This window comes from Pseudomonas sp. HP_12 (assembly GCF_055283955.1).
Map to the genome: position 1 here is coordinate 1 of NZ_JBTOQG010000023.1, position 111,435 is coordinate 111,435.

The following is a 111,435-nucleotide window of genomic DNA, read 5'->3' on the forward strand; positions in this document are numbered from 1 at the left end:
GTGAAACGATGCATCGCCGATGGTAGTGTGGGGTTTCCCCATGTGAGAGTAGGTCATCGTCAAGATTAAATTCCGAAACCCCATTTGCGAAAGCAGATGGGGTTTTGTTTTTGCGCGCGGAAAAGTTATTTGCCCAGCCAACAGCCAACAGCCAATAATCAGCGCCCATAAAAAAGCCCCGCATCACTGCGGGGCTTTCTGCTAACAGGCGACTTACTTACTCGCTTAGCGTTTCAACTGCTTGGGTCGCTTTAACCGGAGTAGCCCCATCACGACGTTGAATGTACTTCCAGTCTGCTTCGTCAATGTAGATCCCGGCTGGCCCACTGCCGCCTTCCAGGTCAATGGCCACATGTGCCGACACTTGAGGCTTAACACTCGCCAGAATCGGTACAAAGCCCAGTTGTAGGCTAGTTTCCAGCAACGCTGCCTGGTTTCTTTCATCAATGTCAGCCGCTTCGTCGAGGTAGTAGGGCAGACGAATCCGTCCAGCCTGCTCGCGATCCATCAGGTGCAGCAAGAGGTACATGTTGGTCAGTGCCTTGATGGTCATGGTCGTGCCATTTGACGCCGCTCCATCAATGTCGGTATGGATAACCGGCTGGCTGTTGACCTTGGTGATCTCGAACGCGAGTTCGAACAAGTCCTTCAAGCCGAGCTGGTTGTGGTTAGCTGCAACCAGGCGAGCCAGATACTCTTTGGCTTCCTCGTTCTTGTTGTCCTGCTCGGCACTCTGGCTCAGATCAAACACCGACAGTGTCTCGCCCTCTTCGTACTGACCGGCGCTGTGGATGATCTGGTCGATGTGCTTGAGCGCTTCCTTGTTCGGCGCGAGCACGATGCGGAAGCTCTCCAGATTGGAAACCTGCCGGCGGTTGATCTCACGGTTAAACAGCGCCAGTTGGTGCTCAAGGCTGTCGTAGTCGCTGCGGATGTTGCGCAGCGTCCGAGCGATGTCGGTCACAGCGGCACGACGTGCCTTGCCCAAGGTAAGGGCTTCATCAGTGCGGTGAGCATAAGCGTTGATCAGCAGTTGCAAACGCCGCTCCATGTCATCTTCGCTGTCGAACTTGGCGACACCTTTCAAACGAACCTGCGCGTACAGCGCTTCGATCTGACCATCGCAGCGCAACAGGCCCTGCCAGCTGTCCTGATAATCATTGAGCAGCGGCAGCAAGTTCTCCAGCGAGTCATCAACCGGCTCCATGAACGCCGTGCCAAATGGCAGATCGGTCGGCAGCAGCTGACGACGACGCAGCGCGTCATCCAGCGTGCGTTGCTTGGATTCGAGATCGCCGATCTGACGACCGATCAGCTGCAGCTTGGCCGACAGTTGTTGAACGCGCTCGGTGAATGCATCACTGGAGCGCTTGAGCTCATCCTGCGCCGCTTCCATCTGGGCCAACTGCTCAAGCTTCTCGCCCTCTTCGGCGCTCAATGTTTGAGCGCGGCGGAAGTCTTCGAGCGCCTTCTGCGCGTCCAGCACCTGTTGATACAACGCTTCAGTCTGGGTTTTGCTCGCTGCACGGTCGGCCGCGACGGCTTGTTGGGTCTTTAGCTGCTTGAGTTCCTTCTCCAGGCGTTCCTTCTGATCACGCAACGCGGCGCGATCGGCCAGCGCCTGGAGGGCAGGTGGCTCGATGTTCGACAGGTTGACAGTCAGGCCGGGTACTTCAAAGCGTTCGCCCTTGAACCCATCGAGAATCGCTTCGAGGGATTTGACCCATGCATCGCCATCATCCAGCGCGATGCCTTGCTCGCCCAGTGGCAAGCTGAACAGCGCGCTGTTGAACAGGCGCATAAGACGCTCTACATCAGGCTGCGAGAACTCTTCGCGGAGGCGGGCATAACTGTTGTTGTCGGCATGATCGAGCTGTTGCTTGACTGATTTCAGGCGTTTTTCCAGATCGCGCAGGCGCTCATCCAGATCCTCGGCGCTGAATTGGCGCGACTGTGCGAGAGCACCGGCCAGTTCATCGTGGGCGTCTTTTGCAGCCAGTAACTGTTGTTCCAGGACTTTAACGTCGTCGACCAGCGCGAAGCGGTTCTTCAACACCGCCAATTCGCCGATCCAGCGCTGGATGTTGCTGATCTCACGCTCCAGTCGCATCAGCTCTTGAGTGCTGCCCCGCTGGTCGTTCTGCAGCGAATCCTGTTCGTTACGGTAGTGCTCGCTTTGGATGACCAACTCTTCTTTGCGCGCGTTGGAGTAGTCCTGCCATGTGCCCAGCAACGAGTCGAGCAATGGCGACAGGCGATGCAGCTTGCCGCGGAGGATGTCGCGCTGTCTCACGCCATTGGCCAACGCTTCAACCAGCGGCCCGGCGAGCACCAGTGCGTTGTAGTCCTGCTCCATGCGTCGTACGTCACGGAAGGCTTCTTCACACGCGGCGATGTAATCGACGCTGCCGGAACGCAGGCTGTGCTCAAACGCGTCGAGAAACAGCTGCTTCAATTTGGCAGCGGTGATCTCGCGCATGTGCAGCAGGTTGATGAACAGCGCGCGGAACGTCTTGAGGCTCTGCTCACTGGTCGAGCGCAGGGGAATCAGCGTCAGGTCCAGCGGGATCGACGTATGGCCACCGACCAGCAAACGACGCAGTTCATCGGGCTTCAGCTCATAGGCTTTCAGGCCCTGGCTTTCCAGATTGGCAAACAGCTCTTTCTGGCGAAGGCAGGTGTCGTTCTTCTGGTAATGAGCCAGGTCCAGCTTGCCGGCATAGGCGAAGAACTGGTGACCGAAACCGCCGCCGGGGCCACGGCCAACCACGCCGATGACATGGGGGCCGTGGGGCAGGGAGACTTCGACGAGGATGTAGCTGGTGTCGGAAGCGAAGTAGAAGCGGCGCGATTGATCAAGGCTGTATTTGCCGAAGCTCATGTCCGACATGCGCGCCAGAATCGGGAACTGCAGAGCGTTGATCGACGCACTCTTGCCCAGGTTATTCGCGCCGTAGACCGACAGCGGATGCTCCAGCGGAAACAGCCCAAGGCTGTAACCGGCCGTGTTCAGCAGCGCAAAGCGGCGTATGCCGTAGCGTTCCTGGCTCATGCGTCATGCTCCTGTTCTTCAGCGATCGCCCGGGCTAGCGCTTGCTCTTCGGTTTCTGCGGATTCATCGAATTCGGTGAGGTCCAGCGGGTCGTCGGTTTCCAGCAGTCGCTCATCGCTGTCTTCGTCGATCAGCACCGGGGCCGGCAACGGCAGGGCGCTGTGCAGGCTGGCCGCCAGATCACGGTCCTGCTGCACGGACAGGCAGACGTCGAGGAAGCGATGCATCGGCGGCAGGAAGCGATAAATGCCTACTTCTTCGGCGGCGAATCCCAGCTGGGTCATGCGGCGCATGATTTTTTCTTCCAGCTCTTCCTGGGTCTGGACCTCAGCTTGCAGGAACAGATCGCGGTACTTTTCCAGCAGCGAGGGCAATTCGTCACGGCCCAGGCTGCCGCCATCGAGCACGGCGACCGGATCGCGGCCCTGGTCGGCCAAATGCTCGACGAGGATGAATGTGAACAGCGCCAGACGTTGCGCGGTCTTGTTGACCTGCGCGGCTGCCAGATCAGGCACGAAGTAGTAGAACCCACGAGTGTCGCACACCAGCTCGAAGCCCAACGCCTTGAACAGGCCGCGGTACTGGTCCTGCAGATTGGACAGTTGCGCGTACAGCTCGGGATCGCGGCGGCTGACGTGGTAGCCCTTGAACAGCTCGCGGAAGATCGGAGCCAGCTGGGTCATTTCGGATAGATCAAGATGCATGGGCGGTGCCCTCGGAATTCTCTGGGGTGGCGTCTTTGCTCGAGAGCAGGGCGAAGGAGCGCAGGCTGACGCGGTGCTCCTGGGTCAGGTATTCGCGGCGCTCAAGGCGCTCGCGCTTGAAGCGTTTGTCTCGCGACAGCCGCGAAAACCAATACAGCAATTCATCGGTCGCGCCGGTGGGCTCCTGCTCCAGCAGCCAGACCATCAGATCCGGCATCGGCAGAGCGTCTTCGCAGCGCTCGACCATTTCCCTGACCGTGCGCGGCGCGCGAGGCGGCTCGCCCTTTCGGGTGATATTGGCCTTGGGGAAGCGCGCCGGTTTCGGCTCGAAGCGCGCCAGCGCATACACGTACGCTTCAACCTGATTGGCACTGCCGAGGAACGTGCTTTGCGGGCGGGTGAACATCGGCATCGCCGCTTGTGGCACCGCGTCGAGCCCTCGTCGACGAATCGCCGACAGCGCGAGGGCAGCACCGCGCGTCACGGCGTTGTGGCGACGCGCTTCTTCACGCAGTGGCAGCAGCAGTTCACGCGCGTGGCGCAAGGTCAGTTGCGCGCTGGTCTGCATTTCAAGGATGCGGGCGTGGGTGCGCAGGAGCATGTCGTCGTCAACCAGATGACCGAGACGTTGCTGGTCGGTGAGCATGCGCAGCAGCACGTTCTCGACCTTGCGCACGCCCTGTTCGAAGGCGCCATCGGCGTTCACCAACTGGATCATCGGCTCGACGTATTCATCCCAGGTGGCCAGCACTTCTGCGTAACGCTGACGCAGCGGAATCTGCCGGTCACTGGTCTTGGCGCGTTCGGCCACGGACACAAGGGCCTGTTCGTCATTGGCGAGCTTCTTCAGGACGTCGCGTACGCGCATGTCGAGCAGGCGCAGTTGCCGCGCGAGGTCATTGGCGTCCCGGGCGTCGAAGGCTTCCTGTATATAGCCGGCCAGCCGTTCGAGGTGGCGCAGGTACGCTTCGATTTCCAGGCACAAGCCCAGCCGATGCTCGCGCCGCAGGTAGGACAGGAAATCGTGGATCTGCGCGTTCAGCTCGAAACGGTTCGGGCTTTTCGCCACAGGTACCAGAATGTCGAGCCGAATCCAGACGTCCAGCAGAGTGGTGATGTCCTGGGGCGTGCTTTCCAGTTGCTGGGCCGCCAGCTGCAAACGCAGTTCGCTCAGGCTCAGAGTGCCCTGGTCGAAGTGCTCGCAGAGTGGCTCGAGAAGCGCCCAGTGTTCGGCAAGGGCGCGCAGGACGCGCTTAGGTTCGATCATCGGATGGTCGCTGACTGGCAAATAAAAGCGGCGATTGTACTGCATCGCCGGGCTCGTTTTTCACCCGCAGTCGATCAACAGCGGCGGGAAGCGGTGAAGGCCTGTAGAATCTTCCGCCTGACTTTATCCACAGGTAGCTGACCTTTGCTCAACGAGCCTCGTCGTCGCGCTTATCTGACCGCCATGCAGGTGGTCAGCTGGCTGCCGCGCACTGAATTGCCTTTTGCTGCGCCATCGCGTCCCGAATTACTTGCGCCGGTGCCGCAGCTTGAAGAGGTGCCTGCGCCGATTATTCAGGCGGATACGCCTCGCGCGCCGGATCGCGATTCGCCCTCCGCCGCGCCGACACCCGTTGCGCGTACCGTCGAGCGGCCAAAGATCGAAATCCCTCGCCCCTCCAGCGCGCCCAAGCCAAAAGTGGTGCAGGAGGAAGAGGCCGCACCGGCCGTGGTGAAAGCGCCGGTTGCGCCGCCGCCACGTTTTGCCCTGCAACTGCTGCGCGCCGGGAGTTGCCTGCTGCTGGTGGAGCTGGTGACCGGCGAGTCCTTTCAGAGCCGCGACCCTTCCTATCTGCTGCTTAAAGACATGCTCAGCGCCGCCGGCCTGCCGGACAGTCCGCAGATCATTGGCGAGCCTGTGCGCTGGCCGCTGCTGGTGCGTGGGCAAATGGATCAAGGGCCCGAAGCAGCGCGGGATTTCGTCCAGGGTTTTCTCTACGCGCGCGTCGAAGAACAACCTTGTACCTGCCTATGGCTGATTGGCCTTCCGGCGCTGCGTTTCGCGGCTGAAACGGATGCTGAATCTTACAATCTTGAACTCCAGGTCGATGGCCTGGGGTTAGCCTGGGCGCTGCCGGGTCTGGAACTGTTGATGGACGAGCCGCAGCGAAAGGCCGAAGTGTGGCGCTCCATGCGTCAATTGATGGGCCGTTGGAAGACCGTAGATGAATGACGCAGTAACGTTTCGCCGCATGACCGAAGCTGACCTGGATGCCGTGCTGAAGATCGAATACGCCGCTTTCAGTCATCCCTGGACGCGGGGCATTTTCATCGATGCGCTGAAGTCATACGAAGTATGGCTGATGTTCGAAGGCAGTCAGCAGGTGGGGCACGGGGTGATCAACGTGATCATCGATGAAGCGCACTTGCTCAACATCACCGTTAAACCGGAGAGTCAGGGCCGTGGTTTGGGGCTGATGCTGCTGGAACAGCTTATGAAGCGCGCTTACGAGATCAATGGCCGGGAATGCTTTCTTGAACTGCGAGACAGCAACCGGTCGGCCTATCGTTTGTATGAGCGCTACGGTTTCAACGAAATAGGTCGCCGTCGGGACTACTACCCGGCAGTGGGCGGGCGTGAAGACGCGATCGTCATGGCATGCACACTGTTTGAATAATCCGAGATTGGTGTGTGGGGCGAACAAGGTTCGCTCCCACATAAGTCGAGCCAGTGATCAAACGCCAGGCTTGCCGTCCAGCGGATCAATAATGGCCATTTCTTCTTCGTCCAGACCATCCCCACCGCCGATGTCATCTTCATCAACGATGCTCAAATCCAGGTCAGCCGGGCCATCTTCACCCGCTTCACGGGGACCGCGCGCACCGTCTTCCCGGATCAATGTTTCAGGGCTCATGTCGTCATCGGTCGGGTTGTGATCTTCGGTAGATGCACCGGTGAGCCCTGCCTCACGTACGCGTTCATCAGGAATCAATGTGTCTAGCTCATCTTCGGGAATCATGTCGCCAATGCGCCCGCTCGGCTCATTGTTGTCGTTGAAGTTGAGCTCCTCCATTGATCCCATGCGGTCTTCGTTGTCATCGATGGGCTCGGGTTGAGTGGCATCGAATGGACGGCGTGAATCGTTCATGGCAAATCCTCAATAATGTCGGTCCTAATGGGTGGACCGGACGACATGGCGAAGATTCCATCCGGTTCCTGATCGGTCGTCGCTGATCGGTCGATCTTCCCGCGTGACCCGAAGCGCCGAGCCCCAGTCATAGCTGAGCATCATTTCCGAGGCATCAACGCATGAACGAACTACAAGACTTGATCGACAACAACGAACGTTGGGCTGCCGCCATCAAGGAAGAAGACCCCGAGTTCTTTGCCAAGCTGGCGCGCCAGCAGACGCCGGAATTCCTATGGATCGGTTGTTCGGACGCCCGTGTCCCCGCCAATGAAATCGTCGGCATGCTGCCGGGCGATCTGTTCGTGCACCGCAACGTGGCCAACGTCGTGCTGCACACAGACCTCAATTGCCTGTCGGTGATTCAGTACGCAGTCGACGTGCTGAAGGTCAAACACATTCTCGTCACCGGTCACTATGGGTGTGGCGGTGTGCGGGCCTCGATGCAGGATCGTCAGTTCGGCCTGATTGACGGCTGGCTGCGCACGATTCGAGATCTGTACTACGAAAACCGCGAGCTGCTGGCCAAGCTGCCGACTGAGGAAGAACAGGTCGACCGGCTGTGCGAGCTGAACGTGATTCAGCAGGTCGCTAACGTTGGCCACACCAGCATTGTGCAGAACGCCTGGCATCGCGGGCAGAAGTTGTCGGTCCACGGCTGCATCTACGGCATCAAGGACGGGCGCTGGAAAAGTCTGAACGCGACCATCAGCGGGCCGGAGCAATTGCCGCCCCAGTATCGCTTGCGTCGGCAGGGGGAGTGATCGGGTAGGGCAAGCGTCCATCAAAATGGTAGGAGTGAGCTTGCTCGCGATAGCGTTAGTCCAGTCACATTGATGTGAGTTAAAGACGTCGCGAGCAAGCTCATTCCTGCAGGATCGTTGTGTTAGAGCTGAGCGTTCTTCATTTCCGGCAGCGGCTTCTGCAGCTGCTTGATCTGCCGCGACACTTCACCCGTCCGGCACTTCGCTGCCGCCTGATCCGGCGTCAACTTGCGCACTGTGCTGAAGAACAGCTTGCAGGTCTCAACCTTGTTGGTCACCTGCCAGTTGGTGGTGCACTGCTTCAACAGCGCCGCCGGGTCGTTTGTCGGTTTCTGGCCCATGCCGGCTTGCCAGCACGCCGCGCTCAGGTCCTGGCCCATGACCTTCAAGCCGGCTTCATCCGCCCTGGTTTCGTCCCCGCCGTAATTGCTTTTGTCCGCCGCATTCCAGATATAGCTTGGGTGATTCGAACCCAGCACGGGGACGCTTTGCCCGCCTGCCGGACTGATGCTCGCCAGACCCAACACCGGGACGGTGACGTTGTACTGCTGCTTGAGCCACGCGCGCACCGGCGCACCGAACGCGACCATCGGCAGCGATGTGCCCGCCGCGCCTTGGGTCAGCTGCTTGACCATGTTGGTCTGGTAATCGGTGAAGTAGCTGTAGACGTTCTCAAGGTCCTTGCCGGCGTTGGAGGGCGCAGCAATGGGCGCGATGTCGATGATGGTCTGATAGGCAGGCGTCTGCTCCTTGGGAATGCCGTTATCCGTGAGCAGCTCGGACCAGCGGTCGGTAGTGGCCGAGAACAGATAGTCCTGAGCCTGAGTCAGCGAGTAGTCCGGCGGGAAATGCAGCAGCTCGACGCTCTTGCGATTTTCCAGCGCCATGCCCAGCGGCAAAAACAGATACCAGTTGTAGGCGAACTTGTTATCGGCGTTGAGTTTGCTTGCGCCAGCGTAGGCCAGATCGCCTGCGTCGAGCAGCGCTGAAAGCGGTTTGTCGTAGCCGTCCGGCACGCCGGTGATGTCGGCGTAGATCACGTCGTTGTCGTTGTGCACCGCAACCTTGGCCGCGGCGTAACCGTCACGCTGCACGCTTTGGGTGAGGTAGTGCTCGACGGTCTGTTCCAGCGTCCAGTTTCGGAAGCAGATGACATTGCAGTTGTTCGGGTAGGCGAACAAGTGTGTGACGCGTTCCTTGCTCCCCAGTTTGACGTTGACGTCGGCCTGAGCGCTGAGGCTCAGCGTCAATGTGGTAAGGGCGATGCTCAATGCGGCTGTTTTTTTCATGCTCATGTCCTTGTTGGCGTAGACACCCCTCTGCGTGGGTGGTGTTTCGATGATGAAACACTTGCACATGACTGGGAATAGGCAACGATGGCTGCGGGGCCATTTTTAATGGCGCGCTCGTTAAAGCACGAACCGCTGAACCATCGTGTTCAGGTCGGTAGCCAGCATCGAAAGCGCATTGCTCGCCACCGTGGTTTGCTGAGCGCCCGACGCCGATTGCGACGACAGATCGCGAATGCTGCTCAGGTTGCGGTCAACTTCGTTAGCCACTTGCGCCTGTTGTTCGGCGGCGCTGGCGATCAGCGTGTTCCGGTCGCTAATCGTCGACGTTGCGCTGATGATGACGGTCAGTGCGTGACCGGTTGCAGCGGCCTGCTCCAGGGTCAGATTGGCCTGGGCAGCGGTGACGCGTAGCGTTTGCGCGGTCTCCTGAGTGCTTTTCTGTACATCGTTGATCAGGGTTTCGATCTCGGTGGTCGACGCGCTGGTGCGTTGGGCGAGAGAGCGCACTTCATCGGCGACCACGGCGAACCCGCGGCCTGCTTCGCCTGCCCGTGCGGCCTCGATGGCGGCATTCAGTGCAAGCAGGTTGGTCTGGTTGGCAATCGCGCGGATGACTTCGAGAATCTTGCTGATGCTCAGCGTGCGCTCGGCCAAACCGTCGGCCTGGTGAGAAGAATCGAGAACGTTGTCGGTCAGCTCCTTGATCGAATCAATGGTGCCGGTCAGGCGCAGACGACCCTCGGCGGCCGCTTCGTTGGACGCCTTCGACTCGCTCGACGTGCTGCTGGCGTTGTCGGCGACTTCCCCGGCAGCCTGACTCATCTGGTTCACCGCAACTGCCGCCTGTTCGATCTCATCGTTCTGCAATTGCAGGTTCTTCGCGCTGGCCTCGGCAATCGCGCCCATTTCGTGGACCGACTGGCTCAACTGGCCCGCTGCAGCGTAAATTTGATCGATCGTGCCATGCAGATTGGCGCGCATCAGGCCCAAGGTCTTCAGCAATTGAGCCGTTTCGTCCTTGCCTTCCGGAATCGGCTGGGGGCTCAGATCGCCTTGAGCAATGGTGCTGGCGATATGCAGCGACTGACGCAGGGGACGAATGATGCTCAGGCTTAATCGCCACGCCAGCAACAACGTCAGCACCAATGCCACCACGATGGCGCTGACGGCAATGATTCGGGTCTGCTGGAACCGCGCGCCGCCCGCGTCGACGGTGCCCGCCGCACTTTGCTTGTTCAACTCGCGCAGCAACTGCACCTGCATGTCCATGAGGTCACCCTGCAGGCTCAGCGTGGTGTTGAGGAGCATGCGCGCGTCGTCGAGTTTGCGTTGTTCGATCAGCGCGATTTCGTCGTGCAGCCCTGGCATGAAAGCGTTATAGGCATCTTGCAGGGCCTTGATGGAATCCCGCTCGGTGCTGTCGGTGGCATGGGCGAGATAATCGGCGAAGCCTTTCTCAACCTCGTTCTTAAGCTGCTCGACGTTGATTTTGCTGGTCACCACTGCGCCGGGGTCGTCGGCATTGGCAATCAGCCTGGCGCTCTCGCCGCGCAACTTGATCAGGTCGATGGCGATCGCGTCCGCCATGGCAATACTGGGCAGCGACCCGCTCTCAACCGCTTCGCCCTGATCCCGGATGCTCTGCATCTGCAACAGGCAGAACACACCGAGCGCCACCAGCAACAGCGCGGTCACGCCGAAGCACAGCACCAACCGCTGGGTAATCCTGAAACGACGCAGGAATGCAGGTTTGGAGGAAGGACGGACCACACGACGCAATAACCTTTTCACTGCCACCCATCCCATCGACGAAAACACCGGAGAGATGGTTATAGAGGTGTTCCGTGATGTCTTTGTGACATTGCTGGAAATGTTTCGGAATTGTTGCGAACGCCGCATTCGCTGCGAAGGCTTCCGCGTGAACGTCAAACACCCTACGCCCCAATCTCCTCCATAAATTCCATCAAAAACCGCTCCGCACGGGCATGCCTGACCTGCGCCATGTGGCGGCCCGTCGCCGTTTGAAATCCCTGCGCCAAGGTGAAGATCTTGGTTTTGAAGTGATCGACGGCAAAACGCTTGTCGTCCAGGTCGCGTTGTTGCGCCTGCGGGTCGGTGGGGTCGTAGAGGTGGCTGCCCATGCGCCCGGACACGTAGAACAGCCGTGCCACGCCGACCATGCCGAGGGCGTCGAGACGGTCGGCGTCCTGCAGGATCTTCGCCTCCAGCGAGGTGGGCGTGATGTCGGCGGAATAGCTGTGGGACTCGATAGCGTGGCCAACGGCCTGGGTGCGCTCTTCTTCCCAGCCCATCTCTGCGAGCAGCTCCGTCGCTTTTGCCGCTGCCAGACGCGAGGCACTTGAGCGAAACGGCGAGTTCTTTTCCACGGAGACGCAGTCGTGGAGCAGGGTGGCGGCAAGCAGGATTTGATGATCGCCGCCTTCGGTGTCGCGAATGGCGCAGACGTTGGTCCAGACCCGGTGCAGGTGGGATACGTCGTGGGAGCCGTCGAGCCTTTCCGCCACGGTGTGGGGAATCAGCAGGTCGGCGAGGGACTGAAAAGGCGCGAAGGAGAGGGCGGTCATGGATCATCCTGTCGATGTCGGCGGACGGTGCGCCAGCATACAGATTGACCCGCGCCTGCGCAGCCGGTTCGCAATGGCGGTCGCGGACCTCTGCCGCCCACGTTGCGCAGCAGAGATCAGTGAGCCGCCACGACGCTACATCACTGGCCTTTCATTGCCGCCGTCAGCTTGTCCACGTTGTAACGAAACATCGCCACGTAGGTCGCCGCCGGGCCGTTTGCAGGTGACAGCGATTCCACATACAGCTCGCCGCCCGGGTGCGCGCCGCTGGCTTTTGCGATCTGCTGCACCAGACGCGGGTCGCCAGAGTTCTCGAAGAAGTAGGCGCTGACGTGCTCCTGCTTGATCTGCTGGATCAGCTTGCCGACGTCAGCTGCCGAGGCCTCGGTTTCAGTGGAAAAGCCCAGTGGCGAGAGAAAGGTCACGCCATAGGCATCGCCGAAATAGCCGAAGGCGTCGTGGGACGTCAGCACCTTGCGCTGTGCGACCGGGACGGCGCTGATCTGCGCGCGGGCGTAGGCATCCATATCCTGCAGCTGGACGATGTATTTCTCACCGTTGACTTTGTAATCGGCGGCATTGTCCGGGTCGGCTTTCTGCAAGGCCTTGATGATGTTTCTGACGTAAACGACGCCGTTTACCGCGCTGTTCCAGGCATGGGGGTCGGTAATTTTCTTGCCGTCTTCTTCCATGCTGCGGGTCATGATCCCGTCAGACAGCACGATCGGCTGGCCTTTGTAGCCGGAGGCAGTGATCAGCCGATCCAGCCAGCCCTCCAGATGCAAGCCGCTGACGAACACCACGTCGGCTTTTTTCAGCGCCTGGGCGTCATTGGGGGTGGGCTCGTAGACGTGAGGGTCGCCGTTGGGCCCGATGAGCGAGGTCACGTGCACGTGATCGCCGCCGACGTTGTGCACCATGTCGGCGATGACAGTGAAGGATGCGACGGTCTCCAGGGTTTTTGCCTGGGCGAAGTTCGCCAGGCCCGACAACGCCAGCGCGGCGGTCAGAAGCGTGAAACGTTTCATGGTGGTTTCCTTGCGGTGAGAGGACGATCAGCCGGACAGATGAACCCTCGGGAACAGTCGGCGCACAAAGCCGCTGCGTCCAAAGAACAGTGAGAACCCGTAGAAGGCGCTGGCGGTGAGCACGATGGCCGGGCCCGAAGCGACGCTGGCGTGGTAGGAGACGATCAGGCCGATGAAGCCCGAGAGCGTGGCGACTGCAGTCGAAATCACGATCATGCCGGTCAACGAGCGCGCCCAGAACCGCGCGACCGTGGCGGGCAGCATCATCATGCCGACGGCCATCAACGTGCCCAACGCCTGAAAGCCCGCCACCAGATTGAGCACCACCAGCAGCAGAAACAGCACGTGATATAGCGACCCGCGCCCGCCCACCGCGCGCAGGAAGCCCGGATCGAAGCATTCGAGGATCAACGGGCGGTAGATCAGCGCGAGCAGAATCAAGGTGAATGAAGCGATGCCGCCGACCATGAAAATCGCCTGATCGTCGATGGCCAGAATGGTACCGAACAGCACGTGAAGCAGATCCACGTTGGAGCCGTGCAGAGAAACGATCAGCACGCCGGCAGCAAGGGACGTCAGGTAAAAACTGGCGAAACTGGCGTCTTCGCGCAGCGTTGTGTAGCGACTCACCAACCCTGAGAGCAACGCCACGGCGAGACCTGCGATCAAACCGCCGAAGCCCATGGCTGGCAGTGACAACCCGGCGAAGAGGAAGCCCACGGCGGCACCCGGCAACACCGCGTGACTCATGGCGTCGCCCACCAGACTCATGCGCCGCAGCATCAGCAGCACGCCGACCGGGCCGGAGCCGATGCCCAGCGCCAGGCATGCCACCAGGGCGCGGCGCATGAAACCGAAATCAACGAAGGGCTGGATCAAGAGGCTATAGAGCGTCACAGCGTTTGCTCCGCATCGGCGTCGCACGGTTGTGCGTCAGGGTTCCAGTGCTCGGCCATGTTCTTGGCGCGGCGCAGGTTGTCGTCGTTGAGGATGTCGGCGGTGTCGCCCCAGGCAATGATTTCTCGCGCCAGCAACAGCGTGCTCGGAAAATGCTGGCGCACTTGCTCGATGTCATGCAGCACAGCAATGACCGTTCGGCCCTGGCCGTGCCAGGTGCGGATCAACTGCAACAAGTCCCGCGTGGTGCGTGCATCGATCGCCGTGAAGGGCTCGTCGAGCAGAATCACCGAGGCGTCCTGCAATAACAGCCGGGCGAACAGCACGCGCTGAAACTGACCGGACGACAACGAGCTGATGCTGCGTTGATCGAATCCTGCGAGACCTACGGCTCCCAGAGCCTCCTGAGCCTGTTGAGCATGCTGTCGCGTGGCGCCCCGGAACGCCCCGATGCTGCGCCATGCGCCCATCATCACGGTGTCGGCCACGCTGAGCGGAAAGCTCCGGTCGATCTCGGCGGCTTGGGGCAGATAACCAATATGCCGCGTTGCCAACTGATTGCGCTCGACGCGCCCGACCGCGGGTTTGAGCGTGCCGGCGATGGCTTTGATCAGCGTGGATTTACCGGCGCCGTTGGGGCCGACGATCGCCGTCAGGCTGCCCGCCGCGAATCGGCCGTTGGCGTGATGCACCGCTGGCCGGCGTTCGTAGGTCAGTGTCAGGTCATGGAGGTCAATGGCGGCACTCATGGGATCGCCACCGCCCAGGCAACGCCGATCCACAGCAAGACCAGCATGGCGAAGGAAATCAACACGCGTTTGCCGGCCGATTGAGCCAGCGCGGACGTTGCAAGGGAGGAAGGAAGCCGGGAATCGCGTTTCACAAAAAGGACTGCCTGAAATACTTTGTTATAGTATTACATCACCTTTGGGTTGATCTGAAAAGCGCGATTTGGGCGAAGTTCAGGGAGGCGACAGATTGCAGCACGCTGTTAAGGGTGGCGTTTCCCCGGCGCAACAAACCCTGTAGTTTTCGATCACTTTTCTCTTTGCCAGGATGATTTCCATGACTGCTTCTCACCGGCGTCCGGTACCCCTCGCCAAATGCTATCGCCTGCTCAACCACGGCCCGACTGTACTGATCAGCGCCGCTCACGAGGGTCAACGCAACATCATGGCGGCAGCGTGGGCGATGCCGCTGGACTTCCAGCCGCCGAAAGTCACGGTCGTCTTGGATAAATCCGTATGGACGCGGCGATTGCTCGAAGGCTCCGGCACGTTCGTGATCAACGTGCCGACCTTCAGCCAGATCGATATCGTCGAAACCGTCGGCTCGACCTCAGGGCTGGACATCTCCCAGGAGCAGGGCCTGGATAAATTCAAGGCTTATGGTCTGGAGACCTTCTCAGGCTCCCACGTTGAAGCGCCGTTGCTGGAAGGCTGCGCGGGCTGGCTGGAATGCCGATTGATTCCCGAGCCGCATAATCAGAGCGCGCATGATCTGTTCATTGGCGAAGTGGTCGCAGCATGGGCGGATGAGCGCGTGTTCTCCGAAGGGCACTGGCATTTCGAGGGGCATGATGCGCTGCGCACCCTTCACCATGTGGCAGGCGGGCATTTTCTGGTGATCGGCGATGGCGTGGATGGCAAGGTGCTGGAGCGGTCCGCTGACTGACCCACGTCCGGCTTGGAAGGCGCGCCCCCTTGGTGGAAGGGGCGCGGTGAAGCAGCTTTAAGTGGCCGGACGTGGATGCACCTCAGTCCTTCGACAGTTCGCCGTTCACAAGACGCCAGGTCTTCAACGGATTGCTGCCTTTCAACGCAGGGGGCAGCAGCGAGTCCGGCACGTTCTGATAACAGACGGGCCGCAGGAAGCGATCAATAGCGGTCGCGCCCACTGAAGTGCTGCGGCTGTCGGAAGTGGCCGGGAACGGCCCGCCGTGGACCATCGAATAACTCACTTCGACGCCGGTGGGGAAGTCGTTGAACAGAATCCGTCCCGCCTTGCGCTCCAGAATCGGCAGCAGCGCCTGAGCAGTTGCCTCGTCGCCATCGTCAAACTGCAGCGTCACTGTCAGTTGCCCGTCGAAGCTGGCAGCGACCTTCTGCAGATCGGCGACGTCGGTGCAGACGATCAACAACGCGCTTGGCCCGAAGTTTTCGTCCTCCAGGCCGGGGTTGGCGAGGAAGGTGGCCGAGTCGGTACGGAAGAAGGCGGGGCGGGCCTGGAATGAACCTTCGGCCTCCTGACCCTCCGCCACCAGCGTCACGCCGGATGCGCTGTGCAGATTATTCAGCCCGTTGCAGTAAGCGCCGTGGATGTTCGGCGTCAGCATGGTGGTCGGCAGTTTCTCGGACAGCGCCTTGGCCGAAGCCGACACGAACGTTTCCAGTGCGTCGCTTTCCAGTGCCAGCAGAATGCCGGGGTTGGTGCAGAACTGCCCCGCGCCCATGACGAGCGATTCGACAAAACCTTTGGCGATGGTTTCGGCGCGGGCCAGCAAAGCGGCCGGCAGCAGGAACACCGGGTTGATGCTGCTCATCTCGGCGTACACCGGGATCGGTACTGCACGCGCTTGAGCCGCTGCCACCAGCGCCAGACCGCCACGGCGGGAGCCAGTAAAGCCCACGGCTTGAATCAACGGGTGGCTGACCAGCGCCTGGCCGACAGCAATGTCTTTGTCGATCAGTAACGAGAACACGCCTTCTGGCATGCCGGTGTCGCGCGCGGCTTTCTGGATCACGCGCCCCACCAGTTCGCTGGTCCCCAAGTGAGCCGGGTGCGCCTTGACGATGACCGGGCAACCGGCCGCCAACGCTGAGGCGGTATCGCCGCCCGCAACCGAGAAGGCGAGGGGGAAGTTGCTCGCACCGAACACTGCCACCGGACCAAGGCCGATGCGCCGCAGACGTAAGTCGGCGCGAGGCAGTGGCTGGCGCTCTGGCAGCGCGGTATCGACCACGGCACCGTGCCAGCGCCCATCGCGCAGCAGGCTGGCAAACAGCTTGAGCTGATTGACCGTACGCATCCGCTCGCCTTCAAGGCGGGGCTTGGGCAGGCCGCTTTCGACATGCACGCGTTCGGTGAGCACATCGCCCAGATCGAGAAGACCTTGGGCGATGGCCTCAAGAAAGATGGCGCGTTGGTCGTCACTCAGTTGTCGATAACTGTCGAATGACGCTTCGGCCAGTTCGCACGCGGCATTGACGTCTTCCAGCGTGCTGGCGCCAAACGAAGGTGTCAGGGGGTCACCCGTGGTGGCGGCGAGGGCGAACACCTCTCCGGCCTGGCCCCGCACAGCACGTTGCCCGATGATCGTTTCACCAAGAATCTGCATTGCTCAACACCTCTCGAGGGCGGCGACCGTCAGTGGGTACCGCTGTGGCCAGCCTCTGAGGTTACATCATGGCGCTACGATCGCCACCCGTCCTGGTGTTGAGCTTACCGCCCGGCTTAGGGCCGAGCGTATTGCTGCAGCTTATTGCTGAACGGCGCTGAATCCTTCGAACGCCGTTTGCTGCTGGATCGCGCTGACGATGTTCTTGCGCGTGGCGGGCTGCTGGTTGCCGTCCTTGTCCACGAACACTTCGCTCTGCAGTTCGGCCTCATCGCCGTCACCCACGAACGAGAACCCCAGGAATTCAAAGGCTTCGCGGTCCATGTTGGCTTTCGAGCGTGGCGTGCGCAGGGGCAGGGTGACGCTGGCGCCGTCCTTGCTGATGACGAAAACCTCGGCTTCCTTCTTCGGCCGTGTCGCTTTGCCCTTGCCGCCACTCGGGTTGCTGACCGCTTGATGCGTCTGGTTCAGCACCTTCAACGCCAGGCTGTAGACGAGCTCCTGAAAACTCGGATCGTCTTTATAGCTGGAGAGAATCCGGCTGATCGGAAACTTCGCGCTCAGGTCTTCGAGCGCGGCCATGTCAGCGGCTTCGGCGTCCTTGAGCTGTTTAAGCTGACCCATCAGTTCGTAGGCCTGGTCGTCGTCGAATCGGTCATGGGCGGCGCGTATGGCCAGGCGCAGATCGCGAATCTGGTCGCTTTCCTTCGCGCTCTGGAAGGCGTCGAGCACCATCTCGCTGATGGTTTTGGCCTGTGGCACGTGTTGTGAAAGATTGATGGCTTCTTCGTAGGCTTGCTTCGACGACACGGCGTTTGCCGCCGGATCGGTATGGGAATCAGACATTGAACATCCACTGCTTCGTTAACTGGGGTTGAGGCGCGAAAAGCTCGGGGCGTTTCGAGGGGCGTAATCTATTGGACGAGGGCGCGGTTGTCACGGATTGCCGCTTGCACCCGGACCACAGGAAGATTGGCGTTGGACGCCTCAGACTAGACCACAGCATCAAAAAGCCCGGCAATTGCCGGGCTGGTCTTATACGCAGGTCCCGCCTTTGTGGTGAGAGCCCGTCCCGCCTGTCGGATGGGTGCCTTTCGGACACGCCGACGCGGAGAGTGAAACGATGGAAAGCAGAGCGACCAGTCCAGCGATAGCGATCTTTTTCATATAGCCTCCGTGCACTGCGAGATGCAGTACAGGGCTATCGGCGTTTTGGGATCCCACTTTAGCCACCGAACGCCAGAAACAACAAAGCCCGCACAAGGCGGGCTTTGTTGAGGTACTTGGTGGCTACACAGGGACTTGAACCCCGGACCCCAGCATTATGAATGCTATGCTCTAACCAACTGAGCTATGTAGCCAAGTGGCGCGCATTATTCGCTCAGATCGGAGATGTGTCAAGCGTCTCTTTGAAAAAATTTATCCACACGATCAATCGGTTAGCCTCGCGGCCATTCAGCCATTCCTCATCCCTGCACGTCGGTGACAGTTTCTAACTCGGCGCTGAGTGCTTTTGCCCCACTTTCGCGCACCCATCCTGCACCGTCCTCGGGCTCGTGCCCGGTTTGATGGCTTCGTGCTATCGGTCCGGTTCTTGCTTATGCCTGCCGCAACGCTGCCGTTATAGATGAAAGCGGCAGCAGATTTCGATAGGCCCAAACGCGTCCCTTGTTCAAAAGATGGGCGGTTATCGTTTTCAAAACACAGACATGGCATTTTGCCGGTAAGAATGTAAGGCAGCGCAGCGACGATCATTTGTCATGCAGCGTTTGTCGGTGAGGAGTAGTCGGCTATGCAGAGTCTTTTGTCGCCAGGCATCCGCCTGCTCGGACGTCTCGGGTTCGCACGCAAGTTTCAGGTGCTCTTCTTTCTGTTTATTTTGCCGCTGGCCGGCAGCCTGTGGATGATCGGCCAGGATTACCGCAGCAAGCTGGCGGTGATTTCTCAGGAGCAAGCCGGCGTGCGCCAGCTCATGGCGCTTGATGCGCTGGATGTGCAGCTGACGGCCCAGCGCAACCGCGCCGCGCGCTGGAAGGCCGCTGACATTCTTCATGATCCGACGCCGGCCGCGAAGGCAGCCATGGGCGCGCTGGATGCAGCGAATCCTGAATTGACCCGAACCCTGGCGTCCCTCGGCGATGAGCTCAAGGCACAGAACGCCAGCGAGGACATCTTGACGCGGTATCAGGCGCTGCAAGCCTCGGTCAAAGGCATGGATTCAGACTCCCTGCGCACGGTTGGCTGGTGGCCGGACGGCTACGACCGCTTCACATCCGCTCTTACAGCGCTGCAGAGCCTGCGCGAACAGATCGCCATGGACAGCGGCTTGATCCTAGACCCCTGGCTTGAAACCTACTTGCTGATGCAGATCGCGACGCAGCAGGCGCCGGACCTTGTCGAGCGGGTAGGGCGCATGGCAAGTATCGGCCAGTCGTCGATCGCGTCCGGACAGTTCTCGTTGCAAAGCCGTCTTCAGATGCGCGACCTGCGCAGTCGCATCGGCGACGCCCGCGATCAGTTGGTCAAAGCAGTAGGCTCGCTAAAAGCAAAGGCTTACCCGGGTATGGAGGTCTGGACGCGTCAGTATGAAGACAGTCTTCAGCGCCTCGATACCGAACTGAAAGTGCTCGACGACGGTGTGTTCGGCGGCAGCATCAAGCTCGACCCGGCCGGCTTCGAACGCAGCGTCGATAACGTCAGCGACGGACTGGCGGCCCTGCGCAAGCAGTCACTGTCTTCACTCACCGGCCGGCTCGATTATTACCATGAACAGGCTACTCAGCAGTTTGTGCCGGTGGCCGCGATATTCAGCATTCTCGCGCTCGCGGCGCTGTACCTCTTCATGTGCCTCCAGGCGTCGATTCAGCGCAGCGCCAAAGGCATCACGACCTTGGCCGAGTCCCTGCGTGACGGCAACTTGTGCGTCGAGGTCGCCGTTGAAGGGCGTGACGAACTGGCTGCCATTAGCACCGCGCTCAACGTTGCCGTGGTGCAACTGCGCACCAGTCTGCTGGGCGTCAACCACGAAACCCAGCAATTGGGCTCTGCGGTGCTGACCCTCAATGCGCAGTCCGGCAGCACACTCAACGAAGTCGAAGATCAACAACAGCAGATCAGCCAGATTGCAGCGGCGGCTACTGAGCTCGCCGCGACTTCCATGGGCGTCGCCCGCAGCTGTGAAGCCGCATCCGGCAGCGCCCAGGCCACCCGACGCATCGCTGAGGACAGCAGTCGCAACAGCCAGCGCACTACGGCGAGCATTCAGCAACTGAACCAGAAACTGACCGATACCGCCAACGCGCTGGGCAAAGTCAGTGAGCAGGGGCAGCAGATCCAGTCTGTGGTCGACACCATTCGCGGCATCGCCGAACAGACCAATCTGCTGGCGCTCAATGCCGCCATCGAGGCGGCGCGTGCGGGCGAGCAGGGCCGTGGCTTCGCCGTGGTCGCTGACGAAGTGCGCAGTTTGTCCCAGCGGACCCAGGCGTCGACCGCGCAAATTGCCGGGACCGTGGACAGCTTGCGCTCGACCGTCAGCCAAGCCGTCAGCCTGATGGAAGCGGCGTGTGGCCAGGCGGTGAGTGATGCGCAGTCGGTGACCGGGCTGGGCGAGCGGCTGGAAGAGATTGCCAGCGCCGTGCAGATCGTCACCGACACGCTGGCACAGATCGCCACCGCGGTTGAAGAGCAGGCCGCAACGGCGGACGAGGTCAGTGGCAACATCCAACAGGTGGATCAGGCTGCAGGCCGTTTGCTGGACGGCGCGCGTGCGGTCAATCAGGCTGCAGACACCCTGACCAAAGGCAGCAGGGCCTTGAGCGACAACACCGCGAGATTCCAGCTGGGGTAAGCCGCGCAAGCAAGGCACGAGGGCGATCAGCGCGCACGTTTTCACGGGCGCGCATGGGGTGTGGGTTGAAAGACGAAAGCCAGGCGACGTATAAGATTTGTCGCTTTCTCACCGTATTTCGATACCCATCGCCGTAGGGATTTTTCCATGACCGACAGCAGTGCCGCGGGTGCGGCGGTTTATTCGCCCCTGACGTTAGCGTTGTACGACGCGTGGGTGCTGGGCATTTCCAACCGGTATGCCTGGCGTTGCCCGACCGATGACGTGCTGTTGCCGTTCTTCCGCGCCAACGTACGTGCTCATCATCTGGATATCGGCGTCGGCACGGGTTACTACCTGGCGAAAGCCAAGCTGCCGCCGAACACCCGAATCACCCTGATGGACCTCAACCCGAGCAGCCTCGCCGCCACCAAGCGCAGGATCGGCCGGCCAGACACGCGCACCCTCCAGCATGACGTGATGACGCCGATACCCGGAAACGAGCGCTTCGATTCGATATCGCTGTTTTACCTGCTGCATTGCCTGCCGGGCCCGCTGGACGCCAAGGCGGCGATCTTCGCTCACCTCAAGCACAACCTGAACCCGGACGGCGTGTTGTTTGGCGCGACTATTCTGGGGGACGAGGCGGGTCACAATGGCTTTGGCCGCAAGCTGATGGCGGTCTACAACAAGAAAGGCATCTTCGGAAACAGCCACGACACCCAGGCCGGTTTCGAAGCGCATTTGCGCATGCATTTTCGCGATGTGACGCTCAGGCTCGAAGGCGTCGTTCTGCTGTTCCGCGCAGCACAGCCGATTGTCTGAGCTGCACCGAGGCATGCGGGCGTTGCTGACAGATACAAAGCGCTGAAAGCAAAAAGCCCGCGAATCACTGAGTGATACGCGGGCTTTGATGTTCAACGGGTGTCGTGGAGGTCCACGCGCGCGTTAGACGTTGAAACGGAAGTGCAGAACGTCACCGTCCTTGACGATGTAATCCTTGCCTTCCAGGCGCCATTTGCCCGCTTCCTTGGCACCGGCCTCACCCTTGTACTGGATGAAGTCGTTGTAGGCGATGCACTCGGCGCGGATGAAGCCTTTTTCGAAATCGGTGTGGATCACACCCGCCGCCTGTGGCGCGGTGGCGCCGACGCGGACGGTCCATGCACGCACTTCTTCGACGCCGGCAGTGAAGTAGGTCTGCAGGTGCAGCATTTCGTAGCCGGCACGGATCACGCGGTTCAGGCCAGGCTCTTCAAGGCCCAGGGCCTCCAGGAACATGTCCTTTTCTTCGCCGTCGTCGAGTTCGGCGATTTCCGCTTCGATCTTGTTGCACACCGGCACCAGCATGGCGCCTTCTTCTTCGGCGATGGCGCGAACCACGTCCAGGTGCGGGTTGTTCTCGAAACCGTCTTCAGCGACGTTGGCGATGTACATGACCGGTTTGGTGGTCAGCAGATGAAAGCCCTTGATGACGGCTTTCTCATCGGCGCTCATGCTCTTCATCAGGCTGCGCGCAGGTTTGCCCAGTGTGAAGTGAGCGATGAGTTGCTCCAGCAAGCCTTTCTGGACCACTGCGTCCTTGTCGCCGCCCTTGGCGTTGCGCGTGACTTTCTGCAGTTGTTTCTCGCAGCTGTCGAGGTCAGCGAAAATCAGTTCCAGATCGATGATCTCGATGTCGCGTTTCGGGTCGACGCTGTTGGAGACGTGAATCACGTTCTCGTCTTCGAAGCAGCGCACGACGTGAGCAATGGCGTCAGTCTCGCGGATGTTGGCGAGGAACTTGTTGCCCAGGCCTTCACCTTTGGAGGCACCGGCTACCAGCCCGGCGATGTCGACGAATTCCATCGTGGTCGGCAGGATACGCTTCGGGTTGACGATGTCGGCCAGGGCCTGCAGGCGCGGATCCGGCATGGGCACGATGCCGGTGTTCGGTTCGATGGTGCAGAAGGGAAAGTTCTCCGCCGCAATACCTGATTTGGTCAGGGCGTTGAACAGGGTGGACTTGCCGACGTTGGGCAGGCCGACGATGCCGCAGTTGAATCCCATGGTGTTTCCCCTCGAGTGATGTCAGGCCTTCTGGCTGTGCAGGACGCGCATCGCCTTGGCGAAGTCGCCAGCGAGTACATCCGGCAGCACGCCGAGGGCAAAGTCGATGCTGGCGTCCAGTTTTTCCTGCTCGGCGCGTGGCGCACGACCCAGCACGAAATTGGATACCAGACTGGCGTCGCCCGGGTGGCCGATGCCAAGCCGCAGGCGGTGGAAGCCGTTCTGGTTGCCGAGCTGCGCAATGATGTCGCGCAGCCCGTTATGCCCGCCGTGCCCGCCACCCAGTTTGAGTTTGGCGACGCCCGGAGGCAGGTCGAGTTCGTCGTGGGCCACCAGAATGGCTTGCGGAGGAATCCGGAAGAAACCCGCCAGAGCTGCGACGGACTGGCCGCTGCGGTTCATGTAGGTGGTGGGAATCAGCAGACGAACGTCCTGGCCTTGATGACTGAACTTAGCCGTCAGGCCGAAATATTTGCGGTCAGCGGTCAGATTGACACGCTGTGCGCTGGCAATGCGCTCAACGAAAAGAGCCCCTGCGTTATGCCGGGTCTGTTCGTATTCGGGGCCTGGATTTCCCAGGCCGACGATCAGTTGGATGGCGGTCACGTCAGGGGCTCTTCCTTGGGTCGAGTGTGATGATAGCGAGCATCATCACGGGTTCAACCGGCTAGCGAGTAATGATTACTCTGCTTCGCCTTCTGCAGTGCCTTCTTCTTCGTCCTGGACGATGCGAGGAGCGTGGACGTTTGCGATGTCCAGGTCCTTGCCGTGCGCCAGAGCAACGAATTCAACACCTTTAGGTGCTTTAACGTCGGACAGGTGAACGTTGTCGCCGATTTCCAGCGCGCCCAGGTCAACTTCGATGAACTCAGGCAGGTCTTTCGGCAGGCAGGTCACTTCCAGCTCAGTGGTGGTGTGCGAGATCTCGCCGCCTTTCTTGACCGGTGCTTCTTCGTTGATGAAGTGCACTGGAACGATAGCGGTCAGTTTCTGGCCAGCCACGACGCGGATGAAGTCGGCGTGCATGATGAACTGCTTGGCAGGGTGACGCTGCATCGCTTTAACGATGACGTTCTGCTTGGCGCCAGCAATGTTCAGCTCGATAACGTGGCTGTAGGCAGCTTCGTTTTCAAACATCTTGGCCAGTTCTTTGGCTTCGATGGTGATCGAAGTAGCTTCCTGGCCACCACCGTAGACAACGGCTGGGACGGAGGCGGCGAGACGACGCAGGCGGCGGCTCGCACCTTTCCCCAGGTCAGTACGCGCTTGGGCGTTCAGAGTAAATTCGTTCATTTTGTATCTCCAAAATAGCCATGACCGAGCGGCGTTTGCGACCAGCGCCTGACACGGTATGGGCAAAAAAGCCCCGCCCCGGCATTGAGTGTCGGGGCGGGGCGCTTTTCGTCAACGGATGGTTCGGCAGGGCAGGGCCCTTATCGGAACATCGCGCTGATCGATTCTTCGTTGCTGATGCGACGCATCGCCTCAGCGACTACCGGTGCGATATCCAGTTGGCGGATACGGTCACAGGCCTGTGCAGCAGCGGACAACGGGATAGTGTTCGTCACCACCAGTTCGTCCAGCACGGAATTTTCGATGTTCTCGATCGCACGGCCCGACAGAACAGGGTGTGTGCAATACGCGAAGACCTTGGCAGCGCCGTGTTCCTTCAGCGCCTTGGCCGCATGGCACAGAGTGCCCGCGGTATCGACCATGTCGTCGACGAGAATACAGGTACGACCTTCCACGTCACCGATGATGTGCATCACTTCGGAGTGGTTGGCCTTCTCGCGGCGCTTGTCGATGATGCCCAGATCGACGCCCAGGGATTTGGCAACAGCACGTGCACGCACGACGCCGCCGATATCCGGGGAGACAATCATCAGGTTTTCGAAGCGTTGGTCTTCGATGTCATCCACCAGAACCGGGGAGCCGTAGATGTTATCTACCGGAATATCGAAGAAGCCTTGAATCTGGTCAGCGTGCAGGTCGACAGTCAGCACACGGTCGATACCGACGACAGTGAGCATGTCCGCAACCACTTTAGCGCTGATAGCCACACGGGCAGAACGCGGACGGCGATCCTGGCGGGCATAACCAAAGTAAGGGATTACAGCAGTGATACGAGTGGCCGAGGAGCGACGGAAGGCGTCTGCCATCACGACGAGTTCCATCAGGTTATCGTTGGTCGGAGCGCAGGTCGGCTGGATAATGAAGACGTCTTTACCGCGAACGTTTTCATTGATCTCAGCGGTAATCTCACCGTCGGAAAACTTTCCAACAGAGATGTCACCGAGAGGGATATGCAGCTGACGTACGACACGCCGAGCCAGATCGGGGTTGGCGTTCCCCGTAAAAACCATCATCTTGGACACGCGCAGTACCTGGAGGCTTAGGGTATGCCTGGATGACTATAGGAAAATGGCAGGGGCGGCTGGATTCGAACCAACGCATGGCAGGATCAAAACCTGCTGCCTTACCGCTTGGCGACGCCCCTGTATCTGTTGCACGAGTGCCTGGCACTCGGTTCCTTTTAGAGCAGCGCCTGTAACTTCCGGTGCAACATCGAGATGTTTGCGCCTTTTGCTACAAACCCTGTAAGGGTCTCTGTAAGAAGGGCCGAGACTTTATCAGCTTCAGCTTTGCTTGGGAAGGCCCCAAACACACAACTTCCAGTTCCGGTTAATTTTGCTTCGGTAAATTTACCTAGCAAATTCAAAGCGTTACCAACTTCTGGATACCGCCTCGTTACAACCGGTAAGCAGTCATTTCGACTGTTTCCCTTGGGAACGGGGCGCACTTTAATGGGAGGAGTGTCACGTGTCAACAGTGGATCTGAAAAAATTTCTGCTGTACTTACAGATACTTGCGGCACTAGCACCAGATACCAAGATTCTTCGGGGGTTACGGGGGTCAGGATCTCGCCGATGCCTTCGGCAAAAGCAGCATGTCCGCGCACGAAAACCGGCACGTCAGCCCCAAGCAGCAGGCCCAGCGCCGCCAGCCGATCCTCATCCCAACCCAGTTGCCAAAGGTGATTCAGGCCCAGCAGTGTGGTTGCCGCGTCGGAACTTCCGCCGCCGATGCCGCCGCCCATGGGCAGGACTTTTTTCAGCCATATATCAACGCCAAGCGGGCAACCCGATTGTTGCTTGAGGGCGCGAGCCGCTCTGACAATCAGATTACTGTCGTGGGGGACGTCGGCAATTTCCGTCTGCAGTCGCACTTCGCCGTCGTCACGAAGCGCGAAGCTGAGCTCGTCGCCGTAATCGAGAAACTGGAACAACGTCTGCAGTTCGTGATAACCGTCGGCGCGGCGTCCGGTGATGTGCAGCATCAGGTTCAGTTTGGCAGGGGCGGGCAGTGTCAGTCGTGCTTGCGACATGCTCATTGTCCCAGTTTGCGTGGTTGCCAGTCCTTGATGACCAGCGTGACGTCCAGATCCTGCCCGTGCAGCTTCATGCGTTCAGGCAGCCAGAAACCATTTTGCTGGGTGTAGCTCAGGTATTCGATCTGCCAGCCATCCTGCTCAAGACTGGCCAGGCGACTGTCACCGTCAAGGGTCAGGTTGCTTTTGCTGTCCGGCGCGGGCAAACCGCGCACCCACCAGACCAGATGCGACACCGGCAATTTCCAGCCGAGCTGATCCTTGAGCAGGGTTTCCGGGTCCGGCGCGTCGTAGCGGCCCTGATTGGCGACTTCCAGCGACACCGCGCCAGGTCGACCGGTCAGGCGGGCAGCACCGCGCCCCAGCGGGCCGGACAGGCGAATGTCGTAGTAATCCTGGCGTTGCAGCCAGAACAGCGTGCCGCTGCCGGAATCCTTTGGCGCGCGGATGCCGACCTTGCCGTTGATCTGCCAGCCATCGAGGCTGCTGAGTTGTTCTTTGTTCACACGCCATTGATTGGCGTCCCCCTTGCCTTGCACGGCTTCGCGGGAGGACATGCCGGCACAGCCGGCGAGCAGGGCGATCAGACTGAATACGAGTACGTGGCGCAATTGCATAAATTCAAAGGGTCTCGGCGCCGGTCAGGCGTTTGATGGTGCTGCGCAGAACCGGGCTGTCAGGTTGTTGTTCAAGGGCCTTGCCCCATACTTTGCGAGCTTCACGCTGCTCGCCTTTGGCCCACAGGACTTCGCCCAGGTGCGCGGCAACTTCGTGATCCGGGAAGCGCTCCAGCGCCTGACGCAGCAGACGCTCGGCTTCATCCAGATTGCCCAAGCGGTAGTTGACCCAGCCGAGGCTGTCGAGCACCGCAGGGTCTTCCGGATTGAGCTGGTGCGCGCGCTCGATCAATTCCTTGGCCTCGGCGTAGCGTGTGGTGCGGTCCGAGAGGGTATAGCCCAGAGCGTTCAGCGCCATGGCGTTGTCCGGCTCGCGCTTGAGAATGGCCCGCAGGTCACTCTCCATCTGTTTCAGATCGTTGCGTTTCTCGGCCAGCATCGAGCGGGTGTAGAGCAGATTCAGATCATCCGGGTACTGCTTGAGCGCTTGACTCAACACTTGCCAGCCGCGGTCGCTCTGGTTGTTGTTGGCCAGGGTCTCGGCTTCGATCAGGTACAGCTGAATGGCGTAATCGGGTTGATCGGCACGTGCCTGGGCCAGCCGCTTCGACGCTTCTGCAGTATTGCCGTTGCTCATCAGGATATCGGCCTGACGCAGCTGCGCAGGCAGGAAGTCGTTGCCGGGGCCCACTTGAGCGTATTCGGCGAGCGCGGTTTGCGGATCGTCGCGCTCTTCGTAGATGCGGCCGAGATTTACGTGGGCCGAGTCGACGTGACTGCCGCGTGCGACGAGGTCTTCGAGATAACCCTGCGCTTCATCCCATGCCTTGTTTTCCAGGCAGACGAGGGCAAGCGAATAACGCAGCTCGTCGTCATCCGGGTACTGCTGAACCAGGCTGGAGAACTGCACTTTGGCGTCCTCCATGCGGTTCTGTTCCACCAGCATGCGCGCATAGGTCAGGCGCAGGCGCTTGTCATCCGGGTATTTTTTGATGCTTTTTTCGAGCAGCGGGATCGCTTCCTTGCCGCGGTTCATGCTTTGCAGCAGTCGGGCACGCAACAGGATCGGCGCCACCTCACCTTCACCCGGCGGATTGTCTTCGAGCAGTTTCAGCGAGGCGGCGCTGTCGCCTTCCTGCTGAAGCAACAGCGCCTTGCCGAAGATCAGTTGGCCGTTTTTCGGGTACTTCACCAGAAGGCGATCGAAGCTGGTGATCAGCCCTTTGCGCGTATTGGAATCGGTTTCCGACGCCGACAACGCGAGGAAATCAAAATGCGTGTCGCCCTGGCCCTGAAGGACCTTCTCCATATAGCGCATGGAGTCGTCGTAGCGCCCGGCCCGCGCCAGCTGGATGGCTGCCGCGCGCTGTGCCTCGAGATTGCCCGGGTCGTTTTTCGCCCAGATCATTGAAGTGTCGAGGGCGGCCTGATCGGCCCCCAGGTATTCGGCGATGCGGAAGGCGCGCTCGGAAATCCCCGGATCCTGGGTCTGGATCGCCTGGGTCACGTAGTTGTCCAGCGCGATGTCGAAGCGGTTGCGCTGGCCCGCAAGCTCGGCGGTCAGCAGGCTGACGACGGTTTCCTGAGTAAACGAGCCGTACACCTGAGGTTTGGCCTCGGGTGCGGGCGGCGCTTCTTTCGCGGGAGCAGAAGGCTCCGTAGAAACGGAGGCCGTAGACTGGCAGCCACTCAGAGCGACAAGGGCAAGGAACAACGCGGAGGATTTATTCATATAGAGGAGGGGCGGCTTACCTGCGGTTTGGAAGCATCATGACACAAGGCCGGGAGCAAACCCACAGCCCGCGCGAAATCTGGATATGCTTAATCTACAGCCTGTGCGTGGACATTTTGTCGCAGGCCAGAGGCGGTGATAAGCAACCTGTATAGGGACAATAGTGTGCTGCGGACGTTCTGAATGTATTGCGGTGGTTGTCCTGACTCTATCGAAGTAGGACAATTGCCGGCTTCACGTCACCATCAGCGACCTTGAATGGCCTTTCTTGCTCTGGGTATCAACCATAAGACTGCATCAGTTGATGTCCGCGAGCGCGTGGCATTTACGCCTGAGCAGCTGGTTGAGGCGCTACAGCAGCTCTGCCGCCTGACCCGCAGCCGGGAAGCGGCCATTCTCTCCACCTGCAATCGCAGCGAACTTTATATCGAACAGGATCAGCTGACCGCCGACGTCGTGTTGCGCTGGCTGGCGGATTATCACCACCTGAATGTCGATGAGCTGCGCGCCAGTGCCTATGTGCATGAAGACGACGCGGCAGTGCGACACATGATGCGCGTGGCGTCGGGCCTGGACTCACTGGTGCTCGGCGAGCCGCAGATCCTGGGTCAGATGAAATCGGCCTATGCCGTTGCCCGGGAGGCCGGCACCGTCGGCCCACTGCTCGGGCGTCTTTTTCAGGCCACCTTCAGCGCTGCCAAACAGGTACGCACCGACACCGCCATCGGCGAGAACCCGGTGTCCGTCGCCTTTGCCGCCGTCAGCCTGGCCAAGCAGATTTTCAGCGACCTGCAGCGCAGCCAGGCGCTGTTGATCGGGGCAGGGGAGACCATCACGCTTGTCGCGCGTCACCTGCATGATCTCGGGGTCAAGCGTATCGTTGTTGCCAACCGCACCCTTGAGCGCGCGAATATTCTGGCCGAGCAGTTCGGGGCTCATGCGGTGCTGTTGGCCGACATCCCGGCCGAGCTGGTCAACAGCGACATCGTCATCAGCTCCACGGCCAGTCAGTTGCCGATTCTGGGCAAGGGAGCCGTGGAAAGCGCGCTGAAACTGCGCAAGCACAAGCCGATCTTCATGGTCGACATCGCCGTGCCGCGCGACATCGAGCCTGAGGTCGGCGAGCTGGACGACGTCTACCTCTACACCGTCGACGATTTGCACGAAGTCGTCGCTGAAAACCTCAAAAGCCGCCAGGGCGCGGCGCAGGCGGCCGAAGAACTGGTCAGCATGGGCGTCGACGATTTCATGTCGCGGCTGCGCGAACTGGCGGCGGTCGACGTGCTCAAGGCGTATCGTCAGCAGAGCGAACGCCTGCGTGACGAAGAATTGCAGAAAGCCCAGCGCATGCTGGCCAATGGCAGCAACGCCGAAGATGTATTGATGGCGCTGGCACGTGGCCTGACCAACAAAATGATGCACGCCCCCAGCGTGCAGCTCAAAAAGCTCTCCGCTGAAGGCCGCGTCGATGCGCTGGCCATGGCCCAGGAACTCTTTGCCCTCAACGAGGGCTCCACGGATAAATCCCCGCAATGAAAGCTTCACTGCTTAATAAGCTGGACGTGCTCAGCGACCGTTTCGAGGAATTGACCGCGCTGCTCGGCGATGGCGAAGTCATCTCCGACCAGACCAAATTTCGCGCGTATTCCCGTGAGTACGCCGAAGTCGAGCCAGTGATTCAGGTGTACCGGCAGCTGCAGAAAGTGCAGAGCGACCTCGAAGGCGCGCAGGCGCTGCTCAAGGACAGCGATCCCGACATGCGCGAAATGGCAGTCGAGGAAGTGCGCGAAGCCAAGGATCAGTTGCTGGTCCTTGAAGCTGACCTGCAAAAAATGCTGCTGCCCAAAGACCCGAACGATGGCCGTAACGTGTTTCTGGAAATCCGCGCCGGCACGGGTGGTGACGAGGCCGCGATCTTTGCCGGCGACCTTTTCCGCATGTATTCCCGTTATGCCGAGCGGCGTGGCTGGCGTGTCGAGATCCTGTCGGAGAACGTGGGCGAGCATGGCGGCTACAAGGAAGTCATTGCGCGGGTCGAGGGCGAGAACGTCTACGGCAAGCTGAAATTCGAGTCGGGTGTGCATCGTGTTCAGCGCGTGCCGGAAACCGAATCCCAGGGCCGCATTCATACGTCTGCGTGTACCGTGGCGGTGTTGCCAGAGCCTGACGAACAGCAGACCATCGAGATCAACCCGTCCGACTTGCGCGTTGACACCTATCGCTCGTCCGGCGCCGGTGGTCAGCACGTCAACAAGACCGATTCGGCCATCCGCATTACGCACTTGCCGTCCGGCATTGTGGTGGAGTGTCAGGAAGAACGCTCGCAGCACAAGAACCGTGCGCGGGCCATGTCCTGGCTGTCGGCCAAGCTCAACGATCAGCAGACCGCTGCGGCGGCCAACGCCATCGCCAGTGAGCGTAAATTGCTGGTCGGTTCCGGGGATCGCTCGGAACGCATTCGTACTTACAATTTCCCACAGGGGCGAGTCACGGATCACCGCGTGAACCTGACGCTCTACTCCCTTGATGAAGTTCTGGCCGGCGGGGTCGATGCAGTGATAGAACCGTTACTTGCCGAGTATCAGGCAGACCAACTTGCGGCACTGGGTGATTAAATGACCATCATCGCCAGCTTGTTAAGAAGCGCCGAGTTGCCGGATTCTCCGACAGCGCGTCTGGATGCAGAATTGTTGCTGGCCGCTGCCCTGGGCAAGCCACGCAGCTTTTTGCACACCTGGCCCGAGCGTATTGTCAGCACCGAAGCGGCGCACGCTTTCGACGGCTATCTCAAGCGTCGTCGAACCGGCGAACCCGTCGCGTACATCCTGGGCCTGCAAGGGTTCTGGAACATCGACCTGGAAGTCGCTCCCCATACGCTGATCCCCCGGCCCGAAACCGAGATGCTGGTGGAAACCGCGTTGGAGCTTCTGCCTGGTGCGATTCCTCACACGCTGCTCGATCTGGGCACGGGCACTGGCGCCATCGCGCTATCGCTGGCCAAGGATCGTCCGCAGTGGAGCGTCACGGCGGTGGATCGCGTTGAAGAGGCGGTCGAGCTTGCCGAACGCAATCGTCAGCGCCTGCATCTGGACAACGCGAAGGTCTTGCACAGCCACTGGTTCAGTGCCGTCGAAGGTCAGCGTTTTGACCTGATTCTGAGCAACCCACCCTACATTGCCTCCAATGACCCGCATCTGGTCGAAGGCGATGTGCGCTTCGAGCCAAGCAGTGCGCTGGTCTCCGGCGCCGATGGCCTGGACGACCTGCGCCTGATTGTGTCGCAAGCGCCCGCGCACCTTGAAGCTGGCGGCTGGCTGTTGCTGGAGCATGGCTATGATCAAGGCGCAGCGGTTCGCGAGTTGTTGCTTGCGCACGGATTCGAAGAGATCAAGACCCGCCGCGACCTGGGCGACCACGAGCGCATTACCTTCGGGCGAGTGCCGTGCTGACGGACGAAGAGCTGCTGCGCTATAGCCGGCAGATCCTTCTTCAACAGGTCGACATCGACGGTCAGTTGCGCCTCAAACAGAGCCGCGTGTTGATAGTCGGCCTGGGCGGGCTGGGTTCGCCGGTGGCGTTGTACCTGGCGGCGGCCGGCGTCGGCGAACTGCATCTGGCGGATTTCGACAGCGTCGATCTCACCAACCTGCAACGCCAGATCATTCACGACACCCAGAGCGTGGGGCTGAGTAAGGTTGATTCAGCCATTGCGCGGCTGACTGCGATCAATCCGCTGATCACACTGGTGCCCCATCGCGCCGCCCTTGATGTTGACTCACTGGCCGCAGCCGTTGCCGGGGTCGATCTGGTGTTGGACTGCTCGGACAATTTTTCGACGCGTGAAGCGGTCAATGCCGCCTGCGTCGCCGCCTGCAAACCACTGGTCAGCGGCGCTGCGATTCGCCTGGAAGCGCAACTGTCGGTGTTCGATCCGCGTCGTCCGGAGAGCCCTTGTTACCACTGCCTGTACGGGCACGGCAGCGAGACCGAACTGACCTGCAGCGAGGCGGGCGTGATTGGCCCGTTGGTAGGATTGGTTGGCAGTTTGCAGGCCCTCGAAGCCCTGAAGCTGCTGGCCGGATTTGGCGAGCCGATGGTAGGGCGACTGCTGGTGATTGATGTCATGAGCACGCGATTCCGCGAATTGAAAGTCAAGCGCGATCCTGGCTGCAGTGTGTGCGGTACCGGTCTCCGAGTTACCGCCGAGCATGAATAGAGACAGCGATGCGCCGGTGGCGGTGTTTGATTCCGGCGTCGGCGGGTTGTCGGTGCTGGCGGAAATACAGCAGTTGCTGCCACGGGAATCGTTGCTCTACGTCGCCGATTGCGGCCACATTCCCTACGGCGAGAAAACCCCGGAATTCATTCGCGAACGTTGCGCGACGATTGCCGAGTTTTTCCACAGCCAGCGCGCCAAGGCCCTGGTGATCGCCTGCAATACGGCAACAGTGGCCGGCATCGCCGACTTGCGCGTCCGCTACCCTGACTGGCCACTTGTGGGCATGGAGCCGGCGGTCAAGCCTGCAGCTGCGGCGACGCGGACCGGCGTCGTCGGCGTGCTGGCGACCACCGGCACTTTGCAAAGCGCCAAGTTCGCCGCGTTGCTCGATCGCTTTGCGGCAGATGTGCAAGTCATCACGCAGCCGTGTCCGGGCCTGGTGGAGCTGATCGAAACGGGCGATCTGGTTAGCCCGGCGATTCGCCAGTTGCTTCAGGGTTACGTCGCGCCGTTACTCGCGGCGGGTTGCGACACCATCATTCTGGGCTGCACCCATTACCCGTTTCTCAAGCCATTGCTGCGGGAAATGATCCCTGCCTCCATCACGCTGATCGACACCGGTGCCGCTGTAGCCCGGCAGTTGCAGCGGTTACTGGGCGAGCGCGAGCTGCTGGCGAGCGGTCATCCTCGGACTGCTCAGTTCTGGACGACCGGTGATCCAGAAGATTTCAGAAACGTCCTACGCGTGCTTTGTATCAACTCCGACAATGTGCGAAGCTTCGTTTCGTGAAAAAAACGTGAATCGCTTCGGCTGTGGGTGAACTAAAGTTCAGCCGCCGGCTTCTACAGCACTTCTGTCGATATAAAAAATTTTTAACTGCTTTCGAAAATAGGATGTTTCAGATGAAGCGACTGTTTTGTTTGGCTGCGATTGCGGCTGCGTTGTTGGGGCAAAGCGCAATTGCTCAAGCTGATGGGGTCGAGTTTTCCGTAGGACACACTGGCGAATCCACGATGACTTATCGTCTGGGCGCGCAATTTGATTGGGATCAAAGCTGGTGGCAAACCGGTGTCGGTCGCCTGACCGGTTACTGGAGCGGCGCTTACACCTACTGGGAAGGCGACAAGAGCTCCAGCAACAACAGCCTGTCGTTCTCTCCGGTATTCGTTTATGAGTTTTCGGGTGAGAGCGTCAAGCCTTACATTGAAGCCGGTATCGGCGCCGCTGTATTCCAGCGCACCGAAGTGGAAGGCAACAAGCTGGGCAGCGCGTTCCAGTTTGAAGACCGTCTGGGTTTCGGTCTGCGCTTTGCCGGTGGACATGAAGTTGGCCTGCGCGCCACTCACTACTCCAACGGCGGCATGACCACCAATAACGACGGTATCGAAAGCTACGCGATTCACTACACGATGCCGTTCTAAGCGTTTGATTGCGTTATTGCACGAGCGGATTTAACCGCACCTGCAATGCACTACCCGCTTCTTCCCGGCTAAAGCCAGTCCTACTGAAAAACCACCTCGTAGGACCGGCTTTAGCCGGGAACGTGTCAGCCAAAGCAGCTGATCCAGGCAAACATTAAATCCCGTGCTTCCTGCTTGCCGCGACCATCACAGATAAGCGGTCGCGATTCCTTCTCGCTCGGCAATACACTCCGGCGCACCCATTTCGAACTCCCTGCAAATCAACGGCCGACGGTCGTAGATCGTGCACATCATCGTGTCGCGATCCAGTGCCGCGCACCAGCCATCGTCCAGGCGCAGCATCACTTCGCCGCCCCAGTCATCGGTGTCGATGTAACGATCGGGCACGCCGGTGTCGGTGATCAACATGACTTCCAGCTGACAGCAGCAGGCCGCGCAGGTGGAACACGTGATTGCGGATTCGTCAGGAAGTTGAAGCGAAGGGATCACAGTCGTCATGGGCGGCAGTTTAAATCACCGCGCAGCGGACAGCTAACCCGGCTGACGAATGCTCACCCATTCTCCTGCGTCTCGGCTTGCCGCTGGGGCAGCGACTTGAACGCTTGCAGGGCGCGTTCGCGGCTGGCTTTCAAATCGACGATTGGCGCGGGGTAGCCTTCCACGCCGAACAGCCCGCCCAGCGCGGACGGGTTATGAATGTCGCGCTTGTTCAACTCAGCCAGTTCAGGCACCCATTGCTTGATGAATCGACCTTCAGGGTCGAAGCGCTCCGACTGACTTTGCGGATTGAAAATCCGGAAGTAGGGCGATGCGTCGGTACCGGTCGATGAGCTCCACTGCCAGCCGCCATTGTTCGACGCAAGATCACCGTCGATCAGGTGCTGCATGAAATAGCGCTCACCCTCGCGCCAGTCGATCAGCAGATTCTTGGTCAAAAACATGGCCGAGATCATCCGCAGGCGGTTGTGCATCCAGCCGTTTTCAAGCAGCTGGCGCATGGCTGCATCGACAATCGGCAGCCCGGTACGACCCTGTTGCCAGGCTTCCAGATCCTTCGGCGCATTGCGCCATTTCAGCGCTTCGGTTTCCGGGCGGAAGGCGCGGTGACGGGAGACACGGGGGAAGCCCACCAGCACGTGCTTGTAGAATTCACGCCAGAGCAGCTCGTTGATCCAGGTGACTGAGCCCGGATTACCGGTCTCGAATTCGCCGTTGTTGCTGCGCAGTGCTGAATGCAGGCATTGGCGGGGCGAGATCACCCCGGCCGCCAGGTATGCAGACAGCTGGCTGGTCCCGGGCTTGGCGGGGAAGTCGCGCTCTTGATCGTAGTAATGCACTTGCTCGTCGGTGAAGTTTTGCAAGCGATCACGCGCCTCATCTTCACCGGCCGGCCAGAGCGAGCGCAGGGTCTCGGTCGGCGCAGCGAAGCCCTTGACGCCATCGGGAACGACGTCACTTTTGACGGACAGCTTCTGTTGCGGCTTGGGCCGTGCAACCAGCGCCGGCATCGAGTAATGCAAGCGGGCGTAACAGACCTTGCGGAACTGCGTGAAGACCTTGAAATAGCCGCCGCTTTTGGTCAGCACGCTGCCCGGCTGGAAGAACAGCTGGTCGAGGTGACGACGAAACAGAATGCCGGCGCCGTCGAGAGCCGCCTCCACTTCACGGTCTCGTTTGCTCTCGTTGATGCCGTACTCGTCGTTAACGTGTACGCCTTCGATCCCGTGTTGCTGACACAGCTTCAGGATCGCTTTGGGTGCCTGCGCCCACGTGTCCGCATGGACAATCAGCAAAGGGACGTTGAGCGCCGCAAGTGACTTGCTCAATTCGCGAAGGTTGCGCAGCCAGAAATCGACTTTGCATGGGGCATCGTCATGGCTCTGCCACTGGCCCGGGCTGATCATGTACACGGCCAGAGTCGGGCCCTGCTCCATGGCAGCGCTCAGCGCGGTGTTGTCGTGCACGCGCAGATCACTGCGCAGCCATATCAATTGCATAGTTATTCCTTAGATAAGCCCCAGCCGCTGCAAGGCAGCCTGGGCGGTCAAAGGGTCTTCGGCGAGGGACAGGCCCGAGACTTCACCCTCGGCTGCGGATAATTCCGCCGAATGAATGCGCACCGCAGGCCCGATGATCAGCTTCGGGCAATCAATGTTGTGCAGCAGGCGAGGCAACTGGCCGACGTTCAGTGACTTGCTGGAATACAACAGCACTGCGCGCGGCTTGAGGTATTCGCAGGCCAGGGCCAGCTCGCCGGCCGGCAATGGCCAGTCGAACACTTCCACCGGGCAATCGGCGCTGCTGAGCAGCCACGCGGTCAGCCACAGATGCGGCTCGAGCGGGAGGTCGGACTGATTGACCAGCAGCAAGGGCGCGCCGCTGACCTGACGGTTGTTGTGGTACAGCCGGGCGCCGAACTTGCTGCGCAGCCACGAGTAGAAAAACACCCGCTCAAGCTGCGCGCCGAACTGGCCCTGCCAGCGCTGCTCGAGTGACGCCAGCAGCGGCAGCAACAGTTGTTCGCAGAGCGTGCGCGGCGGATACAGCGACATCGCGCGGTTGAGGGAATCATCGAGTCGCCGCTCGGCCAGGGCGCCGATGGCTTCCTGCAGAGTCTGGCGAAGAATGTCCCAGTCATTCTCGACACTGGGCGCTGGCGCCTGCTGATCGTCGATCAACTGCTTGACCTGACTGACCGACACGCCGCGATTCAGCCACGTGAGGATGGTCAGCACGCGGTCGACATGTTCGTTGCTGTAAAGACGATGGCCCTTGGCTGTACGGTGCGGAACGATGAGGCCATATCGACGTTCCCAGGCGCGCAGGGTCACTGCGTTCACACCGGTCAGTCGGGCGATTTCGCGAATCGGCAGCCAGCCGTTTTCAAAGGCGTTCGCGGGGTCCTGCGGGTCGCCTTCCGGCGGTTCTTGCTCGGTAGTTGTCATGTTCAAATCGCGTTGCGCAGACTGAGGTTTTCCGGATGCGGCTGCAGATAAACCTGCAGCGCAATGTACGGATCGGGGTGTCGGCGGAAATGGTGTTTGAGCAGCGTCAGCGGCACAACCAGCGGCACGATGCCCTGGTGGTACTGATTGATGACGCCCTGGATTTCTTTCTTGTCAGATGCGCTGAGGGTCTGGCGCAGATAACCGCACAGATGCTGCAGCACATTGGTGTGGGTGCGCCGGGTCGCCGGTTTTTTCAGCGCGCTCATCAATTGACTGAAGTAGCACGGGGCGATCTCGGCAGGGTCATTCCGGCCCATGGTGCCCAGCAGATTCCCCAGCGCCTTGTACTGGACGGGATCGTTGGCCATCAATTGGTATTTATAGCGGGCGTGAAACTCAGTGAGCGCACGGCGGGTGATGGCGCTTTTCAGCAACTCTTGCCACGCGGCATAGGCAAACACACGGGTGATGAAATTCTCCCGCAGCACCGGGTCGTTCAAACGGCCGTCTTCTTCAACCGGCAGATCAGGATGACGCGCGCAGAACGCCTGGGCATAAATGCCACGTCCGCCGGTTTCGAACGGCACGCCGTTATCGCGGTACACCTTGACCCGCTCCAGGCCACACGACGGCGATTTCTGCATGAAGATATAGCCGCAGATGTCGCTCATCTCAGTAGCCATGTGCTCGCCGTAATCAGCCAGTTGTTCGGTAACATCCATGGCGTGATGAACCGTGCCGATCGCCCGAGGGTGATCTGTGTCTCCCACCAAACGAATGGCTTCGCGAGGGATGCCCATACCGATGGCGACCTCGGGGCACGCCGGCACGAAATCGAAGTATTCGTTGAGGGCCCGGGTCAGAAGGTGCGATTCCTTGTGCCCGCCATTGAACCTGACCTCCACACCCATCAGGCAGGCGCTGACGCCCAGCTTGGGTTTGGAGGCTTGCTCTGATGAATGATCGAGTACAGCAGACATGACAAACCCTCGATGAACTTCTTATACAGATCCGTTTCTCTGTACAACATTTGCCCATCATAGGTTTGTAGCAGTGCAAGTCAAATAATTTGTACAAGATCGGTGAATGAAACGACAAGGTGCGGGAATTCAGCCGTAATGACGGGCTGAGGCGGCAGTTGGGAAGGGTTTACTTCCAACCCATCTGCCAGCTCTGGTCATTCTGCAGGGTCTGCCAGGCCAGCGTCTGGCTGCGCTTGGTCATGACGGCTTGCAGTTCGATCTCCAGCACCGTCCCTTCTTCATCACAAAACAACTCGGTGACCAAAAAGTGCTTTTCACGGTTCTGACGAGACGCTGCCGTCCATTTCGACAGCAGCAGCTTGCGCGGGTTGATTCGATTCATTTGAGGTGTTCCAGCAGACGTCGCGCGGCTTCCTGACCACTCAGCCAGGCGCCTTCGACTCGGCCCGACAGGCACCAGTCGCCGCAGACGTACAGACCCAGATCTGCATCGGACAACGCGCCGACTTCGCGTCCGCCAGCCGGCCTTGCGTACAGCCAGCGGTGGGCGAGGGTGAATGCCGGGGCAGGCATCGCGCAATTCATCAGCTCGGCGAACGCGCCGTGCAAGTGATCGATGACGTCCTCCTTGGCCATGTCCACATGCTGGCGGCTCCAGGCGCTGGTGGCGTGCAGAATCCAGGTGTCCATCTGGCTGTCGCGCCCGGGTTTGCTGCGATTGCGGGCCAGCCAGTCGATGGCGCTGTCCTGCACGAAGCAGCCTTCGAGGGGCGTGTCCAGCGGGGTATCGAACGCCAGCGCGACCGCCCAGGTCGGCTCCATCTTCACGCCCGCGACAACGCTCGCCAGTTTCGGCGCGTCGGCCAGCAGGGTGGTGGCCTGGGGCGCGGGGATGGCGATCACGACCTGACTGAACGGGCCGTGGCTTTGGCCGTCGACGTCCAGCAGATTCCAGTGTTGTTCGCCGCGAAAGACTTCAGTGATGCGGCAGGAAAAGGTCACCGGCATGTCGCCGAGCATGGCCCGGGTGATTGCACTCATGCGCGGCGCGCCGACCCAGCGCACTTGCTCGTCGGGCGACAGGCTGAGTTTTCCGCCGTGATAGTTGTAAAGCAGCGGCTTCCACTCGGCCACGTGGCCCTCGGCTTGCCACTGCTGGACGGCGGCGGCGAAGCGACGGTCGCGGGCGGTGAAGTATTGCGCGCCCATGTCCAATGCGCCGGCATCGCTGCGTTTGCTGGACATCCGGCCGCCACTGCCGCGGCTCTTGTCAAAGAGATGAATGCTATGCCCGGCGGCTTGCAACGCCTGGGCGGCGGAGAGTCCGGCGATGCCGGTACCGATGATTGCAATGGGGACAGTCATAGGGGCCTCGTTACCTTGTCTGCACAGACTACGCCTCAGGCAAAAGCTGTACAATGCCGTTTTTCGGTATAAGTTGTCGCCCTGCACACGCAGGACGCGGACCTTTCCAAGGGCTCGCTGACAAGTCTGACGCTTTGCTTCAATCGTTCAACTGCACGATCGGGCTGTCCTATAGAACAGCAGTGAAGTGGATCGCTCTAACCTGACCTAAAGTTGAGTGATCACTCCGCGCACGAGCTCATGGCTTGTGAAGAAATAGACTCCGCAATTGCGATGAACGCCACGTAAGGAACTCAGTCATGCACATCTTGCTGACCGGCGGTACAGGCTTGATAGGGCGTCGTTTGTGTAAACACTGGCTCGCGCAGGGCCATCAGCTGACGGTCTTGAGTCGCAAACCCGATGACGTTGCGCGGCTTTGCGGCGCCAACGTTCGCGGGATAGCTCACTTCGACGACATAGGCAGCCAGCACGTCGACGCGGTGATCAATCTGGCCGGCGCACCCATCGCCGACCGTCCGTGGACCCGCAAACGCAAAATACTGCTGTGGGACAGCCGCATCACCCTGACTGAGCAATTGGTCACGTGGCTTGAGCGCCGCGAGCAGAAACCCGACGTGTTGATATCCGGCTCGGCGGTAGGCTGGTATGGCGACGGCGGTGAGCGCGAGCTCGACGAAAATGCGCAACCGGTCAGTGAAGATTTCGCCAGCCGTCTGTGCATTGCCTGGGAGGAGACCGCACAACGTGCCGAGACCCTGGGCATTCGCGTGGTGCTGGTGCGCACCGGACTGGTGTTGGCCGACGAAGGCGGCATGCTGCAGCGCCTGGTGCCGCCGTTCAAGATGGGCATGGGCGGGCCGATCGGCAACGGACGCCAATGGATGCCGTGGGTTCATATAGAAGATCAAATCGCCCTGATTGATTTTCTGATGAACCGGGACGATGCCCGAGGTCCTTATAATGCCTGCGCGCCATCACCGGCCCGCAACCGGGATTTCGCCAAGACCCTCGCGTCCGTGCTGCACCGACCATCCTTCATGCCGATGCCGGCCGTTGCGCTTCGAGTGTTGCTGGGCGAGCTATCGATCCTGTTGCTGGGCGGTCAACGCGCCCGGCCAGACCGCCTGCAAGAGGCGGGTTTAACTTTCCGATTCACTGATCTGCGCGCGGCCCTGGAAAACCTTTTGGGCCGCCACTGACATCAAGGTGTTGCATGACCGATCACGCTTTATTGCTGGTTAATCTGGGCTCACCGGCGTCCACGTCGGTCGCTGACGTGCGCCGCTACCTCAATCAGTTCCTGATGGACCCTTACGTTATTGACGTGCCGTGGCCAGTGCGTCGCCTGATCGTGTCGCTGATTCTGATCAAGCGCCCGGAGCAGTCGGCCCACGCCTATGCCTCGATTTGGTGGGACGAGGGTTCGCCGCTGGTGGTGCTGAGCAAGCGACTTCAGCAGGCCATGGTCAAGGAATGGAAACACGGCCCGGTCGAACTGGCGATGCGTTACGGCGAGCCGTCGATCGAGACCGTGCTCACGCGCCTGGCAGCCCAGGGCATCAAAAAGGTCACGTTGGCGCCGCTGTATCCGCAGTTTGCGGACAGTACCGTGACCACGGTGATTGAAGAAGCCAAGCGCGTAGTGCGTGAGAAAAAGCTGAATTTTGACTTCTCGCTGCTGACGCCGTTCTTCAATCAGCAGGAATACCTCGACGCCCTGGTGGCGAGCGTGCGGCCGCATCTGCAGCAGGATTACGATCACCTGCTGCTGAGTTTTCACGGTCTGCCCGAGCGGCATCTCACCAAGCTCGACCCGACCGGCAATCACTGTTTCAAGAGCGGCAACTGCTGTGAGACGGCGTCGCCTGAGGTCCTGGCGGTCTGCTACCGCGCCCAGTGCATGCGCTCAGCGGCAGAGTTCGCCAAGCTGATGGGGATTGCCGATGGCAAGTGGTCAGTGTCGTTTCAGTCGCGCCTGGGCCGCGCCAAATGGATCGAACCCTACACCGAACCGCATCTGGAGGAGCTTGCTGCTCAAGGCGTGAAGCGACTGCTGGTCATGTGCCCGGCGTTTGTCGCGGACTGCATCGAAACGCTGGAAGAAATTGGTGATCGCGGGGCTGAAGTGTTCAGGGAAGCCGGGGGCGAGGAGCTGGTGCTGATTCCGTGTCTGAACGACGACCCGAACTGGGCGAAGGCGCTGAACACGCTGTGCGAAAAGGCACCGGCGATGGTCGTGTAATAACGCGATCTTTGCTGTCAGGCAAATCCAATGTGGGAGCGAGCTGCTCGCGAATGCGTCCGTTCAGTCGGCATTGATGAACCCGATGCGCCTCCTTCGTGAGCAAGCTCACTCCCACAGTTTCGGTGTACGCCGCAAATCTAAGCTACTCCTACAGAATCCCAAAAAAGGGGGGCATCACGTGTGTGATGCCCCCTCTCTCATAACGCTTGCGAACTACGGCAACTGATCATCCAGGTGCTTGTTCTTCCACGCGTCATTGCCCGGCAGGATCAGGTTCAGCACGATGGCGGTCACGGCGCACAGCGCGATGCCTTTCATGCCGAAATCATCAGGGCCGTTGCCGGTGCCGATCAGCACGCCGCCAATGCCGAACACCAGCGTGACGGACACGATCACCAGATTGCGCGCTTCGGCCAGATCAACCTTGTGGCGGATCAGCGTGTTCATGCCCACCGCCGCGATCGAGCCGAACAGCAGGCACAGAATCCCGCCCATGACCGGCACCGGAATGCTCTGCAGCAACGCGCCGAACTTGCCAATGAACGCCAGGGTAATGGCGAAGATTGCCGCCCAGGTCATGATCTTCGGGTTGTAGTTTTTGGTCAGCATCACTGCGCCGGTCACTTCGGCGTAGGTGGTGTTGGGCGGGCCACCGAAAGCGCCAGCCACGGTCGTCGCGATGCCGTCACCCAGCAAGGTGCGGTGCAGGCCGGGCTTCTTCAGGTAATCACGGCCCGTCACGCTGCCGACCGCAATCACGCCGCCGATGTGCTCGATGGCCGGAGCCAGTGCCACCGGTACGATGAACAGGATCGCCTGCCAGTTGAATTCCGGTGCCGTGAAGTGCGGCAAGGCCAGCCATGGCGCGGCAGCAATTTTCGCCACATCGACCACGCCGAAATAGAACGACAGCGCAAAACCCACCAGCACGCCCGAGATGATCGGCACCAGACGGAAGATGCCTTTGCCGAACACCGCAACGATCAACGTCGTCAGCAGCGCCGCCATCGAAATGATGATGGCGGTGTTGTACGGGATCAGCTCTGCGGCGCCGTCACCCGTCCGCCCCATTGCCATGTTGGCGGCAATGGGTGCCATCGCCAGACCAATGGAAATGATCACCGGCCCAATGACCACCGGCGGCAGCAGGCGGTCGATGAAACCGGTGCCTTTGATCTTCACGGTCAGGCCGAGGAAGGTGTAGACGAAGCCTGCTGCCATGACCCCGCCCATGGTCGCCGCCAGGCCGAACTGGCCCTTGGCGAGGATGATCGGGGTAATGAAAGCAAAGCTCGACGCGAGGAAGACCGGCACCTGACGGCCTGTCACCACCTGGAAGCACAGGGTGCCCAGGCCTGCCGTGAACAGCGCGACATTGGGATCGAGGCCAGTGATCAGCGGCATCAATACCAGCGCGCCGAATGCCACGAACAGCATCTGCGCGCCCGACAAGATGGTGCGCCAGAGTGGATCGTTGAACTCATCCGGCTTCATCAGGCGTCCTTCTGCTTGGTGCCGAAAATCTTGTCGCCGGCATCGCCCAGGCCCGGAATGATGTAACCATGTTCGTTCAGTTGCTGATCGATGGACGCGGTGTAGATGTTGACGTCCGGGTGGGCCTTCTCGACGGTAGCGATGCCTTCCGGCGCGGCAACCAGCACCATCGCGCGGATGTCGCGGCAGCCGGCTTTTTTCAGCAGGTCGATGGTGGCAACCATGGAGGCGCCGGTGGCGAGCATCGGGTCGATGATCAGCGCCAGACGCTGGTCAATCTCGGGGGCGAGTTTTTCCAGGTACGTGTGGGCTTCGAGGGTTTCTTCATTGCGCGCGACGCCCACGGCACTGACCTTGGCGCCCGGGATCAGGCTGAGTACGCCTTCAAGCATGCCGATGCCGGCCCGCAGGATCGGCACCACGGTGATCTTCTTGCCGGCGATCTTCTCGACCTGAACCGTGCCGGCCCAACCCTGAATCTCGTAGGTTTCCAGCGGCAGATCCTTGGTCGCTTCATACGTCAGCAGCGCGCCGACTTCCTGAGCCAGTTCACGAAAATTCTTGGTGCTGATATCGGCACGGCGCATCAGGCCGAGCTTGTGGCGGATCAGCGGATGGCGGATCTCACGAATGGGCATAGGGGAAAGGCTCCAGCGGGCGGGCAAAAAAAACGGCTTAGATTAATCTATTCAGCTGTAACTTGTCCTGACGGTTAGGTTCGCGTGTCGAGATTTCTGGAACGGCAGTGCAACGTTAGTCCAGAAACACTTGCCCTGATGTCGGCGGATGCGTACCTTTGCCCGCTTTTCCTTACACAGCCCCCTTGGAGAGCGTCATGTCCGCTGATCTCGAGCATATCCGTCAAGTCATGCGCGAGGCTGACTGCCTTTACAGCGAGGCCGAAGTCGAAGCCTCCATCGCCCGCGTCGGCGAGCAAATCAATAGCGTGCTGGCCGACCGTAACCCGGTGGTATTTTGCGTCATGAACGGCGGCCTGATCTTCGCCGGCAAGCTGCTCACTCATCTGAATTTCCCGCTGGAAGCGTCCTACCTGCACGCTACCCGCTATCGGAATGAAACCAGCGGTGGCGACCTGTTCTGGAAAGCCAAACCTGAAGTTTCGTTTATCGACCGCGATGTGCTGATCATCGACGACATCCTCGACGAAGGTCACACCCTCGGGGCGATCATCGACTTCTGCAAACATGCCGGTGCAAGCGCTGTTCATACCGCTGTGCTGATCGACAAGGACCACGACCGCAAGGCGCGCCCTGACCTGAAAGCAGACTTCGTCGGTCTGCCTTGCATTGACCGCTACATCTTCGGGTACGGCATGGACTACAAAGGCTACTGGCGCAACGCGGCCGGGATCTATGCCGTGAAGGGGATGTAACAGCAAGCACCGCTTTATTGTGGGAGCACCACCCGGCCGCTCCCACAGGATCTGCCTGATCCGGGCATAGCCCATGCTAGAGTGCCTCCCACTTTTTCGGGAGGCGCCCATGCCGTTATCGTTTCGAACCACCGCTGCGTGGATGTTGCTGTTCACGCTGCCACTCCCCGCACTTGCCGAACCCATGCACGCGCAGTACCTGCCGCCGGACGAGTTGTCCGTGCGCGAGGGCGAACCCGAGCAGCAGCAATTGCTGCAGATCACTGAGTATTCGGTGGTGGTCGGCAGCCAGCGTCAGTCCAATCAGCAACCGATCCCGGTCACCTCGCCGCTGATTCTGCGCCTGAAAGGCAAGCCCATGAACAAGGGAGCGACCATTGCCGACGTGCTGATCCACTTCGACGGCGAAAGCAAAAGCCTGAAAAAACCGACGTACGACGAGCCGTCGCGCACGCTGACGCTCTATTACCCGGCGACGCAATACCGCGTGCTCGTGGACTTGCTGCGTAACGAAAAGGTCTACTGCCAATTCCTGAGCTATGCCAACGGTCACGTCTGGGCCGACCTGCACACCGGCAGCGTACGCGCGCGTTGAGCCGGCGACCGGGCGGGGGGTAAACTGCCCGCCCGTGAAATGTCCCGCAAGTCAGTTGGAGTCAGCAATGCGTAAAGATAAGAAGCAGGTGATTGGCGATGAAATCGGCGACGCCCAGATCAAGCTGTTCCTGGATTTCGAGCCGGTCGACGCCACGTCGCCGTCGCTGCACAAGCTGATCAAGGCCTACCGCGGCCTTCGCATCGACGACTTCGGGCGGTTTCTGACGTTCTTCAAGGAAGCCGGTTACGACCTCGACGGCAAAGACGAACACGGCAATGACTTCGTGGCGCTGATCAAGGATCAACGCAACGCCGAGGAATACATCGAACTGATCGACAGGGCCAAAGGCTGATTCGACCCGCTTCCCGGGCGCCGTCCCTCGGCGCCTGATGCTTCCCCCCGGTAATCAGGTCCTGCTTTCGCGCTCTCACTACAGAACCGAAAGACCCTTCCTACCGCCTCCTTCGGCGTTTGCGACTATCGAAAGCGGCACGCTGATTCATACTCAGCCCTGTGACAACGCTCACAGGAACGCGAGCAGGACGCTCGCATCATCAAGCGAAAAGGAATTCATGACATGAACAACGTAAAGACTTGCTTCACGCGCACAATCGCCGCCATCGCAATGATGGTCGCGGCAGCATCCGCTCAGGCGGCTTACCCCAATAAAATCCAGCTCAACATGGAGATGTGGAATCAAACAGGCATCGACCTTGCTCTTGTGTCGGCTAGTTGGGCCCCGGCCAATGCCGATTACACCGGTTACGGCTTTTCGGCTGACGCACCCACCGCATCTGTGTCCATCCCGCTGAAGAATCCGCGCAATGATTCTGCGAGTTTCCGCGTGAGCGGGGAGGGCAAAGTCTGCGAGTTCAAGGCAGCGCATTCAGTGACGTTCAGTTGGGTCTCGATCACGCCGGCACCGGAGAAGTCGGCAACGGGCAGGTCGCTCGGAACAGTACCGGCGGAATGCATCGCATCGGTGACCAAAGGGACGAACTCGATGCAGGCGTACTCCGTCAGATTTGTGATGAAGTAGCGTTGAAGCTGCAGCCCGGATCTTCCGGTTAAAGCGGCTGCCATTGAGTGCAAAAACAGAAAACCCCGCCTGGTTTGGCGGGGTTTTCTTTTACAGCTTTTTGAAGCAACCCAACGATCAGGCGAAAGTGGCTGCTTCGCTGTTCTGCACCAGATCCAGGCTGGCATCGCTCTGAGCACTGACACGCTGATAAAGCTGCGCATCGGTTTCCAGTGCCTTTTCGCGAGCCGGGAAGATCTCGTTCAGCTTGGTGGCCCACTCGGTGCGTGCCTTGTCCGGGAAGCAACGCTCGATCAGGTCCAGCATGATCGACACGGTCACTGAAGCGCCCGGCGAGGCGCCCAGCAGTGCGGCAAGGGAGCCGTCCTTCGCCGACACCAGCTCGGTACCGAACTGCAAAACGCCGCCTTTTTTCGGGTCTTTCTTGATGATCTGTACCCGTTGACCGGCCACTTCCAGGCGCCAGTCTTCGGCTTTGGCTTCCGGGTAGAAGCGGCGCAGTGCATCGAGCCGCTGCTCCATCGACTGCCGCACTTCACTGATCAGGTACTTGGTCAGGTCCATGTTGTCGCGGGCCACTGCCAGCATCGGCGCGATGTTGGCTGCGCGGATCGACAGCGGCAGGTCCAGCAGCGAACCGTGCTTGAGGAACTTGGTGGTAAAGCCGGCGTAAGGTCCGAACAGCAGGGACTTCTTGCCGTCGACAACGCGGGTATCCAGGTGTGGCACCGACATTGGTGGCGACCCCACTGCCGCCTGGCTGTACACCTTGGCCTGGTGATGCTTCACCACTTCAGGGTTATCGCAACGCAGCCACTGGCCGCTCACCGGGAAGCCGCCGAAACCCTTGCCTTCCTCAATGCCGGACATCTGCAGCAATGGCAACGCCGCGCCGCCTGCGCCCAGGAACACGAATTTGGCGTCGATGTTGCGAGTCTCGCCGCTGTTCACGTCCTTGATGGTGACGGTCCAGCCGTCACCCTGGCGGCTCAGGTCGGTGACGCGTTTGCAGTATTTGACCTGCGCATCGGGCGCGCTGGCCAAGTGCTTGAGCAGCATGTTGGTCAGGTTGCCGAAGTTGACGTCGGTGCCGTGCATGACCCGCGTCGCCGCGATAGGCTCATCGGCTGGACGGCCGGGCATCATCAGCGGCATCCACTCTGCCAGCTTGCTTTTGTCTTCGGTGTATTCCATCGAGGAAAAGGCGTGGTGCGGACGCAGTGCTTCGTAGCGTTTTTTCAGGTACGCCATGCCTTTTTCGCCCTGAACGAAACTCAGGTGCGGAACCGGCGTGATGAACGAGCGCGAGGAGCCGAACGTGCCTTTGCGAGCCAGGTAGGCCCAGAACTGTTTGGAGACTTCGAACTGGGTGTTGATGTGAATCGCTTTCTTGGTGTCGATCGAGCCGTCGGCCGCTTCCGGCGTGTAGTTCAGCTCGCACAGCCCGGCGTGGCCGGTACCTGCGTTGTTCCAGGGGTTGGAGCTCTCTGCAGCACCGGAATCCATCAGCTCGACGACTTCAACCTTGAGGCTCGGGTCCAGCTCTTTGAGCAGTACGGCGAGGGTGGCACTCATGATGCCTGCCCCGACCAGCACTACGTCGACTGCTTCGTTATGCGCCATTAACGCGTCTCCAAAATCTGCAGCACCAAATTGACGGCATGCGTTCCCGTGGTCAGTCGCCAGGTTCGGGCGGCGCGGTGTTCGCGCAGTGCCTCGTTCAACCTGGCCGGGATCGCCATGTCCGATTCTTCGCAATTTTTTGCATCTTCAGCGGACGCCACCGAACGAGCCTGGTTGATGCTTTATAAGGCAAGCATGAACGCATTTTTCGGCCCGTACAGCCATTCGACTATCGTCAAGGCGTCCGGTTGTGCAACCAAATCCGTAGCGGACAGGCTTCAGGCTCTTTTGACGGAGACTGCGGTGCGGTCGGTCCTTTGCAAGGGGGCTGGGTCAGACGCTAACGGTGCATTTACAAACGCGAAACTATTCATTTGCTTGCCACACTCTTGTGAAGTTGTGAAAACCCGTTTTTTTCACGCTCTTTTGGAGACGCGAACCTCAAAAAGGGCTGCGCGATGGCAGCTCTGCAGATCAGGTTCATACGCGATGTGAGGCAAGAACTGGCGAAGGACGTTCGGATTAATCGACGATCCGGCGTCTGCGCTGCGGCCACATCGGGCTGCACATGTCTGTGTGGAAGGCTCTCTGTGGGCGTTACGAAGGAGTCGATAATGGCTATCGACGATGCTGCGAGGCCCGATCAGGAGACGTCCTTATAATCGGGGGAAGATTATAGCGATGAAACGGGCAGAAATGATCCAGGAAAAATGACTTTTATTCGTCTTTTGGTCAGATGCTGAGCATATGCCGGGCGGTAATCGCACGTGACCGAGAAGTCACGCGGGCGCTGGAGGGGAGTGGGCGCTGCAGCCAGCACAGGTTTGCTTCGTGGACTTCGACCCAGCCCTGACCACAGGGCGTTTCCGCGCAGTGCTTGAACGCCAGGCAAATGCCGTGCTGGTCCAGACGGGCATAGTGACGATGACGGCGGCGCAACGAGAACAACGACCAAAGAAAGTCCATGGCAGGACTCCTTGCTGGAGAGTTGAAAAAAGTATGGCCGGCAGGCATGACACCGCTGTGACGTTGCGATTGCGCAATTGTGTTGATTTTGATCGTGTGGACACCGTCGTCTGCCCGGAACCGGTGAGATGGCACTTTGTCGTATCTTTACCCTAGTGAGCGGCCTTGGGAGGTCGCTATACTGCGGCACATTTTGTGCCTTGGCCCATGGAGAAATGAGCATGTTGCGTCGCGTTCTGTTCGGTTTGCTTGCCGCTGGCAGTCTGACCCTGGCGGGCTGTGCCCACAGCCCGCAATCCCTTACCCCGGAACCCAAGCTGAACGCTCAACTGGCGCCGGTCGGCCACGGCCAGCAAGTGGTCGTGCGCGTGGTTGACGGTCGTCAGTCGCAGCAACTGGGCACCCGTGGTGGCCTGTACCCGGAAACCAGTTCCATCACCGTCAACGGTCAGCAGTTGCTGCCGCAGCTGCAGGCCCAGGCTGAAGCCGGCGTGCGGTTGCTGGGTTTCACGCCCGTGCAGAATGGTAATGGTCCGCAGCTGACCGTCACCCTGGCAGACCTGAAGTACCAATCGCCGAAAGAGGGCCTGTACGTCACCGAAGCCAACATCAGCTCTACGTTCCGCGCTGACGTTCAGAACGCCGGCCGTAACTACAGCGGTCGCTACGCGGCCTCGCTGGATCAACGCTTCGGCATGGCGCCAAACGAAGAGACGAACACTAAGTTGATCAGCGACGTACTCAGTGACGCACTGACCCGCCTGTTCCAGGATCAGACGATTGGCCGCACCCTCGGCCAATAAGCTCAACGCCTGATTCTCATAAACAAAAAGCCCCGGTTTCGCGAGAACCCGGGGCTTTTGTTTATTCAGTGTCGCCTGGGACATACAGCGCAGGGTTTCAAGCTGCCTGATAGAAATCCAGAAAACTGAAACCGGTTTGCAGATCCACTTCCGGCAGATCGTTGTGCGCATGGCCGCCGAGCGCGCAGTACACCAGCCAGTGCCTGTCCTGGACGTTGAATGCCAGTGCGTCGATCAATGCTTCCTGTTCGTCGCTGGGGGCGATGAGGTAAAGGCGGTCCTGGTTGTGGGCGTGCAACATGACGCTCTCCGTGGCGGTGGGTCGATTTGAGGTCCCACACAGTGCCCGGTTCAGGTGACGTTAAGGTGACAGCGACTAGTGTGAGCGGCAGATCCAAACAGAGTCTGCGGCGCCCATTAATCCGGCGTCATCGAGGCACCATGTCGCTTATCCATCACGCCCCCGGTCTCGCCATCAACCTCTGCGCATTGCTCGCCGCCGGCCCCGGCATCTGGCTGCTGCACACCACCCGCACTCGCGAGCAGCGGGAGATGGCCCATCTGCACCATCTCACCGAACAAGCCCCGATCGACGAACCCATGCACCTGATGGATGTGCCCACCTTGCGCATGATCCGCCTGAGCTATCGGTTCGGCACGGCGTGCCTCGCGTTCGCGCTGTTGTTGTCGTGGGTGAGCACCAAGCTGTGATCGCTTAAAAGGCCAGCGTCACCCTGGCGTTCAGGGTCTGATCCGACGCATCGCTGCTCACTTGTCCGTTGTAACTCAGCCCGACGCTCAGCGTGTCGCTCAAGCCCAGATCGACCCCCGCACCAAGCACTGCTGCGCTGCGGGCAATCGGTGCGCCGGAGAGTTCGAAGGTGTCGCCGCCGCTGAAGGCCGCACGGCTCTCTGGCGTCACGTCGCCGTAGGCACGACGCCAGCCCAGTGTCGCGTTGGGCTTGATCGCGACGCTGCCCGCATTCAAGCGAGTAGCCGCACGCAGGCCGAGGGTGCTGAAGGTGATGTTGTTGTCTTGAGACTTGTTCTCCAGCCTGATCGCGTTGCTGTTTTCATCGAAGGAGTCCGTGTCCAGTCGCACATGGGCGAGGTTGGCGAAGGGCTCAAGTTGCGCATTGCCCAGCTCGATGGCGTAACCCAGTTCGCCAAATACCTGATTGGTCGCCGCGTTGTAATCTTCCTTGAAGTGCTCGGAAGCCCCGGGCAAGTCCAGCGTGCGCTTGGCCGTCAGCTCGTGCCAGGTGCGTACCGCGCCGAGGCGCAGGCCCAACTCGCCCCACTTGGCGCCGGCATAGACGCCCAGATGGTAGTTGTCGCTGTCAGTGGAGCCGGAGGCATGGCGCAGGTCGAAGCTGCTGTTGCTGAAACCGGCCATCGCGCCCACGCGCCACGTCTCGTCGAGCGGCACGTCAGCGCCGAACAGCAAACCGCTGGTGTGCGTGTCGAGGCCCGACACGTCACGGGTGCTGTCGGTTTTGCCGGTCGCACCGATGGCCTGAGTCCATACCACGCCACGGGAGTCGTCACCGACGAGGGTTTGCGTCGTGCCGCGAAGTGCCGGTGCCGACTGCGCTTGCTGCAAGCGATCGTTCACGGCGTTGCGCACCAGACGGCTGTCCTCGATCAGCGCGGACTGCGTCGACGCATGCAGCTCATTGGACAGTGCCTTGAACGTGGCCTGGGCGGTCGACGTATCGTCCTGCACCACTTCACGCCAAAGCGCGTTGCCAGCGCCCGCGCTGTCCAACCCTTGGGCGACGGCTCGGGCATTGCGGGTCGTCGCCAGGCTGGCGAAGGTTTGTGCGTTACGGTCCAGGGTCAGTCCGACATCGGTTGCCGTGTAGTTCAGCGTCGGGGTGAGGAAGGCGAAGTTGGTTTGCACATTGGCAAACGCGCCGTTGAGGCCACCGGCTGCCGAGAGAATCGAGTAACGGCTCGCGGCCAGCCAGTTACCGCCTTCAACCAGCGACAGCGTGCTGTTATTGAGGGTTGCACGGCCGCTGGCGACGATGCGGTCGGCATTGCCATTGGCGTCCGATTCGACCTGGTAGACCGAGCCCTGAGCAAGGTTTACATCACCGTTGACGTTCAGTTGCCCGACCGAATTACCCGGTGCAACCACGCCGCCCCGAGCGACATTGATGCCCCCGACGGTGCCATTGCCACCCAGCGTTGCGCCTTGCTGCACGCTGACGATGGAGTTGCCCAGGTCACCGTTGACCGCCAGCCGACCCGCTTGCACCGTCGTTGCACCGGACAGGCTGTTGTTGCCCGTCAGGTTAAGCGAGCCGACGCCACGTTTGATCAACGCACCGTTGCCCGTCAGGGTGTTGGCGAGGGTGTCGTTGGTCGACTGATCGACGACCAGCGTCGCGTTGTCGGTGATCGTCCCGCTGCCGAACGCCTTGGCATGGCCGGTCAGCACGCCACCGTTGATCACGGTGCCGCCCGAGTAAGTGTTATTGCCGGTCAGCATCAGATTGCCGCTGCCGTTTTTGATCAGCCCGCCGTTGCCGCTGATGTCGTTGCGCCAGGCGTCGATGGCGTTATAGCCGCCGAGGCTGGCGTCCATGTTGACCGTGACGTTGGAATTGAATGCCGCATAACCATCGCCCGCAGCGTACAGGTTCAGGCGGCCATAGCCACCTGACTGATCGATCACCGCATAGCCTGAGGAGATTTCGGTGGTCGCCAGAATCTCGCGGCGCTGACTGGCGTCCAGGTAAGGGAAGCGGGTTTCCAGCAACACTTCGGCGTTGGTTGGCACCACGGCGGCCAGGTTGGTCGGGCCCACCGGATCGAAGCCGTAGGTCATGCGCGAGGTGAACAGCGCCTTGTCCTGAGCGTGTTGAGACGTGCGATCGGTGGCCGGGTCAATGCTCGCCATGCAGTTGTTGACGTCGCCGCCGCATTGCGTCGTGAAATAACTCAGTGCCTGTGCGCGAGCATCGGTGCGCAGTTGGGCATTGGCCGGGTTGGAGAGGTTGTCGATGGCGAAGTACGTTGCGGTGATGCGTCCACCTATCACGTCGAACGGTGAGTGCATGCCGGCTTCAATGCGGTTGTCGCCAATTTCCGAGGCGCGCAGCATCAACTCGCTGAAACGCTCGGGAATGGCATAAGCCAGTGCGTATGAAGACAGGTACGCGGCGTTGGTATGGCCGCTGGGGAAACCCGAGTCGCTGGCCGGCGTGGTGCTTTCTGCCGGGCGCAGGGAGGGCGCCACCACGAAGGCCAGGCTCTGACCGTCCAGACTTTGCCGCCATGGGCGCGGATACAAGTAGTGGGATTTGGCGGGCGTTGTCGAGGCGTCGTTGCGTACAGCGCCGACCAGATCGACGACTTTGCCCAGCGCCGAAGACGAACTGCCTGCGCCATTGCCTTTATCGTCGTATTTGACGGTTTTGTTGCTGTCGTCGAACTGCGTGATGGTCGTGAAGGCGCCGGCACCTGCCTTGTAGGCAGCGCTCAACGAGCCGAGGCCGCTGATGGCGCTGTAGCTCTGGTCACGGCGATCATCGAAGTAGGCGGCGGTTTCCTGGGCGAGGGTCCGAGTGTTGGCGCGGTCGACCACGATTTGCAGGTTGCGCCGTAGCAGACTCTGACCCAGAGCTGTGGGGGTGCCCGTGTCCCAGGTCGCGCCGGTCGTCCATAAGGTATTGAATCCGGAAAGCAGGTCGACACCGTTGATGGTGTCGTCTCCCGCCCTGCTCGCGGCCTGGACCGATACGGCGAGCACTGAAAGTACCAGGGAAGACACCATTACATGGGCAACCGGTTTGCTGGATCGCATAGCGTACGCCTTCACTCATTTGGATAGCCGACGACCCTAGCAACCGTGTCTTACGCTTGAGTGTGTCAGCGGTGACACATTTGTGAAGGTGGATCTCGCCAAATCAACGTAGGCGCACAACGAAAAACGGCGCCCTTATGGCGCCGTTTTTCGTGAAAGGGAAGGGGACATTAAAGCGGCAACCCGGCCTTCACCCGGTACTGATTGCGCACCGGCATGGCGTATTGCTGAATCAGAAACGGACGGTGCTCGGCAGGGCAGCCATTGAGTCGGCGCTGCCATTCCTCTTGAGCGCGTTCCAGTTCGTCTGCCGGGAACACTTGAGCCGCGTTCGGCACTTGGAGCGCCGGCTCGGCGTTGGCCCATTGCGCGTACGCGAGGTAGTGCACCGGGAACAGCCGATAGCCGCCGAGAATCTGCCGGTCCATTTCGATGGCCAGCAGTTTGGTGTCCTCGAACAGCTCGGTGATCGGCGGGGCAAAGTTCACGTGCACGCGGCCTTTGTAGCCAGTGATCCCCAGCGCGATGCTGACGTCGTCCTCGCCCGGCACTTTGGTGTAACTGCCGGTGGTGGCGCGGATGTACAGCTCCCGCGCCTTGGCGTGATCGCACGGGTCGTATTCGTAGCTGATCGACACCGGCGTCAGGTTCAACGACTGAATGACTTCGCCAAACGGCTCGTCTTTACGGCTCATGTGGAACATCTTGAGGATGGCCGACTCGGTGCGGTCGTCGCCGTCTTTGGCGCGGCCTTCAGCCTGGGCGATCCAGATCGACTGGCAGTCATTGCGGATCGAATGATTGATGTACGCCGACAGCAACTGGTAAGCCGCCATCTTCTCGCGACGCCCGGTGATCGAGCGGTGCACGATGAAGCTCTTGTTCAGGCGCATCAGGTCGCTGACGAAAGGCTTTTGCAGCAGGTTGTCGCCAATGGCGATGCGCGGCGTTGGCAGCCCCGCGTGGTAGACCGCGTAATTGACGAAAGCAGGGTCCATCACAATGTCGCGGTGGTTAGCCAGAAACAGGTACGCAACCCCTGACTTGAACTGCTCGACGCCGGTGTAGGTCACACCGTCGGTGGCGCGTTCGATGGTGTGATCGACGTAATGCTCGACCTTGTCCTGCAGGGCCGCGACGGTGTCGATGCCGGCGAACTGGCGACGCAACTTGCGCGCGATGGCCGGTTGCAGAATCCAGCCGAGGGAGCCGGCCAGACGCGGAAATCGGAAATGCGTGAGGATCGCGAGGAACGCCTTGTCACCCAGCAGCCGATCAAGTACGGCTTTTACTTCGGTGTCGTCGTACGGTCGGATGGCATCGAATTCGCCCATCATGCTCTCTTGTCGGAAACGGCTAAGGTAAAGGAGGTCGAGTCCGGTGCAGCAGCGAGTCACGACACCACAGGCTTGATGCCTGGGCGGCGGCCGCACAACAAGGCGGCTTCGCTCAAGGTGTCGACTCAGGCTGATGCCCGGATGCTGAGGAATAAAGCTCGACCCGCAAACAAGTCGGCGATTATACGCAAAACTGGGCCCGGAGACTGCGATGCAGGAAATACAGGATTACGACTGCCCTTATTGTGGCGAACCGGTGGAGGCGATGCTGGATCTGTCCGGCGGCGATCAGACCTACATTGAAGATTGCCCCGTCTGCTGCCGGCCGATCAATTTCAGCCTGCAAACCGATGGGGAAGAGTGGACGCTGGACGTCCGCAGCGAGAACGAGTGATGCGCAAGATTTATGAGCCCGAACACCTGATGGAAGGTGAGCTGCTGCAGGCCATGCTCGCCAGCGAAGGCATCGAGTCCCACATCACCGGGCGTCATTTACTGGGCGCCGTTGGGGATTTGCCGGCGTTCGGGTTGTTGGGCCTGACGGTCGAGGATGACCAGGCCGGGCGGGCGCGTCTGTTGATCACCGAGTACAATGCCGCCTTTCCGCTGCCCGGTGACGAGCCGGACAGCTATCCCGATGTGTTGCTGTGCTGAATCCGGTTCGCGCGCGCCTCATTCGCTTTCAAAAAGAGTTGTGCTGAACCCATGTGTGGACGTTATGCGCTGTTTCGTTGGTCGCCTGCCTTTGCGGCCCTGCCCGGATTTCCGAGCGACCAGCAAGCGCAGTGGAATATTTCTCCTGCCGCTTCTGTCTTGATGGTCCGGGCAGCGCCGGGCGAGGTCGAGGAGGGCGCCGAGCGCGGACGCGAAGTGGCGCGGGCACGTTGGGGGCTGACGCCGCCCTGGCTTACCGACATGTCGCGCACGCCGGCCCATGCTCGCGCTGAAACCGTAGCGGAGCAGCCGATGTTCAAACAGGCGTTTCGTGAGCGACGTTGCCTGCTGCCGGCCAACGGCTTTTATGAGTGGCGTGGCAGCGTGCGCAAGCGGCCGTTCTGGCTCACGCCGGCCGAAGGATCGACGCTGTATTTCGCGGCGATCTGGGAGGCCTATCCCGTTGAAGGCCACACCTACCTGAGCGTTGCTGTGGTCACGCAGTCAGCCATGAGCCAGCGTCGACCGTTGATTCTCGACGAAGAAGGGCAGCGCGCCTGGCTTGATCCGGACTGCCCGCTGATCACTTTGCAGGCCATGCTCGCCGCCCCGCAGATGCAACTGCGCGAACGGCCTTTGGCCAATCTGGTGAACGATCCGAAGCTCAACGCGCCGGAATGCCTGACGCCGTTGTAGTGCTGTCTCACGGTGTGAATCGCGATCCCGTATTTCTTTCCTGTTACACAGCCGCGTTTTCCTGCGCCTTTTCACATGGCAGACGGCTGGCATCTGGTGCTCGGCCCGCGTATTGCCTAGGATGGCGCGATTGTTTCAATGGAGATACGAAATGCGCAGGATTTTTGCTCTTTGTGGCGTAACGGCAGCGTTGCTGGTGGCCGGGTGTCAGGCGGTCAATACCACCACCGGCGATTCGGTGGGTGTCGAGCGCAAGCAATACATGTTCAGCATGCTGTCGACGGACGAAGTCAACAAGATGTACGCCCAGTCCTATCAGCAGACGGTCAGCGAAGCCACGTCCAAAGGCGTGCTCGACAACAGCAGCGCCGAGGGCAAGCGCGTCCAGGCCATCGCCAAGCGTCTGATTGCCCAGGCACCGAAATTGCGGCCCGACGCGGCGCAGTGGCAGTGGGATGTAAACCTGATCAAAAGCGATGAGCTGAACGCCAACTGCGGTCCCGGCGGCAAGATCATCGTGTACAGCGGCCTGATCGATACGCTCAAGCTTAGCGATGACGAACTGGCGGCGGTCATGGGCCACGAAATTGCGCACGCCTTGCGCGAACACGGCCGTGAAGCCATGTCCAAGGCCTACGGTGTGCAGATGGCGAAGCAGGGCGCCGGTGCATTGTTGGGGTTGGGGCAGGACAGTCTGGCGCTGGCCGACACCGTGGTCGATTACAGCCTGACGCTGCCGAACAGCCGCGCCAATGAAAACGAAGCGGACTTGCTGGGCCTCGAGCTGGCTGCTCGCGCCGGTTACAACCCGAATGCCGCGATCACGCTGTGGCGGAAGATGGAAGCCCAAGGCGGCTCTTCGCAGCCGGAGTTCATGAGCACCCACCCGGCTTCGTCCAACCGGATCGCCTCGCTGCAGGCGGCGATTCCGAAAGTGATGCCGTTGTATCAGCAGGCGCCGAAGGGCTGATCAACGCCTGATCCCGGTAGCAGACACGGTCATGTGGAAGCGAGCTTGCTCGCGAAGAGGTCGGGACATCCGCTGCATCTTCAGCGACTGGAATGCCGTCTTCGTGAGCGAGCTCACTCCTACAGGGGGCTGGTGTCTGCGGCTACACCCAGCCGCTGATCTGCATCGCCTTGTACACCGCAACGATCGCCAGAATGAAGAACGCCCCTGCTGCCAGACGACGAATCAGCGTCAGTGGCAGTTTCTCCGCAGCAAAATTACCCGCCAGCACCACCGGCACATTGGCCAGCAACATGCCCAGCGTCGTGCCGAGGATCACCAGCCACAAGCTTGGGTATTGCGCCGCCAGCATGACGGTCGCGATCTGCGTCTTGTCGCCGATTTCCGCGATGAAGAACGCGATCAGCGTGGTCAGGAAGGGGCCGAACTTGCGACTGGTGCTGGCTTCGTCGTCGTCCAGTTTGTCCGGAACCAGCGTCCACAGCGCCGTGGCGGTAAAGCTGGCGGCCAGGATCCAGTGCAGAACGGCGTCGGAGAGATAGCTGCTGAACCATGCGCCAACGGCACCGGCCGCAGCATGGTTGGCCAGCGTGGCTGCGACAATCCCGGCAATGATGGGCCAGGGTTTGCGGAAGCGAGCGGCAAGAACGAGCGCGAGGAGTTGGGTCTTGTCACCGATTTCAGCCAGTGCGACGACAGCGGTGGGGACCAACAGGGATTCCAGCATCAGGGATTTCCTAAGGGGCGGGTCAACACGGCTATGACACGTACAACCTCCCCGCCCCGGGTCAGGATGTTCGTGTCATAGGTCTTGTCAAACCACCGATCCGTCTGAGCGGATCTGGGGTCGCACGCACCATGGTCTGAGGACCAAGTATGTTGATGCGTGCCGGACGAGCATGGCGCTCGTGGGAGACTACTCCCCTAGGACGGTGCGGATTCTGCCTACACGTCTCGTGTTCGGCAAGCGCTAATTATCACGCACGTTTCGCACGGTAAATCCGGAAACCCTGACCCTCGGCCATGATTGCGCACGGCCCCAGATGCGACTCGATGATCGGCTGATAGCGCAGGAAGCTGTTAGCAACCAGGCGCAGTTCGCCGCCTTTTCTCAGATGTTCTCGTGCTTTTTTCAGCAGATTTTCAGTCGCGGCGTAATCAGTGTGGACGCCTGTATGGAACGGTGGATTGGTCAGAATCACGTCCAGATCGCTCGGTGTGGCGTCGATTCCGTTACCCGTCAGCACGTCGGCTTCAAGGCCATTGGCGGCGAGGGTTAGACGGCTGCTGGCGGTGGCGAACGCATCGACATCCAGCATGGTCACGCGGGTTTCGGGGTAGCGGCGTTTGACCGCTGCACCGAGAACGCCCGCGCCGCAGCCGAAATCGAGCAAATGGCCGCCGGGAAGTCGATCAATGTTTTCCAGCAACAGGGCCGAACCCCGGTCCAGACGGCCGTGGCTGAACACGCCCGGCAGACTCACCACCTTCAACGCGCCGCCTTCGATTTCGATGTCGAAACGTTTGGCCAGGCTGTCGAGCTCAACCACTTGCGGAGGCGTTTCGACGGTGACTTGCCAGAGCTGGCAATGCCGGGCGCTGTCGAGTTTGCGCGTACGCCCGAACGGGCTTAGCTGGCGGGCGGCGGCTTCGATGCCACCGCGCTTTTCACCGACCAGAAACAGCTCGCGTCCGGACAGACGGGAAGCGAGCGCGTTGATGAGGTAGTCAGCAAGGTCGCGGGCCTTGGGCAAGAACAGCACCGCGGCTTCAAAGGGTTCGGCAGGGGCTTCGGTGCCGAAGTGCACGCGCTCGGGAAAACGCGTATCGAGGGTATCGAAGTCCCCCGCGTGCCAGCTCCAGCCGCGCGCGTTGGGCAGCTTGCTCAGCAAGTCGTCGGCAGGGAGGCCGGTCAGCAGCAAGGAACCCTGAAACAAATCGGCCTGTCGGAGTAACACTTCACTGCGCGGGTCCATCATCGGCTCCTTGAAAAAAAGGGCGAAGTCTAACAGGCCTGCCATGCCGCGCACGCGCTGTGCGGCCGAGTGGCGAGCCTGCGAAAAGCTCCGTGTCAGCTGACGACGCGGACCGGCTTACCCTCATAGAACGCCAGAGCGTTTTCGTTGATCTGGCCGACGATGCGCTGCCGGGCTTCCTGGCTGCCCCATGCGCTGTGGGGCGTGATGATCAAGCGCGGAATATCGCCCGACAGCAGCGGATTGCCATTAACCGGGGGCTCGACCGTCAGCACGTCGGTGGCCGCGCCGCCGAGATGGCCGTTGCGCAGGGCATCGGCCAGTGCCTGCTCGTTGATCAAGCCGCCGCGCGCGGTGTTGACGATGAAGGCTTTGGGTTTCAGCAGGCTCAACTCGTGGGCGCCAATCATGTCCCGAGTGTGCTCGTTGAGCGGGCAGTGCAGGGTGAGGGCATCGACCTGGGGCAGTAGCTCATTCAGTGGCACGCGATCAGGGCGAGCAGGACGACCGGGGATCTGACCCGACAGCACGCGCATGCCGAAGGCTTCGGCCAGCTTCGCGACCGCGCCGCCCAGCTCGCCATGACCCAGCAGCCCCAGCGTTTTGCCTTCCAGCTCGACGATAGGGAAGTCCAGCAGGCAGAACTGCTTCGATTTCTGCCACTGGCCCTGATGAATGGCCTGTTGATAGTCAGGCAAGCGGGTGGCCATCGCCAGCAGCAGCATCAGCGTGTGCTGGGCCACGGAAGGGGTGCCGTAGCCCTGACAATTAGTGACCACCACGCCATGCTTACGGGCGGCATCGAGGTCGACGTTGTTGACGCCGGTCGCCGTCACCAGCACAAGTTTCAGATTCGGGCAGGCGGCGAACGTGGCGGCATCGATCATGATCTTGTTGGAAATCGCCACATCGGCGTCCTTCAAACGCTCGGCCACCTGATCGGGTGTGGTGCTGCCATGCAGCACCAGTTCGCTGAAGGTTTCACGCCACGGCGCGAGGTCGAGATCCCCCAGATCCAGAGAGGTGTGATCCAGGAAAACTGCTCTGCGTTGAGTGGGCATCAGCTGTACCTTTTGCTCGGTGGGTGGGAGGCGTAATGTGACGAGCCTACCAGAGCCTGCCGCTCGCCATAACGCCTGGAGAACTTCGATGTACTGGACCGAATTTTTAACCGTTGCGCTGATTCACCTGCTGGCCGTCGCCAGCCCCGGTCCGGATTTCGCGGTCGTCGTGCGCGAAAGCGTGACCCACGGGCGCAAGGCCGGCACCTACACGGCCATGGGCGTGGGCACCGCGATTTTCCTGCACGTCGGCTATTCGCTGCTGGGCATTGGCCTGATCGTTTCGCAGTCCATCGTCCTGTTCAATGCCTTGAAATGGGCTGCGGCGGCGTACCTGATTTACATCGGCATCAAAGCACTGCGCGCAAAACCTGCAAACGCATCGGACGCGCCCGTGGACATCGCCAAAGGCGAGCGCACCGCGCGTGGCGCCTTCACGGCGGGGTTCGTGACCAATGGGCTGAACCCGAAAGCGACGCTGTTTTTCCTGTCGCTGTTCACCGTCGTGATCAATCCGCACACGCCGATGCTGGTTCAGGCGGGCTATGGCGTTTACCTGGCATTCGCGACCGGCGCATGGTTCTGCCTGGTGGCACGCCTGTTCAGCCAGCCTCGGATTCGCGCGGGCTTTGCGCGGATGGGCCATTGGTTTGATCGGGCGATGGGTGGGGTGCTTGTTGCACTGGGTTTGAAGCTGGCGTTGACGGAAATGCATTGATGGCATCGGGACAGACTGGAAATTGAGTTGGGCGGCGTTGCGGTCATCAGAACGCTCTGTTCCATGATACGCATCCCAAAGCAGGAGTGAGCTTGCTCGCGATCGGCTGCGCAGCAGTCGTCAAACTGACGCTTCGGCTATGCCTGACACACGGCATGCACCGGTCTGCTGCCGCTTCGCACCAGATCGCGAGCAAGCTCACTCCTACAGTTTGCGCAGGGTCTGAAGACTTCGCCCCAGACCACGGACCGCGTATCGCCGTGCGCAGATGCCGCGCCAGACGACGATCAATGCAGGAGTGAGCTTGCTCGCGATCGGCTGCGCAGCAGTCGTCAAACCCGACGCGCAATTCATCCCTTCGGCTGATCCGATCGACGCGCCCAGGCCCTACAGTGCATATTTTCAGCCCCCGCACCTGCACCGTGAAAAGGGATTCCTATGCTGCACACCCGCGTGATTCCGCCCGCCGAAGGGGCGTACCAGTATCCTCTGTTGATCAAGCGACTGCTGCTGTCAGGCGTGCGCTACGAAAAAAACCGTGAAATCGTTTACCGGGACCATTCGCGCTATTCGTATCAAATGCTCAACGAGCGCATCTGCAGGCTGGCCGGTGCGCTGACGGCGGCCGGGGTCAAGGCGGGTGACACCGTGGCGGTGATGGACTGGGACAGCCATCGTTACCTGGAGTGCATGTTCGCGATTCCGATGATTGGCGCGGTGATCCACACCATCAACGTCCGGCTTTCGCCCGAGCAGATCCTGTTCACCATGAACCATGCCGAAGACAAGCTCGTGCTGGTGAACAGCGAATTCGTGCCCCTCTACAACGCCATCGCCGGGCAACTGACGACCGTCGAAAAAACACTGTTACTGACCGACACCGACACCGATGGCGCGACGGTCGACCTGCCCAATCTCGTGGGCGAGTACGAAGCGTTGCTGGCCGCGGCGAATCCGCACTATCAATTCGAGGATTTCGACGAGAACTCGGTGGCGACGACGTTCTACACCACCGGCACGACAGGGAACCCCAAAGGCGTGTATTTCACCCATCGCCAGCTCGTGCTGCACACCATGGCCGTCGCGACGATCATGGGCAGCGTCGAAGGCATTCTGGGCGGCGACAAGGTTTACATGCCAATCACGCCGATGTTCCACGTTCATGCGTGGGGCGTGCCTTATGCCGCGACCATGCTGGGCGCGAAACAGGTGTATCCCGGCCGTTACGACCCCGAGTTGCTGGTGGAGCTCTGGCAGAAGGAAAAGGTCACGTTTTCCCACTGCGTGCCCACCATCATGCAAATGGTCCTCAACGCCAAAGCCGCCCAGAACATGGATTTCACCGGCTGGCACATCATTATCGGCGGCAGCTCGCTCAATCGTTCGCTGTACGAGGCAGCCAAGGCCAAAGGCATTCAGCTGTCTGCCGCCTACGGCATGTCCGAGACCGGGCCATTGGTGTCGGTTGCGCACCTGAATGACGACTTGATGGCCGCCAGTGAAGACGAACGGACCGCCTACCGAATCAAGGCCGGCGCGCCGGGCGTGCTGGTTGAGGCGGCGATTGTCGATGGTGAGGGCAATTTCCTGCCTTCCGACGGCGAGACCCAGGGCGAACTGGTGCTGCGCGCACCGTGGCTGAGTGAAGGTTATTACCGCGAGCCGGAGAAGGGCGCCGAACTGTGGGCTGGGGGCTGGCTGCACACCGGAGACGTGGCGACGCTGGACAGCATGGGCGGGATCGACATACGCGACCGCATCAAAGACGTGATCAAGACCGGCGGCGAGTGGGTATCGTCGCTGCAGCTGGAGGATCTCTGCAGTCGTCATCCCGGTGTGCGCGAAGTGGCTGTGGTGGGCATCGCCGACCCCCAGTGGGGCGAGCGCCCGTTTGCGCTGCTGGTCGCTCGCGAGGGTCACGTCCTGGATGCCAAGACCCTTAAGGAACATCTCAAGCCGTTTGTGGAACAGGGGCACATTAACAAGTGGGCGATTCCGAGCCAGATCGCCCTTGTTACCGAAATTCCCAAGACCAGCGTCGGCAAGCTCGACAAGAAGCAAATACGTCAGAACATCCTCGAATGGCAGGGCAGTAACAGCGCTTTCCTCTCCACGCTCTGACCCTGTCCTTCGCGGCCACTTCATCGGTTCATCCCCGTGAAAATGTGCCGCGAAGGCTCTAATCCGGCGTCTTCCTTGCCAATTCTCTTTTTTCAGCCATGCTCCCCCTGCGTTGTGATTTGCCACTCTGGAGTCGGCGTGCCAGAGGTGTTGGCGCTGCAAATCACACTTTAGAGGGATCAAGCAGCAGCACCTGCTGGCTATAGTCGGCAGTAGGTAGGTACCGGAGAAAAAGCGCACTGATCGTTTCGCAGTTGTTTGGCTGCCCGATCGGCGTTGACACCCAGGCACTGCGGCCCGTCCGCCTGAGTCGTTTCTGGAAGCACCCACTGCCATAAAAATAAAAGCACATGGAGTAGCGTCGATGACATCAGCTAACCAGTTCTGGCGCCGGGCTAAATTGCCCCTGGCCGTCAGCCTCGCTTCCACGCTCGCCGGCCCTGCATTCGGCGTCAGTTTCAATATCGGAGAAATCGAAGGCAACTTCGACTCGTCGCTCTCAATAGGGGCAAGCTGGTCCACCCAGAACGCCAACAAGAACCTGATCGGCTCCAACAACGGCGGTCACGGTCTTTCGCAAACCTCCGACGACGGTCACTTGAACTTCAAAAGCGGCGAAACGTTTTCGAAGATCTTCAAGGGCATCCACGATCTTGAACTGAAATACGGCGACACCGGTGTGTTCCTGCGGGGCAAGTACTGGTACGACTTCGAGCTCAAGGATGAAAGCCGTGACTTCAAGGACATCAGCGATTCCGGCCGCAAGGAAGGCGCCAAATCCTCAGGTTTCGAGCTGCTCGACGCATTCGTCTATCACAACTATTCCATTGCCGATGAGCCGGGTTCGGTGCGTCTGGGCAAGCAAGTCGTCAGTTGGGGTGAAAGTACCTTCATCCAGGGCGGCATCAACAGCATCAACCCGGTCGACGTGTCCGCGTTCCGTCGCCCTGGCTCGGAAATCAAGGAAGGCCTGATTCCGGTCAACATGTTCTACCTGTCCCAAAGCCTGACCGAAAACCTCTCGGCTGAAGGCTTTTACCAGCTGGAATGGGACCAGACCGTCGTCGACAACTGCGGCACCTTCTTCTCGCAACCGGACGTGATCGCGGACGGCTGCAACAGCAACCTGGCCGTACTGCGTACCCGCAACAGCCTCAATGCGGCTCTGCCTGCCGCGTTGCGTGGCCCCGTTCAGAACACGCTGTCTGCGCGTGGCGTGAACTTTGGTAATCCTGACGAGGGCGCAGTGGTTGCCCGCGGCCCTGATCGCGATGCCCGGGACAGTGGCCAGTATGGCCTGGCCATGCACTACAACTTCGAGCCGCTGGACACCGAGTTCGGCGCCTATTACATGAACTACCACAGCCGTCTGCCGATCTTCAGCGGCAAGGGCGGGCCGGCAAGCGCCTACAGCGCAGCGGGCCTGGTTGGCGGTCTGGCGGCCAACGGCGTTCCTCGAGGCGTCGCGGCGGCCCTCGCGCCAACCCTGTTGCCCGTCGTGGTCGCTGCCAACTCCAGCTACTACGTTGAATACCCGGAAGATATTCACCTGTTCGGCCTGAGCTTCTCCACCACCTTGCCCACCGGCACGGCGTGGAGCGGCGAAGTCAGCTATCGCCCTAACGCACCGGTGCAGTTGAACACTACCGACATCCTGTATTCCGGCCTGTCGCCGCTGAACTCGAACGTGTCGCTGCTGCAGGGCGCACCCGGCCAGGACCAGAAAGGCTATCGCCGCAAGGAAATCAGCCAGGCGCAGACCACCTTCACGCACTTCTTCGACCAAGTGATGGGCGCCGAACGTCTGACCGTGGTGGGTGAGGTGGGCTGGACCCACGTCGGCGGGCTGGAAAGCACCTCGAAACTGCGTTATGGCCGCGACCCGAGCTATGGCCCGGGCCCGCTGCCAGGCGGTCAATGTCAGACCCTCAACGCCAGTACCCTGGGCACTGCCGCGCAGAACAACCTCAGCCGCTACTGCGAAAACGATGGCTTCACCACCACCGATTCGTGGGGTTACCGCGCCCGCGCCATCTGGGATTACAACAACGTCTTCGCCGGGGTGAACCTGCGTCCGAGCGTGGCCTGGTCCCACGACGTCGACGGCTACTCGCCAGGTCCCGGCGGCAACTTCGAGGAAGGTCGCAAGGCCGTGAGTCTGGGCCTCGACGCCGAGTACCAGAACACCTACACCGCCAACCTTTCCTACACCAACTTCTTCGACGGCAAGTACACCACCGTGGACGATCGCGACTTCGTAGCGCTCAGCTTCGGCATGAACTTCTAAGGACAATAATGAAAATGAAAATCACGAAGGGTCTGTTGCAGGTGGGCGTGTTGGGTCTGTCGTTGTTGGCGACCAGCGTGATGGCTGCGGTGTCCGACGCCGAAGCCGCCAAGCTGGGCACCACGCTGACGCCGATGGGCGCGGAAAAAGCCGGCAACGCTGCCAACACCATTCCGGCCTGGAGCCCGATGCCGACCAATGCCGGCGCCGTGGACGACAAAGGCTTCCTGGCCAACCCGTACGCCAACGAAAAAGCGCAGTTCACCATCACTGCGCAGAACGTGGATCAGTACAAGGACAAACTCGCCCCGGGCCAGTACGCGATGTTCAAGCGTTACCCGGACACCTACAAGATGCCGGTCTACCCGTCCCATCGTGGCGCGACTGTGCCCGCTGACGTATTCGCCGCCATCAAGAAAAACGCCACCAACACCAAACTGGTGGGTGGCGGCAACGGCCTGGAGAATTTCGAAACCGCAGTGCCGTTCCCGATTCCGAAGGATGGTCTTGAGGTAATCTGGAACCACATCACCCGTTATCGCGGCGGCAGCGTCTCGCGTCTGGTTACCCAGGCCACGCCGCAGACCAATGGCTCGTTCAACCCGGTGTACTTCCACGACGAGTTCGTCTTCCGCGATAAGATGAAGGATTTCGATCCGAAGAACCCGGGCAACATCCTGTTCTACTTCAAACAGGAAGTAACGGCGCCGGCGCGTCTGGCAGGTTCCGTACTGCTGGTGCACGAAACCCTCGACCAGGTCAAAGAGCCGCGCGCGGCGTGGGTTTATAACGCGGGTCAACGTCGCGTACGCCGTGCGCCGCAAGTGTCCTATGACGGGCCGGGCACCGCCGCCGATGGCCTGCGCACCTCCGACAACCTCGACATGTTCAACGGCGCGCCAGACCGCTACGACTGGAAGCTGATCGGCAAACAAGAAATGTACATCGCCTCTGATAGCTACAAGCTCGACGATCCGAAGCTGAAATACACCGACATCATCAAGGCCGGCCACATCAATCAGGACCTGGCGCGCTATGAACTGCGTCGCGTCTGGCACGTGACTGCCACGCTCAAAGAAGGCCAGCGTCACATCTACGCCAAACGTGACTTCTTCATCGACGAAGACACCTGGCAGGCAGCGGTGATCGATCACTATGACGGCCGTGGTCAACTGTGGCGCGTGGCTGAAGCCCACGCCGAAAACTACTACGACAAGCAAGTGCCGTGGTATGCCCTCGAAGCTCTGTACGACCTGCAATCAGGCCGCTACCTGGCGCTGGGCATGAAGAACGAAGAGAAAAAAGCCTATGACTTCGGCTTTACCGCCACTGTCAGCGACTTCCAGCCCAACGCGCTGCGTCAGGAAGGCGTGCGCTAACGCCTGACCGAACAAGCGGGGAGCGTGCAACGTTGATCACAGCTACAGCGCACTGAAGTCCTCCGCTGTTTCACCCTATGGCTGAACCCCATAGCGCAGAAAGGAAACACCCCGAATGGTCGGGGTGTTTTTTTTTGACCAAGGTTTGCGTCCACAGGACGCTGTTCCTCTTTACGCGTGGATCACGGCGGAAATGAAAAATGCTGTGCTCGAACCGAGCCGTCGTCCAACTCCTTTATCGCGACATTCTTCAGATGCTCCGAGCCGAACGAGTTCGCGGTGCAGGTTTTGCTCATGATGGTTTTGTTGAGCTTGAGTACCTCTAGAAACGCTTTGGCACCTAAGGTTTGTTGAGGCACACCTACGACATATCCGTACTCACCCGTGCGAAATCCAAAATAGGTGGTGTATGTCGCCTTGTCCACCCACCGAAAAAGCGGGCGGGTTGGTCGGAATGTTTGCGTCATCTCATCCTTTTCAGGCGTCCCGAATCGATAGGTGATGGTTTCTTTGTCGGCACTACTGCATAGAGAGACTGACCGCTGCTTTTGCTCATCAAGACGGCAACCGGCAATGAGGGTTTCGTTTTTGACGCAACTGACGTCTTCACTGGCGAGAACTGACACGCTTATCAGAGTCGTAACTGTGAATCCGAGGCTCAAAATCGACTTGATGCATGTACTTCTTTGATTCACTCTTTTCATGCTTCGGACTCATTCAGCTCGACGCTTACTTGACCAAGGAAATACCAGGCCATCAATGTCCGCATGTGCCCCGCAAATACCCAGGCCTAACGCGGTTGGGTCGACATTTCTCGACGAGATGATCAGCGCTGCATCCGTTCGGATCATCCGTATTCGTCCGTGCGCGGTTTCGTAAATCAGGTGTCGGCCAGCTCCTTTCATGAGAAATGTAAACGCACAGACATGCTGATTGGCCTGGGTGCTTTCAAGCGTCACCAGATAGTTCTCACCTTTTTTGCGTACTTCTAAACTGTCGCTGAAAACGTCTGAGCAGTCAGATCCGTTCTCTGGCGAGGTGCAAAGCAAACTGCCTACTCTGAACGTACCCTCCCAAGAGAAGTTAGCTTGTGCGTTGGTGGACGAACTCGCTACAGCAGCTGTCGTTGCGCAACCGACACCAATAATGGCGAAACGCTTGGGAAGTGCCGCCATCCACACGCTGCATCTCATATAAAACACTCTCCTAAAATTGGGCATATGCAGGTAGTATCTGGAGCAGGGTTTACTTGTAGCCAAGTGATTTTAAATTTTCAGGAACTGCGTATCCTTGCTTGTATTCAAGCGTGTATGAGTTGGTTTTCTGCCCCAGGGTAGTGGTCTCACAGTTGGCTTCAGCTCCAATGGATCTTGTATTTCTCACCGTCTCTCTGACGACGATGTCAGCGTAATTCTCACGCGACTGCTGCATTGCCAGAGTCATGTGCCTTTCTTGAAAGCTTCCAGCGCAGTGCGTGTCCCATTCACCAACCCGCTCTTGGACAGTGAGTCCTTTCAATACGTTGTTCAATCCGTTGTCACCTAAGCTGTATAGACTCAGCGAGGTCGAACCGTATGGATTTGGCTGTGACGATCCTTCCCACAAAGTTCGGATCCCGAACGCAACGTTATTTTTATCTAATCGGTAATTTGCCGTATCTATCGTTATTCCATAACTATTGATTGCGCCAGCGTCGAGAGTTTCCTTCTCACGGGTTGTGCCCACGATGCTTTGCGTAGAGGGGTCTATGATCACTAAATCCAGGTCAGCAATTACATCTGTTTTGATGGCGGTTGCGAAAATCAGGAATCCGGTGGCCGGCCATCGTTTACAAACTGTCTCGTGCTCGGTAGGCGCATAGCCTACATAGCGTTCAGTGAGAAGAGCCTCATATTCCTCAAGACAGGCTGCTTCGGTGGCCGCGCTTGTCAGCATCAACAGTATTGCTGGCAACCCTTTTATGAGCCCGGTCCGTGTGCCGTTTTTGGCGGCCCCGCGAAAGTGCCTTCTTATATTTTCTGGACGTATCATTCTAAAATTCCGCTCGCCCAGATTCTTTCGAAATTCTTGACGCGATTTCGTCTACTCTTGGTGCCTTTGTTGACGATATCGGTTACTAGGTTCACAACGTCCGGCATCGCTCCCTTGTCCGCAATTTCATATATCTTCTTGCTCAGCCAGAAGTTTATCGCTGATCGCGTTGCGTATCTCATGTGGGTGAGCAGATCCGGGTTTTCTACAAAGTTTACTTTGTCTTCAGGCCAGTTGTGATGGTTCTCGACATGCCAGTCGTTGAAAACTTTATAGTTATGAAGACCTGTTAATTGCTTGAGCCCGCGCCCGCGGTATTTCCAGCCATCACCGCTGGCGTGGCCTCTGTTGCCCAGTTCACTTCGTGCTCCGTAGGCACCGTTCGCGATCGCTTCAAAATCTGATTGGGACATAGGAAAACCATCTTCCTTTATCTTCCCGTGCTTTTTATAGTATCCGTGTTTTTTAGCTTCGTTCGGTCGAGTCCTGAAGTAGCTAAAAAGTGCTATAAGTGCATCGGCGCTGTAAGTTAGATCTTCAATGACACTTAATCCTTCGCCTGTCTCCTCCAATATCTGAGCGAAAAAGTGAGCGCGTCTTAAGGGGGTGTCAAGTTTGTAAACTTCAATTTTTGCATTAAGTTCGTCGGCGATTGTGGTCAAGTCCTTATGCCGATTTGAGTCCAGCCGGGGATAAAGCTTAAGCATCGCTTCCAGGCTGAACGTGAATCCACTTCCTTGAAAGCTACTGATCAGCCCCACCGGATGCAGATGATGCACTTTCCCATCCGCCGGCAACCCAAGCCGTCCGGCCACCTCGGCCCACCAACTCATCGCCTTGATCCGCTCCTTCTCCGCCAACCAGTTCAGGTTAGGCGTCGAGCCGCCGTGCCCCAGCAAGTCGTCCAGCGCATCCCACTTGCCCGGGACGTGATGCCATTCGCTTTGGTAGCGAACGATCAACTGCGAAATCGACTGCGCGTGGGCTGGCAATCTCAGTGCGGCTTGTATTTCGCTACCGCTGAGCTTGCCGTCACGGTTGCGGTCAATGATGTCGAACAGGCGCTTTTTGATCGGGCCTTGGTCGGCCTTGTCAGCCGCCGCGCCATGGCGGGTGATCTCGTCCTCGTTGAACCGGCCTGATGCACGCATAAAAGAGGCGAGCATGCTCCGCGGCGAATCGTAGTCGGCGAGGGTCTCGTAGCCTTCCCACGACCAAGGACTGAGCCACGGCGTCACGCCGACTTCTTCACGCACCCAGCCGTCGAGCAGGTTGTTGTCGGCGTCGTGCAGCAGCCCGTCGAGGCGATACCAGTTGCACGCTTTGCTGTCGCCACTGGCAGGTACAGCGATTTTTCTCTCGGCCGGCAAGCCGTCGATCAGGGTTTTAGGAAGCAACAATTGCGCGGCGCTGAGGTGACCAACCGCTTTCAACGTCGGCGGTTTTTTGCTGCTGAACGTGCCCTGATGCGCGATTACGCGAGTGCCTTTGACGAGTTTCAGCCAAGTCCTGCTGCTGGCGGGCAGTTTGTCTGCCCAAACGCGGCTGAGGCCCAGGAACATTTTCACGTCGCCCGCGCTGAACACCTCCAGGTGCAGACGATTCTCCGGGTAATCGACGGCGCCTTCGTGATATTGGCCTATGTGCCCGATCAGTTCACCGGCCTTGATCGCAACCGGCTTATCCAGAACGACAACGCTGCCCCGCGCTTCCGGCTCGGCTGCGCCGCTCTGCAACGAAGCGAAGTGCACGTATTGATTGACCCGCTCCAGCTTGCGAAACCGGCCTGTGCCACTGACCGTCACTTCGGTGCCGGGATACAGCGTGCCGATCTCGTTGCCTTTGCGAACCAGCGGCTGAGCACGGACGTTCAGGGGCGTCTCGGAAACGACCCGATGCTGCTCGCCCGCCATGGGCCGCAGGAAGTCGGTGCAGACATAACCTCGCAACCCGCCGCTGGCGTCTTTCAGGTGATCGGGGCCAAGGGTGTTTTCAAGCTTGCGATAAGTGCCTTTGCCGCTGACCTGGACTTCCGCACCACGCGGCAGCCAGCCGATGATCGCGCCCTTGCTCGCTTTGTTGCGCACGTTCAGTCCGCGTTGCCCGGGGTAGTCCACATGGATGTCGTTAACGTCGACGCGAACCTGAAGGGTCGATCCGGATTTCCAGAATCCTGGCCTGACGACAGCAGAGTCTTTTTCGTACGCCGCCCAATCCCGCAAATGCATGTAGAGGCTGTAGATGATCAGACTCGGCGACGTGTCCGTGTTGCCCTTGATGGCAGGCGGCTGCAGGCGGTGTCGCACCAGCACGAAATTCCGCGAGAACGGCTTTGAAACGGGCCGTTTATTGACGAAATACGTCGTGGCAGGCGACTGCTCATCAATGCGATAGGCCACCACTTCACCGTCCGCGATGCAGTGCACGCTTGACTGGTCCAGCGTGCCCGCCGTTCCCGCATCAAAATGCACACCGCCATGCCAGAGCCCGCTGCTGCCGAGGGGATAGCTGCCGCTTGCGGCGTTTGCCAAGTGGGTCAGTTGCTGGAGCACATCGCGTTTGTCGCGGAAGGGATGGCTCCAGCTTTGGACCGGTATCAGTGAGTCGTTGTTTGACTCTACGCCGGTGGATGGAGGAGGCGGCAATGTGTCGGATGTCGGCAGCATAGGCTGCTGTAAGTCATCAAGCGCGTAGCGTGGTGCGAACAATCGTGTCATGGAGGTGGCTCCTGCTTTTCCACGAGATAAGCCAGCAAAGCTGCCGCTCTGTCGGCGAGGTCCCGGTCAACGTCCTGTTCGACCGATGCATCCGAACCTCGCGCTACGGCAAGGCCAGATTTGGTGCGCACGATGGCGAATTCCAGCGCGCGGTTCCAGAGGAGGAAATACGAACAGGAGATTTCCACGCGCATTTGCGGATGGGTCCCACACGAGGCAATCGTCGAGGATGGAGATGTGCTGGCCGACTACACTGCAGCGGATGTAGGACCGTGTACCTCCCCAGACATATAAACCAACATTCGCCCTGTTGATTGGATACGTTTTCTTACAGTCTTTCGTCTAACAATGTTCAAAAGGCACGGCATAGCCGCTAGTCTCCCGACATCTGAACGCCGAACAACAAGCACTCCAACAAGAGCCGGCCATGACTGATCTGTCGCGTTTGCAAGGATTCGCAAATCACGCAGTCACTGCGTTGGAAGGCCGTTTCTTCCGTCCGCCACTGCCTGAGGGTTATGTATCGAGACCTCGATTGTGCGAGCGGTTGAGTGCGGGGCTGTCTGGGCGCCTGTTGTTGATCAGTGCCCCGGCCGGTTTCGGTAAAAGCTCACTGGCGGTGGAGTTCTGCGAGAGCCTGCCCGATCAGTGGCAGAACCTCTGGCTGGGTCTGAGCCACCGGGACAGCGACCCGGGCCGGTTTCTCGAACGTCTTCTTTGCGGTCTCCAGCAATTTTTTCCTCAGCTCGGCAGCCAGGCGCTCGGCCTTCTGAAAATGCGTCAGCGTCACCAGCCCTTTGCCTTCGAAGAGTGGCTGGACGGTTTACTGGACGAGCTGGCAATGCACCTGATGTTGAGCAAACCGCTGCTGCTGGTGCTTGACGACTACCACTTGGTGCAGGGCCCCGTGCTGGATCGCTGCCTGCAATTTCTCCTCAATCATCTGCCTGCGGGCATGAACATCATGGTCACCAGCCGGCAGAGGCCGAACTGGCACCTGGCGCGTCTGCGGCTGTCGCGTCAATTGCTGGAATTGTCCGAGCAGGACCTGCGGCTGACCGACGACGAGTCGCTGGCGGTGCTGGATCAACAGCGCAATGGCTTGAGCGATGAAGCACTGCAGGCCTTGCTGCAACGCAGCGAGGGATGGGTGGCCGGCCTGCGATTCTGGCTGCTGGCGGCCAACGAAGCGGGCAGTAATGCGCTGACCCAAGGGCTCAACGGCGGGGAAGGGCTGATCCGGGATTACCTTCTCGAAGAGGTCATCGATTGCCTGCCGGCGGACGTTCAGGTCTTTCTCTATGAAACGGCGTGTCTGGAGCGTTTTGGCGTTGCCCTGTGCAACGCCGCGCGCGACAGTCACGACAGCGACGAAATGCTCGGTTACCTGCAAGCGCATCAGGTGTTTCTCGTCCCGCTGGACGAGCACGGTCGCTGGTTTCGCTATCACCATTTGTTCTCGGATCTGCTGCGCGCGCGCGCCGGGCCCAGTGTCACGCCGCAACAAAGACGCGTGCATCTGAATGCCTGCCGCTGGTTCAGCGACCAGGGGCTGCTCGACGAAGCCATTGAACAGGCGTTGCGCGCGGGGCATCTGGATGTGGCGGCCAATCTGGTGCAGAACCTGTCTGAAGAACAACTGCTCGCCGAGCAAAACGTCGGCATGCTGCTGCGCTGGAAAATGGACTTGCCCGACAGCCTGCTGGTCAGCACGCCGCGTTTGATCGTGCTGTACGCCTGGGCGCTGGGCCTGGCGTGTCAGCTGGACGCGGCCGAGGAGTTGGGCAATCACCTCAGTCGATTTCTGCCGGCACCTTCCGCGACCGCGCAAAATTCGATGCTGGCTCAGTGGCTGGCGCTGAGCGGGATCATCGCCCGAGGCCGCGGCGACAGTGAAACGGCCCGGCGCTATTGCAGTGAAGCGTTGGTCAGTCTGCCGCTGAAGCGATATGGCCAGCGTTTACTGTGCCTGTCGACCCTGGCGAATCTGGCTATCACCGATGGAGATTTATGGCGCGCCCGTGCGCTGAACCGTGATGCCCTTGAGTTGGCGCAGCGGGTGGCCAATCCATTGTTTGAAGCGCTGGCGCACTACGACCGCGCTCGCACCTTGCAGGCCCGTGGCGAAACACTCCGCTCGATGGAGGAAGTGCGCCAGGGCTTGCGACGTTTGAATGGCCTGTCTTCACAAAAACTGTACGCGGTGCGCGCGCGCCTGACGTTGTACGAAGGCTATTTGCTGGTGCAGTTCCTTCAACCGGAGGCTGGGCGCGAGCGCTTGACTGCCGGGCTGGCCGAGGCACGCGCCTGCCGTGACATCAGCGTACTGATCGGCCACTGCGTGATTGCCGGAATGGAAGGGCGCGAAGGGCGTTACGCCGAAGCCTTCGCCGAGCTGGCCGAGGCCGAGCGGTTGATGCACATATGGGACGTGCCGCCGGTTTATTACCTGGCAATGATCACCCTCGCCAAATGCGAGCTGTGGCTGGCCCAGGGCCGTATCGACCTGGCCGACGCGTGGCTCCTGCGACTGGGGCAGACTTACGGCGGCAACCAACCCGCCGCTGCCCCGGAATGTTCGCCGCAACTGCCTCAGCAGATCGAAACGCTGCGGGCGGTTCTTGATCATATTCAGGGCCGCACCGAAGAGGCGATGATGCGGCTGCACGGTCTGGTGGAGTATGCCCAGCGGATCGGCGCGGGACTGCTCGGCCTCAATGCGCTGAGTCAGCACATCCTGTTGTTACTCGACACATCACGCGGGCCTGAGGCCGATGAGCTTTTTCAACAGAGCCTTCAGCTCGCCACGGGTGGTGCGGTTCTGCCCTTCCAGCGCCTGATCCGTGGTCATCCCGACTGGCTGCGTGAGCAACTGCACAAACGACCCTCATGCCGGCTGGTCGATTACCTGCTTCAGCAACTTCCTGAAGCTGCGCCTGGTCAGGGGCTGCCTTGCTTGCGCATGGCAAGCGAGCCGTCCCCCTGCAACGGCGGCAATGGCGGCGATCACCTCAGCGCGCGAGAACTCAGCGTGCTGCAGCTGATCGCGCAAGGCTGCTCCAATCAGGAAATCAGCGAACGATTGTTCATTTCCCTGCACACCGTTAAAACCCACGCCAGCCATATCAACAGCAAGCTGGGCGTCGAGCGACGCACCCAAGCAGTGGCCCGGGCACAAGAGTTGGGATTGCTGGGCTGATCGATCGGTATTTAAATACCGATTTATGCCAAAAAAAATCTACTTTAGGCATTTAATTGCCTTTTCTGCGCTTCAGTCCGAATGTTTAGGCATTAAATTGCCGAGCAGCCTGTGATGCAGCTGACCCTCCAACTCTACCTGTCGGGACGATGGCACGACGCGATGAGCCTGCTATGAACGACGAAATACGCCAGCGCGGCATCATCCTCGACGAGCGTCGGAATCAGTTGTTGGAGGGCACCGTTTCCATGGGCGCTGCGGTCAAACGGCTGCGGACCGAGATCACGGGACTGCGCCAGGAGCAGTTCGCGAGCATGTGCAAAATCTCGTTGCGCACACTGCGCCAGATCGAGCAGGACGAGGGTAATCCGACGGTGCAAACCCTCAACGCCGTGTTCAGGCCCTTTGGTATGCAGGTTGGCATTACTCAATTGCGACGCCGGCCGGCGGGACCAGTCTCTAAGGCGTAATCGCACCGATCAGCCCGACGGCAGGCTCAAGCAGCGGGCTGACCGGCCCACATGCTGGCCACGTCCAGCAGGCCCCACTCCTCAGCCAGTTCGAACTTCAGGATGCCGTCTCGTACCGTGGGGCACGCGAGGTTGATGACTTGCGGCTCGAAGGGCACTCGGGTCCGGGTGGACAGGAAAACTTTCACTTTCGGGTGCAGCAGGGACTGTTCATCCTGCTCGACCACCACGCCCAGGCGCTCGCTTTTCAGGCGAACCAGCGCGCCGACGGGATAGATACCAACGGTCTTGACGAAGTGCTGGAACACCGTCGCATCGAAGTGGCCTTTCCAGGACGCCATTTCGCGAACCGAATGCGCGGCATCCCAGCCCTTCTTGTAGGGCCGGTCTGAGGTCACCGCGTCATACACGTCACAAATAGCGCCCATTTTCGCCAGCAGGCTGATCTCATCGCCCTTCAGGCCGTGGGGATAACCGCTTCCGTCGACCTTTTCGTGATGATGCAGGCACACGTCCATCACCAGTCGGGTTACCCGCTCGCAACCCTGGAGGATTTCCAGCCCGGCCTGCGGATGATGCTTCATGACCTCGTATTCTTCGTAGGTGAGACGATCGGGCTTATTGAGAATGGCCGAGTCGATCATCATTTTGCCGACGTCATGCATCAGCCCCGCAACGCCGGCTTCACGCACTTGATCCTCATCCAGATCCATCTGCCGCGCGAGCGCGACCATCAATGCGCACACCGCCACCGAATGCATGTAGGTGTACTCATCCGTCGTTTTCAGGCGCGACAGGCTGATGAGCGCGTGGGGATGGCGCATGACGGACGTGGAAATTTCTTCAACCAGCAGATCGACGTCTTCGGTATTCATTGCCCGGCCCATCCGGGCATCGCTGAACATGGTCATCACTGCCGCTTTCGCGCGCCCGCAAATCAGGCGCGCGCGGGCCAGTTCCAATTCGAGGCTGCACGGCGCAGTCTCGGCAGGGTCGGGACATTCGGGAGAGGTCTGATCCGCTGGCGAGCTATCGGCAGGGCTTTTGCCAAGGCGAGTGTCAATCCAGACCTCACGGGTCGATGCCTGAATGTGCCGCAACACCGCGTCGTCGCTGAGTTCGCGCTCGACGTGGGCAGTCCAGAAGGGATCGTTAATCCGTGGGCGGCAGAACTCGTGGATGTACATGCCCAGCGTGAGGTCGGAAACGGGGATTTTTCTTAGCATAAAGTCAGCTCTTGCGCGTGAATACAGCGCTGCCTTGCCTGAAAGTGAGAGCGATCTTTGTTCTTTGCTTCATCACTGCGCTTTCCTGTACTTGCGCATGGCCAGTATAGGAAAGCGCTGGGGAAATGAAACTCCCTTGAATGTTGTGGGAATTACACTCCTGATAGATAAATATCAAACCTAATCAGGAGCTTGCATAGATTATTGGCGTTGTTTGACGAATCTCGCATCGAATAAATGCGATGAACAGCATGTTCAAAATGCATATAAATATTTGCTTTTTATATTAAAGAATTGCTGCCCTTGGCCGTGCACTGGCGGTTCAGGCCGCGTTAAGGAATTTTTGACGGGGACCGTGCTCTAATTGCCCAAATCGTCGGCCTTTATGTTTGGCCGTAGAAAAGCAAAACAGGAGCTCTCCTTGATGTTGACCTTTCGCCGTTTGATCATCGCTGCCACCGCACTGACCGTGCTTTCCGGCTGCGCGACGCAGAATCCATACGACAATCAGGGGCAGGCGCAGAACTCCGGCGGGATGAGCAAGACCGCCAAGTACGGCGGTCTGGGTGCATTGGCCGGCGCCGTCGCCGGTGCTGCCATCGATCACAACAACCGTGGCAAAGGTGCGCTGATTGGCGCTGCCGTGGCAGGCGCGGCATCTGCCGGTTACGGCTACTACGCCGACAAGCAGGAAGCTGCACTGCGCGCCAGCATGGCCAACACCGGTGTTGAAGTTCAGCGTGAGGGCGACAACATCAAGCTGGTGATGCCGGGCAACATCACCTTCGCCACCGACTCGTCTGCCATCGCCAGCAGCTTCTATGCGCCGTTGAACAACCTGGCCGGCTCGCTGAAGCAGTACAACCAGAACATGATTGAAATCGTCGGCTACACCGACAGCACCGGCAGTCGCCAGCACAACATGGACCTGTCGCAGCAGCGCGCCCAAAGCGTGGCGACCTACCTGACTTCTCAAGGCGTTGACGCAGCTCACCTGTCGGTGCGCGGTGCCGGTCCTGATTCGCCGATCGCCAGCAACGCCGACGTCAACGGCCGTGCCCAGAACCGCCGCGTCGAGGTCAACCTCAAGCCGATTCCTGGCCAGCAGTACCAACAACAGCAATAACCGCGTGACGTGAAACCAAAAACCCCGGCCAGTGAGCCGGGGTTTTTGCGTTTGGACCTACGGGCGCTTAGCCCGGGTAACGGTCATGCATCTGCGCGAGCAACGTGTCCTTATCTTCCCACAGCCGGTTGATCCACTGCTGAAACTCCAGGCGGTAGGCATCGTCCTGGTCGTAGCTTTTGCCGATGAACTGCGGCGGGATCTGCACTTCTTCAAAATGCGCGACGACTTCGCGCACGTTCCCGCAGAGCAAGTCCCAATACCCTGGCCGACCAGCCGGGTAATGAATGGTCACGTTGACGATGGATTCCAGCTGCTCGCCCATGGCATCCAGCACGAAAGCAATGCCGCCTGCCTTGGGCTTCAACAGGTAACGGAACGGCGAGTTCTGCTGTGCGTGCTTGGCTTCGGTGAACCGCGTGCCTTCGACGAAGTTGAATATGCCGACCGGGTTGTTGCGAAACTTCGCACAGGTGCGGCGGGTGGTGGCCAAGTCCTTGCCTTTCTTTTCCGGATGCTTGGCCAGATACGCCTTGCTGTAGCGCTTCATGAACGGAAAGCCTAGCGCCCACCAGGCAAGGCCAATCACCGGCACCCAGATCAGCTCTTGCTTGAGGAAGAACTTGAGCGGGCGAATGCGTCGGTTCAGCACGTACTGCAGCACCATGATGTCGACCCAGCTCTGGTGATTGCTCGTCACCAGGTACGAGTGCTGATAGTCCAGGCTTTCCAGCCCGCTCAGCTGCCATCGGGTGTGACCGAGCACATCCATCCAGGCGTTGTTGTTGCTGATCCACGCTTCGTGGATGTGGCTCATCAGCCAGTCGGTGACCTTCTGCGCGGCGGGGAAGGGCAGGCACAGTTTGAAGATGGCAACGACGAACAGCGGCGTGCAGCAGAGAATCGTGTTGAGCGCCAACAGCAACGAGGCGATGACGCCACGCAAAGGGGCGGGGAGGAAATCCATGTGAATCGAACTCCGGGGCAGTCAGCCGCCGGTGGGTTCCGGCGGGGTTATTGTGGTTATGCGATATTGCAGCGCAATGTTATTGCGGCAGCGTGGCCGCCTGAATCGCCGTCAGTGCAATGGTGTAGACGATGTCGTCAACCTGAGCGCCCCGCGGCAGGTCATTGACCGGCTTGCGCAGGCCTTGCAGCATCGGACCGAGGCTCACGCAGTCCGCACTACGCTGCACCGCTTTGTAGGTCGTGTTACCCGTATTCAAATCCGGAAACACGAACACATTCGCGCGACCCGCCACCGGGCTGTCCGGCGCCAATTGTCGGGCGACGTGTTCGTTGGCGGCGGCATCGTATTGCAATGGCCCGTCGATCAACAGACCGCGCTGGGTCTCGCGCGCCAGTTGCGTGGCTTCGCGGACCTTTTCCACTTCCTCGCCGCTGGCCGAATTGCCGCTTGAATAGCTGATCATCGCCACCCGCGGTGACAGGCCGAACGCCACGGCCGAATCCGCGCTCTGCACCGCGATTTCCGCCAGCTCGGTGGCGGTCGGGTGCGGGTTCATGATGCAGTCGCCGTACACCAGCACCTGCTCCGGAAACAGCATGAAGAACACCGATGAAACGAGGGTGCAACCGGGTGCGGTCTTAATCAGCTGCAGGGCAGGCCGAATGGTGTTGGCAGTCGAATGGATCACCCCCGACACCAGCCCGTCCACTTCGTCGAGGGCCAGCATCATGGTGCCGATCACCACAGGGTCCTCCAGTTGCTGCTCGGCCATCGGCGCATTGAGGTTTTTGCTGCGGCGCAAATCCACCATCGGCGCGACATAGCGCTCGCGGATCTGGTCCGGATCGAGTATCTCCAGGCCCGGCGGCAAGTCGATGCCGTGGGCGCGCGCAACGGCGTTCACTTCCTCGGGCTTGGCCAACAGCACGCAGCGGGCAATGCCACGGGCCTGACAAATCGCCGCCGCCTGGACGGTCAACGGCTCGGCGCCTTCAGGGAGCACAATGCGTTTGTTTGCCGCCTGGGCACGCTGGATCAACTGATAGCGGAATACCGCGGGCGACAGGCGCATCTCACGGGGCGTGCCGCAACGCTGATGCAGCCAGTTGGCGTCGAGGTGGCTGGCGACGAAATCGGTGATGATCTCCGCGCGCTCGCGGTCATCGATGGGGATTTCCTTGTTCAGCTGATTGAGCTGCGTCGCGGTGTCGTACGAACCTGTGCTCACCGACAGCACCGGCAACCCGGCCTGCAGCGCGCCTCGGCACAGGTCCATGATGCGCGGATCGGGCAGGGTGTCGCTGGTCAGCAACAGTCCGGCCAACGGCACGCCGTTCAGCGTCGCCAGGCTCACCGCCAGAATGATGTCATCGCGATCCCCCGGTGTGACCACCAGCACGCCCGGCTTGAGCAACTGCAGCGTGTTGAGCACCGTGCGGGCGCAGATGATGATCTTCGACATGCGCCGCTGTTCGTAGTCACCGGCGTTGATCACTTGCGCGCCGAGCAGATCGGCGACGTCGCGGGTGCGTGGGGCGTTCAGGTCAGCCTGAAACGGGATGCAGCCGAGTAAACGGAAATCACCGCTGCGCAACAGCGGCGAGTGTTCCTTGAGCCGCGCCGAGAAGGCTTCCATGCTCTCGTCGGTACGCACTTTGTTGAGGATCACGCCAAGCACTTTCGGGTCTTTCGGGCCGCCGAACATCTGCGCCTGCAGCTCGACGCGGCCGGAAAGCTCGGTCAGCACTTCGTTTTCCGGGGCGGACACGAGAATGACTTCCGCATCCAGCGCCTTGGCCATGTGCAGGTTGACCCGCGCGGCATAGCTGGCGCTGCGGGTCGGGACCATGCCTTCGACGATCAACACATCACGGCCGATCGAGGCTTCCTGATACAGCTTGATGATTTCTTCCAGCAGCTCGTCAAGCTGACCTTCGCCGAGCATGCGTTCGACGTGGGCCAACCCCAACGGCTTGGGCGGCTTGAGGCCGTGGGTGCGGGCGATCAATTCAGTCGAACGCTCCGGGCCCAGATCTCCTGGATGAGGCTGGGCGATCGGCTTGAAAAAACCGACCTTGAGCCCGGCGCGCTCCAGGGTGCGCACCAGCCCCAGGCTGATGGACGTCAGGCCCACACCAAAATCTGTGGGCGCGATAAAGAAAGTCTGCATGCGGGCTTCTCGAAAATGAGCAGTGCAAGGGTCATGGCGCTATGAATTCAGCCATCGGACCGGATAAACCAGGACGCTGTTCAGTCGCAGCGTCTCAACGGGGCCCAAGGTTATCGTTATCTGACCCCGACGCGCACCAGCCGCAGTGAAAGGACTGACCGATTTTCGCCTGGCGCTGCGCGGGATCGAGCACCCAGGCGCGGGACTGCCAGGGCGGGTCGTGACGCAAATGCTGGGTGTGAGCGCATGAGAGCACGACCACCCAGTGACCGTCCGGGTCCTGAGCAAAGCCGGTAATAATCGAATGGGGGGAGGGGGCGTTCGGGGATTCCAATCGGGGCCGTCCGTCTGAGTTGCGTTCGCTTTCGCGCGAGTGCTTGGTTAGACTTGGCCGCTCATATCTATTTGCAAAAGGTCTCGCCCCATGCCGATCGCCGCCAACAAGGCTGTCTCCATCGACTATACCCTGACCAATGACGCTGGTGAGGTCATCGACAGTTCTGCCGGCGGCGCGCCGCTGGTTTACCTGCAAGGTGCAGGCAATATCATCCCGGGTCTGGAAAAGGCGCTGGATGGCAAGGAAGTCGGCGACGAACTGAAAGTGGCCATCGAGCCTGAAGATGCGTACGGCGAATACTCCGCCGAGCTGGTCAGCACCCTCAATCGCAGCATGTTCGAAGGCGTCGACGAACTGGAAGTCGGCATGCAGTTCCATGCTTCTGCGCCGGACGGCCAGATGCAGATCGTGACCATCCGCGATCTGGACGGCGATGACGTCACTGTCGACGGTAACCACCCGTTGGCCGGTCAACGCTTGAACTTCGATGTGAAGATCGTCGCCATCCGTGATGCAAGCGAAGAAGAAATGGCCCACGGTCACGTTCACGGCGAAGGTGGTCATCACCACTGATTGTCCTGCTAAGCTGAGTGAGTTGGCCAGGCGTCCTCGCGGTCTTGTGAAAACGTTTGTTTTTGCGGTCTGACAGGGCGCCTTTTTCGGCCAAGGGTTTCTAGGGGAGTCGTCATGAGTGTATTTCACGAGCTGAAGTTGAAGGCTCTGGATGGCCAGGAGCTGCCCCTCGCCCCGCTCAAGGGCAAAGTGGTTCTGGTGGTCAACGTCGCGTCAAAGTGTGGCCTGACGCCGCAGTACGCTGCGCTGGAAACCCTGTATCAGAAGTACAAAGACCAAGGCTTCAGCGTCCTCGGGCTGCCGTGCAATCAGTTCGCCGGTCAGGAGCCTGGTAGTCAGGAAGAGATTCAGGCGTTCTGCTCGTTGAACTACGGCGTAACCTTTCCCCTGGGGGACAAGCTTGAAGTCAACGGACCGCACCGGCATCGTCTGTATCAAATGCTCGCGGGCGAAGGCGCCGAGTTTCCCGGCGACATCACCTGGAATTTCGAGAAATTTCTTGTCGGCAAAGATGGACGCGTTCTGGCCCGCTTCTCCCCAAGCACGCTTCCGGATGACGCCAAAGTGGTGAGTGCGATCGAGAAGGCACTGCCCTAGTATTTCAATTCGCCCTCCTTCTTTTGAGCCTTAATCACTCCAGTCAATAGTGCTTCGTATCCCCCGTGCTTCGGCTCATTCTGTATGACCTTCATCATATTTCCAGAATGCCGAGGACGCCTGCATGCCTGTTCAAGCCTTGTTCAAACCCTTCCACTTGGGCAGCCTCGAGTTGCCGACGCGCATCGTCATGGCGCCGATGACCCGCTCGTTTTCACCTGGCGGCGTACCCAATTCCAAAGTCATCGAGTACTACCGTCGTCGTGCGTCTGCGGGCGTTGGCTTGATCATCACCGAAGGCACCACTGTCGGGCACAAGGCCTCGAATGGCTACCCCAACGTGCCGCAGTTCTTTGGTGAAGCGGCACTGGAAGGCTGGCGCAAGGTGGTGGAAGCGGTTCACGAAGAAGGCGGCAAGATCGTGCCGCAACTCTGGCACGTCGGCGCCGTGCGTCGTCTGGGCACTGAGCCGGATGGCACGGTGCCGGCCTATGGCCCGACCGAGAAGCTCAAGGACGGTAACGTTGTCGTTCATGGCATGAGCAAGCAAGACATTGACGAGGTCATTGCAGCGTTCGCCCAGGCGGCGAAAGACGCGAAATCCATCGGCATGGACGGTGTCGAGATCCACGGCGCCCATGGTTATCTGGTCGATCAGTTCTTCTGGGAAGGCACCAATCAGCGTACCGACGAATACGGCGGCGACCTCGCGCACCGCTCACGCTTCGCCATCGAGCTGATTCAGGCGGTGCGAGCCGCCGTGGGCCCGGATTTCCCGATTATCTTTCGGTACTCGCAGTGGAAGCAGCAGGATTACAGCGCACGGCTGGTGCAAACGGTTGAAGAGCTCGACGCATTCCTCAAGCCGCTGTCCGACGCGGGCGTGGACATTTTCCACTGCTCGACGCGGCGTTTCTGGGAGCCCGAATTCGAAGGCTCCGACCTGAACCTGGCCGGCTGGACGCGCAAGCTCACGGGAAAGCCGACCATCACGGTGGGCAGTGTCGGACTCGACGGCGAGTTTTTGCAGTTCATGGTCAACACCGACAAAGTCGCCCAGCCTGCGAGCCTGGAAAACCTGCTCAAGCGTCTGGGTGACGAGGAGTTCGATCTGGTCGCAGTCGGCCGTGCGCTGCTCGTCGACCCGGACTGGGCATTGAAAGTGAAAGAAGGCCGCGAGCACGACATTTTGCCGTTCAGCCGCGAAGCCTTGGGTCGGTTGGATTGACGGTCCGGTTCCGTCCTTGATCGGGGACTACACCCCCAAAACAACCCCATCCCGCGTCTCGCTCGCAGCGCGCAGGTAAGTCTCGAATGAGTCGATAATCCCGGCCCATCCCTGACGACTGGCGTGCTGCCGGGCGTTGAGCCTGACCCGGCGCAACGTTTCGTCATCCTCCAGCATCCACCGCGCGGCATCAATGAAGCCTTCCTCATCCCCCGGCATCGCCACTGCGCCGTTATGGCCGTGGCGAATATGTTGGGCCGCCGCCGCTTCGTCATAGGCGACTACCCCCAGCCCTGACGCCAACGCCTCCAGCACCACGTTGCCGAAAGTTTCAGTCAGGCTCGGAAACAGAAACAAGTCACTCGACGCATAGTGCGCTGCCAGCGCATCCCCTCGCTGGGTGCCGCAGAAGATGGCGTCCGGGAGCTGACGCTGCAGCGTCGGCCTGACCGGTCCATCACCAACAATCACCAGCCGCAGGTTCTTCTGGGGATAGGTGCTGACCAGACCATCAAAGGTGGTCTTTAGCAGGCCCAGGTTTTTCTCCGCGGCCAGCCGTCCGACATGCAGGACGGCCGTATCGCCCGGTTCAAGGCCCCAACTTTCACGCAGCGCACTCGAACGTTTCGACGGGTGAAACAACTGGCAATCAACGCCCCGGGACAGCAACTCCAACCGTTCGAAGCCGCGGCGTTCGAGTTCGGTTTTCTGCGTGAAGCTGGGCACCAGGGTGGCGTTGGAGCGGTTATGAAACCAGCGCAGGTAGGTCGTCAGCAGGCGCGTGATGAAACTCAGCCCGTACTGCCGCGTGTAGTGCTGAAAGTTGGTATGAAACCCGCTGACGATGGCAATCCCCAGCCGCCGCGCGGCACGCAGCGCCGAAAGACCAAGCGGCCCTTCTGTCGCGATGTACAGCACATCCGGGCGATTGCGCTGCCAGCGGCGCAGCAGTTTGTGCATCGACGACTGCCCCCACTGCAATCCGGGATACCCCGGAATCGGCCAGCCACGGCACAGCATCAAATCTTCCCCGGCCGCGCGCAATTCATCGTCGGTCTGCCGCGGCCGAATCACCTCAACCCGATGCCCCCGCAGGCGCAGCCCGTCGCACAAACGGCTGAGCGTATTGGCCACGCCGTTTATTTCCGGTGCATACGTTTCGGTGATCAGGGTAATACGCAGGGATTTACTCATGAGATCAGTTTCTGAGCGGGTCATTGCGCTTGTGTGGCGGTTGAGTGATGGATTTGTGACTGCAAATGGCTGGCCGGGATTCGGTATTGGCCGCGCTTGATCCTGACCGGTTTCAGAGCGACATACGACCCGGTCAGGTTCGGATACGACTGCGGTGACACGGGACGCGTCATTTACCAACGGTGAAGGGCACAAGCCTCGACTCGCCGATGCGTTCGAAGGCAGCTGGCTCCGGCACGTAGTGGGTCTGCACGGGGTTCAGAGTGGTCAGTTGCAGGTGTGAACGGGGTTGAGCCGGCTTGGCAAGGTTCGAGGATTCAGCATTGAGGGTCTGTGAAACGAAAGGCTGAGTCGCCTGCGCCAGTGCTTGCATGAATGCGGGAGCGTGGGGTTCCGGCTTCTTCTGCCTGTCCATCACAAAGGACGCGGGGTTGGCGGTCGTTTTTAGCGGGGTGGTCAGGGGTGTCGATTCCATGGGCATTTAACTCCTGTGGGTGACTACGGCGCGCGATTGAAATGCGGCGGCGAATGCTCGCCCGGAGTGGGCATGTCCATGGTTAAACAAGGAAGCTGTGGGACGTTGTGAATAGTGTTGTAGGAACCTTCCTGATTTTCCCGAGGTTGATTAAAAGAGTGTTTCCGCCTTTAGCATGCGTCGCCTCAACTTCTGGAGGAAACGCTGTGTCCGAACCATTCAATACGCCACCTGCTGCCGATTTGACGGCTTTGCCTACGAACGGCCCACCGTTTTACACCGTGTCGCTGATCAAGCTGACTTTGATGATGTTCATCACGTGCGGGTTGTACGGGCTCTACTGGTATTACAAAAATTGGTCGCGGTACAAAGCCTATTCGGCGAAACCGATCTGGCCGGCTATGCGCACGCTTTTCTGTTTTTTCTACTTTCCCTCACTGTTCAGCAAGGTAAATGCCGCGCTTAAAGAGACGGGTCGAGGCGGTATCCCTTACTGGGGCGTCTACGTAGCAGGGATCTACCTTCTTACGTTTACCCCTTCGATTGTCACTGGGTGCGCATCGGGTTGGGGTAGCAGCCCATCCGCAGCGCTGGGGCTCATCCCGACCATAGGGGTCTACACCATTACGGGGCTGGGCCAGTTCCTGATTATCCTGAGGGTGCAATCGTTCATTAACCGGTTGGACGGCAAGTCTGGGGAAAGTCGCAGGATCCGCTTCACGTTTGGGGACGTGGTCTGGACGGTGATAGGCATCTGTTATTGGGCGCTTTTAATGCTGATCTATGGTTGGTTGAGTCCAGCAAGCATGTAATAAAAAGGCCTCAATTGAGGCCTTTTCAATAAATCAGCGAATCCGCTCTGCCAGCGCCTCCGCCCCACGCTCTCTCACCCAGAATAACGTCGCTCCCGCCACCGCCGCCGGCATCATCAAAATATTGACCACCGGTATCAGCAGCACCAGATACACAATCCCGCCGAAACTCATGCTCTGCCAACGCTTGGCGCGCAGCCACGCGAGCATGTCTTGCCAGCTCATTTTGTGGTTGTCGGCGGGGTAGTCGATGTATTGGATAGCCATCATCCACACGCCGAACATCAGCCACAGCGGCGCAGCGACGAGGTTCACCACGGGGATCCACGAAAGGATGAACAGGCCGATGGCACGAGGGAGAAAGTAGCCCAGTTTGCGCATTTCCCGGCTCAGGGTGCGCGGGACCATTTCCACCAGCTCTCCCCAACTGAACGCAGGAAAATCGTCCGTCCCGCGCAGGACCACTTCCACCTTCTCGGCGAGAAAGCCATTGAACGGCGCGGCGATGATGTTGGCGATCATGGTGAAGGTGAAAAATACCATCAGCGCGACAAGCACTACGAACAGGGGCCATAGAATGTAATTGAGAAAGCCGAGCCAACTGGGCAGGGTCGGCATGAAGGAGTCGACCCACAGCCTGAATTCGTGGCCGGCGAAGTAGATCATGGCGCTGAACAGCACCAGATTGATCACCAGCGGCAGCAGGACGAACAGGCGCAGACCGGGGCTCAAGACCAGTTTCAGGCCTTCGCGCAAGTATTGCGGGCCGGACAGGGCGGGTGCAGGCATGTGTGCCTCCAGGCAGTGATATCGCGCCGACCATACCGGCTTTGCCGCAGGGGCGGAAGCGCAGCAGCGGGGGCGACACTCTCTGAAACAATCGTGCAGCGGTGAAGTCTATGCAGGACTGCGATCGCGAAGCGGAAGATGCACATAGCGCGGGCCTATGAGCTGGATTGTGAAACGATATTTCCTTAATCTTCTCCGCCCCGATAAGCTTGCGGGCAACTTTCACCGTTGCTGTGCCCCAAGTGGCAGCTTCACGTTTTCAGGATCGGCGGGCGCCACCCTTGGGGCGTAGGCCTCGTCAGTCCCAATCCTCTCAACCGGTACGCCGGTTCAGACCCAGTGACTCCGACCACGCGTAACGATGGCCGGTCAATAGGAGTGTGTCATGTCTGATGTACGTCATTCGCGAGTGATTATTCTCGGCTCCGGCCCTGCCGGTTACAGCGCGGCAGTCTATGCCGCGCGCGCCAACCTCAAGCCGTTGCTGATCACCGGGATGCAGGCGGGTGGTCAATTGACCACCACCACCGAAGTCGACAACTGGCCGGGCGACCCCCATGGCCTGACCGGCCCTGCATTGATGGAGCGTATGCGTGAACACGCCGAGCGTTTCGAGACCGAGATTGTGTTTGATCACATCAATGCAGTGGATCTGGCGGGCAAGCCGTTCAGCCTGAAAGGCGACAACGCCACTTACACCTGCGACGCGCTGATCATCGCCACTGGCGCCAGCGCCCGTTACTTGGGTCTGCCGTCCGAAGAAGCGTTCATGGGCAAGGGTGTTTCGGCCTGCGCGACCTGCGACGGTTTCTTCTATCGCAACAAGCCGGTCGCAGTGATCGGCGGTGGCAACACGGCTGTCGAGGAAGCGCTGTATCTGGCCAACATCGCCAGCAAGGTCACCCTGGTTCACCGCCGCGATACCTTCCGCGCCGAGAAGATCCTGATCGACAAGCTGCATGCACGTGTTGCCGAGGGCAAGATCGAGCTCAAACTCAACGCGACCCTGGACGAAGTCCTGGGCGACAACATGGGCGTGACCGGGGCGCGCTTGAAGAACAACGACGGCAGCTATTCCGAAGTGACCGTCGACGGCGTTTTCATCGCCATCGGCCACACGCCGAATACCAGCCTGTTTGACGGTCAGTTGGCGTTGAAAGACGGTTACATGGTCGTTCAAGGCGGTCGCGAAGGCAATGCGACGGCCACCAGTGTTGACGGTGTTTTCGCCGCCGGCGACGTGGCGGATCACGTCTACCGTCAGGCCATCACCTCGGCTGGCGCAGGCTGCATGGCTGCACTGGACGTCGAGCGTTACCTGGACGGTCTGGCGAACGTTGCGTTCTGACCTGACCTTCAGCTGCAAAAAAACCGGCTCACTGAGCCGGTTTTTTTATGTCCATCAACTTCGCTCAATGACTCAAGCGCGGGTTCAGGCCTTGGGCTTGAGCGGCTCGGCGGAAAACTTCACGCCGGCCAGACCGTTCGCGATCAGCGCCCGAATGTTGCCGTGGTCAGAGCCTTCCGGCGTCTCCAGCACTGAGCGGTAGTGCTCGCCAAAAGCCAGCAGCGCTTCTTCGTCGCTCAGGCCTTCCAGCAGCGCCAGGCCGAGGGTCTTGCACGAACCTTCGTTCTGGCCAGCGGCGTTTTCCACCGGGCCGTTGCTGAACGCCTGAGGCTGATAGTCGTAGTGTGCGGCGATGAAGGCCAGCGTGTCGGCGAACAGATGATTGCCGCTGGCGAGGCTGGCGCGCAGGGCGCTCAGGTCAGTCATGCTTGGGCTCCTTGGCAAACGCGGCTTGCTGCTCGGCGCTGGCTTCTTTCTGGTAAGTGGATTTCCACTCGCTGTAAGGCATGCCGTAAACCACCTCGCGGGCGTCATCGAGGGTGATGTCGATGTGCTTCTCGTCGGCCTCGGCCTTGTACCACTTGGACAGACAGTTGCGACAAAAACCGGCGAGGTTCATCAGGTCGATGTTCTGCACGTCCTTGCGGCTGTCCAGGTGCGCAACCAGACGGCGGAAAGCGGCGGCTTCGAGTTCAAGACGTTGTTGCTCGGTCATGGTGTGCTCTGTCGGTATTAAAGATGGGCGGATGATAAGAGTGGCGGCCAGGCCGGGCAAGCGTGCGTCTGCAACGGCAAGCCCAGTGGATCAGCGTGTCGCCGCCAGGGTGATCGACACCGATTCGGCGAAACGCAGCGCGTGGGGTTTGTCGACTTCGACTTCGGCGTATTGCACCGCTTCATGGGTCATCACCAGGTCGAGCACCTCCTGCGTCAGGCGCTCGAGCAGGGCAAAGCGGTTGCTTTCCACGTGCTGGATGATCGCCTTGGTGATGGTCCGGTAGTTCAGCGCGTGATCGATGTCGTTATCGCGCACCGCTTCCTGTGCCGCGTACAGGATCGTCAGGTTGATCAGCACGTCCTGCTTGTTGAGGATTTCGGCTTCGTTGATGCCGATAAACGTCCGCAGGCACAGGTCTTTGACCCTAATGCGTGCGGTACCGGGTTCGAGTCTTGCCATGGACTACTTGCTCCGTCCGATCAATTGCAGAAATTCCATGCGGGTCGTGGTCGACTCTCGGAAGGCTCCGAGCATCACCGAGGTGTTCATGGTCGAGTTCTGCTTTTCAACGCCGCGCATCATCATGCACATGTGTTGAGCCTCGATCACCACGGCCACGCCTGCGGCCTTCGTAACGTCCCGAATCGCATCGGCGATCTGCCGCGTCAGGTTTTCCTGAATCTGCAGGCGCCGCGCGTACATGTCGACGATGCGCGCGATCTTCGACAGACCCAGGACTTTTCCGGTAGGAATGTAAGCCACGTGAGCCTTGCCGATGAAAGGCAACAGGTGATGCTCGCACAGCGAGTACAGCTCGATGTCCTTGACGATCACCATCTCGTCGCTCTCGGACGCAAACAGCGCGCCGTTGACGATCTCTTCCAGCGTCTGCTCGTAGCCATGACACAGGTATTGCATCGCCTTGGCGGCGCGCTTGGGCGTATCCAGCAGGCCTTCGCGTTCAGGATCTTCACCCAGGCCGACGAGGATTTCACGGTAATGCTGTGGCAGTGACAGGGTCATCAATGGTTCCTCGGGGCGGCTTACTTGACGTGCCGTCCGCCGTTTACGGTCAGAGTGGTGCCGGTGACGTAGGAGTTATCCAGCAGATAGCGCAGGCTCTGGTAAATCACCTCGGCGCCGGGTTCGATCCCCAGCGCCGATTTTTCCAGTGTGCGTGCACGGTATGCCGCGTCGTCGTCGGGTTGAAACATCAGCATGGCCGGGGCGATGCCGTTGACCTTGATGTGGGGCGCATAGCGGGCTGCGAAGGACAGGGTCAGGTTTTCCAGGCCTGCCTTGCTGGCGCTGTAAGCGATGTGCTTGCTGCTGCCCCTGCGCGTGACGTCGTCGCTGATGTGAATAATGTCGGCCGGCTCCGAGCGCCGCAACAACTCGGCGCAGTGCAGATTGATGAGGTAGGGCGCCAGCATGTGCACACTGAACATTTGCATGAACACACCCGCTTCGTCCCCTGGCGTCTCGGCCAGCCAGTCGGACGCGTTGTGCACGATAGCCCTCAGGCTGTCGGTCTGCTCCTGGAGTCGGGCGACGAAATCCAGGATGCTCGTCTCCGAAGAAAAATCAGCTTGAAGCACCACAGCGCCCAGCGCCTTTAAATGCTGCACGCCCGGCCGCTCGCTACGGTAAGTGATAATCACAGGCTGGCCTTCCGCCAACAGACGCTCGGCGCAATACAGGCCGACACGCTGGCTGGCACCGGTGATCAATACAGGGGCGGGGAAGCGGGCCATGGTCTTCACGCATTCATCAACGGGGAGGGAGGTCTGGCGAATCGGTGCTGAATGACGAACAGTGGGTGCTCGCAGTGCGGCATCGAAAACGACCGTCGGGCAAAGTTACCCCAACGGTCGATACTTGTACAAGCACGGAAAAATGTACATGTTTTTGATAGGCGCTCCGCTGTGACATTTCATCGCGGGTGGGTGTGAGCGCCCCTGATCAGCGCCCTTCGCCGGAAGCTAGCGCGTGGAGGCGGGCTCGGTCGAGCCGACCGGTGCAGGCGTGTTGCTATGCAGCCATCCCGCCAACAGATGGGTCGACAGCGGGATGAACCAGAACACCATCAATGGCGTGAGGATCAAGGTGCTGATCATGATGCGCGGGAACAGCTCCAGCTGACCGAGCAGCGGCCCCAGCGCGAAGTTGAAGATCAGCGACACCGGAAAGAATGCCAGCCAGATGGCAACGGCCTGCTTCCAGCGCGGCGGGCGCTGACCCACGGCGCCAAACCAGCCGTCGATGCCGCTCACCCGGTGCACGGAATTTTTGGCAAACAGACCACTGCCGCGCACCAGCCAGGAGCGTCGGGAGGCAGAATGCTCCCAGGCGTGCATGGTGGCTTCATCGGCGAAGCGGAAAATAATCTGGAATTCATCATCCCCGGGCGGCGGAGCGAGCACGCCTGACCCTAGATAGCCGGGGAAGTCTGTAGCGAGTTGTTCGCCTTCATGCAGCCAGGCAATCAGTTCCTGATAGCGGCCATGGGCGACGCGACGGGCAACCATCAGCGTGACGGGTGAGGTAGACATTGTGTATCTCCGATAAACAAGTGAGGTTCCCGGGTAGGGAAATCACATGACGCGCCGCCGGGGTGGTGGCGATGCGTCAGCTTCACTGGAAAAAGCAAGCAAGGATTATTCCTGAAACCTGCGATAAAGCCAGAGGTGTTTGTCGGAAGGGGAGAGCTGTCGCGAAGGATCGCCGGATCAGGCAATCCTAGAGGTGCATCGAGGGGTGAATCTTGCGGTGTTCCTGAAGAATGTACTGACGCAGGCGCTCGGTGTCCTTCTTGCTGTTCTGGCTCAATCGATACGCAGCCAGACCATGCTGGGTCAAGCGTTCGAAAGTGCCGCGCAGCGCGATAGGCACATAGCCCTCCGGACTGAACCAGGCAGCGAAAGATTTTGGCGGCTTGGTCTGTTTGCGCATTTCCAGCAGGATGCCTTTGAAGGAAACCTCATGCACCCAAAGCGCGGTGGGCGAGCCCCTTTGCGTTTCCAGAGGCATCGGCTCGGGCAGTATCAGGCGCCATGGGCGAATGCGCGGGCCTTCTTCAAAGATGCTCGGCGCACCCAACTCCAGATGCAGCGCATGAAATTCGTCCTCCACCAGATGCAGTGGGAAGGTCATTTGCTGATTATCGAATTGAGCCTGAATCGTGACTTGCTCATGAGCGGCGAGGCGAGTCAGCAGATCCTGAATCTGCACACCGCCGTTAACCACCAGACTGCTGGATTTGTCGCGCACATTCAGCGTGGGGTTGTGCTGCATGTTCTGGATAAACTCCAGTTCATCAGGCGTGAGGATGTTGTCGCGCTGCATGGTCAAGCTCGATTAACCGGTTATTGAGAAAGCAGACAGATGGTTCGCGTTTAGGTTGCGACCGTTCGTCAGTTGCAAGATGTTACCCCTTCAGGATTTCATTCTCCAGCCGAGCTTGCGCCCGTTCGGCATTTAACTCGATTCCTTCCCGTCGGGCGTATGACCAGTGGGTCTTATGAACTGGAGTGCCAATTTGAAGGTAGTACAGAAGCATAAATAGGACAGGAAATTTCCAGCATCGTTGAAAGTCATTTGGATCAACGGCGCGCTGATCACTAGGCTTGCCGTCTGGCATCGCAAGGCCGGCAGTTCAAGACATGCCGCCGCGCTGAGGCATAATGCCGCACAATTTTTACCGGTCACAGGATTAACCCATGAAAGTCGCGATTATTGCGGGCTCGGTATATGGCTCGGCTGAAGAGGTCGCCCGCCACGCCCAACAGATCATCAAGGATGCAGGGTACGAGGTGCTGTTCAACCCACGCGCCACCCTGGCCGATTTGCAAACCTTTGGGCCGCAGGCTCTGCTGGCAGTGACCTCGACCACGGGGATGGGCGAGCTGCCGGACAACCTTCAGCCGCTCTACCACCAAATCCGCGACGTGCTGCCTGCTGCATGGCGTGGGCTGCCCGGTGGTGTGATCGCCTTGGGCGATGCGAGTTACGGCGACACGTTTTGTGCGGGCGGCGAGTTGATGCGCGAGCTGTTTGGCGAGCTTGGGATCCGCGAGGTGCAGGAAATGCTGCGACTGGATGCCAGCGAAACCGTGACGCCGGAAAGCGACGCCGAGCCCTGGCTGGCAGCGTTCATCGGGCAGTTGAATAGCTGAGTGGCGCGCTGACCACGACCTGTCCCGATCAAGGCATGACCCAGCCATCCCCCAGCATTATTGATCACCATTCAGCGGGCATTGTGTTGATTGTGACCCGGCAGCGAGTCGTTGACACTCGATGACTGTTTCGCCCGCTATTGCCGCTGCTGACGCCTGATTAGTTAAGGACCGCGGTGGCAAAGTCGGCATCATCATTGGGAGAGCAGCATGAGTGAGTCCGTACGTTTTGAAGACAAAGTGGTAATCGTCACCGGTGCGGGCGGCGGATTGGGGCGAGGCCACGCGCTGCTGTTCGCGCAACATGGCGCGCGCGTGATCGTCAACGACCTCGGCGGTTCGGCCCATGGCGAAGGTGCCAATGCTTCAGCGGCGGATCGAGTGGTCGCGGAAATCCGTAAAGCGGGCGGCGAGGCGGTTGCCAATCATGATTCGGTCACCGACGGCGACAAGATCGTCCAGAACGCCCTCGATGCCTTCGGCCGCGTCGACGTCGTGGTTAACAACGCCGGCATCCTGCGCGACAAAAGCTTCGCCAAAATGGAAGACGCCGACTGGGATCTGGTTTACCGCGTGCATGTCGAAGGGGCCTACAAAGTCACCCGCGCGGCCTGGCCCCACCTGCGGGACCAGAATTACGGCCGCATCATTTTCACTTCGTCCACTTCCGGCATTTACGGCAACTTCGGTCAGGCCAACTACGGCATGGCCAAGCTCGGCCTGTACGGGCTGACGCGCACCCTCGCCGTTGAAGGGCGCAAGAACAACATTCTGGTCAACGCCATCGCGCCTACCGGCGGCACACGCATGACCGAAGGCCTGATCCCGGCCAGTGTGTTCGATCTGCTCAAGCCAGAGTTGGTCAGCCCACTGGTGGTGTACCTGGGCAGCGAGCAGTGCCACGACAGCGCCGGCCTGTATGAAGTGGGCGGCGGCTGGATCGGCAAAGTCCGTTGGGAGCGCAGCCTGGGCGCCGGCTTCGACCCACATGCAGGCTTTTCACCGGAAGACGTCGCGGCGCAGTGGCCAACGATCAGTGACTTCAGCGATGCGGTGCATCCGGCTGACAACGTCGAAGCGCTCAAGGAAATGATGGCCAATCTGCAGAAATTTGCCTGATAGTACTTTGATCGATAAGCGGCCAGTTCGAGTGATCGACTGGCCGTTTTTGTAGGAGCGTTATTTGCCGCGACGTAGGAACGGTCTCTGAATGAGGCAATGATTCCGTCTTCACTTTTTCAGCCTAAACCCCGCCCCGAGTCGCCCGACATGCCTGAGGATCAACCGATTTTCAGGAGGTTTTATGATTGGCAATTTGAGCAAAGTGCAGGAGCGGCTGAGGGTATACAGCGCTGTCCCGGACAAGCAATTTAACGTGCGCTCCGGGCTTAATCCTCAAGAGGAGGCGGTAAAGCAGAAGGTGCGTCAGTACTGGGCGGACAAGAGCATTCCTGATGTTAAAAAGCTGGAGGGCTTGAACATCAATCTGGCTGGATTTGATCCTCGTAAGACCAGTAACAGGCAACTAAGGGAGATCGGCGTTTTACTGGCCGAGCAAGGAATTATTGATGGAGACCTTATTGGCACTATGGGCGGCATCAATGTCGAGTTCGATGCGCTGGGAAAAGAAATCAATATTGACAAGGAGGTCAATGCGTATGAATTCTTCACCGAGCAATTCGGTCGACTGCAGGACATTATCAAGGAAGGCAATGGAATGGCGAAAAACGCCGTGGTTGATTTGAACACCGCGGTTTCTGTGCTGATGGCTCTGGAGGAACATGCAAAGCGTCCTCGCGAGCGCTCATTGGTGAATATTCGCGCCTGAGGTATATGAGTGCGGAGCCAGGGGCACAACCGATGTGCCCTCGGCCTTTAGCTGTTACATGGGGACGACGTAACTCCCTGAGTAACGGGTTGGCGCAGGACTTTGTACGTTATCGAGTACCAGTCGGAATGTGCCAGCGCCGAACAAGCCTGATGGGTCGTAGGTTTTACCCGTTACCGGAGACCAACTTCCCCCTTGAAGCTGTTTAGGAATGTCGCTAGAAACGCTGTGGGATCTTTCTGAGCTTTGTTTTTGAGAGGAAGGACGGACCATCGCAAGCATGAAAGGCATCCGGAAAGTGTCCTGAGTCCAAAGCAAAAAAAAGCCGCTGCAATCGCAGCGGCCAAATAAGACGTTGAATCCAGGAGCTTCAAAACACAACGTCGGTGACGACGGTCGAGCGCATCCTCAAGCCATTCAAGGGCCAGTGGGCTGCTCAGAGGGCGCGAAGGTTAAGGGGTTTGTTGAAACCGAAACAGCGTGCTTTGTGACAAGCAGTTTTACAGCCACAGCAACAGTAGGACCTCACAACGGGGCCGCAGGAAACGCTCTTTGTTCCTGCTTCATAGGTCGGCTGGTCTCGCCCATCGCTGTCAATAGTTATGCCATCGGTCTGCGACTCAGCGGTTCAGATGGCGGCTCATTCGGACTGCCCACTCGTTAATTCTCGATGAGTACTGGGCTGTGGACGAGCAGACTCTCACCCGAATCCCCTGCGAAAGCGACTGCCAAAAACGTCGATATCATGCCGCTGGTTCCCGATGGCCCCGATGCCGCCGTCTATCTGTTCAGTCCCTCTGGCGGGGTGGAGGAGTTCGCGACGCTTGATGCGATACCGTCGACGTAATCACTGGTGTAAGCCTCGCCCGGGGCCATTATGCGAGTTATTTCCTACAAACCACGTCGGCCCAACATTGCGAGCCAAGCAATATGTACCGCTCAGAGGGATGAGCAATCGTCTGAAATACAGCTCTCGAACACCTCACGTTTTACCCATTGGCCGGATGCCGGTGGGCGTGACTGTTCTTTATCGGAGCTGTACCCGTGAATGATCTATCTGCTGCAATTCACTCCAATGTCCAAGGTGCTGGTCAGCAGCACGCCACCACTCATCACCTTATCGCCTTTACGACGGCGTGCACTCAATGTGCCTCGGTACTGGACAACCTCCCTTCGCTTCGGGACGTCGCTTTTGATCGCCTCTCAAGCTTCCTGCGCGGGCATGTATCCCTATGGAACCCGAACATTATTTTTCTGAACTCCGCGTCCGAGTCGGGGACGGTGCAAAGATCGTGTTCGCTTACTGATGCCCTGATCCAGGCGATGACGTTGGGGAAAAGCGCTTTCGATCAAGATCTTCAGGCCCTGTATTACCGCCACGACAGCATCGAGGCGCAGCACCTGGTGGCAGAAAAGGATTTCGCCACAATCAAAAGTGTTTTCGGCCAGGTCCTGGCAACGTTTCCCGGGGCTTACCACGCGGCGCTCGCCTGGGCATGGGACAGCCATGAGCAGTTCCACGCTGGCGGGAAAAGGGCAGCGCGCCATGAAATCGTCAGTGGTCATCATCATTCGGCACTCAAGCACGATGTTGAGTTTCAGTTCATTGAGGAGCGACTGAACGGCGATGAGAAAAAACGCCTCCTGGATGTATTAAGCCACACCCCCACTGGCGGGCTTTTCAAAATATCCCTGCGTCTTCCGGGTGGAACGACAGCACCGCTGCTCTCGGTCTTCGCGGTTGCTCAGGATGAAAATGCGGCCGATGCGCGTCATGCCTCGGGTCCGTGTTATCTCGTCATGGCCGCAGGCGGGGTTGAACGGTATGAATCCTTTTCCGAACTCAATAACCAGCTGGCTCGGCGACTGTCCGTGCCTGCGGGTGAGGGGCCGTTGCTGAAAAACCTGTATTTGTCGGATCTTGCAGGATTGCCTGAAAATAACGTTGTCGGCGTTGAGGATCTTGAATACGAGTCCTGTGTCGAGCCGATGCTGCACTGTCATGTACAGGGACTTCGCAACAAGCAGGCAAAAGACTTCGAGTTTCTGGTGCAACAGGCCAGAGCGAACAGTGACGGCTATCACGCCTTTTTGAACAAGGTCAGTGAAGTACAGGTGTGTGCTCATGTCGACGAAGCGATGGGGTATCGATTCAAGAGTCTTTCCGTGCGTGCCCAAGACCTCACTCAGCCGCAATGGCTGAAATACGCAGCCCCCGAAAAGCGCGAGCACTATGCGAAGCTCAAAAGCCAATACAGCGAGCGCAAGGAAGCCGTCGATGCGATGCTTGAGGGACTGGAATCGCTGGAAGTATTTGCGCGTTATGAGCTTGATCGCTATGTGCGCAGGCACCTGGGCTATTCGGTCGATCCGCAGCAAATAACGATCAGCGTACCGGATGAGTTCGACGTCCGGGGCGGCACTTTTTCGGTGAACCACCGCAAGTCGTTGCTCGAGTTCGCGATGCTCGGCCTGCCGGCGGTTTCAGGTAGGGGTCAGGTGACCATCCCTGCTGCGTACTCAAATCCTGCGTTTACGTTCGAGTTTGTAAAGACAATGCTTGATGAGCTGGATGTGCAGCGTCGTTACCGCCAGCAGCTCAGGGCGCGGCTTTCCCAAGAGGAGACCCTGCGAGCTCTGACCCACAGGCGAGATGCCGCATTGGCACTGAGCGCCTGTGCGGCTTCGCTTCAAGGCCATCTGGTGGACGACCTAAGTCAGGACCTCATCCATCTGGTGCGAGCTGACATTATTCAAGACGGTGCGTTGATGACGCTGGGCAGCCTGAAACTGTCCGTCAATGGCGTGCGCTTCAAAGACCTGTTGGTGTTCCGTAAACAGGACGCGGCAGGCGAGGACCATTACGTTCTTTACGCACCTGGTGCGCCGGGCGGCCAGGATATGTTCGGGTTCAACTCATGGCGCCAGTTGTCCTTTGAAGTCGGTAGCTGGCTGGCGAGCGACGCAGGCTGCAACTATGTGCTGGACCAGACCGCCTTGACCGCCGAGTCGGACCACTCCGACTTTTTGGCCAAAGTACGTCGCAAAGGTACGTTGTGGAGTGAGTCCAGTGTCGTGTTCGACGAGCTGGACGGGAACAACTTCGAAGAGCGCCTTTCAGATGCGATTCGTCATAAGGTCGAGAGGGTGCTGACGCAGGATGATGCCGACCTGCTGGGGTTCACCATGGAAACTGCGTATGCGAACCGTGGTGCCCTTGCGTTGCTTGAGCATCGGGTCAGCGAACTCAACAAGGCTTTCGTACACACAACCCAGGCGATGGAGACTTTCGAGCAGTTCGCCAGGCGCGAAGGCAGCAAGCTGCTCAATGATTACTTGATTAGCCAAGGCATCGATGAGCGCGTCGATACCGATACCATCTTTGTGGATCTGGAGAGTGCTGCTTACGTTGCGAGTCCGGACTTCAGTGCGTACACGCGCCTGAGGTCCTTGACCAGTCTGTTCATGGAAGGTTTTTCCGATGAGTACGCGTTCAATCCTGCGGCACCGATGTACTCCTCGGTGGGGCAGGACCTCAGGGCACTGCCGTTGTACTTCGTCCAAAGAGTAGATAAGTCGCTGCGGGATGCGGCGTTGGGTGAGCGTTACATTCAGTGGATCCGGAAAGAATTCCTGGACACCTCCCATGAGCACTATCCATACCGCAGAGCATTGTTCGGCCGGCGGTTGCAGTTTGATATGCGCTCAGCAGCAATGCGGGAATTTTTTAAAGGCAATTTATCCACTGCCCAATATCAATGGTTAATTCACTTAATTGTTTCGCTGGATAAACAGGCGCTCGGCAAAAACGAGGGGCTTCGACAACGTATCAAGCGCAGCAGCGCATCCATGTTTCGCTTCGCTGGCCACATCGTTCAAGGCGTTTATATGCTCCGGGATTTCAGCTCCTCGGATGACGACTTCAATCTGTTATATACACCTGATGCTCCCGATGGCGTCAGTTTCCGGAGGTTGACCGACTACCTGGAACTCATGCGCTCACCAGATATGCGTCGCTATTACTACCTTCGAGTTTCGTATAAAGGTCAGCCCAGTGCAGGGTCTCGTTTCGATGCCATGGACCGCAACATCCCGGAGCAATGGGTCCGCATCGAAAATAGCGAACACCAGAATACCGATCGAGTCACGGACATCCATGATCTTTACGACGAACAAGTCAGCCGCATGATCGCAGATGTCGATGCCCAGATTATAAGCACGACGGAACGCTGGGCCGAAAAGGTATATTCAGTTGTAAGAAAACTCGGCTCCGCGCTGCTGGCGCCGTTTCCCGGCGCAGCGCTTGCATGGACGGTGCTTCATATGGCCATTGATGTACAACGAGGCTTGCTCGCCTATCACGACGGAGATCGTGCGACAGCCTCATGGTTTTTTGGATCCGCTGTCTTTGAATTAATAAGTGTAGGCGGCGGCGTCAAGGATCTTGTTACCCATGATCAGGGACTGGGTGCGAAAGTTGGTCAGTGGGCGTTAAAAAAACTGGCAGCCCAGACCGCTTAATGGACTGCGCGCCCGCTGGGTAGAGACTGCAAACGTTGAGTGAGCCGCACCCGTTGGACCGGGTCCTCACTCAACATCAACGCATGCTCCAGGTCGAAACGCTCGGCCTGCGGGCACTCCAGATGCTGGTACAGGGTGGCACGAGCGAGGTAATCGCTGGTGTTGGCCTGGCCCAGCTCCATCACACGAGTCGCGTCCTTGAGTGCGGCGAGCAAGTCGTCGTTTAGCTGATGCAGGTACCGCAGGTTTCGCGACAGCCGCTGCAGCATTGCCGCTGGCGTTGCGGTTTTCATGTGCTCGGCCTTGAGCTGCATGTCTGCGCCGAACTGGCGCAGTAACAATTCCCGGCAGTCTTTAGGATAAAGCCTGCGCCCGCCGCAAGGGTCCAGCGTATGGTCGGCACCGGGCACACGCAACAGAAAGTGGCCGGGGAAGTTAACGCCCTCGAGCGGGATTTCCAGCCGTTTGGCTATTTCCAGCGCAATCAGTGCCAGCCCCAGCGGTTGACCGCGACGACGTTCAAGCACTTTGTGAATCAGGGCAGCCTGGGGTTTGGGCTGGGCAGCATCGTCCTGCTGAAATCCCAGCGTCGCCAGTTGCCGCAGCAATGGCTGGGCAAGCTCCGCAGCCGGCAATAAAGGAAGGGCTGCGCTGACACTGCGTTCCAGCGAGGTGAGCTGGTCGCGGATAACCTGGAAATCAACCTGGCCGTCGTGCTCCGTGGCGATCCACGCAGCGGCTTCGAACGTGGACGGCGGATTGCGTCCAAGACAGGCAATGCATTGCTGGCGCGGATTCATCGACTTCTCCGGCAGGATAAGACGGCTAAGAAGAGTTAACGGATGGCTCTGTTTTATCCCTGGCTGCCGCCTTCGTCCAGCATTGATTCATCGGGCACGTTGAATGGCAGTCCGTCGTCCGGATCCCCACGGGTCGGCCTTCTTTTTTTCAACCAGCGCCTATACTCGCCAGTACGAAAAAGGGGAGCAGTGCCCATGTTCGCTCTCATGCAAAGCTCACGCGTGCAATCACTGCACATGATGGTTGAACCCCTCACCGGCCTGAAGGCGGTGATTGCGATCCACAGCAGCCGCAAAGGCCCGGCGATGGGGGGCTGTCGCTACCTCTCCTATCCTAACGAAGAGAGCGCCATCGAGGATGCCATTCAGCTGGCAAGGAACATGAGTTACAAAGCCGTGCTTGCCGGGTTGTCATTGGGCGGGGGAACGGCGGTGATCATGCGTCCGGCCCATGTGCCTGATCGAGCTACCTTATTCGAGGCGTTCGGGCGATTCGTGCAGACCCTCGACGGCCGTTACGTCACGGCCATGGACAGCGGCACTTCCAGGGAGGACATGGACTGCATTGCCCAATTCACCCCGCACGTCACCAGCACCACGGCGGTCGGCGATCCGTCTGCGCACATCGCGCTAGGCTTGTACGCCGGGATTCGGACCACGGCCATGGCAAGACTGGGCAGCGACAATCTGGAAGGTTTGCGCGTGGCGATTCAGGGATTGGGGCATGTGGGTTACGCGCTCGCCGAGCAACTGCATGCCGCGGGCGCCGAGTTGCTGGTGGCTGATCTGGACAGCGGAAAGGTGCAGCTCGCCATGGAGCAATTGGGCGCCAAGCCGATTGCCAGCGAAGCACTGCTCAGTACGCCTTGCGACATTCTTGCGCCGTGCGGGTTGGGCGGCGTGCTCAACAGCCACAGTGTGACCAAGTTGCGTTGCGCTGCAGTGGCGGGCGGGGCCAATAATCAGCTGAGCTGCGCCGCCATTGCCGACCAACTGGAAGCGCGCGGCATTCTGTATGCCCCGGATTACGTGATCAATTCCGGCGGTTTGATCTATGTCGCGCTGCATCATCAGGGGCAAAGCCCGGGGACCATCACTGCGCATCTGTCTCAGATCGGCACGCGGCTGACCGAAGTGTTTGCCCATGCGCAAGCTGAAAAGCGCTCGCCCGCGCGGGTCGCAGATGAGCTGGCAGAACGGCTGCTGGACATGGACTGAATCGCTTTCGTGTCAAACCTGCATTCAACTTTCTGAAGCTGAAGTCGCCGGCCTGATTACTCTGCCGGCTCCGCCGCGGGTGCCAGCTCGTTGAGGGCCAGGGCATTGCTCTTGAACGCGGCAGCGAAGACGGCGCGGTTCTTTGCCATGAAAATACTGGCGTCTTCGGCGTGTTTTTCGGAGAGGCCGGCGACGTTCTTCATCAGCACATCGGTGAGCAGTTCGGCCAGTTCCAGCATCTGATCATGGGCATCGGCGAGTTTGCGGTCCACGAACGTAGTCTCCAAATCACGGGTACTGCGGTAAAGGGTTTCAACAGCCATTGTTGGCCTCGTCGTCATTTCCAGAGTTGTAAGGGATCAGCCCGGGCGCTCAACGCTTCGGCCGACGGATGATGCAAAGACAGCGTACTCCGTCTTTTTACTGTTTATTTATACAGTGCGCAGCATAGGTGAATCGCCGCAGCTTGGGTAGGGGGTGCGCGCTCACTTTTTTTCGCCATGCGCGACCTTGCGACATCTGGTCACGTTCTCAACCTTAGCCGATGGCCCTATTAATGCTTGCCCTCGGACATCCCGCGCACGAGCAAACCGTCATGCGCGCGCAGCATTATCCGGTCCGGGTCACTCAAGGAAGTACATCGTGAACATCAATGCGGCCTTAGCCCTGCGTCGACAGATCCACCGCTGCGCTGAATCGCAGCGCTCGTTATGAACAGTTTTGGTTGGGTCAGGGGAGGTGAGGGATGGGTGGTGTGAAATGGGCAGATCGGATGCGGGCCAAGCTGCATGGCGGCGCCAACAGCCTGGGCAATTTGGCCGTTGAAGCGTTTCACTATCTGGCGCTGTTCGGCATTGGCGCGGTGACCGCTTACGCCGCGATTAAAGCCTTCATCGGCATGCTCGGGCAGGAATACATCGCCGTGGATGATATTTTGCTGTTGTTCATCTATCTCGAATTGGGCGCGATGGTCGGAATTTATTTCAAGACCAACCACATGCCCCTGCGCTTCTTGCTGTACATCGGGGTGACCGCTTTGATCCGTTTGCTGATCAGTGACGTGTCACATCACAAAGCGCCGGATCTGGGGATTATCTACGTCTGTGGCGGCGTGCTGTTGCTGGCATTCTCGATTCTGGTCGTCAGGTATTCCTCGTCGAGGTATCCGTCGGTGCAGGAAAAAGTGGAGTAGGGATGGGTGAGTCCTTGTCGTTTAGGGCTCATTCCACACTTGTCCGACTAATTCTTGGCGTTTGGCGTGCATGCGGTTAGCAGCCAGCGCCGAGAAGTCGCGGTACGTTTCCGCAGCATTCGTAACGGTCCACGATTGCCCGGATATAGCTCTATTACATTCTTGCCTTTTTAGCAATTTCTTCTACCATTTTGAGCATGTCACGGCCTTCGATAAGTTCTATATAAAAATTGCTATACCCTCCAGAGAGATCACGATATTTTCGGAGGTTTGATTCATCCATAATTCGATGACCTGGTATGTCTCGTGCTTCGACTTGGCTAGTGATCTCACCTCGTTCGGCGGCCGATATTAAATGCTCCATGTGTTGGTACAAAGCGAGTGCTGCCGGTTCTTTTGCTTTATGCAGTTCCAGTTGGTTTCGCAACTCGATAGCGGCTTTCTTAACGCTTGAATATCCATACTCGCTCCCGATTACCCATTTCGCCAATGCTTTGCTGCAGGCTACTTTAGCTGATCAGGCACAACCTAATGCTCCCTCCCTCCTGTTCTCGTGGTATCGCCCAAATGCTGCGTTTGATGCGGTCTTGTGTACGAAAAATCCAGCGCGTCCTGATGAGCACCGCTTGCGATTAACAAACAGTTCTGCGGTAACCTATCCACTAGCAGACCCATAAAAAATGCCCCGTCTCAGCGGGGCATTTTTGCGTGCAGCGGTCCGTCAGTTCACCCACACCCCAACATGGTAATGCCAGCCATCGCCTCGGCTTTCCCAGTACGGATGTTGATAGCGATAGCCCGGCCGTACCGCTTCCCAGTGGCCGTGCTCGGCGACGTAGCGGTTGCCGTTCCAGCGCCAGTAGCCGCGGGACCAGATGTAGCCCGGGCGCGGGGCCGGTTCTTCTTCGATGACGCGCACGGGCGGCGCTTGCGGGGCGACAACTTCGACGTATTCGGCGCGGGGTGCGGGTCGGTCGACGACTCGCCGCTCGTGTACCACTCTTTCTTCCACGCACCCGGTCGCCAGGGCCAGCGCGCCAATCAGCGCTATGTATCGTAGAGACATATCGTCACCTCAGACTTGTCCAGACTCTGCTGCTCGCCGTTCAGTTGTGTAACGGGGCAGCCGGCTTGCTACAGGTTTGTTGTAACAGGTGCATTCTGTCTGAGGGCTGAATCGGCGGGACTTAGAGGGGAGTCGGCGATCATTGGCGGATGGCAGGGCGCATCAACAATGATGCCCCGAAGGGGCTGCGCTGGAGAGGCGTTAGACGACGCCTCACACCATGCGCACCCAGTGATCAGATGCCAGCAGTTAGCTGCGGACGGCCAAGGAACCTGGTTCGGGTGGGCGGCGGCGAGAGTTGCTTGAGGTCGCCGTCGGTCATGGCTGCCAGGATTTTGATGGCGCTGTGGCCCTGTTCGATGGCGATGCCGAACTGGATGCTCTCGATCAAACGACGCAGACGCTTGGGCGAGTTGCGTTGCTCCGCGCTGAGCAGGCGTTTGGCGACCACACCTGACTCATTCGACAACGTCAGCATGATGGTCCCGTCGAGACCCTGGATACTCAGGTTGACCCGGTAGTCGGGGTGGAAGGCGTCGGTGATCAATTGAAAAGGGTTATCCATGGCCTGTTACCTGTTAACGATCTGCATAAGTTGACTGGGGGTGAATCCCTTTAGTTCTCGAAGCCGATCAACGGTTAATGATTCCTGCCCTGGCCGCTCTCGCTGAAGTCGCGGTGATATCCATCAGTGGTCCGTTGAAACGTCGTCTCATTGAGCGAGTCACTGCGCGCGGAGCTATTAAGCATGCGGCGTGCAGGTGAGGTGTAAGCTCGACGATACAAAGCTTGCAGGGTTTGGGCCACAAGGGACGAAAGGTTTAAATGCGCCTAACGGGTGGACCGCGGGCAGCTGAATCGAGAAGCAGGTCATGGTTTATGCGTCCATTTTGTACTGGCTAACTGCTTGGATAATTCCCACTCGGCACCATTTGCGCGCCTCATGCGTTCTTTGTGTGCGTGGGTTTGGAAGCGAACTTGTCTCAGGTTTATCCCAGCGCTCCATGCGCTCGGCAATTAAAAAACGCGCAAAAAAAAGGGGCGGACCCGTTTCCAGGCCCGCCCCTCCATCAGCAGTTCAGTGTTTCAAGGCTGCTGCATCAGCCGTGCAATGCTTCATCCTTCTCAAGAAATTCTTCTTCCAGCAACGCGTCAGCACTGACCGGCTCGTCATCCAGATCGCTTTCAATCACCGGCGCCGCGCCGCGTTTGTTGCCGCGCAGTTTTCCGAAAAGATGTTCCAGGGCGTGGTCCAGTTTGACCGCTGCGCCATCCACGGCCTGATCAATCGAATCGGCCTTGTGGGTAACGGAAATGGGTTGGTGTCCTTTTGGCCGGGCTTCCATCTGGCAACGGATGTCATGGGGGCCGGGCTTGTCGCCGTTTTCGTCGTTGATGTGGACCTCAACGCGGGTCAGATCCTCTTCGTATCGTTCGAGCGTAGTTTCAACCGTGGTTCGTACCCACTCCTCCAGACGGACGCTGTTTTCGATGTGGTTATCGCTGTTGACCTGGATTTGCATAGTTCTTCCCTTACTTTGGCTTGCTCGGGAGAGTCTGGACGAGGTGTTTTTCGTCTGCCCTCATTCACAGTGTTGGCGCCGATCCACGAACAATTCAACCCCTTGAAACCGAGAATATATTTCGCGGACGCGGGAACTCGACCGGCAAGTCCATTTTTACTGGGCTGCGCCTTTTCAGGGTCTGGCTTCAGGCGCTGCAGATTTGTTGCGAGATTCGTCGGACATCTTTTGCGCATGAGAATATTTATCATTAATATCGCGCCTCGCATCCTCTCACCCAGTGCCTGACCATGATCGATCAGCCTCCGTCCTTGAACTCAGCGTGTCAGGACCTCGACCACGAGGCCCCGAAAGCTGCACGCGCGCGGTTTCTGGAGGTGTTTCTGTCACAGCGCCCGCAAATGGAGGCGCTGGTCAGCCGAAGGGTGGGTTGCCGGGCGACGGCGGCGGACCTGGTGCAGGACCTGTTTCTCAGGTTCTGGCGGCGTCCGCTGGTGCAGGTCGAGGAACTCAACACCTACCTGATGCGCTGCGCTGGCAATATCGCCATTGATCATCTGCGCAATGAAAGGACTCGCGCCCGGCTCAGCGACGAGTTGCTGCCTGACGCGCATCGGCCCGAGACTGACGAACCCCAGGCGGCGCTGGAGGCGAGCAATGATCTGCGCCACATCGAAGCGGCGTTGCGCGGATTGCCGGAGAAAACCCGGCAGATCTTCCTGCTCAACCGCATCCACGGGCGCAAGTACGCCGAGATCGCCAAGGCCATGGGCCTTTCGCAGAGTGCCGTGGAGAAACACATGATGCGCGCCTTGCAGGCCTGCAAGGCGAGCGTTAATGAGGACGCCGCGCGGGTTGTGCCCCTTGGTGGGAAATCCGGGGGCTTACGTCGATGAACGCCGTTTCTGATCAAAGTGCCGATCCCCACACCATGGCGCTGAGCTGGCTCAGTGTGTTGCACAACCAACCGACGGTCGCCGATCAGGCGTGTTTTAGCCGCTGGCTGCACGCCGACCCCGCCCATGCCGAGGCGTACGCTCAGGCCCAGGTGCTGTGGGAACTCAGTGAAGAGCCTGCCGCCACACTGGCCGACGAGGACGCCGCCGCGCTCGACGCCTTGCTGCGGAAGATGGACGCGCCCACTCCGCGTAGCCTGCCGCGCTGGGGGGCGGCGCTGGCGATGGCGGCGTGTCTGGTGCTGATGGTGAGCGTCGGGATGGGCTGGAATCCGCAGCGCTGGGCAGAGGATCTGAGCGCCGATTATGTGTCCGCACCGGGGCAGGTCCGGACCGTGGCGCTGGCCGACGGCTCGCAGGTGACGATGGACGCCGACAGCGCGATCGCCGTGCATTTCTATGCGCGTGAGCGGCACGTCGAATTGCGCCGTGGCGCCGCATTCTTTCAAGTCACCCACACCGGCGAGCCGTTTGTGGTCGATGGCGGACGCGGGGAAATCCGGGTGCTGGGCACGCAGTTCGAAGTACGGTTGCAGCCCGTCGGGGCGCAAGTCACCGTGCTGTCGGGGCGCGTTGGCGTAAAGGCGGCCTCCGATGCGCCGCAGCAGATTTTGACGGCCGGTCAGCGGGTCACTTATGACCGCGAACGCACCGGCGATCCGCAGCCTGTCGATAGCGAAAGCCAGTTGGCCTGGCGTCAGGGCTGGCTCAATTACGCCCGCACGCCGCTCGCCGATGTCATCAGCGACCTGAACCGCTATTACCCGGGGCGAATCATGTTGCTCAACGATCAGCTGGCCGCGAAGACCGTCAGCGGCAGCTTTCCCAGCCGCGATCCGCAGGCCGTGCTGGCGGCGTTGAAATCCGTCGTTGGTTTTGAACAGTACGAAGCGCTCGGGCGGGTGATTGTGATCCGTTGATCACAGGCGAGCGGTCGAGGCGTATCGCATTTAAACGGGGTTGATCGATGTGAGAAGTTGGTGTGGCGTTTCGGTGGTGGCGATGTGGAGCGCGTGCGCTCAGGCAGCCGTGCCGGCCTACGACTTTTCGATCCCGGCCAAACCGCTGCCCCAGGCGCTGAGGGATTTCAGTCGGGTGACAGGGCTGGGCGTGATTTACACCCAGGAAACGCCCTACGCCGTGGATGCCCCGGCGGTGAACGGCTCGTTCAGTGCGGAGGAGGCGTTAGGCGTGCTGTTGAGCACGTCTGGCCTCACCTTCCGCCGTGCCACCGACGACACCTTCACGCTGCAATCCCGACCCGCCGAGGGCACGGTCACCCTTGGCGCGACGCAGATCGATTCCACACGCAGCGGTGCCTACAGCTATCAGCCGCCTGCTGTGACATCGGTGATGCGCAGCGCAACCCCGCGACTGGAAAACCCCCAGGCGGTGAGCGTCGTTCCGGCGCAGGTGTTGAGCGATCAGGCGCCGCGCAACCTCGATGACGCGCTGGCAAACGTAAGCGGCGTGACCCAGGGCAATACCCTCGGCAGCACCCAGGACACGCTGATGAAGCGCGGTTTCGGCGACAATCGCGACGGTTCGATCATGCGCGACGGCATGCCGGTGGTGCAGGGCCGCAACCTGAATGCCACGGCCGAGCGCGTCGAAGTTCTCAAGGGGCCGGCATCGCTGTTGTATGGGATTCAGGACCCGGGCGGGGTCATCAATGTGGTCAGCAAGCGCCCGCAGTTGCAGTCGGTCAACGCCTTCACGGCTCGGGGATCAAGCTACGGCGCCGGCAAAAACGGCAGCGGCGGAACACTTGATAGCACCGGCGCCATTGATGGCGCTGAAGGGGCGTCAACCGGTCTGGCGTACCGCTTGATCGTTGACCACGAAGACGAAGATTACTGGCGCAATTACGGGGTGCACCGTGAGTCGCTGGTGGCGCCATCGCTGGCCTGGTATGGCGATGGCACCGAAGTGCTGGCGTCCTACGAGCACCGGGAATTTCTCTCGCCGTTTGATCGCGGCACGGCCATCGATCCGCGCACCAACCGTTCATTGAACATCCCAGCGACCCGGCGTCTGGACGAGCCGTTCAATAACATGGAAGGGCGTTCGGACCTGTATCGATTCGAGGTCGACCACACCTTCGACGACAACTGGAAAGGCCACCTCGGCTACAGCTATAACCGCGAGACCTACGACGCCAGCCAGGTGCGCGTGACCGCTGTCGACCCGGCAACCGGCACGCTGACCCGCTCAATCGACGGCACCGGCAACGCCCTGAGCACCGATCGCTTCACCACCCTGACTCTGAACGGCGATACCTCACTGGCCGGCATGCGGCACGAGCTGCTGATCGGGGTCGATGACGAATACCGCAAGATTGCGCGCGGTGAGTTAATTCGCCAGAAAAGCCAAAGCACGTTCAGCTATTTGAATCCGGTGTATGGCCAGGAAGCGGAGGGCACTCAGGTCAGTGCGGCGGACAGCCATCAGCTCGACATTTTGCGCACTGACTCGGTGTTTGCTCAGGATTCCGTGCACCTCACCGATCGCTGGATTTTCGTCGCGGGTGCGCGTTATCAAGTGTTCGATCAGCAGGCAGGCAAAGGCTCGCCGTTCACGCGCAATACTGATTTGAACGGGCAGAAGTGGATTCCGCGAGCGGGGCTTGTCTACCGCTACAGCGACGAGCTGTCGTTCTATGGCAGCTACACCGAAGCGTTCAAGCCCAACTCCAGCATCGCCACGCTGGCGGGTGGCACCGTGCTGGATTCGGCGACGCCGCCCGAAGAATCGAACGCGTGGGAGCTGGGCACCAAGTGGGATTCGTCCGATGGCATCAGTGCGACGCTGGCGCTGTTCGACATCAGAAAGCGCAACGTGCTGGTGGCGAATTTTGACTCACTGACCGCAGACACGGTTTACACGACGGCGGGCCAGGTGCGCTCGCGGGGTCTGGAACTGGACGTGAGTGGGCAGCTGTCAGAACGCTGGAGTCTGATTGGCGGTTATGCCTTCACTGATGCCTGGGTGGTTGAGGACCCGACATTGAAAGGCAACCGCTTGCAGAACGTGCCCCGGCACAGCGGGTCGGTCTCGGCGGTGTACGACTTTGGCGCGGTGATGGGAGCGGACCGTTTGCGAGCGGGCTTGGGCGGCCATTACGTCGGCGAACGCTCGGGCAATGCGGACAATGATTTTGATCTGCCCGGCTACACCGTCGCCGATGCCTTCGCGACCTACGAAACCCGTCTGGACGGGCAGAAAGTGAAGTTTAAGCTGAACGTGAAGAACCTGTTTGATCGCACCTATTACAGTTCGGCGGTGAGCCGTTATTTCGTGTCGCTGGGGGACTCGCGGCAAGTGGTGATGGCGACGACGCTGGAGTTCTGAAGGTCTTCCCCTTCCGAGGCGAAGTCCTGGCGATTTACGCAAACCCTGTAGGAGTGAGCTTGCTCGCGAAGGCTGTGGTCCGGCCAGTAAGCGGTTGGCGGATGTACTGGCTCCTTCGCGAGCAAGCTCACTCCTACAGTTGATATAGGTTGGGTCAGTTGGAGTGGGTGACTTGAGGAGCATTTACTGAAACGCAGCCCGGTACTCACTCGCCGTTGCGCCGACTGACTGTTTGAACCGGTTGCTGAAGTGGCTGGCGCTGGCGAAGCCGCATTCCAGGGCGATCTCGCCGAATGGCTTGCGCGTCGAGCGCAGCAGCTCCCGGGCGCGGTTGAGGCGTCGGGCGAGGAGGTATTGGTGGGGCGGCAGGCCGAAGCTTTCGCGGAACATCCGTGCGAAATGGTATTCCGACAACGCGCACATGCCCGCCAACTGGCCGAGGCTCAAGGGCTCGGCCAGATTCAGCTCGATGAACTCCACTAGCTGACGGCGCAGGTGCGGCGCCAATCCGCCTTTCAAGCGCAACCCTTCGCGCAGCCCCACCTGGCGCAGGACCATGTGATCGAGCAGCTCATGGGCCAGACTGCTGGTGAGCACGCGTTCGCCGGGCTCGCTCCAGTCCATGCAGATCAGGCGATGAAAGCGCTCGGCCTGCAACGGATCATCCAGAAACGTGTGCTCCTGCAACGCCAGCTGGCGCGGCTCGCGATCCAGCAGCGTGACGCAATTGAGGGCGAACTGTTCAGGGCTGATATACAGATGGGCCAGACGGATTTCCCCGTTCACCACCCAGGAAGACTGATGGCCGGCTGGCAATGTGCAGATCTTGTCCGGAGCGCCTTTTCTGTCCGGTTGATCGCGGCGAAACGTCCCGGTGCCGCCGTCGATGTAGCACGACAGCGTGTGGTGCGTCGGCGCGTGGTAGTTCTGCGCGTCGTGGCGGTTGTTCCACAGCGCCGCCATCACCCCGTCGCCCAGGGGCGCGCATTTCTCCAGCTGCGCGTGGGGCGAGCTGTTCAGGGATTGAAAAACCTGGATGGTTTCGAGTGACGACATGTGGGACTCCTCTACGCCTCGCATCCTACTCCGCGCCAAGCCGCCTGCCAGCGGGGCGACGATCAAATGCGCAAGTTTCTGCAAGTGAGCGCAGCGCCGCGTAGCCAGACTGAGGCTTCACTGGGGAGCCCGACATGAACATTACGTTGTATCTGCTGACCGTTTTGATCTGGGGCACGACCTGGATTGCCTTGAAACTGCAACTGGGCGACGTCGCCATTCCGGTGTCGATCGTCTACCGCTTCGGCCTCGCGGCGCTGATTATCTTCGCCCTTTTGCTGGCCACCGGGAAACTGCAAAAGGTCAATCGTCGCGGGCAGCTCATCTGTCTGGCGCAAGGGCTGTGCCTGTTCTGCGTCAACTTCATGTGCTTCTACACCGCCAGCCAGTGGATCCCGACCGGTCTGGTGGCCGTGGTGTTTTCCACTGCGACACTGTGGAATGCGCTCAACGCCCGAATCTTCTTCAAGCAGAAAATCGCGCGCAACGTGGTGATGGGCGGCACGTTGGGGCTGGTCGGTCTGGCGTGCCTGTTCTGGCCGGAGTTGGCCGGGCACAGCGCCAGTCGCGAAACCCTCATCGGCCTGGCGCTGACCCTGCTCGGCACGCTGTGTTTCTCGGCGGGCAACATGCTGTCCAGCCTGCAACAGAAGGCCGCCCTGCGCCCGCTGACCACCAACGCCTACGGCATGCTGTATGGCGCGACCATGCTCTGTGTGTACTGCGTCCTGAGCGGCACGCCGTTCGCGTTTGAATGGAACGCGCGCTATATCGGCTCGTTGCTGTATCTGGTGGTGCCGGGCTCGGTGATTGGTTTTACCGCGTATCTCACCCTGGTCGGCCGCATGGGCCCGGAGCGCGCGGCGTATTGCACGGTTTTGTTTCCGGTGGTGGCGCTGAATGTGTCGGCGTTCGCCGAAGGCTACCAATGGACCGCCCCCGCGCTGATGGGGCTGGTGCTGGTGATGGCGGGGAACGTGCTGGTGTTCAGGAAGCCGAGGGTGGTTGCGCCGGTGGGTGCGAAACTGGCGTGAGGTCTAGCTAGCGCGGAGCGCCGGGAGCGGCATTCTCACGGGGACCGTGGGAACAATCATATCTCGAGTGAGCCCACCCTCACGTGGGAGCGAGCTTGCTCGCGAAGGCTTTCTCGGAGCCACCAGAGAACGAGGCTGACTGCCCCGGCCCCTTCGTGAGCAAGCTCACTCCCA

General features: G+C 59.7%; 107 protein-coding genes, 2 tRNA genes, 2 pseudogenes and 1 riboswitch. Of the genes and pseudogenes, 46 read left to right on the plus strand and 65 right to left on the minus strand.

Annotated elements, in window-relative coordinates; translation table 11 throughout:
- Positions 1–217 precede the first annotated feature (217 nt).
- From mksF to mksB, 3 genes are read right to left on the minus strand one after another with little or no spacing between them, the layout of a single operon-like run.
- The gene (gene mksF / locus ACYASU_RS15255) at positions 218–3,052 is read right to left on the minus strand and encodes an Mks condensin complex protein MksF (RefSeq protein WP_463583278.1); all 2,835 of its coding nucleotides are present in this window, start codon (positions 3,050–3,052) and stop codon (positions 218–220) included.
- The gene (mksE, locus tag ACYASU_RS15260; RefSeq protein ID WP_122536222.1) at positions 3,049–3,756 is read right to left on the minus strand and encodes an Mks condensin complex protein MksE; all 708 of its coding nucleotides are present in this window, start codon (positions 3,754–3,756) and stop codon (positions 3,049–3,051) included. Before mksE ends, mksF begins: the two co-directional genes overlap by 4 nt.
- On the minus strand, positions 3,746–5,023 hold the full coding sequence (mksB, locus tag ACYASU_RS15265; protein WP_192174971.1) for an Mks condensin complex protein MksB: 1,278 nt from the start codon (positions 5,021–5,023) through the stop codon (positions 3,746–3,748). Before mksB ends, mksE begins: the two co-directional genes overlap by 11 nt.
- Positions 5,024–5,167: 144 nt before the next feature.
- On the opposite strand from mksB, the gene ACYASU_RS15270 reads away from it, so the two are divergent.
- Together ACYASU_RS15270 and rimI are read left to right on the plus strand one after the other, a co-directional pair.
- Positions 5,168–5,974, plus strand: a complete 807-nt coding sequence (locus tag ACYASU_RS15270; protein WP_463583279.1) for an energy transducer TonB — start codon at positions 5,168–5,170, stop codon at positions 5,972–5,974.
- Positions 5,967–6,419: a ribosomal protein S18-alanine N-acetyltransferase gene (rimI, locus tag ACYASU_RS15275; RefSeq protein WP_237254780.1), complete on the plus strand. Its 453-nt coding sequence runs from the start codon at positions 5,967–5,969 to the stop codon at positions 6,417–6,419. Before ACYASU_RS15270 ends, rimI begins: the two co-directional genes overlap by 8 nt.
- A gap of 57 nt (positions 6,420–6,476) precedes the next feature.
- On the opposite strand, the gene ACYASU_RS15280 is transcribed toward rimI, so the two are convergent.
- Positions 6,477–6,890, minus strand: coding sequence for a serine kinase/phosphatase (locus ACYASU_RS15280; RefSeq protein ID WP_463583280.1), 414 nt, complete (start codon positions 6,888–6,890; stop codon positions 6,477–6,479).
- A 161-nt stretch (positions 6,891–7,051) separates the two neighbouring features.
- Between ACYASU_RS15280 and can the strand changes: the two genes are divergently transcribed.
- Positions 7,052–7,693, plus strand: a complete 642-nt coding sequence (gene can, locus ACYASU_RS15285; protein ID WP_463583281.1) for a carbonate dehydratase — start codon at positions 7,052–7,054, stop codon at positions 7,691–7,693.
- A gap of 122 nt (positions 7,694–7,815) precedes the next feature.
- Here can and ACYASU_RS15290 read toward each other — a convergent pair whose 3' ends face one another.
- The 8 genes and pseudogenes from ACYASU_RS15290 to ACYASU_RS15325 form a co-directional block, all read right to left on the minus strand.
- Complete coding sequence (locus ACYASU_RS15290; protein WP_463583282.1) at positions 7,816–8,982, minus strand: hypothetical protein; 1,167 nt, start codon at positions 8,980–8,982, stop codon at positions 7,816–7,818.
- Positions 8,983–9,102: 120 nt separating this feature from the next.
- Complete coding sequence (locus tag ACYASU_RS15295) at positions 9,103–9,966, minus strand: methyl-accepting chemotaxis protein (RefSeq protein WP_463583448.1); 864 nt, start codon at positions 9,964–9,966, stop codon at positions 9,103–9,105.
- A pseudogene (locus ACYASU_RS15300) lies at positions 9,961–10,884 on the minus strand (MCP four helix bundle domain-containing protein); the annotation flags it as partial. The pseudogene ACYASU_RS15300 and the gene ACYASU_RS15295, both read right to left, overlap by 6 nt.
- A 35-nt stretch (positions 10,885–10,919) precedes the next feature.
- Positions 10,920–11,570 carry an HD domain-containing protein gene (locus ACYASU_RS15305; protein ID WP_463583283.1) on the minus strand — a complete coding sequence of 217 codons (651 nt, stop codon included), beginning with the start codon at positions 11,568–11,570 and terminating at the stop codon, positions 10,920–10,922.
- Positions 11,571–11,710: 140 nt separating this feature from the next.
- On the minus strand, positions 11,711–12,598 hold the full coding sequence (locus ACYASU_RS15310) for a metal ABC transporter substrate-binding protein (RefSeq protein WP_463583284.1): 888 nt from the start codon (positions 12,596–12,598) through the stop codon (positions 11,711–11,713).
- 27 nt (positions 12,599–12,625) lie between these two features.
- Positions 12,626–13,495, minus strand: a complete 870-nt coding sequence (locus ACYASU_RS15315) for a metal ABC transporter permease (protein ID WP_133771835.1) — start codon at positions 13,493–13,495, stop codon at positions 12,626–12,628.
- Positions 13,492–14,244 carry a zinc ABC transporter ATP-binding protein AztA gene (gene aztA, locus ACYASU_RS15320; RefSeq protein WP_463583285.1) on the minus strand — a complete coding sequence of 251 codons (753 nt, stop codon included), beginning with the start codon at positions 14,242–14,244 and terminating at the stop codon, positions 13,492–13,494. The genes ACYASU_RS15315 and aztA overlap by 4 nt, the downstream gene beginning before the upstream one ends.
- On the minus strand, positions 14,241–14,378 hold the full coding sequence (locus ACYASU_RS15325) for a hypothetical protein (protein WP_282369422.1): 138 nt from the start codon (positions 14,376–14,378) through the stop codon (positions 14,241–14,243). Before ACYASU_RS15325 ends, aztA begins: the two co-directional genes overlap by 4 nt.
- Positions 14,379–14,560: 182 nt before the next feature.
- Here ACYASU_RS15325 and ACYASU_RS15330 point away from each other — a divergent pair, with 182 nt between their 5' ends.
- Positions 14,561–15,169 carry a flavin reductase family protein gene (locus ACYASU_RS15330; protein ID WP_463583286.1) on the plus strand — a complete coding sequence of 203 codons (609 nt, stop codon included), beginning with the start codon at positions 14,561–14,563 and terminating at the stop codon, positions 15,167–15,169.
- Between the two features lie 82 nt (positions 15,170–15,251).
- Here the strand turns inward: ACYASU_RS15330 and ACYASU_RS15335 are convergent, their stop codons facing one another.
- The 3 genes from ACYASU_RS15335 to ACYASU_RS15345 all read right to left on the minus strand — a co-directional run bounded on the left by ACYASU_RS15335 (position 15,252) and on the right by ACYASU_RS15345 (position 18,193).
- Positions 15,252–16,832 carry an aldehyde dehydrogenase (NADP(+)) gene (locus ACYASU_RS15335; RefSeq protein ID WP_463583287.1) on the minus strand — a complete coding sequence of 527 codons (1,581 nt, stop codon included), beginning with the start codon at positions 16,830–16,832 and terminating at the stop codon, positions 15,252–15,254.
- 141 nt (positions 16,833–16,973) lie between these two features.
- Positions 16,974–17,678, minus strand: a complete 705-nt coding sequence (locus ACYASU_RS15340; protein ID WP_463583288.1) for a hypothetical protein — start codon at positions 17,676–17,678, stop codon at positions 16,974–16,976.
- A 438-nt stretch (positions 17,679–18,116) separates the two neighbouring features.
- Positions 18,117–18,193, minus strand: a tRNA-Met gene (locus ACYASU_RS15345).
- Positions 18,194–18,624: 431 nt separating this feature from the next.
- Between ACYASU_RS15345 and ACYASU_RS15350 the strand changes: the two genes are divergently transcribed.
- Together ACYASU_RS15350 and ACYASU_RS15355 are read left to right on the plus strand one after the other, a co-directional pair.
- Positions 18,625–20,682, plus strand: a complete 2,058-nt coding sequence (locus ACYASU_RS15350) for a methyl-accepting chemotaxis protein (RefSeq protein WP_463583289.1) — start codon at positions 18,625–18,627, stop codon at positions 20,680–20,682.
- 147 nt (positions 20,683–20,829) lie between these two features.
- Positions 20,830–21,486, plus strand: coding sequence for a class I SAM-dependent methyltransferase (locus tag ACYASU_RS15355; RefSeq protein WP_463583290.1), 657 nt, complete (start codon positions 20,830–20,832; stop codon positions 21,484–21,486).
- A 123-nt stretch (positions 21,487–21,609) separates the two neighbouring features.
- On the opposite strand, the gene ychF is transcribed toward ACYASU_RS15355, so the two are convergent.
- The 8 genes from ychF to ACYASU_RS15395 form a co-directional block, all read right to left on the minus strand.
- A complete protein-coding gene (gene ychF, locus ACYASU_RS15360; protein ID WP_282369436.1) occupies positions 21,610–22,710 on the minus strand; it encodes a redox-regulated ATPase YchF in 1,101 nt (366 codons plus the stop codon).
- A gap of 21 nt (positions 22,711–22,731) precedes the next feature.
- Complete coding sequence (pth, locus tag ACYASU_RS15365) at positions 22,732–23,316, minus strand: aminoacyl-tRNA hydrolase (protein ID WP_108120616.1); 585 nt, start codon at positions 23,314–23,316, stop codon at positions 22,732–22,734.
- 75 nt (positions 23,317–23,391) lie between these two features.
- Entirely contained in the window at positions 23,392–24,003 is a 612-nt protein-coding gene (locus tag ACYASU_RS15370; RefSeq protein ID WP_065991778.1) for a 50S ribosomal protein L25/general stress protein Ctc, read from the minus strand.
- A 140-nt stretch (positions 24,004–24,143) separates the two neighbouring features.
- Complete coding sequence (locus ACYASU_RS15375; protein ID WP_037018241.1) at positions 24,144–25,085, minus strand: ribose-phosphate pyrophosphokinase; 942 nt, start codon at positions 25,083–25,085, stop codon at positions 24,144–24,146.
- A gap of 47 nt (positions 25,086–25,132) precedes the next feature.
- Positions 25,133–25,207: transfer RNA gene (locus tag ACYASU_RS15380), tRNA-Gln, on the minus strand.
- A gap of 36 nt (positions 25,208–25,243) precedes the next feature.
- Positions 25,244–26,095, minus strand: a complete 852-nt coding sequence (gene ispE, locus ACYASU_RS15385; RefSeq protein ID WP_463583291.1) for a 4-(cytidine 5'-diphospho)-2-C-methyl-D-erythritol kinase — start codon at positions 26,093–26,095, stop codon at positions 25,244–25,246.
- 2 nt (positions 26,096–26,097) lie between these two features.
- Positions 26,098–26,715, minus strand: coding sequence for a lipoprotein insertase outer membrane protein LolB (gene lolB, locus ACYASU_RS15390; protein WP_282369450.1), 618 nt, complete (start codon positions 26,713–26,715; stop codon positions 26,098–26,100).
- 4 nt (positions 26,716–26,719) lie between these two features.
- Entirely contained in the window at positions 26,720–28,447 is a 1,728-nt protein-coding gene (locus tag ACYASU_RS15395) for a tetratricopeptide repeat protein (protein ID WP_463583292.1), read from the minus strand.
- Positions 28,448–28,705: 258 nt separating this feature from the next.
- Here ACYASU_RS15395 and hemA point away from each other — a divergent pair, with 258 nt between their 5' ends.
- The 6 genes from hemA (at position 28,706) to ACYASU_RS15425 (ending at position 34,088) form a co-directional block, all read left to right on the plus strand.
- Positions 28,706–29,983, plus strand: coding sequence for a glutamyl-tRNA reductase (hemA, locus tag ACYASU_RS15400; protein WP_192174949.1), 1,278 nt, complete (start codon positions 28,706–28,708; stop codon positions 29,981–29,983).
- On the plus strand, positions 29,980–31,062 hold the full coding sequence (gene prfA / locus ACYASU_RS15405; RefSeq protein ID WP_463583293.1) for a peptide chain release factor 1: 1,083 nt from the start codon (positions 29,980–29,982) through the stop codon (positions 31,060–31,062). The genes hemA and prfA overlap by 4 nt, the downstream gene beginning before the upstream one ends.
- Positions 31,063–31,896: a peptide chain release factor N(5)-glutamine methyltransferase gene (gene prmC, locus ACYASU_RS15410; RefSeq protein WP_463583294.1), complete on the plus strand. Its 834-nt coding sequence runs from the start codon at positions 31,063–31,065 to the stop codon at positions 31,894–31,896. It abuts the gene before it with no gap.
- On the plus strand, positions 31,890–32,663 hold the full coding sequence (locus ACYASU_RS15415; protein ID WP_463583295.1) for a molybdopterin-synthase adenylyltransferase MoeB: 774 nt from the start codon (positions 31,890–31,892) through the stop codon (positions 32,661–32,663). The genes prmC and ACYASU_RS15415 overlap by 7 nt, the downstream gene beginning before the upstream one ends.
- The gene (gene murI, locus ACYASU_RS15420; protein ID WP_192174945.1) at positions 32,656–33,456 is read left to right on the plus strand and encodes a glutamate racemase; all 801 of its coding nucleotides are present in this window, start codon (positions 32,656–32,658) and stop codon (positions 33,454–33,456) included. The genes ACYASU_RS15415 and murI overlap by 8 nt, the downstream gene beginning before the upstream one ends.
- 113 nt (positions 33,457–33,569) lie before the next feature.
- Positions 33,570–34,088 (plus strand): acyloxyacyl hydrolase, encoded by a 519-nt coding sequence (locus tag ACYASU_RS15425; RefSeq protein WP_192174944.1) that lies wholly within the window; start codon positions 33,570–33,572, stop codon positions 34,086–34,088.
- A 186-nt stretch (positions 34,089–34,274) separates the two neighbouring features.
- Here the strand turns inward: ACYASU_RS15425 and ACYASU_RS15430 are convergent, their stop codons facing one another.
- The 6 genes from ACYASU_RS15430 to ACYASU_RS15455 all read right to left on the minus strand — a co-directional run bounded on the left by ACYASU_RS15430 (position 34,275) and on the right by ACYASU_RS15455 (position 39,384).
- A complete protein-coding gene (locus ACYASU_RS15430; protein ID WP_463583296.1) occupies positions 34,275–34,586 on the minus strand; it encodes a YkgJ family cysteine cluster protein in 312 nt (103 codons plus the stop codon).
- Positions 34,587–34,639: 53 nt separating this feature from the next.
- Complete coding sequence (gene phrB, locus ACYASU_RS15435) at positions 34,640–36,085, minus strand: deoxyribodipyrimidine photo-lyase (RefSeq protein WP_463583297.1); 1,446 nt, start codon at positions 36,083–36,085, stop codon at positions 34,640–34,642.
- Positions 36,086–36,094: 9 nt separating this feature from the next.
- On the minus strand, positions 36,095–37,033 hold the full coding sequence (locus ACYASU_RS15440; protein WP_463583298.1) for a MerR family transcriptional regulator: 939 nt from the start codon (positions 37,031–37,033) through the stop codon (positions 36,095–36,097).
- A gap of 2 nt (positions 37,034–37,035) precedes the next feature.
- Positions 37,036–38,016 carry a YbgA family protein gene (locus tag ACYASU_RS15445; protein WP_463583299.1) on the minus strand — a complete coding sequence of 327 codons (981 nt, stop codon included), beginning with the start codon at positions 38,014–38,016 and terminating at the stop codon, positions 37,036–37,038.
- A gap of 169 nt (positions 38,017–38,185) precedes the next feature.
- Positions 38,186–38,401, minus strand: a complete 216-nt coding sequence (locus tag ACYASU_RS15450) for a TIGR02450 family Trp-rich protein (protein ID WP_463583300.1) — start codon at positions 38,399–38,401, stop codon at positions 38,186–38,188.
- A complete protein-coding gene (locus ACYASU_RS15455; protein WP_463583301.1) occupies positions 38,398–39,384 on the minus strand; it encodes an NAD(P)/FAD-dependent oxidoreductase in 987 nt (328 codons plus the stop codon). Before ACYASU_RS15455 ends, ACYASU_RS15450 begins: the two co-directional genes overlap by 4 nt.
- Before the next feature lie 299 nt (positions 39,385–39,683).
- On the opposite strand from ACYASU_RS15455, the gene ACYASU_RS15460 reads away from it, so the two are divergent.
- Positions 39,684–40,586, plus strand: coding sequence for a TIGR01777 family oxidoreductase (locus ACYASU_RS15460; protein WP_463583302.1), 903 nt, complete (start codon positions 39,684–39,686; stop codon positions 40,584–40,586).
- A 14-nt stretch (positions 40,587–40,600) separates the two neighbouring features.
- The gene (gene hemH, locus ACYASU_RS15465) at positions 40,601–41,629 is read left to right on the plus strand and encodes a ferrochelatase (protein ID WP_346631454.1); all 1,029 of its coding nucleotides are present in this window, start codon (positions 40,601–40,603) and stop codon (positions 41,627–41,629) included.
- 216 nt (positions 41,630–41,845) lie between these two features.
- Here the strand turns inward: hemH and ACYASU_RS15470 are convergent, their stop codons facing one another.
- Positions 41,846–43,126 (minus strand): uracil-xanthine permease family protein, encoded by a 1,281-nt coding sequence (locus ACYASU_RS15470; protein ID WP_463583303.1) that lies wholly within the window; start codon positions 43,124–43,126, stop codon positions 41,846–41,848.
- Positions 43,126–43,764, minus strand: coding sequence for a uracil phosphoribosyltransferase (gene upp, locus ACYASU_RS15475; RefSeq protein WP_133771905.1), 639 nt, complete (start codon positions 43,762–43,764; stop codon positions 43,126–43,128). Before upp ends, ACYASU_RS15470 begins: the two co-directional genes overlap by 1 nt.
- A 197-nt stretch (positions 43,765–43,961) precedes the next feature.
- On the opposite strand from upp, the gene ACYASU_RS15480 reads away from it, so the two are divergent.
- From ACYASU_RS15480 to ACYASU_RS15495, 4 genes are all read left to right on the plus strand, one after another.
- Complete coding sequence (locus ACYASU_RS15480; RefSeq protein WP_463583304.1) at positions 43,962–44,519, plus strand: hypoxanthine-guanine phosphoribosyltransferase; 558 nt, start codon at positions 43,962–43,964, stop codon at positions 44,517–44,519.
- Positions 44,520–44,628: 109 nt separating this feature from the next.
- Entirely contained in the window at positions 44,629–45,114 is a 486-nt protein-coding gene (locus ACYASU_RS15485) for a hypothetical protein (RefSeq protein ID WP_463583305.1), read from the plus strand.
- A 67-nt stretch (positions 45,115–45,181) separates the two neighbouring features.
- Positions 45,182–45,469 carry a PA4642 family protein gene (locus ACYASU_RS15490; protein WP_282369487.1) on the plus strand — a complete coding sequence of 96 codons (288 nt, stop codon included), beginning with the start codon at positions 45,182–45,184 and terminating at the stop codon, positions 45,467–45,469.
- 225 nt (positions 45,470–45,694) lie between these two features.
- Positions 45,695–46,156 carry a hypothetical protein gene (locus ACYASU_RS15495; protein ID WP_463583306.1) on the plus strand — a complete coding sequence of 154 codons (462 nt, stop codon included), beginning with the start codon at positions 45,695–45,697 and terminating at the stop codon, positions 46,154–46,156.
- A 117-nt stretch (positions 46,157–46,273) separates the two neighbouring features.
- Here the strand turns inward: ACYASU_RS15495 and mqo are convergent, their stop codons facing one another.
- Complete coding sequence (gene mqo / locus ACYASU_RS15500; RefSeq protein ID WP_192174931.1) at positions 46,274–47,779, minus strand: malate dehydrogenase (quinone); 1,506 nt, start codon at positions 47,777–47,779, stop codon at positions 46,274–46,276.
- Between the two features lie 732 nt (positions 47,780–48,511).
- Complete coding sequence (locus tag ACYASU_RS15505) at positions 48,512–48,745, minus strand: hypothetical protein (RefSeq protein WP_346626974.1); 234 nt, start codon at positions 48,743–48,745, stop codon at positions 48,512–48,514.
- Between the two features lie 221 nt (positions 48,746–48,966).
- Here ACYASU_RS15505 and ACYASU_RS15510 point away from each other — a divergent pair, with 221 nt between their 5' ends.
- Positions 48,967–49,548 (plus strand): YajG family lipoprotein, encoded by a 582-nt coding sequence (locus tag ACYASU_RS15510; protein ID WP_192174929.1) that lies wholly within the window; start codon positions 48,967–48,969, stop codon positions 49,546–49,548.
- Positions 49,549–49,645: 97 nt separating this feature from the next.
- Here the strand turns inward: ACYASU_RS15510 and ACYASU_RS15515 are convergent, their stop codons facing one another.
- Positions 49,646–49,849 (minus strand): hypothetical protein, encoded by a 204-nt coding sequence (locus ACYASU_RS15515; RefSeq protein WP_065991803.1) that lies wholly within the window; start codon positions 49,847–49,849, stop codon positions 49,646–49,648.
- 140 nt (positions 49,850–49,989) lie between these two features.
- Here ACYASU_RS15515 and ACYASU_RS15520 point away from each other — a divergent pair, with 140 nt between their 5' ends.
- On the plus strand, positions 49,990–50,259 hold the full coding sequence (locus ACYASU_RS15520; RefSeq protein ID WP_172609708.1) for a hypothetical protein: 270 nt from the start codon (positions 49,990–49,992) through the stop codon (positions 50,257–50,259).
- A 4-nt stretch (positions 50,260–50,263) separates the two neighbouring features.
- Here ACYASU_RS15520 and ACYASU_RS15525 read toward each other — a convergent pair whose 3' ends face one another.
- The gene (locus tag ACYASU_RS15525) at positions 50,264–53,362 is read right to left on the minus strand and encodes an autotransporter domain-containing protein (protein ID WP_463583307.1); all 3,099 of its coding nucleotides are present in this window, start codon (positions 53,360–53,362) and stop codon (positions 50,264–50,266) included.
- 170 nt (positions 53,363–53,532) lie between these two features.
- Positions 53,533–54,696 carry a 1-acyl-sn-glycerol-3-phosphate acyltransferase gene (locus ACYASU_RS15530; RefSeq protein WP_463583308.1) on the minus strand — a complete coding sequence of 388 codons (1,164 nt, stop codon included), beginning with the start codon at positions 54,694–54,696 and terminating at the stop codon, positions 53,533–53,535.
- A 214-nt stretch (positions 54,697–54,910) separates the two neighbouring features.
- Here ACYASU_RS15530 and ACYASU_RS15535 point away from each other — a divergent pair, with 214 nt between their 5' ends.
- The 4 genes from ACYASU_RS15535 to ACYASU_RS15550 all read left to right on the plus strand — a co-directional run bounded on the left by ACYASU_RS15535 (position 54,911) and on the right by ACYASU_RS15550 (position 57,019).
- The gene (locus tag ACYASU_RS15535) at positions 54,911–55,093 is read left to right on the plus strand and encodes a CPXCG motif-containing cysteine-rich protein (RefSeq protein ID WP_463583309.1); all 183 of its coding nucleotides are present in this window, start codon (positions 54,911–54,913) and stop codon (positions 55,091–55,093) included.
- Complete coding sequence (locus tag ACYASU_RS15540; RefSeq protein ID WP_463583310.1) at positions 55,093–55,353, plus strand: putative signal transducing protein; 261 nt, start codon at positions 55,093–55,095, stop codon at positions 55,351–55,353. Before ACYASU_RS15535 ends, ACYASU_RS15540 begins: the two co-directional genes overlap by 1 nt.
- A gap of 51 nt (positions 55,354–55,404) precedes the next feature.
- On the plus strand, positions 55,405–56,049 hold the full coding sequence (locus ACYASU_RS15545; protein ID WP_192174924.1) for an SOS response-associated peptidase: 645 nt from the start codon (positions 55,405–55,407) through the stop codon (positions 56,047–56,049).
- A gap of 151 nt (positions 56,050–56,200) precedes the next feature.
- Positions 56,201–57,019 carry a M48 family metallopeptidase gene (locus ACYASU_RS15550; protein ID WP_463583311.1) on the plus strand — a complete coding sequence of 273 codons (819 nt, stop codon included), beginning with the start codon at positions 56,201–56,203 and terminating at the stop codon, positions 57,017–57,019.
- Between the two features lie 142 nt (positions 57,020–57,161).
- Here ACYASU_RS15550 and ACYASU_RS15555 read toward each other — a convergent pair whose 3' ends face one another.
- The 3 genes from ACYASU_RS15555 to ACYASU_RS15565 all read right to left on the minus strand — a co-directional run bounded on the left by ACYASU_RS15555 (position 57,162) and on the right by ACYASU_RS15565 (position 60,056).
- A complete protein-coding gene (locus ACYASU_RS15555; RefSeq protein ID WP_074884042.1) occupies positions 57,162–57,746 on the minus strand; it encodes a TMEM165/GDT1 family protein in 585 nt (194 codons plus the stop codon).
- 89 nt (positions 57,747–57,835) lie between these two features.
- A riboswitch (yybP-ykoY riboswitch) is annotated at positions 57,836–57,956 on the minus strand.
- A gap of 40 nt (positions 57,957–57,996) precedes the next feature.
- Positions 57,997–58,995 (minus strand): methyltransferase, encoded by a 999-nt coding sequence (locus tag ACYASU_RS15560; RefSeq protein ID WP_463583312.1) that lies wholly within the window; start codon positions 58,993–58,995, stop codon positions 57,997–57,999.
- Positions 58,996–59,090: 95 nt separating this feature from the next.
- Positions 59,091–60,056 (minus strand): 2-hydroxyacid dehydrogenase, encoded by a 966-nt coding sequence (locus ACYASU_RS15565; RefSeq protein WP_463583313.1) that lies wholly within the window; start codon positions 60,054–60,056, stop codon positions 59,091–59,093.
- 88 nt (positions 60,057–60,144) lie between these two features.
- On the opposite strand from ACYASU_RS15565, the gene ACYASU_RS15570 reads away from it, so the two are divergent.
- The 4 genes from ACYASU_RS15570 (at position 60,145) to ACYASU_RS15585 (ending at position 66,561) form a co-directional block, all read left to right on the plus strand.
- Positions 60,145–60,774, plus strand: coding sequence for a LysE family translocator (locus tag ACYASU_RS15570; RefSeq protein WP_282369521.1), 630 nt, complete (start codon positions 60,145–60,147; stop codon positions 60,772–60,774).
- Positions 60,775–61,212: 438 nt separating this feature from the next.
- A complete protein-coding gene (locus ACYASU_RS15575; RefSeq protein WP_463583314.1) occupies positions 61,213–62,895 on the plus strand; it encodes a fatty acid--CoA ligase in 1,683 nt (560 codons plus the stop codon).
- Positions 62,896–63,259: 364 nt separating this feature from the next.
- A complete protein-coding gene (locus ACYASU_RS15580) occupies positions 63,260–65,182 on the plus strand; it encodes a DUF1302 domain-containing protein (RefSeq protein WP_463583315.1) in 1,923 nt (640 codons plus the stop codon).
- Between the two features lie 14 nt (positions 65,183–65,196).
- A complete protein-coding gene (locus tag ACYASU_RS15585) occupies positions 65,197–66,561 on the plus strand; it encodes a DUF1329 domain-containing protein (RefSeq protein WP_192174913.1) in 1,365 nt (454 codons plus the stop codon).
- A gap of 182 nt (positions 66,562–66,743) precedes the next feature.
- Here ACYASU_RS15585 and ACYASU_RS15590 read toward each other — a convergent pair whose 3' ends face one another.
- From ACYASU_RS15590 to ACYASU_RS15610, 5 genes are all read right to left on the minus strand, one after another.
- The gene (locus tag ACYASU_RS15590) at positions 66,744–67,265 is read right to left on the minus strand and encodes a hypothetical protein (RefSeq protein ID WP_463583316.1); all 522 of its coding nucleotides are present in this window, start codon (positions 67,263–67,265) and stop codon (positions 66,744–66,746) included.
- Positions 67,266–67,274: 9 nt separating this feature from the next.
- Positions 67,275–67,736 carry a hypothetical protein gene (locus ACYASU_RS15595; RefSeq protein ID WP_463583317.1) on the minus strand — a complete coding sequence of 154 codons (462 nt, stop codon included), beginning with the start codon at positions 67,734–67,736 and terminating at the stop codon, positions 67,275–67,277.
- A gap of 70 nt (positions 67,737–67,806) precedes the next feature.
- On the minus strand, positions 67,807–68,592 hold the full coding sequence (locus ACYASU_RS15600) for a PA3715 family protein (protein WP_463583318.1): 786 nt from the start codon (positions 68,590–68,592) through the stop codon (positions 67,807–67,809).
- Positions 68,589–71,309 carry a hypothetical protein gene (locus ACYASU_RS15605; protein ID WP_463583319.1) on the minus strand — a complete coding sequence of 907 codons (2,721 nt, stop codon included), beginning with the start codon at positions 71,307–71,309 and terminating at the stop codon, positions 68,589–68,591. The genes ACYASU_RS15600 and ACYASU_RS15605 overlap by 4 nt, the downstream gene beginning before the upstream one ends.
- Positions 71,306–71,503, minus strand: coding sequence for a hypothetical protein (locus tag ACYASU_RS15610; protein ID WP_463583320.1), 198 nt, complete (start codon positions 71,501–71,503; stop codon positions 71,306–71,308). Before ACYASU_RS15610 ends, ACYASU_RS15605 begins: the two co-directional genes overlap by 4 nt.
- A 233-nt stretch (positions 71,504–71,736) precedes the next feature.
- Between ACYASU_RS15610 and ACYASU_RS15615 the strand changes: the two genes are divergently transcribed.
- On the plus strand, positions 71,737–74,508 hold the full coding sequence (locus ACYASU_RS15615; protein WP_463583321.1) for a LuxR C-terminal-related transcriptional regulator: 2,772 nt from the start codon (positions 71,737–71,739) through the stop codon (positions 74,506–74,508).
- 173 nt (positions 74,509–74,681) lie between these two features.
- A complete protein-coding gene (locus ACYASU_RS15620) occupies positions 74,682–74,978 on the plus strand; it encodes a helix-turn-helix domain-containing protein (protein WP_463583322.1) in 297 nt (98 codons plus the stop codon).
- Between the two features lie 26 nt (positions 74,979–75,004).
- Here the strand turns inward: ACYASU_RS15620 and ACYASU_RS15625 are convergent, their stop codons facing one another.
- The gene (locus tag ACYASU_RS15625; protein ID WP_463583323.1) at positions 75,005–76,204 is read right to left on the minus strand and encodes an HD-GYP domain-containing protein; all 1,200 of its coding nucleotides are present in this window, start codon (positions 76,202–76,204) and stop codon (positions 75,005–75,007) included.
- Positions 76,205–76,628: 424 nt separating this feature from the next.
- Here ACYASU_RS15625 and ACYASU_RS15630 point away from each other — a divergent pair, with 424 nt between their 5' ends.
- Complete coding sequence (locus ACYASU_RS15630; protein WP_192171876.1) at positions 76,629–77,330, plus strand: YiaD family glycine zipper/OmpA-like lipoprotein; 702 nt, start codon at positions 76,629–76,631, stop codon at positions 77,328–77,330.
- 67 nt (positions 77,331–77,397) lie between these two features.
- On the opposite strand, the gene ACYASU_RS15635 is transcribed toward ACYASU_RS15630, so the two are convergent.
- The 3 genes and pseudogenes from ACYASU_RS15635 to ACYASU_RS15645 all read right to left on the minus strand — a co-directional run bounded on the left by ACYASU_RS15635 (position 77,398) and on the right by ACYASU_RS15645 (position 80,926).
- Positions 77,398–78,297 (minus strand): acyltransferase, encoded by a 900-nt coding sequence (locus tag ACYASU_RS15635; protein WP_463583324.1) that lies wholly within the window; start codon positions 78,295–78,297, stop codon positions 77,398–77,400.
- Between the two features lie 79 nt (positions 78,298–78,376).
- A complete protein-coding gene (pta, locus tag ACYASU_RS15640; RefSeq protein ID WP_369307776.1) occupies positions 78,377–80,470 on the minus strand; it encodes a phosphate acetyltransferase in 2,094 nt (697 codons plus the stop codon).
- Positions 80,471–80,564: 94 nt separating this feature from the next.
- A pseudogene (locus ACYASU_RS15645) lies at positions 80,565–80,926 on the minus strand (DUF3565 domain-containing protein).
- On the opposite strand from ACYASU_RS15645, the gene ACYASU_RS15650 reads away from it, so the two are divergent.
- The 3 genes from ACYASU_RS15650 to ACYASU_RS15660 all read left to right on the plus strand — a co-directional run bounded on the left by ACYASU_RS15650 (position 80,895) and on the right by ACYASU_RS15660 (position 83,205).
- On the plus strand, positions 80,895–81,380 hold the full coding sequence (locus tag ACYASU_RS15650; protein WP_074884740.1) for an FKBP-type peptidyl-prolyl cis-trans isomerase: 486 nt from the start codon (positions 80,895–80,897) through the stop codon (positions 81,378–81,380). The pseudogene ACYASU_RS15645 and the gene ACYASU_RS15650 overlap by 32 nt on opposite strands.
- A gap of 114 nt (positions 81,381–81,494) precedes the next feature.
- Positions 81,495–81,977 carry a glutathione peroxidase gene (locus ACYASU_RS15655; protein ID WP_192171873.1) on the plus strand — a complete coding sequence of 161 codons (483 nt, stop codon included), beginning with the start codon at positions 81,495–81,497 and terminating at the stop codon, positions 81,975–81,977.
- A gap of 124 nt (positions 81,978–82,101) precedes the next feature.
- Positions 82,102–83,205: an NADH:flavin oxidoreductase gene (locus ACYASU_RS15660; protein ID WP_463583325.1), complete on the plus strand. Its 1,104-nt coding sequence runs from the start codon at positions 82,102–82,104 to the stop codon at positions 83,203–83,205.
- A gap of 27 nt (positions 83,206–83,232) precedes the next feature.
- Here ACYASU_RS15660 and ACYASU_RS15665 read toward each other — a convergent pair whose 3' ends face one another.
- Positions 83,233–84,399 carry a glycosyltransferase family 4 protein gene (locus tag ACYASU_RS15665; protein ID WP_463583326.1) on the minus strand — a complete coding sequence of 389 codons (1,167 nt, stop codon included), beginning with the start codon at positions 84,397–84,399 and terminating at the stop codon, positions 83,233–83,235.
- 169 nt (positions 84,400–84,568) lie between these two features.
- On the minus strand, positions 84,569–84,874 hold the full coding sequence (locus ACYASU_RS15670; protein WP_192171870.1) for a hypothetical protein: 306 nt from the start codon (positions 84,872–84,874) through the stop codon (positions 84,569–84,571).
- 206 nt (positions 84,875–85,080) lie between these two features.
- On the opposite strand from ACYASU_RS15670, the gene ACYASU_RS15675 reads away from it, so the two are divergent.
- Positions 85,081–85,686, plus strand: a complete 606-nt coding sequence (locus ACYASU_RS15675; RefSeq protein ID WP_463583327.1) for a hypothetical protein — start codon at positions 85,081–85,083, stop codon at positions 85,684–85,686.
- 33 nt (positions 85,687–85,719) lie between these two features.
- Here the strand turns inward: ACYASU_RS15675 and cysZ are convergent, their stop codons facing one another.
- The gene (gene cysZ, locus ACYASU_RS15680) at positions 85,720–86,475 is read right to left on the minus strand and encodes a sulfate transporter CysZ (RefSeq protein ID WP_463583328.1); all 756 of its coding nucleotides are present in this window, start codon (positions 86,473–86,475) and stop codon (positions 85,720–85,722) included.
- 385 nt (positions 86,476–86,860) lie between these two features.
- Between cysZ and trxB the strand changes: the two genes are divergently transcribed.
- A complete protein-coding gene (trxB, locus tag ACYASU_RS15685) occupies positions 86,861–87,823 on the plus strand; it encodes a thioredoxin-disulfide reductase (protein ID WP_463583329.1) in 963 nt (320 codons plus the stop codon).
- 84 nt (positions 87,824–87,907) lie between these two features.
- On the opposite strand, the gene ACYASU_RS15690 is transcribed toward trxB, so the two are convergent.
- The 7 genes from ACYASU_RS15690 to ACYASU_RS15720 form a co-directional block, all read right to left on the minus strand.
- Positions 87,908–88,249 (minus strand): HopJ type III effector protein, encoded by a 342-nt coding sequence (locus ACYASU_RS15690; protein ID WP_463583330.1) that lies wholly within the window; start codon positions 88,247–88,249, stop codon positions 87,908–87,910.
- A complete protein-coding gene (locus tag ACYASU_RS15695) occupies positions 88,242–88,538 on the minus strand; it encodes a DUF1244 domain-containing protein (RefSeq protein WP_192171866.1) in 297 nt (98 codons plus the stop codon). The genes ACYASU_RS15690 and ACYASU_RS15695 overlap by 8 nt, the downstream gene beginning before the upstream one ends.
- A gap of 90 nt (positions 88,539–88,628) precedes the next feature.
- Complete coding sequence (gene folX, locus ACYASU_RS15700) at positions 88,629–89,000, minus strand: dihydroneopterin triphosphate 2'-epimerase (RefSeq protein WP_463583331.1); 372 nt, start codon at positions 88,998–89,000, stop codon at positions 88,629–88,631.
- Between the two features lie 3 nt (positions 89,001–89,003).
- Positions 89,004–89,564, minus strand: coding sequence for a GTP cyclohydrolase I FolE (gene folE / locus ACYASU_RS15705; RefSeq protein WP_463583332.1), 561 nt, complete (start codon positions 89,562–89,564; stop codon positions 89,004–89,006).
- 20 nt (positions 89,565–89,584) lie between these two features.
- The gene (folM, locus tag ACYASU_RS15710) at positions 89,585–90,295 is read right to left on the minus strand and encodes a dihydromonapterin reductase (RefSeq protein ID WP_463583333.1); all 711 of its coding nucleotides are present in this window, start codon (positions 90,293–90,295) and stop codon (positions 89,585–89,587) included.
- A gap of 228 nt (positions 90,296–90,523) precedes the next feature.
- Positions 90,524–91,093: an antibiotic biosynthesis monooxygenase gene (locus ACYASU_RS15715; RefSeq protein WP_192171863.1), complete on the minus strand. Its 570-nt coding sequence runs from the start codon at positions 91,091–91,093 to the stop codon at positions 90,524–90,526.
- 187 nt (positions 91,094–91,280) lie between these two features.
- Positions 91,281–91,886, minus strand: a complete 606-nt coding sequence (locus ACYASU_RS15720; protein ID WP_192171862.1) for a hypothetical protein — start codon at positions 91,884–91,886, stop codon at positions 91,281–91,283.
- Between the two features lie 374 nt (positions 91,887–92,260).
- Between ACYASU_RS15720 and ACYASU_RS15725 the strand changes: the two genes are divergently transcribed.
- The 4 genes from ACYASU_RS15725 (at position 92,261) to ACYASU_RS15740 (ending at position 99,065) form a co-directional block, all read left to right on the plus strand.
- Positions 92,261–92,716 (plus strand): flavodoxin, encoded by a 456-nt coding sequence (locus tag ACYASU_RS15725; protein ID WP_192171861.1) that lies wholly within the window; start codon positions 92,261–92,263, stop codon positions 92,714–92,716.
- Positions 92,717–92,926: 210 nt separating this feature from the next.
- Complete coding sequence (locus ACYASU_RS15730; protein WP_463583334.1) at positions 92,927–93,835, plus strand: SDR family oxidoreductase; 909 nt, start codon at positions 92,927–92,929, stop codon at positions 93,833–93,835.
- Between the two features lie 184 nt (positions 93,836–94,019).
- A complete protein-coding gene (locus ACYASU_RS15735; RefSeq protein WP_463583335.1) occupies positions 94,020–94,544 on the plus strand; it encodes a hypothetical protein in 525 nt (174 codons plus the stop codon).
- Between the two features lie 1,044 nt (positions 94,545–95,588).
- Positions 95,589–99,065: a dermonecrotic toxin domain-containing protein gene (locus ACYASU_RS15740; RefSeq protein ID WP_463583336.1), complete on the plus strand. Its 3,477-nt coding sequence runs from the start codon at positions 95,589–95,591 to the stop codon at positions 99,063–99,065.
- Here ACYASU_RS15740 and ACYASU_RS15745 read toward each other — a convergent pair.
- Complete coding sequence (locus ACYASU_RS15745) at positions 99,062–99,865, minus strand: SirB1 family protein (protein WP_463583337.1); 804 nt, start codon at positions 99,863–99,865, stop codon at positions 99,062–99,064. The two genes, ACYASU_RS15740 and ACYASU_RS15745, sit on opposite strands and share 4 nt — an antisense overlap.
- A gap of 195 nt (positions 99,866–100,060) precedes the next feature.
- Here ACYASU_RS15745 and ACYASU_RS15750 point away from each other — a divergent pair, with 195 nt between their 5' ends.
- Positions 100,061–101,083: a Glu/Leu/Phe/Val dehydrogenase family protein gene (locus tag ACYASU_RS15750; protein WP_463583338.1), complete on the plus strand. Its 1,023-nt coding sequence runs from the start codon at positions 100,061–100,063 to the stop codon at positions 101,081–101,083.
- Positions 101,084–101,139: 56 nt separating this feature from the next.
- On the opposite strand, the gene ACYASU_RS15755 is transcribed toward ACYASU_RS15750, so the two are convergent.
- Positions 101,140–101,406, minus strand: coding sequence for a YebG family protein (locus tag ACYASU_RS15755; RefSeq protein WP_346630864.1), 267 nt, complete (start codon positions 101,404–101,406; stop codon positions 101,140–101,142).
- A gap of 422 nt (positions 101,407–101,828) precedes the next feature.
- Here ACYASU_RS15755 and ACYASU_RS15760 point away from each other — a divergent pair, with 422 nt between their 5' ends.
- The gene (locus ACYASU_RS15760; protein WP_172609665.1) at positions 101,829–102,275 is read left to right on the plus strand and encodes a phosphate-starvation-inducible protein PsiE; all 447 of its coding nucleotides are present in this window, start codon (positions 101,829–101,831) and stop codon (positions 102,273–102,275) included.
- Positions 102,276–102,429: 154 nt separating this feature from the next.
- On the opposite strand, the gene ACYASU_RS15765 is transcribed toward ACYASU_RS15760, so the two are convergent.
- The 4 genes from ACYASU_RS15765 to ACYASU_RS15780 all read right to left on the minus strand — a co-directional run bounded on the left by ACYASU_RS15765 (position 102,430) and on the right by ACYASU_RS15780 (position 104,864).
- On the minus strand, positions 102,430–102,765 hold the full coding sequence (locus tag ACYASU_RS15765; RefSeq protein ID WP_463583339.1) for a hypothetical protein: 336 nt from the start codon (positions 102,763–102,765) through the stop codon (positions 102,430–102,432).
- Positions 102,766–102,996: 231 nt separating this feature from the next.
- Entirely contained in the window at positions 102,997–103,341 is a 345-nt protein-coding gene (locus tag ACYASU_RS15770) for a YXWGXW repeat-containing protein (RefSeq protein ID WP_122535300.1), read from the minus strand.
- Positions 103,342–103,576: 235 nt separating this feature from the next.
- Complete coding sequence (locus ACYASU_RS15775) at positions 103,577–103,906, minus strand: DUF3509 domain-containing protein (protein WP_463583340.1); 330 nt, start codon at positions 103,904–103,906, stop codon at positions 103,577–103,579.
- Between the two features lie 535 nt (positions 103,907–104,441).
- A complete protein-coding gene (locus ACYASU_RS15780; protein ID WP_065991892.1) occupies positions 104,442–104,864 on the minus strand; it encodes an HPF/RaiA family ribosome-associated protein in 423 nt (140 codons plus the stop codon).
- Positions 104,865–105,154: 290 nt separating this feature from the next.
- Between ACYASU_RS15780 and ACYASU_RS15785 the strand changes: the two genes are divergently transcribed.
- The 3 genes from ACYASU_RS15785 to ACYASU_RS15795 all read left to right on the plus strand — a co-directional run bounded on the left by ACYASU_RS15785 (position 105,155) and on the right by ACYASU_RS15795 (position 109,171).
- Positions 105,155–105,760 (plus strand): RNA polymerase sigma factor, encoded by a 606-nt coding sequence (locus ACYASU_RS15785; RefSeq protein ID WP_463583341.1) that lies wholly within the window; start codon positions 105,155–105,157, stop codon positions 105,758–105,760.
- Entirely contained in the window at positions 105,757–106,740 is a 984-nt protein-coding gene (locus ACYASU_RS15790) for a FecR family protein (protein WP_463583342.1), read from the plus strand. Before ACYASU_RS15785 ends, ACYASU_RS15790 begins: the two co-directional genes overlap by 4 nt.
- Positions 106,741–106,822: 82 nt before the next feature.
- Entirely contained in the window at positions 106,823–109,171 is a 2,349-nt protein-coding gene (locus ACYASU_RS15795; RefSeq protein ID WP_463583449.1) for a TonB-dependent siderophore receptor, read from the plus strand.
- A 183-nt stretch (positions 109,172–109,354) separates the two neighbouring features.
- Here the strand turns inward: ACYASU_RS15795 and ACYASU_RS15800 are convergent, their stop codons facing one another.
- Positions 109,355–110,227: a helix-turn-helix domain-containing protein gene (locus ACYASU_RS15800; protein WP_463583343.1), complete on the minus strand. Its 873-nt coding sequence runs from the start codon at positions 110,225–110,227 to the stop codon at positions 109,355–109,357.
- Positions 110,228–110,361: 134 nt separating this feature from the next.
- Here ACYASU_RS15800 and ACYASU_RS15805 point away from each other — a divergent pair, with 134 nt between their 5' ends.
- The gene (locus tag ACYASU_RS15805) at positions 110,362–111,261 is read left to right on the plus strand and encodes a DMT family transporter (protein WP_463583344.1); all 900 of its coding nucleotides are present in this window, start codon (positions 110,362–110,364) and stop codon (positions 111,259–111,261) included.
- The last annotated feature ends 174 nt before the right edge of the window (positions 111,262–111,435 follow it).

Excerpts from the sequence above, each read along its gene's own strand:
- mksF (WP_463583278.1), bottom strand. The coding sequence starts at position 3,052 with ATGAGCCAGGAACGCTACGGCATACGCCGCTTTGCGCTGCTGAACACG.
- mksE (WP_122536222.1), bottom strand. The coding sequence starts at position 3,756 with ATGCATCTTGATCTATCCGAAATGACCCAGCTGGCTCCGATCTTCCGC.
- mksB (WP_192174971.1), bottom strand. The coding sequence starts at position 5,023 with ATGATCGAACCTAAGCGCGTCCTGCGCGCCCTTGCCGAACACTGGGCG.
- rimI (WP_237254780.1), top strand. The coding sequence starts at position 5,967 with ATGAATGACGCAGTAACGTTTCGCCGCATGACCGAAGCTGACCTGGAT.
- ACYASU_RS15280 (WP_463583280.1), bottom strand. The coding sequence starts at position 6,890 with ATGAACGATTCACGCCGTCCATTCGATGCCACTCAACCCGAGCCCATC.
- can (WP_463583281.1), top strand. The coding sequence starts at position 7,052 with ATGAACGAACTACAAGACTTGATCGACAACAACGAACGTTGGGCTGCC.
- ACYASU_RS15290 (WP_463583282.1), bottom strand. The coding sequence starts at position 8,982 with ATGAAAAAAACAGCCGCATTGAGCATCGCCCTTACCACATTGACGCTG.
- ACYASU_RS15295 (WP_463583448.1), bottom strand. The coding sequence starts at position 9,966 with ATGCGCGCCAATCTGCATGGCACGATCGATCAAATTTACGCTGCAGCG.
- ACYASU_RS15305 (WP_463583283.1), bottom strand. The coding sequence starts at position 11,570 with ATGACCGCCCTCTCCTTCGCGCCTTTTCAGTCCCTCGCCGACCTGCTG.
- ACYASU_RS15310 (WP_463583284.1), bottom strand. The coding sequence starts at position 12,598 with ATGAAACGTTTCACGCTTCTGACCGCCGCGCTGGCGTTGTCGGGCCTG.
- aztA (WP_463583285.1), bottom strand. The coding sequence starts at position 14,244 with ATGAGTGCCGCCATTGACCTCCATGACCTGACACTGACCTACGAACGC.
- ACYASU_RS15330 (WP_463583286.1), top strand. The coding sequence starts at position 14,561 with ATGACTGCTTCTCACCGGCGTCCGGTACCCCTCGCCAAATGCTATCGC.
- ACYASU_RS15335 (WP_463583287.1), bottom strand. The coding sequence starts at position 16,832 with ATGCAGATTCTTGGTGAAACGATCATCGGGCAACGTGCTGTGCGGGGC.
- ACYASU_RS15340 (WP_463583288.1), bottom strand. The coding sequence starts at position 17,678 with ATGTCTGATTCCCATACCGATCCGGCGGCAAACGCCGTGTCGTCGAAG.
- ACYASU_RS15350 (WP_463583289.1), top strand. The coding sequence starts at position 18,625 with ATGCAGAGTCTTTTGTCGCCAGGCATCCGCCTGCTCGGACGTCTCGGG.
- ACYASU_RS15355 (WP_463583290.1), top strand. The coding sequence starts at position 20,830 with ATGACCGACAGCAGTGCCGCGGGTGCGGCGGTTTATTCGCCCCTGACG.
- ychF (WP_282369436.1), bottom strand. The coding sequence starts at position 22,710 with ATGGGATTCAACTGCGGCATCGTCGGCCTGCCCAACGTCGGCAAGTCC.
- ACYASU_RS15370 (WP_065991778.1), bottom strand. The coding sequence starts at position 24,003 with ATGAACGAATTTACTCTGAACGCCCAAGCGCGTACTGACCTGGGGAAA.
- ispE (WP_463583291.1), bottom strand. The coding sequence starts at position 26,095 with ATGTCGCAAGCACGACTGACACTGCCCGCCCCTGCCAAACTGAACCTG.
- lolB (WP_282369450.1), bottom strand. The coding sequence starts at position 26,715 with ATGCAATTGCGCCACGTACTCGTATTCAGTCTGATCGCCCTGCTCGCC.
- ACYASU_RS15395 (WP_463583292.1), bottom strand. The coding sequence starts at position 28,447 with ATGAATAAATCCTCCGCGTTGTTCCTTGCCCTTGTCGCTCTGAGTGGC.
- hemA (WP_192174949.1), top strand. The coding sequence starts at position 28,706 with ATGGCCTTTCTTGCTCTGGGTATCAACCATAAGACTGCATCAGTTGAT.
- prfA (WP_463583293.1), top strand. The coding sequence starts at position 29,980 with ATGAAAGCTTCACTGCTTAATAAGCTGGACGTGCTCAGCGACCGTTTC.
- prmC (WP_463583294.1), top strand. The coding sequence starts at position 31,063 with ATGACCATCATCGCCAGCTTGTTAAGAAGCGCCGAGTTGCCGGATTCT.
- murI (WP_192174945.1), top strand. The coding sequence starts at position 32,656 with ATGAATAGAGACAGCGATGCGCCGGTGGCGGTGTTTGATTCCGGCGTC.
- ACYASU_RS15425 (WP_192174944.1), top strand. The coding sequence starts at position 33,570 with ATGAAGCGACTGTTTTGTTTGGCTGCGATTGCGGCTGCGTTGTTGGGG.
- ACYASU_RS15430 (WP_463583296.1), bottom strand. The coding sequence starts at position 34,586 with ATGACGACTGTGATCCCTTCGCTTCAACTTCCTGACGAATCCGCAATC.
- phrB (WP_463583297.1), bottom strand. The coding sequence starts at position 36,085 with ATGCAATTGATATGGCTGCGCAGTGATCTGCGCGTGCACGACAACACC.
- ACYASU_RS15440 (WP_463583298.1), bottom strand. The coding sequence starts at position 37,033 with ATGACAACTACCGAGCAAGAACCGCCGGAAGGCGACCCGCAGGACCCC.
- ACYASU_RS15445 (WP_463583299.1), bottom strand. The coding sequence starts at position 38,016 with ATGTCTGCTGTACTCGATCATTCATCAGAGCAAGCCTCCAAACCCAAG.
- ACYASU_RS15450 (WP_463583300.1), bottom strand. The coding sequence starts at position 38,401 with ATGAATCGAATCAACCCGCGCAAGCTGCTGCTGTCGAAATGGACGGCA.
- ACYASU_RS15455 (WP_463583301.1), bottom strand. The coding sequence starts at position 39,384 with ATGACTGTCCCCATTGCAATCATCGGTACCGGCATCGCCGGACTCTCC.
- ACYASU_RS15460 (WP_463583302.1), top strand. The coding sequence starts at position 39,684 with ATGCACATCTTGCTGACCGGCGGTACAGGCTTGATAGGGCGTCGTTTG.
- hemH (WP_346631454.1), top strand. The coding sequence starts at position 40,601 with ATGACCGATCACGCTTTATTGCTGGTTAATCTGGGCTCACCGGCGTCC.
- ACYASU_RS15470 (WP_463583303.1), bottom strand. The coding sequence starts at position 43,126 with ATGAAGCCGGATGAGTTCAACGATCCACTCTGGCGCACCATCTTGTCG.
- upp (WP_133771905.1), bottom strand. The coding sequence starts at position 43,764 with ATGCCCATTCGTGAGATCCGCCATCCGCTGATCCGCCACAAGCTCGGC.
- ACYASU_RS15480 (WP_463583304.1), top strand. The coding sequence starts at position 43,962 with ATGTCCGCTGATCTCGAGCATATCCGTCAAGTCATGCGCGAGGCTGAC.
- ACYASU_RS15485 (WP_463583305.1), top strand. The coding sequence starts at position 44,629 with ATGCCGTTATCGTTTCGAACCACCGCTGCGTGGATGTTGCTGTTCACG.
- ACYASU_RS15490 (WP_282369487.1), top strand. The coding sequence starts at position 45,182 with ATGCGTAAAGATAAGAAGCAGGTGATTGGCGATGAAATCGGCGACGCC.
- ACYASU_RS15495 (WP_463583306.1), top strand. The coding sequence starts at position 45,695 with ATGAACAACGTAAAGACTTGCTTCACGCGCACAATCGCCGCCATCGCA.
- mqo (WP_192174931.1), bottom strand. The coding sequence starts at position 47,779 with ATGGCGCATAACGAAGCAGTCGACGTAGTGCTGGTCGGGGCAGGCATC.
- ACYASU_RS15505 (WP_346626974.1), bottom strand. The coding sequence starts at position 48,745 with ATGGACTTTCTTTGGTCGTTGTTCTCGTTGCGCCGCCGTCATCGTCAC.
- ACYASU_RS15510 (WP_192174929.1), top strand. The coding sequence starts at position 48,967 with ATGTTGCGTCGCGTTCTGTTCGGTTTGCTTGCCGCTGGCAGTCTGACC.
- ACYASU_RS15515 (WP_065991803.1), bottom strand. The coding sequence starts at position 49,849 with ATGTTGCACGCCCACAACCAGGACCGCCTTTACCTCATCGCCCCCAGC.
- ACYASU_RS15520 (WP_172609708.1), top strand. The coding sequence starts at position 49,990 with ATGTCGCTTATCCATCACGCCCCCGGTCTCGCCATCAACCTCTGCGCA.
- ACYASU_RS15525 (WP_463583307.1), bottom strand. The coding sequence starts at position 53,362 with ATGCGATCCAGCAAACCGGTTGCCCATGTAATGGTGTCTTCCCTGGTA.
- ACYASU_RS15530 (WP_463583308.1), bottom strand. The coding sequence starts at position 54,696 with ATGGGCGAATTCGATGCCATCCGACCGTACGACGACACCGAAGTAAAA.
- ACYASU_RS15535 (WP_463583309.1), top strand. The coding sequence starts at position 54,911 with ATGCAGGAAATACAGGATTACGACTGCCCTTATTGTGGCGAACCGGTG.
- ACYASU_RS15540 (WP_463583310.1), top strand. The coding sequence starts at position 55,093 with ATGCGCAAGATTTATGAGCCCGAACACCTGATGGAAGGTGAGCTGCTG.
- ACYASU_RS15545 (WP_192174924.1), top strand. The coding sequence starts at position 55,405 with ATGTGTGGACGTTATGCGCTGTTTCGTTGGTCGCCTGCCTTTGCGGCC.
- ACYASU_RS15550 (WP_463583311.1), top strand. The coding sequence starts at position 56,201 with ATGCGCAGGATTTTTGCTCTTTGTGGCGTAACGGCAGCGTTGCTGGTG.
- ACYASU_RS15555 (WP_074884042.1), bottom strand. The coding sequence starts at position 57,746 with ATGCTGGAATCCCTGTTGGTCCCCACCGCTGTCGTCGCACTGGCTGAA.
- ACYASU_RS15560 (WP_463583312.1), bottom strand. The coding sequence starts at position 58,995 with ATGGACCCGCGCAGTGAAGTGTTACTCCGACAGGCCGATTTGTTTCAG.
- ACYASU_RS15565 (WP_463583313.1), bottom strand. The coding sequence starts at position 60,056 with ATGCCCACTCAACGCAGAGCAGTTTTCCTGGATCACACCTCTCTGGAT.
- ACYASU_RS15570 (WP_282369521.1), top strand. The coding sequence starts at position 60,145 with ATGTACTGGACCGAATTTTTAACCGTTGCGCTGATTCACCTGCTGGCC.
- ACYASU_RS15575 (WP_463583314.1), top strand. The coding sequence starts at position 61,213 with ATGCTGCACACCCGCGTGATTCCGCCCGCCGAAGGGGCGTACCAGTAT.
- ACYASU_RS15580 (WP_463583315.1), top strand. The coding sequence starts at position 63,260 with ATGACATCAGCTAACCAGTTCTGGCGCCGGGCTAAATTGCCCCTGGCC.
- ACYASU_RS15585 (WP_192174913.1), top strand. The coding sequence starts at position 65,197 with ATGAAAATCACGAAGGGTCTGTTGCAGGTGGGCGTGTTGGGTCTGTCG.
- ACYASU_RS15590 (WP_463583316.1), bottom strand. The coding sequence starts at position 67,265 with ATGAAAAGAGTGAATCAAAGAAGTACATGCATCAAGTCGATTTTGAGC.
- ACYASU_RS15595 (WP_463583317.1), bottom strand. The coding sequence starts at position 67,736 with ATGGCGGCACTTCCCAAGCGTTTCGCCATTATTGGTGTCGGTTGCGCA.
- ACYASU_RS15600 (WP_463583318.1), bottom strand. The coding sequence starts at position 68,592 with ATGATACGTCCAGAAAATATAAGAAGGCACTTTCGCGGGGCCGCCAAA.
- ACYASU_RS15605 (WP_463583319.1), bottom strand. The coding sequence starts at position 71,309 with ATGACACGATTGTTCGCACCACGCTACGCGCTTGATGACTTACAGCAG.
- ACYASU_RS15610 (WP_463583320.1), bottom strand. The coding sequence starts at position 71,503 with ATGCGCGTGGAAATCTCCTGTTCGTATTTCCTCCTCTGGAACCGCGCG.
- ACYASU_RS15615 (WP_463583321.1), top strand. The coding sequence starts at position 71,737 with ATGACTGATCTGTCGCGTTTGCAAGGATTCGCAAATCACGCAGTCACT.
- ACYASU_RS15620 (WP_463583322.1), top strand. The coding sequence starts at position 74,682 with ATGAACGACGAAATACGCCAGCGCGGCATCATCCTCGACGAGCGTCGG.
- ACYASU_RS15625 (WP_463583323.1), bottom strand. The coding sequence starts at position 76,204 with ATGCTAAGAAAAATCCCCGTTTCCGACCTCACGCTGGGCATGTACATC.
- ACYASU_RS15630 (WP_192171876.1), top strand. The coding sequence starts at position 76,629 with ATGTTGACCTTTCGCCGTTTGATCATCGCTGCCACCGCACTGACCGTG.
- ACYASU_RS15635 (WP_463583324.1), bottom strand. The coding sequence starts at position 78,297 with ATGGATTTCCTCCCCGCCCCTTTGCGTGGCGTCATCGCCTCGTTGCTG.
- pta (WP_369307776.1), bottom strand. The coding sequence starts at position 80,470 with ATGCAGACTTTCTTTATCGCGCCCACAGATTTTGGTGTGGGCCTGACG.
- ACYASU_RS15650 (WP_074884740.1), top strand. The coding sequence starts at position 80,895 with ATGCCGATCGCCGCCAACAAGGCTGTCTCCATCGACTATACCCTGACC.
- ACYASU_RS15655 (WP_192171873.1), top strand. The coding sequence starts at position 81,495 with ATGAGTGTATTTCACGAGCTGAAGTTGAAGGCTCTGGATGGCCAGGAG.
- ACYASU_RS15660 (WP_463583325.1), top strand. The coding sequence starts at position 82,102 with ATGCCTGTTCAAGCCTTGTTCAAACCCTTCCACTTGGGCAGCCTCGAG.
- ACYASU_RS15665 (WP_463583326.1), bottom strand. The coding sequence starts at position 84,399 with ATGAGTAAATCCCTGCGTATTACCCTGATCACCGAAACGTATGCACCG.
- ACYASU_RS15670 (WP_192171870.1), bottom strand. The coding sequence starts at position 84,874 with ATGGAATCGACACCCCTGACCACCCCGCTAAAAACGACCGCCAACCCC.
- cysZ (WP_463583328.1), bottom strand. The coding sequence starts at position 86,475 with ATGCCTGCACCCGCCCTGTCCGGCCCGCAATACTTGCGCGAAGGCCTG.
- trxB (WP_463583329.1), top strand. The coding sequence starts at position 86,861 with ATGTCTGATGTACGTCATTCGCGAGTGATTATTCTCGGCTCCGGCCCT.
- ACYASU_RS15690 (WP_463583330.1), bottom strand. The coding sequence starts at position 88,249 with ATGACTGACCTGAGCGCCCTGCGCGCCAGCCTCGCCAGCGGCAATCAT.
- ACYASU_RS15695 (WP_192171866.1), bottom strand. The coding sequence starts at position 88,538 with ATGACCGAGCAACAACGTCTTGAACTCGAAGCCGCCGCTTTCCGCCGT.
- folX (WP_463583331.1), bottom strand. The coding sequence starts at position 89,000 with ATGGCAAGACTCGAACCCGGTACCGCACGCATTAGGGTCAAAGACCTG.
- folE (WP_463583332.1), bottom strand. The coding sequence starts at position 89,564 with ATGACCCTGTCACTGCCACAGCATTACCGTGAAATCCTCGTCGGCCTG.
- folM (WP_463583333.1), bottom strand. The coding sequence starts at position 90,295 with ATGGCCCGCTTCCCCGCCCCTGTATTGATCACCGGTGCCAGCCAGCGT.
- ACYASU_RS15715 (WP_192171863.1), bottom strand. The coding sequence starts at position 91,093 with ATGTCTACCTCACCCGTCACGCTGATGGTTGCCCGTCGCGTCGCCCAT.
- ACYASU_RS15720 (WP_192171862.1), bottom strand. The coding sequence starts at position 91,886 with ATGCAGCGCGACAACATCCTCACGCCTGATGAACTGGAGTTTATCCAG.
- ACYASU_RS15725 (WP_192171861.1), top strand. The coding sequence starts at position 92,261 with ATGAAAGTCGCGATTATTGCGGGCTCGGTATATGGCTCGGCTGAAGAG.
- ACYASU_RS15730 (WP_463583334.1), top strand. The coding sequence starts at position 92,927 with ATGAGTGAGTCCGTACGTTTTGAAGACAAAGTGGTAATCGTCACCGGT.
- ACYASU_RS15735 (WP_463583335.1), top strand. The coding sequence starts at position 94,020 with ATGATTGGCAATTTGAGCAAAGTGCAGGAGCGGCTGAGGGTATACAGC.
- ACYASU_RS15745 (WP_463583337.1), bottom strand. The coding sequence starts at position 99,865 with ATGAATCCGCGCCAGCAATGCATTGCCTGTCTTGGACGCAATCCGCCG.
- ACYASU_RS15750 (WP_463583338.1), top strand. The coding sequence starts at position 100,061 with ATGTTCGCTCTCATGCAAAGCTCACGCGTGCAATCACTGCACATGATG.
- ACYASU_RS15755 (WP_346630864.1), bottom strand. The coding sequence starts at position 101,406 with ATGGCTGTTGAAACCCTTTACCGCAGTACCCGTGATTTGGAGACTACG.
- ACYASU_RS15760 (WP_172609665.1), top strand. The coding sequence starts at position 101,829 with ATGGGTGGTGTGAAATGGGCAGATCGGATGCGGGCCAAGCTGCATGGC.
- ACYASU_RS15770 (WP_122535300.1), bottom strand. The coding sequence starts at position 103,341 with ATGTCTCTACGATACATAGCGCTGATTGGCGCGCTGGCCCTGGCGACC.
- ACYASU_RS15775 (WP_463583340.1), bottom strand. The coding sequence starts at position 103,906 with ATGGATAACCCTTTTCAATTGATCACCGACGCCTTCCACCCCGACTAC.
- ACYASU_RS15780 (WP_065991892.1), bottom strand. The coding sequence starts at position 104,864 with ATGCAAATCCAGGTCAACAGCGATAACCACATCGAAAACAGCGTCCGT.
- ACYASU_RS15785 (WP_463583341.1), top strand. The coding sequence starts at position 105,155 with ATGATCGATCAGCCTCCGTCCTTGAACTCAGCGTGTCAGGACCTCGAC.
- ACYASU_RS15790 (WP_463583342.1), top strand. The coding sequence starts at position 105,757 with ATGAACGCCGTTTCTGATCAAAGTGCCGATCCCCACACCATGGCGCTG.
- ACYASU_RS15795 (WP_463583449.1), top strand. The coding sequence starts at position 106,823 with ATGTGGAGCGCGTGCGCTCAGGCAGCCGTGCCGGCCTACGACTTTTCG.
- ACYASU_RS15800 (WP_463583343.1), bottom strand. The coding sequence starts at position 110,227 with ATGTCGTCACTCGAAACCATCCAGGTTTTTCAATCCCTGAACAGCTCG.
- ACYASU_RS15805 (WP_463583344.1), top strand. The coding sequence starts at position 110,362 with ATGAACATTACGTTGTATCTGCTGACCGTTTTGATCTGGGGCACGACC.